Origin of the sequence: Nocardia sp. NPDC050406 (assembly GCF_044459025.1) — a bacterium.
Taxonomy (GTDB): domain Bacteria; phylum Actinomycetota; class Actinomycetes; order Mycobacteriales; family Mycobacteriaceae; genus Nocardia.
Genome location: NZ_JBITIM010000004.1, coordinates 573,198 through 683,351, shown reverse-complemented (window position 1 = coordinate 683,351; position 110,154 = coordinate 573,198). Strand labels below are relative to the sequence as shown.

General features: G+C 68.2%; 100 protein-coding genes, 1 pseudogene and 2 riboswitches (1 of these 103 cut by a window edge). Of the genes and pseudogenes, 44 read left to right on the top strand and 57 right to left on the bottom strand.

The genetic code is table 11. From position 1 onward, the window contains the following. Positions 1-515: 515 nt before the first annotated feature. The 5 genes from ACIBH2_RS31825 to ACIBH2_RS31805 form a co-directional block, all read right to left on the bottom strand. Positions 516-1,340, bottom strand: coding sequence for a hypothetical protein (locus tag ACIBH2_RS31825; RefSeq protein WP_397124229.1), 825 nt, complete (start codon positions 1,338-1,340; stop codon positions 516-518). 13 nt (positions 1,341-1,353) lie between these two features. Beyond that, complete coding sequence (locus ACIBH2_RS31820) at positions 1,354-2,118, bottom strand: hypothetical protein (protein WP_397124227.1); 765 nt, start codon at positions 2,116-2,118, stop codon at positions 1,354-1,356. Between the two features lie 185 nt (positions 2,119-2,303). Next, positions 2,304-3,494: a hypothetical protein gene (locus tag ACIBH2_RS31815; protein WP_397124225.1), complete on the bottom strand. Its 1,191-nt coding sequence runs from the start codon at positions 3,492-3,494 to the stop codon at positions 2,304-2,306. Between the two features lie 204 nt (positions 3,495-3,698). Next, on the bottom strand, positions 3,699-5,321 hold the full coding sequence (gene groL, locus ACIBH2_RS31810) for a chaperonin GroEL (protein ID WP_397124223.1): 1,623 nt from the start codon (positions 5,319-5,321) through the stop codon (positions 3,699-3,701). Positions 5,322-5,501: 180 nt separating this feature from the next. After that, the gene (locus ACIBH2_RS31805; RefSeq protein WP_397124221.1) at positions 5,502-6,233 is read right to left on the bottom strand and encodes a Clp protease N-terminal domain-containing protein; all 732 of its coding nucleotides are present in this window, start codon (positions 6,231-6,233) and stop codon (positions 5,502-5,504) included. A 564-nt stretch (positions 6,234-6,797) separates the two neighbouring features. Here ACIBH2_RS31805 and ACIBH2_RS31800 point away from each other — a divergent pair. Then, the gene (locus tag ACIBH2_RS31800) at positions 6,798-7,628 is read left to right on the top strand and encodes a hypothetical protein (protein WP_397124219.1); all 831 of its coding nucleotides are present in this window, start codon (positions 6,798-6,800) and stop codon (positions 7,626-7,628) included. Here the strand turns inward: ACIBH2_RS31800 and ACIBH2_RS31795 are convergent, their stop codons facing one another. The 8 genes from ACIBH2_RS31795 to ACIBH2_RS31760 form a co-directional block, all read right to left on the bottom strand. Continuing rightward, the gene (locus ACIBH2_RS31795; protein ID WP_397124217.1) at positions 7,629-8,714 is read right to left on the bottom strand and encodes an NAD(P)/FAD-dependent oxidoreductase; all 1,086 of its coding nucleotides are present in this window, start codon (positions 8,712-8,714) and stop codon (positions 7,629-7,631) included. It lies immediately after the preceding gene. A gap of 64 nt (positions 8,715-8,778) precedes the next feature. Continuing rightward, entirely contained in the window at positions 8,779-9,690 is a 912-nt protein-coding gene (locus tag ACIBH2_RS31790) for an RNA polymerase sigma-70 factor (RefSeq protein ID WP_397124215.1), read from the bottom strand. 183 nt (positions 9,691-9,873) lie between these two features. Beyond that, positions 9,874-10,299 (bottom strand): hypothetical protein, encoded by a 426-nt coding sequence (locus tag ACIBH2_RS31785; protein ID WP_397124213.1) that lies wholly within the window; start codon positions 10,297-10,299, stop codon positions 9,874-9,876. A 170-nt stretch (positions 10,300-10,469) separates the two neighbouring features. Further along, positions 10,470-11,438, bottom strand: a complete 969-nt coding sequence (locus tag ACIBH2_RS31780; RefSeq protein WP_397124211.1) for a helix-turn-helix domain-containing protein — start codon at positions 11,436-11,438, stop codon at positions 10,470-10,472. 406 nt (positions 11,439-11,844) lie between these two features. Then, positions 11,845-12,198: a UBP-type zinc finger domain-containing protein gene (locus ACIBH2_RS31775; RefSeq protein WP_397124209.1), complete on the bottom strand. Its 354-nt coding sequence runs from the start codon at positions 12,196-12,198 to the stop codon at positions 11,845-11,847. Next, the gene (locus ACIBH2_RS31770; protein ID WP_397124207.1) at positions 12,198-13,685 is read right to left on the bottom strand and encodes an ATP-binding protein; all 1,488 of its coding nucleotides are present in this window, start codon (positions 13,683-13,685) and stop codon (positions 12,198-12,200) included. The genes ACIBH2_RS31775 and ACIBH2_RS31770 overlap by 1 nt, the downstream gene beginning before the upstream one ends. Before the next feature lie 9 nt (positions 13,686-13,694). Beyond that, entirely contained in the window at positions 13,695-15,368 is a 1,674-nt protein-coding gene (locus ACIBH2_RS31765; RefSeq protein ID WP_397124205.1) for an FAD-dependent oxidoreductase, read from the bottom strand. Between the two features lie 52 nt (positions 15,369-15,420). Next, on the bottom strand, positions 15,421-15,600 hold the full coding sequence (locus ACIBH2_RS31760) for a hypothetical protein (RefSeq protein WP_397124203.1): 180 nt from the start codon (positions 15,598-15,600) through the stop codon (positions 15,421-15,423). 231 nt (positions 15,601-15,831) lie between these two features. Between ACIBH2_RS31760 and ACIBH2_RS31755 the strand changes: the two genes are divergently transcribed. Both ACIBH2_RS31755 and ACIBH2_RS31750 read left to right on the top strand, forming a co-directional pair. Beyond that, positions 15,832-16,281: an SRPBCC family protein gene (locus ACIBH2_RS31755; protein WP_397124201.1), complete on the top strand. Its 450-nt coding sequence runs from the start codon at positions 15,832-15,834 to the stop codon at positions 16,279-16,281. Between the two features lie 54 nt (positions 16,282-16,335). Then, entirely contained in the window at positions 16,336-17,019 is a 684-nt protein-coding gene (locus ACIBH2_RS31750; RefSeq protein WP_397124199.1) for an SIMPL domain-containing protein, read from the top strand. Positions 17,020-17,025: 6 nt separating this feature from the next. Here ACIBH2_RS31750 and ACIBH2_RS31745 read toward each other — a convergent pair whose 3' ends face one another. Then, a complete protein-coding gene (locus ACIBH2_RS31745; protein ID WP_397124197.1) occupies positions 17,026-18,054 on the bottom strand; it encodes a beta-ketoacyl-ACP synthase III in 1,029 nt (342 codons plus the stop codon). Positions 18,055-18,254: 200 nt separating this feature from the next. Here ACIBH2_RS31745 and ACIBH2_RS31740 point away from each other — a divergent pair, with 200 nt between their 5' ends. From ACIBH2_RS31740 to ACIBH2_RS31725, 4 genes are all read left to right on the top strand, one after another. Then, positions 18,255-18,527 (top strand): GlsB/YeaQ/YmgE family stress response membrane protein, encoded by a 273-nt coding sequence (locus tag ACIBH2_RS31740; RefSeq protein ID WP_397124195.1) that lies wholly within the window; start codon positions 18,255-18,257, stop codon positions 18,525-18,527. A 161-nt stretch (positions 18,528-18,688) separates the two neighbouring features. Continuing rightward, complete coding sequence (locus tag ACIBH2_RS31735; protein WP_397124321.1) at positions 18,689-19,405, top strand: phosphatidylserine decarboxylase; 717 nt, start codon at positions 18,689-18,691, stop codon at positions 19,403-19,405. Further along, a complete protein-coding gene (gene pssA, locus ACIBH2_RS31730; RefSeq protein ID WP_397124193.1) occupies positions 19,405-20,307 on the top strand; it encodes a CDP-diacylglycerol--serine O-phosphatidyltransferase in 903 nt (300 codons plus the stop codon). The genes ACIBH2_RS31735 and pssA overlap by 1 nt, the downstream gene beginning before the upstream one ends. Before the next feature lie 139 nt (positions 20,308-20,446). Then, positions 20,447-22,657: an AAA family ATPase gene (locus tag ACIBH2_RS31725; RefSeq protein ID WP_397124191.1), complete on the top strand. Its 2,211-nt coding sequence runs from the start codon at positions 20,447-20,449 to the stop codon at positions 22,655-22,657. Positions 22,658-22,672: 15 nt separating this feature from the next. Here ACIBH2_RS31725 and ACIBH2_RS31720 read toward each other — a convergent pair whose 3' ends face one another. Beyond that, on the bottom strand, positions 22,673-24,022 hold the full coding sequence (locus ACIBH2_RS31720; protein ID WP_397124189.1) for an FAD-dependent oxidoreductase: 1,350 nt from the start codon (positions 24,020-24,022) through the stop codon (positions 22,673-22,675). Positions 24,023-24,113: 91 nt separating this feature from the next. Here ACIBH2_RS31720 and ACIBH2_RS31715 point away from each other — a divergent pair, with 91 nt between their 5' ends. Continuing rightward, positions 24,114-25,106, top strand: coding sequence for a helix-turn-helix transcriptional regulator (locus ACIBH2_RS31715; RefSeq protein WP_397124187.1), 993 nt, complete (start codon positions 24,114-24,116; stop codon positions 25,104-25,106). A gap of 85 nt (positions 25,107-25,191) precedes the next feature. On the opposite strand, the gene ACIBH2_RS31710 is transcribed toward ACIBH2_RS31715, so the two are convergent. Further along, positions 25,192-25,434 carry a hypothetical protein gene (locus ACIBH2_RS31710; RefSeq protein ID WP_397124185.1) on the bottom strand — a complete coding sequence of 81 codons (243 nt, stop codon included), beginning with the start codon at positions 25,432-25,434 and terminating at the stop codon, positions 25,192-25,194. Between ACIBH2_RS31710 and ACIBH2_RS31705 the strand changes: the two genes are divergently transcribed. Beyond that, a complete protein-coding gene (locus ACIBH2_RS31705; protein WP_397124183.1) occupies positions 25,418-26,551 on the top strand; it encodes a hypothetical protein in 1,134 nt (377 codons plus the stop codon). The genes ACIBH2_RS31710 and ACIBH2_RS31705 overlap by 17 nt on opposite strands. On the opposite strand, the gene ACIBH2_RS31700 is transcribed toward ACIBH2_RS31705, so the two are convergent. The 5 genes from ACIBH2_RS31700 to ACIBH2_RS31680 all read right to left on the bottom strand — a co-directional run bounded on the left by ACIBH2_RS31700 (position 26,508) and on the right by ACIBH2_RS31680 (position 30,866). Continuing rightward, positions 26,508-27,887, bottom strand: a complete 1,380-nt coding sequence (locus ACIBH2_RS31700) for a DUF5933 domain-containing protein (RefSeq protein ID WP_397124181.1) — start codon at positions 27,885-27,887, stop codon at positions 26,508-26,510. The two genes, ACIBH2_RS31705 and ACIBH2_RS31700, sit on opposite strands and share 44 nt — an antisense overlap. Positions 27,888-27,961: 74 nt before the next feature. Continuing rightward, the gene (locus tag ACIBH2_RS31695) at positions 27,962-29,107 is read right to left on the bottom strand and encodes a glutamate--cysteine ligase (protein WP_397124179.1); all 1,146 of its coding nucleotides are present in this window, start codon (positions 29,105-29,107) and stop codon (positions 27,962-27,964) included. Positions 29,108-29,118: 11 nt separating this feature from the next. After that, complete coding sequence (gene sodC / locus ACIBH2_RS31690; RefSeq protein WP_397124177.1) at positions 29,119-29,793, bottom strand: superoxide dismutase[Cu-Zn]; 675 nt, start codon at positions 29,791-29,793, stop codon at positions 29,119-29,121. A gap of 116 nt (positions 29,794-29,909) precedes the next feature. Next, positions 29,910-30,461 (bottom strand): LytR C-terminal domain-containing protein, encoded by a 552-nt coding sequence (locus ACIBH2_RS31685; RefSeq protein ID WP_397124175.1) that lies wholly within the window; start codon positions 30,459-30,461, stop codon positions 29,910-29,912. A gap of 51 nt (positions 30,462-30,512) precedes the next feature. After that, on the bottom strand, positions 30,513-30,866 hold the full coding sequence (locus tag ACIBH2_RS31680) for a DUF3263 domain-containing protein (protein WP_397124173.1): 354 nt from the start codon (positions 30,864-30,866) through the stop codon (positions 30,513-30,515). 208 nt (positions 30,867-31,074) lie between these two features. Between ACIBH2_RS31680 and ACIBH2_RS31675 the strand changes: the two genes are divergently transcribed. The 5 genes from ACIBH2_RS31675 (at position 31,075) to ACIBH2_RS31655 (ending at position 35,113) form a co-directional block, all read left to right on the top strand. Continuing rightward, positions 31,075-31,665: a peptide deformylase gene (locus tag ACIBH2_RS31675; protein ID WP_397124171.1), complete on the top strand. Its 591-nt coding sequence runs from the start codon at positions 31,075-31,077 to the stop codon at positions 31,663-31,665. 52 nt (positions 31,666-31,717) lie between these two features. Further along, positions 31,718-32,734 (top strand): GNAT family N-acetyltransferase, encoded by a 1,017-nt coding sequence (locus ACIBH2_RS31670; protein ID WP_397124169.1) that lies wholly within the window; start codon positions 31,718-31,720, stop codon positions 32,732-32,734. 29 nt (positions 32,735-32,763) lie between these two features. Next, a complete protein-coding gene (locus ACIBH2_RS31665; protein WP_397124167.1) occupies positions 32,764-33,579 on the top strand; it encodes an exodeoxyribonuclease III in 816 nt (271 codons plus the stop codon). A 123-nt stretch (positions 33,580-33,702) separates the two neighbouring features. Then, positions 33,703-34,554: an alpha/beta fold hydrolase gene (locus ACIBH2_RS31660; protein ID WP_397124165.1), complete on the top strand. Its 852-nt coding sequence runs from the start codon at positions 33,703-33,705 to the stop codon at positions 34,552-34,554. Then, the gene (locus tag ACIBH2_RS31655; RefSeq protein WP_397124163.1) at positions 34,547-35,113 is read left to right on the top strand and encodes a TetR/AcrR family transcriptional regulator; all 567 of its coding nucleotides are present in this window, start codon (positions 34,547-34,549) and stop codon (positions 35,111-35,113) included. The genes ACIBH2_RS31660 and ACIBH2_RS31655 overlap by 8 nt, the downstream gene beginning before the upstream one ends. A gap of 3 nt (positions 35,114-35,116) precedes the next feature. On the opposite strand, the gene ACIBH2_RS31650 is transcribed toward ACIBH2_RS31655, so the two are convergent. The 3 genes from ACIBH2_RS31650 to ACIBH2_RS31640 form a co-directional block, all read right to left on the bottom strand. Beyond that, positions 35,117-35,758 carry a hypothetical protein gene (locus tag ACIBH2_RS31650; RefSeq protein ID WP_397124161.1) on the bottom strand — a complete coding sequence of 214 codons (642 nt, stop codon included), beginning with the start codon at positions 35,756-35,758 and terminating at the stop codon, positions 35,117-35,119. 122 nt (positions 35,759-35,880) lie between these two features. Next, positions 35,881-37,704: an acyl-CoA dehydrogenase gene (locus ACIBH2_RS31645; protein ID WP_397124158.1), complete on the bottom strand. Its 1,824-nt coding sequence runs from the start codon at positions 37,702-37,704 to the stop codon at positions 35,881-35,883. A 148-nt stretch (positions 37,705-37,852) separates the two neighbouring features. Then, entirely contained in the window at positions 37,853-39,772 is a 1,920-nt protein-coding gene (locus tag ACIBH2_RS31640; RefSeq protein ID WP_397124155.1) for an acyl-CoA dehydrogenase family protein, read from the bottom strand. A gap of 180 nt (positions 39,773-39,952) precedes the next feature. Between ACIBH2_RS31640 and ACIBH2_RS31635 the strand changes: the two genes are divergently transcribed. Further along, entirely contained in the window at positions 39,953-40,579 is a 627-nt protein-coding gene (locus ACIBH2_RS31635) for a TetR/AcrR family transcriptional regulator (protein ID WP_397124153.1), read from the top strand. A 1-nt stretch (position 40,580) separates the two neighbouring features. Here ACIBH2_RS31635 and ACIBH2_RS31630 read toward each other — a convergent pair whose 3' ends face one another. After that, entirely contained in the window at positions 40,581-42,131 is a 1,551-nt protein-coding gene (locus ACIBH2_RS31630) for a hypothetical protein (RefSeq protein ID WP_397124151.1), read from the bottom strand. Between the two features lie 178 nt (positions 42,132-42,309). Between ACIBH2_RS31630 and ACIBH2_RS31625 the strand changes: the two genes are divergently transcribed. From ACIBH2_RS31625 to ACIBH2_RS31615, 3 genes are all read left to right on the top strand, one after another. After that, positions 42,310-43,515 (top strand): homogentisate 1,2-dioxygenase, encoded by a 1,206-nt coding sequence (locus ACIBH2_RS31625; protein ID WP_397124149.1) that lies wholly within the window; start codon positions 42,310-42,312, stop codon positions 43,513-43,515. Then, positions 43,512-44,693, top strand: a complete 1,182-nt coding sequence (fahA, locus tag ACIBH2_RS31620; protein ID WP_397124147.1) for a fumarylacetoacetase — start codon at positions 43,512-43,514, stop codon at positions 44,691-44,693. The genes ACIBH2_RS31625 and fahA overlap by 4 nt, the downstream gene beginning before the upstream one ends. Before the next feature lie 121 nt (positions 44,694-44,814). Next, positions 44,815-47,082 carry an MMPL family transporter gene (locus ACIBH2_RS31615; protein WP_397124145.1) on the top strand — a complete coding sequence of 756 codons (2,268 nt, stop codon included), beginning with the start codon at positions 44,815-44,817 and terminating at the stop codon, positions 47,080-47,082. On the opposite strand, the gene ACIBH2_RS31610 is transcribed toward ACIBH2_RS31615, so the two are convergent. Beyond that, positions 47,083-47,760, bottom strand: a complete 678-nt coding sequence (locus tag ACIBH2_RS31610) for a TetR/AcrR family transcriptional regulator (RefSeq protein WP_397124143.1) — start codon at positions 47,758-47,760, stop codon at positions 47,083-47,085. A 97-nt stretch (positions 47,761-47,857) separates the two neighbouring features. Here ACIBH2_RS31610 and ACIBH2_RS31605 point away from each other — a divergent pair, with 97 nt between their 5' ends. Then, positions 47,858-49,255, top strand: coding sequence for a lipase family protein (locus tag ACIBH2_RS31605; RefSeq protein ID WP_397124141.1), 1,398 nt, complete (start codon positions 47,858-47,860; stop codon positions 49,253-49,255). Between the two features lie 136 nt (positions 49,256-49,391). After that, positions 49,392-49,502, top strand: a riboswitch (TPP riboswitch). A 9-nt stretch (positions 49,503-49,511) separates the two neighbouring features. Beyond that, positions 49,512-51,173 carry a phosphomethylpyrimidine synthase ThiC gene (thiC, locus tag ACIBH2_RS31600; RefSeq protein ID WP_397124139.1) on the top strand — a complete coding sequence of 554 codons (1,662 nt, stop codon included), beginning with the start codon at positions 49,512-49,514 and terminating at the stop codon, positions 51,171-51,173. A 120-nt stretch (positions 51,174-51,293) separates the two neighbouring features. On the opposite strand, the gene ACIBH2_RS31595 is transcribed toward thiC, so the two are convergent. Continuing rightward, a complete protein-coding gene (locus tag ACIBH2_RS31595) occupies positions 51,294-51,941 on the bottom strand; it encodes a TetR/AcrR family transcriptional regulator (protein ID WP_397124137.1) in 648 nt (215 codons plus the stop codon). Positions 51,942-52,030: 89 nt separating this feature from the next. Between ACIBH2_RS31595 and ACIBH2_RS31590 the strand changes: the two genes are divergently transcribed. Beyond that, a complete protein-coding gene (locus tag ACIBH2_RS31590; RefSeq protein WP_397124135.1) occupies positions 52,031-53,119 on the top strand; it encodes an epoxide hydrolase family protein in 1,089 nt (362 codons plus the stop codon). A 136-nt stretch (positions 53,120-53,255) separates the two neighbouring features. Continuing rightward, positions 53,256-53,879 (top strand): NAD(P)-dependent oxidoreductase, encoded by a 624-nt coding sequence (locus ACIBH2_RS31585; protein WP_397124133.1) that lies wholly within the window; start codon positions 53,256-53,258, stop codon positions 53,877-53,879. A 56-nt stretch (positions 53,880-53,935) separates the two neighbouring features. On the opposite strand, the gene ACIBH2_RS31580 is transcribed toward ACIBH2_RS31585, so the two are convergent. Next, on the bottom strand, positions 53,936-55,084 hold the full coding sequence (locus ACIBH2_RS31580; RefSeq protein ID WP_397124130.1) for a GTP-binding protein: 1,149 nt from the start codon (positions 55,082-55,084) through the stop codon (positions 53,936-53,938). 68 nt (positions 55,085-55,152) lie between these two features. Here ACIBH2_RS31580 and thiD point away from each other — a divergent pair, with 68 nt between their 5' ends. From thiD to ACIBH2_RS31555, 5 genes are all read left to right on the top strand, one after another. Further along, positions 55,153-56,001, top strand: a complete 849-nt coding sequence (gene thiD, locus ACIBH2_RS31575; protein ID WP_397124128.1) for a bifunctional hydroxymethylpyrimidine kinase/phosphomethylpyrimidine kinase — start codon at positions 55,153-55,155, stop codon at positions 55,999-56,001. 71 nt (positions 56,002-56,072) lie between these two features. Further along, a complete protein-coding gene (locus ACIBH2_RS31570) occupies positions 56,073-56,582 on the top strand; it encodes a nitroreductase/quinone reductase family protein (protein ID WP_397124125.1) in 510 nt (169 codons plus the stop codon). A gap of 71 nt (positions 56,583-56,653) precedes the next feature. Next, positions 56,654-57,898, top strand: coding sequence for a glycosyltransferase (locus ACIBH2_RS31565; protein ID WP_397124123.1), 1,245 nt, complete (start codon positions 56,654-56,656; stop codon positions 57,896-57,898). Beyond that, positions 57,895-59,862 (top strand): ArnT family glycosyltransferase, encoded by a 1,968-nt coding sequence (locus ACIBH2_RS31560; RefSeq protein WP_397124120.1) that lies wholly within the window; start codon positions 57,895-57,897, stop codon positions 59,860-59,862. Before ACIBH2_RS31565 ends, ACIBH2_RS31560 begins: the two co-directional genes overlap by 4 nt. A 109-nt stretch (positions 59,863-59,971) precedes the next feature. Then, complete coding sequence (locus ACIBH2_RS31555; RefSeq protein WP_397124118.1) at positions 59,972-60,139, top strand: hypothetical protein; 168 nt, start codon at positions 59,972-59,974, stop codon at positions 60,137-60,139. A gap of 7 nt (positions 60,140-60,146) precedes the next feature. Here ACIBH2_RS31555 and ACIBH2_RS31550 read toward each other — a convergent pair whose 3' ends face one another. Genes ACIBH2_RS31550 through ACIBH2_RS31520 form a run of 7 tightly spaced genes read right to left on the bottom strand, consistent with a single transcriptional unit; the run spans position 60,147 to position 69,221 of the window. Beyond that, entirely contained in the window at positions 60,147-60,761 is a 615-nt protein-coding gene (locus ACIBH2_RS31550) for a TetR/AcrR family transcriptional regulator (RefSeq protein WP_397124115.1), read from the bottom strand. A gap of 5 nt (positions 60,762-60,766) precedes the next feature. After that, on the bottom strand, positions 60,767-61,561 hold the full coding sequence (locus ACIBH2_RS31545; protein WP_397124113.1) for an enoyl-CoA hydratase family protein: 795 nt from the start codon (positions 61,559-61,561) through the stop codon (positions 60,767-60,769). Positions 61,562-61,571: 10 nt separating this feature from the next. Further along, a complete protein-coding gene (locus tag ACIBH2_RS31540; RefSeq protein ID WP_397124319.1) occupies positions 61,572-62,732 on the bottom strand; it encodes an acyl-CoA dehydrogenase family protein in 1,161 nt (386 codons plus the stop codon). Between the two features lie 21 nt (positions 62,733-62,753). Then, positions 62,754-64,751 (bottom strand): acetyl/propionyl/methylcrotonyl-CoA carboxylase subunit alpha, encoded by a 1,998-nt coding sequence (locus ACIBH2_RS31535; RefSeq protein WP_397124111.1) that lies wholly within the window; start codon positions 64,749-64,751, stop codon positions 62,754-62,756. An 8-nt stretch (positions 64,752-64,759) separates the two neighbouring features. Continuing rightward, positions 64,760-66,364, bottom strand: coding sequence for an acyl-CoA carboxylase subunit beta (locus ACIBH2_RS31530; RefSeq protein ID WP_397124109.1), 1,605 nt, complete (start codon positions 66,362-66,364; stop codon positions 64,760-64,762). Next, a complete protein-coding gene (locus ACIBH2_RS31525) occupies positions 66,361-67,554 on the bottom strand; it encodes an acyl-CoA dehydrogenase family protein (protein WP_397124107.1) in 1,194 nt (397 codons plus the stop codon). Before ACIBH2_RS31525 ends, ACIBH2_RS31530 begins: the two co-directional genes overlap by 4 nt. After that, on the bottom strand, positions 67,509-69,221 hold the full coding sequence (locus tag ACIBH2_RS31520) for an acyclic terpene utilization AtuA family protein (protein ID WP_397124105.1): 1,713 nt from the start codon (positions 69,219-69,221) through the stop codon (positions 67,509-67,511). The genes ACIBH2_RS31525 and ACIBH2_RS31520 overlap by 46 nt, the downstream gene beginning before the upstream one ends. Before the next feature lie 182 nt (positions 69,222-69,403). Between ACIBH2_RS31520 and ACIBH2_RS31515 the strand changes: the two genes are divergently transcribed. Then, positions 69,404-69,547: a hypothetical protein gene (locus ACIBH2_RS31515; protein ID WP_397124103.1), complete on the top strand. Its 144-nt coding sequence runs from the start codon at positions 69,404-69,406 to the stop codon at positions 69,545-69,547. On the opposite strand, the gene ACIBH2_RS31510 is transcribed toward ACIBH2_RS31515, so the two are convergent. The 6 genes from ACIBH2_RS31510 to thiO form a co-directional block, all read right to left on the bottom strand. After that, positions 69,548-70,534, bottom strand: coding sequence for an adenylate/guanylate cyclase domain-containing protein (locus ACIBH2_RS31510; RefSeq protein ID WP_397124101.1), 987 nt, complete (start codon positions 70,532-70,534; stop codon positions 69,548-69,550). It abuts the gene before it with no gap. Between the two features lie 338 nt (positions 70,535-70,872). Then, the gene (locus tag ACIBH2_RS31505) at positions 70,873-71,643 is read right to left on the bottom strand and encodes an ABC transporter permease (protein WP_397124099.1); all 771 of its coding nucleotides are present in this window, start codon (positions 71,641-71,643) and stop codon (positions 70,873-70,875) included. Continuing rightward, a complete protein-coding gene (locus ACIBH2_RS31500) occupies positions 71,643-72,587 on the bottom strand; it encodes an ABC transporter ATP-binding protein (protein WP_397124097.1) in 945 nt (314 codons plus the stop codon). The genes ACIBH2_RS31505 and ACIBH2_RS31500 overlap by 1 nt, the downstream gene beginning before the upstream one ends. Positions 72,588-72,676: 89 nt before the next feature. After that, positions 72,677-73,441 carry a thiazole synthase gene (locus ACIBH2_RS31495; protein ID WP_397124095.1) on the bottom strand — a complete coding sequence of 255 codons (765 nt, stop codon included), beginning with the start codon at positions 73,439-73,441 and terminating at the stop codon, positions 72,677-72,679. Next, the gene (gene thiS / locus ACIBH2_RS31490; RefSeq protein WP_397124093.1) at positions 73,434-73,646 is read right to left on the bottom strand and encodes a sulfur carrier protein ThiS; all 213 of its coding nucleotides are present in this window, start codon (positions 73,644-73,646) and stop codon (positions 73,434-73,436) included. Before thiS ends, ACIBH2_RS31495 begins: the two co-directional genes overlap by 8 nt. Continuing rightward, positions 73,643-74,767 (bottom strand): glycine oxidase ThiO, encoded by a 1,125-nt coding sequence (gene thiO / locus ACIBH2_RS31485; RefSeq protein WP_397124091.1) that lies wholly within the window; start codon positions 74,765-74,767, stop codon positions 73,643-73,645. The genes thiS and thiO overlap by 4 nt, the downstream gene beginning before the upstream one ends. 322 nt (positions 74,768-75,089) lie before the next feature. Between thiO and thiE the strand changes: the two genes are divergently transcribed. Continuing rightward, a complete protein-coding gene (gene thiE / locus ACIBH2_RS31480) occupies positions 75,090-75,794 on the top strand; it encodes a thiamine phosphate synthase (RefSeq protein ID WP_397124089.1) in 705 nt (234 codons plus the stop codon). A 3-nt stretch (positions 75,795-75,797) separates the two neighbouring features. On the opposite strand, the gene ACIBH2_RS31475 is transcribed toward thiE, so the two are convergent. The 3 genes from ACIBH2_RS31475 to ACIBH2_RS31465 are packed head-to-tail and all read right to left on the bottom strand — an operon-like array spanning position 75,798 to position 79,121. Continuing rightward, on the bottom strand, positions 75,798-76,229 hold the full coding sequence (locus ACIBH2_RS31475; protein WP_397124087.1) for an SRPBCC family protein: 432 nt from the start codon (positions 76,227-76,229) through the stop codon (positions 75,798-75,800). Between the two features lie 32 nt (positions 76,230-76,261). Next, positions 76,262-78,451, bottom strand: coding sequence for a molybdopterin-dependent oxidoreductase (locus tag ACIBH2_RS31470; protein ID WP_397124085.1), 2,190 nt, complete (start codon positions 78,449-78,451; stop codon positions 76,262-76,264). Between the two features lie 4 nt (positions 78,452-78,455). Then, positions 78,456-79,121, bottom strand: coding sequence for an NUDIX domain-containing protein (locus tag ACIBH2_RS31465; RefSeq protein WP_397124317.1), 666 nt, complete (start codon positions 79,119-79,121; stop codon positions 78,456-78,458). 140 nt (positions 79,122-79,261) lie between these two features. On the opposite strand from ACIBH2_RS31465, the gene ACIBH2_RS31460 reads away from it, so the two are divergent. The 3 genes from ACIBH2_RS31460 to ACIBH2_RS31450 are packed head-to-tail and all read left to right on the top strand — an operon-like array spanning position 79,262 to position 83,972. Then, positions 79,262-80,590 (top strand): hypothetical protein, encoded by a 1,329-nt coding sequence (locus tag ACIBH2_RS31460; protein ID WP_397124083.1) that lies wholly within the window; start codon positions 79,262-79,264, stop codon positions 80,588-80,590. Beyond that, a complete protein-coding gene (locus ACIBH2_RS31455) occupies positions 80,587-81,543 on the top strand; it encodes a glutamate ABC transporter substrate-binding protein (protein ID WP_397124081.1) in 957 nt (318 codons plus the stop codon). Before ACIBH2_RS31460 ends, ACIBH2_RS31455 begins: the two co-directional genes overlap by 4 nt. A 2-nt stretch (positions 81,544-81,545) precedes the next feature. Beyond that, positions 81,546-83,972 (top strand): tetratricopeptide repeat protein, encoded by a 2,427-nt coding sequence (locus ACIBH2_RS31450; RefSeq protein ID WP_397124079.1) that lies wholly within the window; start codon positions 81,546-81,548, stop codon positions 83,970-83,972. A gap of 193 nt (positions 83,973-84,165) precedes the next feature. Here ACIBH2_RS31450 and ACIBH2_RS31445 read toward each other — a convergent pair whose 3' ends face one another. Together ACIBH2_RS31445 and pta are read right to left on the bottom strand one after the other, a co-directional pair. After that, positions 84,166-85,362 (bottom strand): acetate kinase, encoded by a 1,197-nt coding sequence (locus ACIBH2_RS31445; RefSeq protein WP_397124077.1) that lies wholly within the window; start codon positions 85,360-85,362, stop codon positions 84,166-84,168. Further along, positions 85,359-87,439 (bottom strand): annotated as a pseudogene (pta, locus tag ACIBH2_RS31440) (phosphate acetyltransferase). The gene ACIBH2_RS31445 and the pseudogene pta overlap by 4 nt, the downstream one beginning before the upstream one ends. A 137-nt stretch (positions 87,440-87,576) precedes the next feature. Between pta and ACIBH2_RS31435 the strand changes: the two are divergent. Then, positions 87,577-89,478 (top strand): ABC transporter ATP-binding protein/permease, encoded by a 1,902-nt coding sequence (locus ACIBH2_RS31435; RefSeq protein WP_397124075.1) that lies wholly within the window; start codon positions 87,577-87,579, stop codon positions 89,476-89,478. Positions 89,479-89,485: 7 nt separating this feature from the next. Here the strand turns inward: ACIBH2_RS31435 and fgd are convergent, their stop codons facing one another. Both fgd and ACIBH2_RS31425 read right to left on the bottom strand, forming a co-directional pair. Then, positions 89,486-90,496 carry a glucose-6-phosphate dehydrogenase (coenzyme-F420) gene (gene fgd, locus ACIBH2_RS31430; RefSeq protein ID WP_397124073.1) on the bottom strand — a complete coding sequence of 337 codons (1,011 nt, stop codon included), beginning with the start codon at positions 90,494-90,496 and terminating at the stop codon, positions 89,486-89,488. A gap of 133 nt (positions 90,497-90,629) precedes the next feature. After that, the gene (locus ACIBH2_RS31425; protein ID WP_397124071.1) at positions 90,630-90,986 is read right to left on the bottom strand and encodes a hypothetical protein; all 357 of its coding nucleotides are present in this window, start codon (positions 90,984-90,986) and stop codon (positions 90,630-90,632) included. 129 nt (positions 90,987-91,115) lie between these two features. Between ACIBH2_RS31425 and ACIBH2_RS31420 the strand changes: the two genes are divergently transcribed. Continuing rightward, on the top strand, positions 91,116-91,892 hold the full coding sequence (locus ACIBH2_RS31420) for an HAD-IIA family hydrolase (protein WP_397124315.1): 777 nt from the start codon (positions 91,116-91,118) through the stop codon (positions 91,890-91,892). A 17-nt stretch (positions 91,893-91,909) separates the two neighbouring features. On the opposite strand, the gene ACIBH2_RS31415 is transcribed toward ACIBH2_RS31420, so the two are convergent. From ACIBH2_RS31415 to ACIBH2_RS31395, 5 genes are all read right to left on the bottom strand, one after another. Continuing rightward, entirely contained in the window at positions 91,910-92,371 is a 462-nt protein-coding gene (locus tag ACIBH2_RS31415) for a MarR family winged helix-turn-helix transcriptional regulator (RefSeq protein ID WP_397124069.1), read from the bottom strand. Next, the gene (locus ACIBH2_RS31410) at positions 92,368-92,994 is read right to left on the bottom strand and encodes a type 1 glutamine amidotransferase family protein (RefSeq protein WP_397124066.1); all 627 of its coding nucleotides are present in this window, start codon (positions 92,992-92,994) and stop codon (positions 92,368-92,370) included. Before ACIBH2_RS31410 ends, ACIBH2_RS31415 begins: the two co-directional genes overlap by 4 nt. Positions 92,995-93,114: 120 nt before the next feature. Continuing rightward, entirely contained in the window at positions 93,115-94,329 is a 1,215-nt protein-coding gene (locus ACIBH2_RS31405; protein WP_397124313.1) for an O-succinylhomoserine sulfhydrylase, read from the bottom strand. After that, positions 94,326-94,742: a rhodanese-like domain-containing protein gene (locus ACIBH2_RS31400; RefSeq protein ID WP_397124064.1), complete on the bottom strand. Its 417-nt coding sequence runs from the start codon at positions 94,740-94,742 to the stop codon at positions 94,326-94,328. Before ACIBH2_RS31400 ends, ACIBH2_RS31405 begins: the two co-directional genes overlap by 4 nt. 16 nt (positions 94,743-94,758) lie before the next feature. Beyond that, positions 94,759-94,869: riboswitch (SAM riboswitch) on the bottom strand. 53 nt (positions 94,870-94,922) lie between these two features. Next, a complete protein-coding gene (locus ACIBH2_RS31395) occupies positions 94,923-95,360 on the bottom strand; it encodes a hypothetical protein (RefSeq protein ID WP_397124062.1) in 438 nt (145 codons plus the stop codon). Positions 95,361-95,649: 289 nt separating this feature from the next. On the opposite strand from ACIBH2_RS31395, the gene ACIBH2_RS31390 reads away from it, so the two are divergent. Next, positions 95,650-97,065, top strand: coding sequence for an FAD-dependent oxidoreductase (locus ACIBH2_RS31390; RefSeq protein WP_397124060.1), 1,416 nt, complete (start codon positions 95,650-95,652; stop codon positions 97,063-97,065). A gap of 68 nt (positions 97,066-97,133) precedes the next feature. Then, positions 97,134-98,006 carry an amidohydrolase family protein gene (locus tag ACIBH2_RS31385; protein WP_397124058.1) on the top strand — a complete coding sequence of 291 codons (873 nt, stop codon included), beginning with the start codon at positions 97,134-97,136 and terminating at the stop codon, positions 98,004-98,006. A 7-nt stretch (positions 98,007-98,013) separates the two neighbouring features. On the opposite strand, the gene ACIBH2_RS31380 is transcribed toward ACIBH2_RS31385, so the two are convergent. Beyond that, positions 98,014-98,496: a DUF456 domain-containing protein gene (locus ACIBH2_RS31380; protein WP_397124056.1), complete on the bottom strand. Its 483-nt coding sequence runs from the start codon at positions 98,494-98,496 to the stop codon at positions 98,014-98,016. Positions 98,497-98,555: 59 nt separating this feature from the next. On the opposite strand from ACIBH2_RS31380, the gene ACIBH2_RS31375 reads away from it, so the two are divergent. From ACIBH2_RS31375 to ACIBH2_RS31355, 5 genes are all read left to right on the top strand, one after another. Then, a complete protein-coding gene (locus ACIBH2_RS31375; RefSeq protein ID WP_397124054.1) occupies positions 98,556-99,065 on the top strand; it encodes a DUF6636 domain-containing protein in 510 nt (169 codons plus the stop codon). A 103-nt stretch (positions 99,066-99,168) separates the two neighbouring features. Further along, entirely contained in the window at positions 99,169-100,266 is a 1,098-nt protein-coding gene (locus ACIBH2_RS31370; RefSeq protein WP_397124052.1) for a CaiB/BaiF CoA transferase family protein, read from the top strand. 117 nt (positions 100,267-100,383) lie between these two features. Beyond that, the gene (locus tag ACIBH2_RS31365; RefSeq protein WP_397124049.1) at positions 100,384-102,999 is read left to right on the top strand and encodes a LuxR C-terminal-related transcriptional regulator; all 2,616 of its coding nucleotides are present in this window, start codon (positions 100,384-100,386) and stop codon (positions 102,997-102,999) included. Positions 103,000-103,330: 331 nt separating this feature from the next. Next, positions 103,331-104,296 (top strand): hypothetical protein, encoded by a 966-nt coding sequence (locus ACIBH2_RS31360; protein ID WP_397124047.1) that lies wholly within the window; start codon positions 103,331-103,333, stop codon positions 104,294-104,296. A gap of 25 nt (positions 104,297-104,321) precedes the next feature. Continuing rightward, positions 104,322-104,654: a hypothetical protein gene (locus tag ACIBH2_RS31355; RefSeq protein WP_397124045.1), complete on the top strand. Its 333-nt coding sequence runs from the start codon at positions 104,322-104,324 to the stop codon at positions 104,652-104,654. A 128-nt stretch (positions 104,655-104,782) separates the two neighbouring features. Here the strand turns inward: ACIBH2_RS31355 and ACIBH2_RS31350 are convergent, their stop codons facing one another. Together ACIBH2_RS31350 and ACIBH2_RS31345 are read right to left on the bottom strand one after the other, a co-directional pair. Further along, a complete protein-coding gene (locus ACIBH2_RS31350; RefSeq protein WP_397124043.1) occupies positions 104,783-105,340 on the bottom strand; it encodes a methylated-DNA--[protein]-cysteine S-methyltransferase in 558 nt (185 codons plus the stop codon). A 53-nt stretch (positions 105,341-105,393) separates the two neighbouring features. Then, a complete protein-coding gene (locus ACIBH2_RS31345; protein ID WP_397124041.1) occupies positions 105,394-105,732 on the bottom strand; it encodes a hypothetical protein in 339 nt (112 codons plus the stop codon). Positions 105,733-105,793: 61 nt separating this feature from the next. Here ACIBH2_RS31345 and ACIBH2_RS31340 point away from each other — a divergent pair, with 61 nt between their 5' ends. Continuing rightward, complete coding sequence (locus ACIBH2_RS31340; protein WP_397124039.1) at positions 105,794-107,323, top strand: PLP-dependent aminotransferase family protein; 1,530 nt, start codon at positions 105,794-105,796, stop codon at positions 107,321-107,323. Positions 107,324-107,460: 137 nt separating this feature from the next. Here ACIBH2_RS31340 and ACIBH2_RS31335 read toward each other — a convergent pair whose 3' ends face one another. After that, entirely contained in the window at positions 107,461-108,750 is a 1,290-nt protein-coding gene (locus ACIBH2_RS31335) for an adenylosuccinate synthase (RefSeq protein WP_397124037.1), read from the bottom strand. Positions 108,751-109,078: 328 nt separating this feature from the next. Between ACIBH2_RS31335 and ACIBH2_RS31330 the strand changes: the two genes are divergently transcribed. Continuing rightward, positions 109,079-109,702 carry a hypothetical protein gene (locus tag ACIBH2_RS31330; RefSeq protein ID WP_397124035.1) on the top strand — a complete coding sequence of 208 codons (624 nt, stop codon included), beginning with the start codon at positions 109,079-109,081 and terminating at the stop codon, positions 109,700-109,702. A 43-nt stretch (positions 109,703-109,745) separates the two neighbouring features. Further along, positions 109,746-110,154 carry the 5' portion of a site-2 protease family protein gene (locus tag ACIBH2_RS31325; RefSeq protein WP_397124033.1) on the top strand. Its footprint extends 374 nt past the window's final position, so only the first 409 of its 783 coding nucleotides appear in the window; its start codon is at positions 109,746-109,748; its stop codon lies beyond the right edge, outside the window.

Below are 110,154 nucleotides of genomic sequence, written 5' to 3'. Positions count from 1 at the left end.
ACACCCACACGGGGGTGTAAGCGCCGGAACCAATAAATAATTGGCACTGACATTCATCGACACACTATTGAGTTCTCAAAGAACACACGCACACAGAACTTCACGGGCTCTTTGTCCCGGTCGGTCTCTGAGGCAACTTTTACAGCTTAGCTCAGCCGTTCCAGCAGAACCAAATCCGCTGGTCAGGTCGAACCGTGTGATCATCAGGCGCTCCTCGTACGACCTCGTTTCCAAGGGGCTTCGCTGGGCCGTCTGAGAAGTCTCAGTGGCTCGGCGTCTCGGCCCCTGGTCGGTGTCCGTGTCGCTCTGACCTGGAATAAGTTACGTGGATGCGAATGCAGTGTCAAATCGGCTGGTCAGAGGCCCAAAGCCGCGTTCGTGCATTCGCCGTGTGGTGTTCGGGCCGATGAACTCGCGATGAAGTCCGTCAAACAATGCGACCGGTCGCCATCAATACGCCGAAGGGTCGGTACACCCGAATAGGTGAACCGACCCTTCGCTATGTTCCTACGCGCTCAGAACCCGGCGCGTTGGACGAATTGCTTCGCCGCGTCCGCGTTGCTGAAGCCCGACATCGAGAAGTAGAGATTGCTCGACGGGATGAAGACCTCCAGGGCGGCGCTGCCGTTCGGATAGGAGGGATCGATCCGCACCAGCTTCGAGCCTTCGTCGGTGGTGCGCTCCGGATGCTGGCTGCTCCAGATGCGCCGCAGCTTCGACGGGTCGGTGTCGATCCAGGCGATCGGATAGTGGTCGTTGTTCTGGTGGTGCATCAGCCCGACGGTGAGGGCGTCACCCGCCGCGATGGTGCCGACGACCTTCTTGGTGAAGGTGTCCATCGTCCCGGTGGGGTCCTTCTCCTTCACCTCGTTCTTCAGCACCGACTGCCGCAGCGCCTCCGGAAAGGCCTGGACGATGGTCGTTCCCTCCGGGGAGAGTGCCGCGGCCTTGGCGGTGGTGGTCGCCTTGGTGGTCGTGGTCGTCGACTTGGTGGCCGAGCTGGTGGACGGCGCGGACTGGGTGGTGGTGGTCGTGACCTTGGCGGCGGTCGCCTCGGAGTCGTCGCCGCTCGTCACGGCGACCAGTCCGACCACGATGACGCCGACCACCGCGATCGCGCCGAGGCCCAAGACGATCGGCGACTTCCACACGGGCGGGGTCGGCCCGCCCGGAGGCGGCGGAGCCCACTGCGGCTGTTGACCCCACTGCGGTTGGCCCTGCGGCGAATGCTGTTGCGGCTGCTGCGGATAGCCCTGCCGCGGCCCGCCCTGCTGCTGCCAGCCCGGCGGCGGCTGCTGCGGCCAGCCCTGCCCCGGCGGCTGCTGCGGTGGATAGTTCACGGGTTCCCCTCCCCTAGAGTCCGGCGCGTTCGGCGAAGGCCATCGCCGAGGTGCGGTCCTTGAAGCCGGATATGACGAAGTACAGCTTGGTGCTGGTGTTCAGGAATTCGAGCTTGATGCCGTTGACGAACCCCTCGTCGATGCGAATGACCCGGGGGCCGTTCTCGCTGAGGTGGTCCTTGCGGACGGTGCGCCAGGTGTCGAGCAGGCCGTTGATATCGGTGTCGATATGCGCCATGGGATAGCGCTGGCGGTCGGAGTCCATCAGCCCGGAGAGCAGTGCGTCGTCCGAGGTGAGCGTGAACTGCGCCTCCACCGTGAAGGTGTCCAGGCCACCGCTGGGCTGATGCTCCTGGATGTCGTTCTTCAGCACCGCCTGCTTCAGCGGATCCGGCAGCGCGTCCACGATGGTCTGCGCCCCCGGCGTCAACCGCTGGGTGGGCGCGGCCTTGGTGGTGGTCGTCGATTTCGTGCTCGTCGCCGCATTCGAGGTGGTCGCCGCGCTTCGCGTGGACGACTCGGTGGTGCTCACCGCGGCCGTGGTCGGCGCGTCGTCGCCGCCCGATACCGCGACGGCGGTCGCGACGACGACAACCGCGAGCACCGCGACGGCCGCGCCGATCAGCACCCCCGGTGATTTCCACACCGGCGGGCGCGGCGGCCCCGGTGGCTGCTGCCCCCAGCCCTGCTGCTGCGGAAAGTGCTGCGGCTGAGCCGAATACGGCTGCCCCTGCGGCGGCATGTTTTGCCCATGCGGCGGCCGCGGTGGATATGTCATGAGATTTCCCCGTCCCTTCTTCGAGCCGGGAGAATCGCCACGGCTCGCGGGGGTGAGCGTACCGAGGCGACGCCCGCGGGTGCGCCGACTACGGGCGCGACGATCACGAACCCTGTGCGGCACAACGACTCTCGACATGCGAAGGCCGGTCCACCTCAGGGTGAACCGGCCCGGTCGAATGCGCGTCAGTAGCGCAGGATCGCGGCGAACTCCGGCGGCCGCGTGGCACCGCTGTCCTTGACGCCGTCGAACAGGTGCGCCATGCGCTCGTGCTCGACGATGTAGACCGTGCCGTCGTCGGAGAGCGTGCGCACCGCGGCGGCCTCGGTCAGGTCGGCATCCGGATGCGCCGGATCGTCGGCCATGAACAGGGTGTCGCTGGGGAGGTCGTAGCGGCCGGGGACGGTGGCGTCGTCGGCGAGCAGCAGGGTGTCGACGCGACCGTTGTAGGAGCTGCGCACGATATCGCCGATGGCGGTCGCCACCTTGGCGCTGCCCTGACCGATGAGCTCGGCCGCCCGGTCCAACGCCGCGCCGCGCTCGCTCTCGAAGGACGGGCGGACGATGTCGTAGGCCTGATCGTGCAGATCCGACGTACTCGCGGCGGCGGGATTCGTCTCCAGGACGCCCGCCAACCGCGCGGCGAGCTTCGAGTTCTTCCTGACATGGCCCGCCAATTCGGCGTCGGCCACCAACACCACCGGGTAGCGGGTGTCGGCGATCCGCCGCTCCACCGCCTTGGCGACCTCGCCCGCGTACTGCTCCAGACCGGCCTTGCGCCATTCGGGGGGCGTGATCCCGTAGGCCTGGGTCCGCGCCGCGATCGGGCTGCCGGTGTGCGGGCGGGAGGCGGGGCTGCCCTGCATCGGGCTCTGATAGTCGTTCTTGCCGCGGGTCTCCCCGACGGAGGGGAACTCCACGCCGGTGTCCTCGGACAGATTGTGGCGGGTGGCCTCGTACAGGTGGGCCTCGTCGGCGGTCACGGTGAGCACATAGAACGAGCCGTCCGCGGCGAGCAGCGGCAGCAGCGGCTTCACATGGAATTCCGGGCCGACATGGGTCTGCGGTTCGAACGCCAGCGGCACCCGGTACTCGCGCAGACCGTCCGGGCCGAGGAAGACCGCGAGCCCTTCGTTCTGGTGCTGCCAGAATTCGTAATCCGAGACGAGGTCGTCGGCGGGGGCCAGCAACGCGTCCGCTTCGGCGGCGGTCATCCCCGCGCCGCGCAGTTTCTCCCGCGACTCGTCGAGCAGTTCCCGGAAGCGCACGGGGTCCTGCAAGGTCTCCTTACCGGCGCGATGGGTCGGCAGGTAGATCGAAACGCCGTGGTCGGGCGCGGCGTCGATGAGAGTGGTCAGATCCGAACGTGTGAACATCGGCAACTCCTCTGGTCCGACGGCGGTGCGGACGGAGCGTGACGATTCCGCCAGCGCGTCCGCCCTCCTGCCCTCGCGCTACCCCGAGCAACGGTCCCGGAAACTCCACCGCGACCGATCTCCGAACCGTGCCGAAACGCCGGAAACCGGCTCACCCGAAGGTGAGCCGGTTTCCGGTTCGAGAGATGGTGCCGGGAGGCGGACTCAGAAGTCCATGCCGCCCATGCCGCCGGTCGGGTCGCCCGCGGGGGCGGCCTTCTCCGGCTTGTCGGCGACGACGGCCTCGGTGGTGAGGAACAGCGCCGCGATGGAGGCCGCGTTCTGCAGAGCCGAACGGGTGACCTTGACCGGGTCGGCGACGCCAGCCGCCAGCAGGTCGACGTACTCGCCCGAGTCGGCGTTCAGGCCGTGGCCCGCCGGGAGGTTCGAGACCTTCTCGGCGACGACGCCGGGCTCGAGGCCCGCGTTGAAGGCGATCTGCTTCAGCGGAGCCGAGAGCGCGACGCGAACGATGTTCGCGCCGGTGGCCTCGTCACCGGTGAGGGACAGCGCGTCCAGCGCCGGGGCCGACTGCAGCAGGGCCACGCCGCCACCGGCGACGATGCCCTCTTCGACGGCGGCCTTGGCGTTGCGCACGGCATCTTCGATGCGGTGCTTGCGCTCCTTGAGCTCGACCTCGGTGGCCGCGCCCGCCTTGATGACGGCGACGCCACCGGCCAGCTTGGCCAGGCGCTCCTGCAGCTTCTCGCGGTCGTAGTCCGAGTCCGAGTTCTCGATCTCGGTGCGGATCTGCGCCACGCGGCCCTTGATGGCCTCCGCGTCGCCCGCGCCCTCGACGATGGTGGTCTCGTCCTTGGTGATGACGACCTTGCGGGCCTGGCCCAGCAGCTCCAGACCGGCGGTCTCCAGGGAGAGGCCGACCTCTTCGCTGATGACCTCGCCACCGGTGAGGATGGCGATATCAGCCAGCATGGCCTTGCGGCGGTCGCCGAAGCCCGGGGCCTTGACGGCGATGGACTTGAAGGTGCCGCGGATCTTGTTGACGACCAGGGTCGACAGGGCCTCGCCCTCGACGTCCTCGGCGATGATCAGCAGCGGCTTACCGGCCTGGATGACCTTCTCCAGCAGCGGCAGCAGGTCCTTGACGGTCGAGATCTTCGAGCCGACGAGCAGGATGTACGGATCCTCGAAGACCGCTTCCTGACGCTCGGGGTCGGTCACGAAGTAACCGGAGATGTAGCCCTTGTCGAAGCGCATGCCCTCGGTGAGCTCCAGCTGGAGACCGAAGGTGTTGCTCTCCTCGACGGTGATGACGCCTTCCTTGCCGACCTTGTCCATGGCCTCGGCGATGAGCTCACCGATGGACGAGTCGCCCGCCGAGATACCGGCGGTGGCGGCGATCTGCTCCTTGGTCTCGACCTCCTTGGCGGTGTCGAGCAGCTTGGCGGTGACGGCCTCGACGGCCTTCTCGATGCCGCGCTTCAGGCCCAGCGGGTTGGCACCCGCGGCCACGTTGCGCAGGCCCTCGCGCACCAGCGCCTGAGCGAGCACGGTGGCGGTGGTGGTGCCGTCGCCAGCGACGTCGTCGGTCTTCTTGGCGACTTCCTTGACCAGCTCGGCGCCGATCTTCTCGTAGGGATCCTCGAGCTCGATCTCCTTGGCGATGGAGACACCATCGTTGGTGATGGTGGGGGCGCCCCACTTCTTCTCCAGCACGACATTGCGGCCCTTGGGGCCCAGGGTCACCTTGACGGCGTCGGCCAGGGCGTTCAGACCCCGCTCGAGACCACGGCGAGCCTCTTCGTCGTACGCAATTGTCTTGGCCATTGCGTTGAGATCCTCCAGATCAGGGGATTGACACGATCTGGCCAGGCTCGGTGCCCGCGACGGACGACCAGGATTACCGGCCTCACCGTCCCGACCTAGCACTCACATGTTGAGAGTGCCAAAGCCATTTCTAGCACTCGCGGATAGGGAGTGCAAGGTCGGGGGGTGCGGCGGGAGGACCTACTTCTCCTTCGCGAGGATCGAGTCCAGGGCGGCGGTGAGATCGGTTTCGAGAGCGGCCTTGTCCAGGCCCAGGCCCGAGAGCAGACCGGTGCCGTCCTCCTGTTCCAGCAGCGCGAGCAGGATGTGTTCGGTGCCGATGTAGTTGTGGCCCATGCGCAGGGCCTGGCGGAAGGTGAGCTCGAGCGCCTTCTTGGCCTGGGCATCGAAGGGGATCAGCGCGGGAACCTCGGCGGCCGCTTCCGGGCGGGCGGCCTCGGCCACGCGCCGCACCGCCTCGACGGAGACGCCCTTGCCGGTGATCAGTTGCACCGCAAGCCCTTCCGGCTGCGAGAGCAGGCCCAGCACCAGGTGGGCGGTGGTGATCTCGGCATTGCTGGCCGAACGCGCCTCCTCCTGGGCGGCCACGACCACCTGGCGGGCGCGCGGGGTGAATTTCGCGAAACCGGCATTCGGGTCCATGGCGGCGGCATCGGCCGGATCGCCGGGAGACTTCGGGACGAAACGCTTCTGGGCGGCCTGTTTGGTGACGCCCATGCTCTCGCCGATATCGGTCCAAGAGGCCCCGGAGCGGCGGGCCTGATCGACGAAGTGGCCGATCAGATGGTCGGCGAGTTCGTCGAGGTGGCCGCCGAGGACGACCGCGTCGGAGAGCTGTTCCAGGACATTGTCGGGGCGGGCCTTCTTGATGCCGTCGATGAGGTCGTCGAGGCGGAGTGAGTGCTGCGTCATGCGTCAACGGTAGGTTGACTATCCGTCACGAGTCAACCATTGGTTGACGATTTCGCTGTGAGCAAACACCGAGCCTGGCACAGTGGTGTGCATGGGAGGGGAGAACCGGTCGCCCGAACGTGGGCGCACGACGGTATTTCACTGGGTACTACGGGGTTTCGGGGTGGTGCTGACGATCGCCTGCCTGCTCGCGGCGGGGCGATTCCTCTGGCCGCAGCCAGGTCCGCAGGAGCAGCCCGGATCTACGTTCCGGCAATTGGCCTTCCTCCGCGACGCTTTGGACAGCGGCGCGGATCGGGAGGCACAGGCGCAGTTCCCCGAGGGCTACGTCTTCATGAACGCGCTCTACGGACTGGCGTGGACGCAGGCGGGACAAGCGGATTCGACACACCGCGAGCAGGCCCTGCGTGAATCCCGGTGGGCGCTGGACAGAGTGGAGTCCGCCGAGGGAAAGGCGATGTTCAGCCTCGCCTGCAACCCGCGTACGGGGTGTTCTGGGCCGGATGGGCCAATTGGCTGCGGGGCTCTATCCTCGCGCTCGGCGGCACCGGAGATATCGAATCGGTGCGGAAGTTCACCGAGGGCAGCGCGGCGCTCGCGGCGGCCTTCGAAGCCTCCGAAACACCGTTCTTGCAGGCCTATCCCGGCCAGGCGTGGCCGGTGGACTCGACGGTCGCCATCGCGTCGCTGCGGCTGCACGACCGGCTGCTCGGCGCACGCTACGACGCGGTGGTCGGGCGCTGGCTCGACGCGGTGCGGACTCGGCTCGATCCCGCCACCGGCCTACTGCCACACCGGGTCTCGGCCCAGGAGGGGTCGATGCTGGAGGGTGCGCGGGCCACATCGCAGACCATGCTGCTGCGCTTCCTCCCGGAGATCGACGCCGACTTCGCGCGCGCCCAGTACGCCGGATTCCGTGCGCGCTTCCTCGCCTACCCGGGCGGATTCGGGCCTGCCATCAGGGAGTATCCGCATGGTCGGGCGGGCAGCGGCGATGTGGATTCCGGACCGCTGGTGGCGGGAATCAGCCTGTCCGCCACCGTCGTCGGCATGGGCGCCGCGCGGGTCAACGGCGATCACGACCTGGCGGCGGCCCTCGGCTCGACGGGTGAGCTGCTCGGTCTGCCGCTGACCCTGCCCGGAACCAAGCGGTACGCCTTCGGCCTGCTGCCGATCGGCGACGCCTTCCTGATCTGGTCCTCCACCGCGCGCCTCCCGAGCGCCCCGCCGCCACCCGCCCTGGACGCGAACCTCCACTGGTGGTGGCGCGCCCCCTGGCTCCTCGTCCTCGCCGTGGTCGCCCTCGCCCCCTGGACTCCACGACTGGTCCGCCGATCAGGGGGAACTGGTGGCGGCGTAACGCGAGTGGCTCCCGCCGTCAGTTCCCCCTCGTGATCACGGACGCGCGGTGCGGGCGGCGCCGCGGACGATGCCTTCCTTGAACCAGGCGGCGGGGCGGCCGGTGAGGACGGTGCCGGTGGGGGTGTCGTCGGGTGCGACGAATTGGATGATGCCGTCGCGGCGGCCCAGGCTGATGCACTGGATGTAGTAGCGGAAGGACAAGGGGGGCGCTGCTTTTCCGTGCAGGGTGGCGGCGATGGCGGTGGCGGCGTGCTTGCCGGTGGGCAGTGCCGTGGCGCAGGCCATGCGCAGGTGGCGGTCGCCCGGGCCGGAGACGACGGCGGCGTCGCCCGCGGCGGAGATCTCCGGGTGCGAGCGGGAGCGCAGGGTGGCGTCGACGAGGATGCGGCCGCGGTCGTCGACGGCCAGGCCGCAGCGGGCGGCCAGGTCGGGCACCGCGAATCCGGTTGTCCACAACACGGTGTCGGCCGCGAGGCGATCACCGTCGGTGAGGGTGACGCCGCCGCGGTCGACCTCGACGACCTTGACCCCGGAGCGCACCTCGACACCCAGCCGGGACAGGGTGCGGGCCGCGTGGGCACGCGCCTTGGCCGAGAGCCAGGCCCCCGGCTCCTCGGAGGTGATCATGGTGATCGCGAGATCCGGTCGCGTCTCGGCCAATTCGGCGGCCACTTCGATTCCGGTCGAGCCGCCGCCGACCACCGCGATCCGGCCGGTGAGGGCGGGCACGCGCGCCACATCCTCAGGGGTCGCGACGGAGTGGGCGTGGTCGGCGACGCCGGGGACGGCGCTGGCATCCCAAACGCTGCCGAGGGCGTAGACCAGCGAGTCGTAGGCGAGGGACTGTCCGTCCTCGAGTTCGACTCGACGGGTGTCGGTGTCGATGTGGACGGCGCGGCCGCGCACGAAGTCGATGCCCTTGGCGGCCAGGCGTTCCCGCAGATCCCAGCGCGCGACCGACTGTCCCGCCACGGCCTGGTGCAGGCGCACGCGCTCGACGAATTCGGCACGGCTGTCGATCACCGTGACCCGCGCACCGCGCACCTTGGCCGCGCGCTTGGCCGCCGACAGGCCCGCGTACCCCGCGCCGAGGACGACGATTCGATGTTCTCCGGTCATGAGAAGTGACTCCTTTCGAGGGCCGATACTTCTCAGACTGGACAGCTCCGCGATCCCTGACGGTTCAGGCTGTGTGCTGTGTCACCGGACCGGGCCCGCGGTCCATTCGGGTGAAGAACCGCATCTTGTCGGGATTCACCACGAGCCGGACGGCGCTGACGAGCCCGTCGGCGATATCGACCGCCGCGACGAGCAGCGGTGCGTCGCCCACCCGGGCGACCACGGCGAGCGCGCCGTTGACCTCTTCGACGGTGATCGTCAGACCCGGGAGGTCGTGCGCCAACAACCCGACGAGGTAGCGGGCCACGCGCGCGCGGCCTTCGATGGGGCGGCGCGCGGCGGTGACCTTGCCGCCACCGTCGGCGACGGAGACGATATCGGCCGCGAACAGGCGCTCCAGGGATGCCAGGTCTCCGGAGCGGGCCGCTGCGAGGAAGCGCTCCAACAGTTCTCGCGCCCGCTCGGGGTCGGAGTCGAAGCGCGGGCGCTCCTCGCGCATCCGCTGGCTCGCGCGCCGGTACAGCTGCTGCGAGTTCGATTCGGACAGTGCCAGCATGTCGGCGATTTCGCGGTGCGCGTAGCCGAAGGCCTCGCGCAGTACGAAGACCGCGCGTTCGGCGGGGGTCAGGCGTTCCAGCAGGGTGAGGAAGGCGAGTGACACCATCTCACGCTGTTCGACCGACTCCAACGGACCCAGTGCGCCGCCAGCGGTCTGCACCGGTTCCGGAACCCACGGTCCCACATAGGTTTCGCGGCGGGCGCGCGCCGAATCCAGCCAGGTGCGACACAGATTGACGACAATGGTGGTCAACCACGCCTCGGGCGAATGGATTTCGCCGCGCGCGGTGCCGTCCCAGCGCAGGTAGGTCTCCTGTACCGCGTCCTCGGCCTCGCTGGCCGAACCCAGCATGCGGTAGGCGAGTGCGAACAGCCGCGTCCGGTGTCGTTCGAATTCCGCCAGGTCCTCGGCGTCCACGTGTGCCCCCACTCTCGGTTTCGCTGTTCGAGTGGGGACGATACGCTGGCGCGCCCGTCGGATGGCTGTGACTACTCGCACCCTCCCGACGGTCCGCCGCGCGACCAACGAACGACCTGGCGACCACTAATGGCGCCCGAGCCCGGTGCCGACGCGGCGAGCCTCGCCGCCTTCGCGCACCGGCTATTTCGCGACGCGGATCGCTTCGCCGACCGGGGTGTCGGTGTAGGACTGGGCGAGGCAGGCGAGCTTGGCCGTGCCCAGTGCCACATTCGGGCTGCCGTCGAGTTCCGAGCCCGGGTTGGCGGCCAGCACCTGGTCGATGACCTGCTTCTGGGTGTCATCGGTGAGGTCGCGGAATTGACCGCAGGTGGTGGCCGCGCCATTGGCGGTGGTCTGTTTGGCCTGCGCCTGGGTGGTCGGCGCGCCCTCGGGCGGCTCCACCAGCGTGAACGAGGTGGAGGTGGGCGCGACGGTGACCGCCGCGGAACTGGTGGTCTGCGCGTTCTGCCGCTGACCGCTCACACCACCCGACTTGTCCGATCCGCAGCCGGACAGTCCCAGCGCCAGCGCGCCGAACGCGCAGGCGACGACCGACATTCGCTTCATACCGTGCTTTCCGAGTGCAGTGTTGCGCGCCGGACCGGCCCGGCGCTCGCAGCAGCGTACCGGGTGGGCGCGCGGCTGGGGAGGGGACCAACAAACAGGACGGTCGCTCCAGGGAATTCACGCAGCCCGATGCCCGCGGGCGGACAGCTACCCCCACCGTGGGCGGGCAGCTACTCCGCGGCGCGGGCGAGACAGCAGGCGCGCCACTCCCGGGGCGTCATACCGAAGGTGGCGCGGAAGCGGCGGGCGAAGTGGGACGGGTCGCGGAAGCCCCAGCCCCGCGCGATGGCCGCTATCGCCCGGTGGTTCAACTCGGGGCGGGCCAGATCGGCGCGGGCGCGCGCCAGTCGCTCGGTGATGATCCACTGCTCGAGTCGGAGATTCGCTGTGGCACAGAGCTTGTAGAGATACCGAACGGAAACGTTGTGGGCGCGGGCGATCGTCTCGGGGCTCAGCCGGGGATCGGCCAGATTCGAGCGCACATACTCGCGGATCTGGGTCAGCAGGATCTCGGTGGGCACCGCGCGTCCGTCGCAAGTGCCCTGCCCGGCCGCCGAGACCAGCAGTGCCCGCGCCAATTCCGTACTCGCACCGCCTATCTCATGCACCGCCGGATCGGCCTCGAGGACATCGGCCGACTGCGCCAAGGTGGCGATATGCCGCGTGACCAAGGGATACAACGGACTGGCCGTCACCCACGGGGCGGCGGCGCGAATGGTTTCCATCGGCAGCGCGAGGCGGTCCAGCGGAACGAAGAGCGCGGTCTGCGCGCCGGGCTCGCTCCAGCCGATGTCGTAGGGCACGTTCATATCCACCAGGAACATCTGCCCGTGCGAGTAGACCGATGCGGCGGCCCCGAATCGACATCGGGTGATGGGTGCCTCGGCGATGGCCAGGGCCAGCATCGGCCCGGGTGCGGTGCGCACGTGTTTCTCGGTGCGCACGAGCCGAAGCCAGGGACTGCGCATCCGGTAGAGCGCCGTCTCGCCCAGTTCCCAGACCTCCATCCGGGCCCGCACGGATTGGCGGTCCGGCGCCGGGATGACGTGTTGCGGACCGGCAGCCTGCCGTACCACTTCCACCACTGCCTCGGCGCGCAGGTCGGAATCGATGCTGTCGGTGTCGAGCAGAATCGTCATGGGTGGGTCTCCGCGACCGGGACAGCCGCACCGTCACGGTCGTACATAGTCGGACCGAAGTCGTACACGCACAGTCGATTATCGGGCCCACCGCGCGCCTATGGTGTCGAAACCAGTTCCTTCGCTGGCTGGTAACAGGGCACCCGGCTCGGATCGGGGACGAGGAAGGCGGGTACCCCCGGGCTATCCGCCGCACGCGACTGCCGACGACGTCATCTGTGCGGCGGATGGTCTCCCGCGCCCCTCCGCCGCGATCGGATACGCGGCGGCCGAAAGGCATCCGACCAGTCCGAGACCGGGGCCGCCCGAACGCCGAAGCATGCGTTCGGACAGACCGGTCGCCTCGAACTCGGTTGGGACAGCTCTATTCGACCGAGATGGACCTGCTCACCCGAGATGCCCCTCCTCAGTTGAGCTGGCTCTGCCAGTCGGCGGGCACCCGATCGCGCGGTCCCGGCACGCTCTGGTCCAGCGGATGATGGTGCGGCGCGGCCAATTCCGGTCCGTCGCCGTACATCTCGTCGGTGGTGTAGTTCCAATACCAGTCCTCGCCCGGCTCGTAGCTCTGCACGAACGGGTGCCCGGTGGACTTGAAATGCTTGGTGGCATGCTGCGACGGGGAGGTGTCGCAGCAGCCCACGTGACCGCATTGGGCGCAGCGCCGCAGATGCACCCACCAACCCTGTGCCGCTTCGCATTCCACGCAACCCGGACCGCTCGGGGCCACGGCGGTATCGATTCCCTCGATCTGCTCCGACATCACGCACCTCCGGTATTCGGTTGCGCCGCCGCGTTTTCCGACGAATCAGCCTCCGCACCCGAGGGCGGAGTGAGCGGCAGCCGGACGATGAAACGGGTATTGCCGGGTTCGGACTCCACACGAATATCGCCGCCGTGCTTGCGCACCACGATCCGGAACGAGATATCGAGCCCCAAGCCGGTGCCCTCGCCCACCGGCTTGGTGGTGAAGAAGGGCTCGAAGATGCGGTTGCGGATCTCCGGCGGCACACCCGGCCCGGTATCGCAGATTTCCACTGCGGCACAGTCGTTTTCGCGACGGGTGCGGACCGTCAGGGTGCCGCTGGCGTGCATGGCGGCAATGGCGTTGTCGATCAGATTCGTCCACACCTGGTTCAGCTCCGCCGCGTAGCAGGGCAGCGGCGGCAGACTCCGGTCGTACTCCTTGACCACCTCGATATCGTCACCGATCTTGCGGCCCAACATGACCAGGGTGCTGTCGAGCAGTTCGTGGATATCGACCACCTGGAACGGGGCCCGGTCCATCTGCGAGTACTGCTTGGCGGCATTCACCAACGACGAGATGCGCGTGGTGGAATCGGCGATCTCGTTCATGAGCAGTTCGGTCTCGACGGTGTAGTTGAGCCACCGGATCGCGCCCTCGAAGACGCCGTCGCTGCATTCGTTCAAGGTGCCGTGCACCTTCTCCAGCCAGTCGACATCGAATCCGGCCTGCACGAAATTGGGCGCGAGATCCCAGCCGTTGGCGACACCGTGCTCCTCGAGCCAATCGCCGAGTTCGTCCTCGCGATCGGCGGCCTCCAGCGAGGTCAGCGCCGGGGCCTTGGCCACCTGCGCGGCCGCCTCCTCCTGCAACTGCACCATGGCCTCGAGGGTCTTGGAGTCGAATTTGCCGCGCGCCATCATCTTCAGCTTGTGCCGCATCCCGCCCACGCGCTCGCGCAGCGAGGAGGTGGCCCGCACCGCCGCCGCGGCCGGATTGTTCAGCTCGTGCGTCAGGCCCGCCGAGAGCGATCCCAGCGCCAGCAGTCGCTCGCGCTGGCCCAGGATCTCCTGCGAATTGCGGTTGCCGAAGAACACGCCCTCGAGCAGGTGCAGGGCCATCGGGAACCATTCCTGCACCATGCGGGCGAAGGTGCCCGCGTCCAGTACGAAGAACTTCGACGGCCGGGTCACGTAGAAGGATCCGCTGTAGTTCTGGTCGACCTTGTCGCCCATGTACGCCGTCCACGCGCCCGCGTAGGAGCCGTGGTGGCTGGTGCGCACCAGTTCGATCTCCTCGCCGCCGGACATCTTGGTCAGCACGACCTCGCCGTCCATGAGCACGTAGAAGCAGGTGGCCGGATCGCCTTCCCGGAACACCGGTCCCGGTTCGAAGTGCTCCACCCGGCCGTCGCGGCACAGCCAGGCCAGCTGTTCGTCGTTCAACTTCTCGAACAGGAACAGCTCGCGCAATTCGTTGGGGTCACAGATCAATTGGGTGCCCATCGCGGCCTCCTACTGTTTCGCCAGGTAGCGGTGCACGAGCATGACGGCCATGGCGCCCTCGCCCACCGCCGACGCCACGCGCTTGGCCGAATCGGAGCGCACGTCACCGGCCACGAAGACGCCGGGGACGCTGGTCTCCAGATGCCCGGGCGGGCGCGGCAGCTCCCAGCCCGCCGGGCGGTTGCCGTCGACCATGAGGTCCGGCCCGGCCACCACGTACCCGTGCTCGTCGCGGGTCACCACACCGTCGAGCCAGTCGGTCTCCGGGGCCGCGCCGATGAACAGGAACAGGCGCTCGGCCTCCACCTTCTCCTCGGTGCCGGTCTTGTTGTCGCGCAGCACGATTCGTTCCAGATGATCGTCACCGTCGACGGCCACGACCTCGGTTCCGGTGTGCACCTTGATATTCGGGATGCTCTCGATCTGCTGGATCAGGTAGTGCGACATGGAGGCTTCCAGTCCGCTCCCCCGCACCAGAATGTGCACCGTGCGCGCGTTGCGGGACAGGAACACCGCCGCCTGGCCCGCCGAGTTCGCGCCGCCGACGATGTAGACGTCGCGCTCGGCGCAGTCGGCGGCCTCGGTCATGGCGGAGCCGTAATAGACACCGCGTCCGGTGAATTCGTCCACACCCGGCGCGGGGTGGTGGCGATAGTTGACGCCGGTCGCGATGAGTACCGCGTGCCCCGCGACATGCCCGCCGTCAGCGAAGCGCACCACGCGCGCCGAACCACAGGGCTCCAGCGCCTGCACCTCGCGCGCGGTGATCAGCTCCGCGCCGAACTTCACCGCCTGCCGCCGCGCCCGGTCGGCCAGCTGCGCACCGGAGAGTCCGTCCGGGAAGCCCAGGTAGTTCTCGATGCGCGAGCTCTGCCCGGCCTGGCCGCCGGTCGCGGTGCGCTCGACGAGCACCGTCCGTAGTCCTTCCGACGCGCCGTAAACCGCCGCGCCCAGACCGGCCGGTCCGCCACCGACCACGATGAGGTCGTAGAAGTCGCCCGACGGGTCGGTATTGAGGCCCACGCTGGCCGCCAATTCCGCATCGCTCGGCCCGAGCAGCGCCTCGCCCGTGGGGTTGATGACCACCGGACACTGATCCTCGGTGGCCCCCGCGGCTGTCAGCAGCCGCGAACCCTCCGGTTCGTCGGCCAGATACCAGCGATACGGCAACTGGTTGCGCGCCAAGAACTCCCGCACCTGCGAGCACCGGGCCGACCAGCGATGGCCGACCACCTTGGTCTCGGTCACCGGCCGATGCGCGTCGGAGCGCCACGCCTCCAACAGCGCGTCGATCACCGGGTAGAGCTTCTCCTCCGGCGGATCCCACGGCTTGAGTAGGTAGTGGTCGAGATCGACCACATTGATGGCCTCGATGGCGGCATTGGTGTCGGCGTAGGCGGTCAGCAGCACGCGCCGGGCGTGCGGATGCAGGTCCATGGCCTGCTCGAGGAATTCGATGCCGTCCATACCGGGCATGCGGTAGTCGGCGATGAGTACCGCGACCGGCTGGCCGCGCAGTTTCAGCTCGCGCAGGGCATCGAGCGCATCGGAACCCGAATCCGCCCGCAGAATCCGATAATCCGCCCCGTAGCGGCGGCGCAGGTCGCGCACCACCGCGCGAGAGACGCCAGGATCGTCGTCCACGCTGAGGATCGCCGGTTTCACGGCAGCAGGTGAGGTCACCTAACGAGTATGGACGTCGGCGTCAACTCGGCTGTCGCTGTTCGCCATCGGCTCACAGGCGATGCTGCTGTACCAGGTTGAGTTCGGATGGGGTGAGCAACCGCTCGAGGCGCTCCTCATTGGGCGGCTTGGTCCGCTGGCCGATCGCGGACGACTTGTCGTCGGTCTCCGGAGGAAGCAGGGGCACCCCCTTGTGTCCCTGCCTGCGGTGAATGAGCGAGCGCAGATTCACGGCCGATCACCTCACGTTTCTCAGTCGGAAGCTGGAGGCTGTGTCTTGCTTCGTCTATCCGCCATTGTGCGCTGGTTATTACGTGCTCGGTGAGCACCGCACCGGAATGTGATCTAGTTGATTTTCAGTGTTCGGCCCTCTGTTCGATTGCACAGGCCACAACGGGGCTGATTAGGATGAGTGCAACTCGTGGTCACAGACCTTGTCGTCACAGCTCTACCGGAGGCAGCGTTGCCGAAGAATCTCGAAGCCAGCATCGATATCGCGGCCCCGCCGGAACAGGTCTGGAACGTCGTCTCGAATCTGAAGCGCATGCCGGAGTTCAGTCCGCAGACCCTGCGCATGCAGCCGATCGGCAAGATTCGCACCGGCACCTGGACCATCAACTTCAATACCGATGGCAAGGCCTACTGGCCGACCACCGCGCGCGTGGTGCGGTTCGAGCCGAACAAGGCGATCGCCTTCAAGGTCAACGAGAATCGCACCATCTGGAGCTTCACCCTCGAGCCCACCGCCACCGGCACCCGACTGGTGCAGCGGCGCGACTGCCCGAACGGGACCACCTGGTTCTCCCGCACCTCCATCGAGAAGGCCATGGGCGGCGAAGCGCGCTTCGAGGAGCTGCTGGTGACCGGCATGAACGAAACCCTCGGCCGGATCAAGGCCGTCGTCGAGAAGTAGCAGTCCCGCGTTTCTACCGGTGCGGGCGCGGCGCGATGCGTAGGTTCGCTGGGTATGCGACGAATGACAGGCTTGTGCGCCGCGACCGCTGGCGTCGCGCTGCTGTTGACCGGCTGCGGTAGCTCGGATACCGACCACGATCGCGACGTGACCGTCGTCGGCACCGGCGAGGTGCGCGGCGCGCCCGATGTGCTCAATGCCGATCTCGGCGCGCAGGTCACGGCGGCCGATGTCTCCACCGCGGTGGACGATGTGAATGCCAAGGCCACGGCCATGACCGACGCCATGGTCGCGGCGGGGGCCGAGCGGGAGGACATTCAGACCAGCGAGCTGTCCGTGCAGCCGGAGTACGGGCCGGAGGGCCGGACCATCACCGGCTACCGGGCCAGCAACTCCGTGCACGTGGTGGTGCGCGATCTGACCAAAGCGTCGGCGATTCTCGACGCCGCGGTCAAGGCCGGTGGCAACGACACGCGCATCAGCAAGGTGTCTTTCAGCCTCGAGGACAACTCCAAGTTGCTCGGCGATGCCCGGGCCCGCGCCTTCGACGACGCGAAATCCCGGGCGCAGCAGTACGCCGATCTGGCGGGGTTGAAACTCGGCGACGTCGAGACCATCACCGAGGACACCAGCGGGGGCAATTTTCCGATGCAGGCCGATGCCGCACCGGAATTCAAGCTCGAGCCCGGACAGCAGACGGTGACACTCACCGTGAATGTCACCTGGAACCTGAAGTAGCCCTTACTACTTCCAGTTCGGGAGCGTCACCACCTGGGCGGCGTAGGACAGACCCGCGCCGAAGGCGATGAGCAGGGCGGTGCCGCCGGGCTTGGCATCGCCGTTGCGCAGCAGCGCTTCCATGGCCAAGGGAATCGAGGCGGCGGAGGTGTTGCCGCTCTCCTCGATGTCATTGGCCAGTGCGCAGTCGTCCGGGAGTTTCAGGACGCGGGCCATGATCTCGATGATCCGGCCATTGGCCTGATGCGGGATCATGGCGTCGAGTTCGTCGACGGTGATTCCGGCGCTGTCCACCGCGTCGCGGCAGACCTTCTCCAACGAGTGTGCGGCCCAACGGAATACGGCCGTGCCCTCCATGGCGAGGTAGGGTCGCACCGCGTCGGTGCCCTTCTCCTCGATCTCGGTGAAGAACTCGATCCAGTCCTTGTCCTGGCGAATCGCGTGGTGCTGGGTGCCGTCCGAACCCCAGACGGTGGGGCCGATGCCGGGCTCGTCGGACGGGCCGACCACCACCGCGCCCGCGCCGTCGGCGAAGAGGAAGGCCGTGGACCGATCGGCGGGATTGATGGTGTCGGTGAGCTTTTCGACGCCGACCACCAGCACGTGCCGGGCGGTGCCACCCTTGATCAGATCCGAGGCCAGGGCCAGTGCGTGGCAGAAGCCCGCGCATCCGGCCGAGATATCGAAGGCCGCGGCGCCGGTGATGCCCAGGTCGGTGGCGACCTGCGGGGCGGCGGCCGGGGTGAGCAGCAGCCAGGTCGAGGTGGCCACGATGACGCAATCGATCTGCGTCGCTTCGATTTCGGCGGCCTCGATGGCATCCCGTGCGGCGGCCACACTCATGCTCTTGACGGTTTCGTCATCCCCCGCGAAGCGGCGGGTCTTGATCCCCGAGCGGGTTCGGATCCATTCGTCACTCGAATCGATCGGTCCCGCGACCTCGTCATTGGTGACGACCCTTGCCGGGCGATAGACGCCGAGCCCAAGGATCGCGGTGTGCTCTGCCCCTCGAATCGAGGCAAGTCGAGCCGCCATCTTCTTCTCCTACCGCGTCGTGCTGTCCTTCATCGGGTCCCCCACCGTCGGCCTTTGGACGCAGACATGAGGCAACCTCATATTAGCCGGAACGGACCGGTACGCGAGTGCGTATTCTGACAATCGAAGGGTATTGCCAAATGGGCTGCGTCGAGACCCATCGACCGGTTCACAAGTTCCTCGAACCAAGGGAGAACAGCATGCTCGGCCTCGGCATCATCGGTTGGATCATCATCGGCGGCATCGCCGGATGGATTGCCAGCAAGATCATGAAAACCGATGCTCAACAGGGCATCATCCTGAATATCGTCGTCGGCGTGGTCGGCGGCCTACTCGGCGGCTGGATCCTCACGCTCTTCAATGTCGACGTCGAAGGAGCTGGCATCATCTTCAGCTTCCTCACCTGTCTTGCCGGAGCGGTGATCCTGCTGTGGCTGGTCAAGCTGGTGACCGGCCGCCGCGCGGGGGTCTGAGACCCGGCTCACAGGGCTCCGGGGCGGCACGGCGCCGCCCCGGGGCTTTCGTGCGTGCCGATCACCCTTCCGACAGCGGAGAACGCGAGCGGCGCGCGGCATTCCCGTAAGGTGTGAGCGCGGTCCCTGACCGCCCCTGTCCGCGCATGAAAGAGGAGCTTGTGGCCCGCCGTCCCACCCCGCCCGGCACCCCCGAAACCACCGGCCTGGCCCATGTGGCCGACCTGGTTCGCGCCGCCATCCCGCCGCTGCACCCCGCCGGGCTGCCGTTCGTCGCCGCTCCACTGGCCGTGGCGGCGCTCGGCTACCGCCGCAAGTGGGTGCGCCGCACGGGACTCGCGGCCGCCGCGGCCTGCGCCACCTTCTTCCGGCATCCGCACCGGGTGCCGCCGAACCGCGCCGGAGTGGTCGTCGCGCCCGCCGATGGTGAGGTGGCGCTGGTCGACACCGCGGTGCCGCCCGCCGAACTCGGGCTGGGCGATCAGCCGCTGCCGCGCGTGAGCATCTTCCTGTCGGTGCTCGACGTGCACGTGCAGCGGGTGCCGGTGGGCGGTGTGGTCACCGAGATCGCCTACAAGAAGGGGCAATTCCTCTCCGCCGATCTGCCCGACGCCAGCGAGGCCAACGAGCGCAACTCCATGGTGCTGGAGACCGACGCGGGGCAGCGCCTCGTGGTGGTGCAGATCGCCGGGCTGCTGGCGCGGCGCATCGTCTGCGAGGCCAAGGTCGGCGACAAGCTGAGCATTGGCGAAACCTATGGACTCATCCGGTTCGGCTCCCGCGTGGACACCTACTTCCCCGCCGGGACCAGCCTGCTCGTGAACCCGGGCCAACGCACGATCGGCGGGGAAACGGTGCTGGCCGAACTGGATTCGTGATGGAGCAGCTGGCACCCCTGCCCGACAACACGCGCCGCCGGAATCGCACGGTGCGGCTGCTGCCCAGCATGGTCACCATCCTCGGGCTGTGCTCGGGGCTCTCGGCGGTGAAGTTCGGCATCGAGGGCAAGTTGGGGATCGCGCTGGCGCTGGTGGGCGCGGCCGCCATCTTCGACATGCTGGACGGTCGGCTGGCCCGCATGCTGGATGCCACCACCAAGATGGGCGCGGAGCTGGACTCGCTCTCCGATGCCATCGCCTTCGGCGTCGCGCCCGCGCTGGTGCTGTACGTGACCTTCCTGCACGCCGACAGCGTGGGCTGGATTCTGGCGCTCATGTTCGCGGTGTGCATGGTGCTGCGGCTGGCGCGGTTCAACACGCTGATGGACGAGGACAACCGGCCGGACTGGCAGCGGGAGTACTTCACCGGGGTGCCCGCGCCCGCCGGTGCGCTCATCGTGCTGCTGCCCATCGCGCTCTCCGAGCAGTTCGGCGACGGGTGGTGGGTGAGCTTCCCCGCCGTGGCGGCGTGGACCATCTTCACCGGGCTGCTGTGCGTCAGCACGCTGCCGACGCTGGCCGTGAAGTCGGTGTCGGTCGCGCCCCGCACCGCGCCGATCCTGCTGGTGCTGGTGGCGCTGGCGGCGGCGCTGCTGGTGACCTACCCGCTGATCCTCATGATGGCGCTGGTGGTCCTGTACCTCGGCCACATCCCCTTCGCCGTCCGGTCGGCCCGCTGGGTGGCGGCGCGGCCGGAGACCTGGCACCACAAGCCCGCCGAGCGGCGGGCGCAGCGCAAGGCGCAGCGACGGATGCGGCCCATCGGGCGGGTGTCGTCGGCGCGGTTGCGGTTGCGGCGGCCGGGTACGCGGCAGCGGTACCCGGAGGACATCAAGCACTGACACCGAGAATCCGAGACTCGGAATTCGACGCCGCGCGGTCTGGACCGCGCGGCGTCGGTCGTTTGCGGGTGGTGCGGGAAGTCTTGGAAATGGTGCGGGAATTCGTGGGCGGGGTGTGCGGTGGGGTGGTGCGGGCACAATGGGGTGCGTGCCGGAACTTGCTTTGACCGCCCGCTTGAACACCTCGGCCGCCGATGCGCGGCGGGGGCTGGTGCGGTTGCATCCCGAAGCGCTCGCGGCCTTGGGGCTGCGGGAGTGGGACGGGATCGGCCTCGTGGGGTCGCGGCGGACCACGGCGGTGGTGGCGGTGGCTCCGGCGGGGACGCCCACGGGGGTGGCGTTGCTCGATGATGTGACGCTGTCGAACGCGGGGGTCAAGGAGAGTTCGACGGTGGTGGTCGCGCCGGTGACCGTCTATGGGGCCAAACAGATTTCGGTCATGGGATCGGCGCTGGCGGCGGGGACCATTCCGGAGGCGACGCTGCGGCAGGCGCTGCTGGGCAAGATCGTCACCGTGGGCGATACGGTCTCGCTGCTGCCGCGCGATCTGGGGCCGGGAACCAGCACTTCGGCTGCGACACAAGCCTTGTCGCGAACCTTCGGGATCGCGTGGACCTCGGAGTTGCTCACCGTGACCGCGACCGATCCCTCGCCGGGGCCGGTGAGTGTGCAGCCCAACAGCGCGGTGGTGTGGGGGCCCGGGGTGGCGGCGACCGATCGGCCGCTGGCCATGCGCGAAGGCGGGGCGGATTCCGGGCGGGTGCCGGAGACGGCCGCCGCGCCGGTGATACCCCTGGCCGATCTGGCCGGAGTGCAGGCGCAGGCGGCCAAGCTCACCGAGTGGCTGAATCTCGCGCTGGACGAGCCGGAACTGCTGAGAACCCTTGGCGCGCCGTCTCATCTGGGCGTACTGATCTCCGGACCGGCGGGGGTGGGCAAGGCCACGCTGGCGCGGGCGGTGGTGGCGCCGCGACGGCTGGTGGAGTTGGACGGGCCGTCGGTGGGCGCGACGGAGAGCGGGACGCGGCTGCGCGAAGTGGGGATGGCGGTGGCCGAAATCTGTTCGGGCGCGGGGGGCGTGCTGTTGATCACCGATATCGACGCGCTGCTGCCCGCCGAGGCCGAGCCGGTGGCCACGCTCATTCTCGATCAGTTGCGGGCGGCCGTGGCCGCGCCCGCGGTGGCCGTGCTCGCCACCACCGCGCATCCCTCCCGGGTGGATCCTCGGCTGCGCGCACCCGACCTGTGCGACCGCGAGGTGACGCTGCCGCTACCGACCGCGACCGTGCGCACCGCGCTATTGGAGCAACTGCTGCGCAAGGTGCCGACCGACGGCCTGAAACTCGACGAGATCGCCGCGCGCGCACCGGGTTTCGCGGTGGCTGATCTGGCGGCGTTGGTGCGGGAGGCTGCCTTGCGGGCGGCCTCACGGGCGAGCCGGGACCACTCCGATCCGGTGCTGCTGCACGAGGATCTGCTCGGCGCGCTGAAGGTCATCCGCCCACTGTCGCGCTCCGGCTCCGAGGAACTCGCCATCGGCAGTCTGAGCCTCGACGACGTGGGCGATATGACGGAGACCAAACAGGCGCTCACCGAGGCGGTGCTGTGGCCGCTGCGGCATCCGGATTCCTTCGCCCGCTTGGGCATCGACCCGCCGCGCGGGGTCATGCTCTACGGTCCGCCCGGCTGCGGCAAGACCTTCCTGGTGCGGGCGCTCGCGGGTACCGGGCAGCTGAGCGTGCAGGCCGTGAAGGGCGCCGAACTCATGGACAAATGGGTCGGCTCCTCCGAGCGCGCGGTGCGCGAATTGTTCCAGCGCGCCCGCGATTCCGCCCCCGCGCTCATCTTCCTCGACGAGATCGACGCCCTCGCACCCCGTCGCGGCCAGAGCAGCGATTCCGGCGTCACCGATCGTGTGGTCGCCGCCCTCCTCACCGAAATGGACGGCGTCGAACCCCTCCGCGACGTGGTGGTGGTGGCCGCCACCAACCGCCCCGACCTCATCGACCCCGCCCTCACCCGCCCCGGCCGCCTCGAGAAACTCATCTTCGTCCCACCCCCCGACGCCGCCGCCCGCGCCGAAATTCTCCGCACCGCAGCCAAATCCGTCCCCCTGGCCCCCGACATCCGCCTCCGAGCCCTGGCCAAGGATCTCGAAGGCTACTCGGCCGCCGACTGCGCCGCCCTCCTGCGCGAAGCCGCCCTCGCCGCCATGCGCCGCGACGTCCACGCCGCCGACGTCACCGCCGAAGACCTAGCCGCCGCCCGAGCCGCGGTCCGCCCCTCCCTCGACCCAGCCCAGGTCGAATCCCTACGCCTGTACGCCGAACAGCGAACTACGGCAGGCTGATTCGACCTCGACCTGTCAGCGCCGCAGCCGGGCGGCCGCGGCGAGGATCGGGGTGGCCAGGGTGGTGGCGGCTGCGCCGAGGGGTGTGTCGGTGGCCAGGATCAGACGGACGGTTCTCATGGCGAGGGTGAGGACTTCGCTGCCGCGCTCGCGCATACCGGCTTCGAAGAGGTGCACGGCGTCGGGGACGGTGGTGGTTCCCGAAGCGGCCGCCACGAGGTGGTCGACGAGGCTGGCGGCGTCCCGGATGGCCGCGCCCGCGCCCATGCCCGCCGTGGGTGGGGTGGCGTGGACGGCGTCGCCGAGGGCGGTGATGCGAGTCGCTGGCCAGGGGGCCAGTTCCGCCGCTCGGGTGGAGGCGGCGTTGAACCGGTATGCCGCGACGGTGGAGGGGTCGGCACGAGCCATGACTTCGAGAGTGCGCTCGGCCCAACCCAATTCGCGGAACCGCATCAGCAACGCGTCCAGCAACTCCGCACCACGCAGTTCCCGCAGCGCGAGTGTCGCCGCGGACTCCGGAAACATCGCACCCCAGATATAGGTCGGCCCGGTCGTCACCGACATCCGCAGTTCCGGAGCATCGAGCGCCGCGTTACCCACCGGATCGAGAAATCCGATATACAACGCGGCCCCGTGGGCCCCCACCGCCAACCCTGACCGCAACCCAAGCCTCTCCTGCTCAGCCCCCCTCAACTCCGCACGCGCAGTCCGCCCGGAAAACCCGATAATCCCCGCCGACCGACTGGTCGGCCCACCCGCGAGGTGCCGAGCCACCACCGAATGCGTCCCATCCGCCCCCACAACGAGATCCGCCGAAACCGCCGACCCATCGGCGAACAACACCGTTGGCACACAACCGTTTTCGTGAACCACGCCGCAGACGCGACCACCGCCCGCGCTACCCAGAACACCATCGGCCCCACTGCCACTGGCGCGCACGCGGTAGTCGTTCTCGGACGCGTGGGCGGTGCCGCATTCGCCTACGCCCGTGACGGTGCGGCCGAGGTGTAGGTCGGGGCCGACGGCCTCGGCGAGCAAGGTGCGCAGGGTTATTCGGTCTATATCGAGGCTTTGGCTCGCGGCGAGGTCGGGGCCGTGGGCGAGGAGGCGGCCGTGGCGGTCCCACCAGGCGTCGCGGTCGCGGAGGTGCAGGGCTGAGGCGGAGGCTCGCAGGCGGCGCATGGTGTGGGGGTCCACCAGGGTGGCGAGGGCGGATTGGGCTCGGGCGTCGAGGGTGATGTGGTAGCCGCCGGTGGCGGTCAGGTCGGTGTCGCGGTCGTGGACCGCGACGTCGAAACCTCGGCGGCGCAGTCCGGCTCCCAGGGCGAGGCCGCCGATTCCGCCGCCGACGATCACTACGCGCATATTCGAATTCCCTTCCAGCGGTGCTTGGACGGGCCCACTGTGGCAGCGGTACCGGACATCGAGTGGCCGGTACCGGTGGCAGGATGCGGTCGTGGCTAGTACCTCGTATCGGGCGTTGCGGCTGGTGTCTCTGCTCGGGTCGGGGCGGGTGTGGCCGTTGCGGGAACTGGCGGCGCGCCTGGAGGCGAGCGAGCGGACGGTGCGGCGGGATATCGAGACGCTGCGCCGACTCGACTATCCGATCATCACCGTCCACGGGCCGGATGGCGGCTACCGCCTCGGCAGCGGGCATACGTTGCCGCCCTTGGTGTTCGACCACGATCAAGCCATGGCGGTGGCGGTGGCTCTGCAGACCGCGCCCGCCACCATGCTCGGCCTCGGCGACGACGCGGCGCGCGCCTTGGCCACGCTGCACCAGGTCATGCCCCCGAGCCTGCGCGCGGCCATGGAGTCCCTACGCCTGACCCGTTTGCGCAACTACTGGGAATTCCCCGGTCCCCCAATCGATCCGGCCGCGCTCACCACCGTCGGCGCCGCGGTACACCGCCGCCACGAACTCGCCATCGAGACCCTGCGCCCGGACGGCACTCGCCCCGACCCGGGCGACCCCGACTTCCACCCGCCCCGGCGCGTGGAACCCCATCACCTCGTCGTCTGGGCCGCCCGCTGGTATCTGGTCGCCTACGACCCGGCCGACGACCAGTGGCGGGTGCACCGCGTGGACCGACTCCACCCCCGCCCCACCACGCACCCCTTCACCGCCCGCGAGCTGCCGACCGACAACCTCGCCCATTTCGTCATGAGCACCCACGACCGCGCCGACACCCTGGCCGCCTGGGACTGCACCGGCTCCGCTCGCCTCGCCCTGCCCGCCCACATCGTGGCCCGCTGGGCACCGGGCGGCTCCGTGGTGGAACACCTCGACGACGAACACTGTCGCCTGACCCTCGGCGCGTGGTCCTGGGCGGGGATCGCGGGAATTCTCGCCACCTTCGACACCGAACTGACCGAGTTGCGTCCGCCCGAACTCGTGCGGGCGTGTCGTCGTCTCGCGGATCGATGGGCCACGCTGGCGCGAGGTTGAAGAAAGTACCAGCAGACCGATTGGTCTCTTATGGAATTCCGTCAGCAAACTCGATACACAGGCGAGTCGGGGTGTTGCCCAGCCGCTATAAAGGTAATTTCAGCCTGGTGAAGGCGTATCGGATAGCGGCCGAGACAGTGACGGCGCTGGTGGCGGCGACGGTTGCGGGATTATCGCTGGCCATGCCTATCGACTTCGCGTGGACCTCGCAAACCTCCGCATTGGAGTTGGATTTATTGGCATACAGCCTGCCGCGGGCTATTGCCACGGGAGCTTTGGCGGCTTTGATCGCGGCGGTATTGATCACCACATTGAGCAGCATTGTCACCGCGTGGATGACGGCGCTGGGCGGCATGGTGGTGCTGCTCGTCAATCATGTGTCCGGACATTCGCAGTCCACCTCCGCCTCGCTGTCCACCATGAATTTCATCGATTCCATTGCGGGCGGTATCGCACTGGGCGCATTGGGCGCGGCCGTGCTGCACCACCGGCTCCCGGCCTACGGCTGGAGCCTGGGCATGCTCACCAGCGTGCTGCTGGGTTCGGTGAATCCGCTGCCACACGTGGGCGGTTTCCTGGACGAATCGGTGCCGTCGACCGATTGGCCCGCCATGGACGTGCCGCCGCTGTGGATGATCATCGTGGCCCTGGTGCTGGTGGCCGCGAGCACCCTGGCCAATCGCCATCGCCGCCCCGCCGAACGCCTCTCGATCGAATTGCCCATGACGCCGATCCTGGCGGGCGTGCTGCTGGTGCTGGTCTTCGTCTTCAGCGCCGAATGGCTGGCCCGGCACGGCGGCAGCCTGGCCGATATCGGGGTGGCCGTCGTGGTGACGGTGGGCGGCGCGATCATCGCCGCCATGCTGCTGCCGGGCCGCGACGGCACGCTGGTGTTGTTGACGGTCTCGGTGAGCGCGGTCGGCAGCGCCACCATCGCGGCCTCGGTGCCCGCCTGGTCGGTGCCGCTGCTGGTCATCGTGGCCGCCCTGGGCCTGTTCGCGGGTGCGCGGCACCCGGTTCCCACCGCCTGTCTGGGCGCACTGCTGGTCTTGGTGCTGTTCACCGCGTTCACGGCCAATACCGAGAACTCGCTGCTGATCATGACCGGCACCACCGCACTGGCCTGGATCGCCGGATACAGCCTGGCGGCGGCCTCGCCGCACTACGTGCCGAACCGGGTGCTGGGCACCGTCGTGCTCTTCGTGCCCTCGGCGGTACTCGGTCTGCGCGACTATGTTTCGCGCGGCCACTACGCCCTGCGGGAGAGCCCGGACGAGCCCGTGGTGTGCACGGTGACGACGCAGGACACCTCGGCCCCGGCCTGGGCGGCCTTCGCCATCACCATCGGCTGTGCCCTCGGCTGGTGGCTGCTGCGCTCGAGTCGCCCGCTCCAGCCGACCGCTACCGCGGCGAAACCGGACGAGCCGGAGCCGGAGCCTCGCTGAGGGCCGCGAACCAGGTGCGGTAGAAGAGCGTGGTGAAGGCGGCGAAGGAGCCGAGCACCAGAATGCCCGCCGCGACCGGTGATTCGGCCATGGTGACCGGCAGGAACCGGTAGGCCAGCAACAGCGCCGCCAGCAACAGCGCGCCCGCGCCGACCACGCGCACGCGGAACCAACCCCACCCGCGATCGGGTGCGCGCAGCGCGGATTCCACTGTCATGCACAGCACCGCGCCCGCCACCAGGTCCACGCCGTAGTGGTACCCGAAGCCCAGTGTCGCGGTGAGGGTGGCGACGAGCCAGAAGGCGCCGCCCCAGCGCAGCCAGCGCGGCGCGGGCGAGCCGTCGTTGTCGCGGCGCGAGTGAATGAACACGGCCATGGCCCAGGCGGTGTGCATGGACGGCATGCAATTGCGCGGTGTCACGGTGTCGAAGGGCAGCGGTGCGGGATTCGGATCGATGGGCGGCACCAGCTGCGGCCAGAAATTGCCGACCTGGAGACCGTTCCCGTCCGCCCCGAACGCGAACATCGGGCCGACCACCGGAAACAGCACGTACACAACGGGTCCCACCAGCCCCAGCACGAGGAAGGTGCGCACCAGATAGTGGTTCGGCCACACCCGCGTGCGCACCACGCCGCGCAGCTGCCAGACCGCGACCACCATCGCCGCCACCGGCAGTTCGATGTAGACCCAGTGCAGTACCGCGTACACGACCGGCCCGAGCGCGTCGATGACCCGGCCCATGATCCAGGACGGATCGCCGAGGGCGTGATCGGCCAGCACCACGTAGGTGTCGAACACCTTGGGCCCGGCCAGGATGGTGATGTGCAGCCATACATCGCCGACCTTGGTGGCGAGGGTGAGCAGCGCGCCCAGGGCGGCGGCGTGCAGGGCGGTGGTGAACGGCCGCGGATCCGCGCCACGCCGCAGCGCGTCGCGCCATTTCCAGAAGGCCCCGACGCCGATGGCCGTGAGCACGATGGTCGGACCGTTGCCGAGCCCGAACGGCCCACCCGCGAGCAGCCGGACGACGGCGAACACCGCGTCGATGCCGATCGCGGCCGCCAGCGCGATGCCGCGCCATTTCCAGGTGAGTCCCACGAGCGCGAGCGCCAGGCCCGCCCACGGCACCGACACGGACTTCGGCGTCCCCGCGTAATCGCGCCAGATGCTCTCCAGCGGTCCTTCGAATCCCTTGTGGGAGGCCACGATCTGCAAGACCACGAGCAGTACGGGCACGAAGGCGACCGCGGCGGTCACCGCGACCTGTCGTCCGGACAACCGCCGCGCCTGACCGACCGAATCCGGGCGCGGGTCGTCTAGGAGCACGCCGACCATAGTAAACGTCGCGTGAACGTGGCCCCGGCCCTAGCTGAACGCCAAGCGAGCTACCAGCCTATTAGCACCGGAAACTACTGGTTCAGTTCCTTGACCAGCGAGTCGACCACCGCGACCAGATCCCCCTGCGCGGCCGCGGCCACCCGACGCTGTCGCTGATAGGAGGCGCCGCGCTTGGGAATCTCCGCGACGAGAGCCAGTTCGGCTTCGCAGCCGAGGCTCTTGGCGGTGGGTTCGAGCCGGTTCAGCAGATCGGTCAGATCGTCGGTGACGAGACGCTCGTTGCTGTCGGCATCGGTGATGATGATGGCGTCGAGCCCGTAGCGGGCGGCGCGCCACTTGTTCTCCTGGACATGCCAGGGCGGAATGGTCGGCAGGGTCTCCCCGGATTCGACCCGGCGGTCCAGATCCACGACCAGGCAGTGAATGAGGGCCACCAGCGCCGATAGCTCGGCCCGCGAGGGCAGGCCGTCGCAGACGCGGACCTCGATGGTTCCCCATTTCGGCGCGGGCCGGATATCCCAGTGCATCCCGCCGAGCTGTTCGAACACCCCGGTCTTCATCTGGTCGTGCACGTAGTACTCGAACTGCGTCCAGTTCTCGAATTGGAACGGCAGCCCGGCGGTCGGCAACTGCTGGAACATCAGCGACCGGTTGCTGGCGTATCCGGTGTCCACCCCCGCCCACATGGGCGAGGAGGCGGAGAGCGCCAGCAGGTGCGGATACGACAGCAGCATGGTGTTGAGAATGGGAAATACCTTCTCCGGGTGGGAGATTCCCACGTGCACGTGCACGCCCCAGATGAGCATCTGCCGCCCCCACCACTGGGTGCGTTCGATGAGTTCGTCGTAGTGCGGGGTGCGGGTGAGCTGCTGGGTGGACCACTGCGCGAACGGATGCGTCCCCGCGCAGAACAGATCCACGCCGAGCTCGTCGGCGGCGCGGCGCACCGCGGTGATGGTGCCGGTGAGCTCGTCCACCACCTCGCCGACGCTGTCGTGCTTACCGCTGACCAGCTCGACGGTATTGCGCAGCAGTTCCTTGGTGATCTGCGGTGTGCCGTCCCAGGCCCGCATATCGCCGCACGCGTCGAAAACCGCTGCGGCTTTGCTGGACAGGTCGCGCGTCACCTTGTCGACGAGCGCGACCTCCCACTCCACGCCGAGCGTGGGCCGGGGCGATGAGTTGAAGGGAACCTTCGCGATACCTGCCCCGCCCATGGCTCTCCTGGTTATCCGATGACGCCGCAGGCGACCCGCGACCCGGCGTCGCCGGTGGCCAGGGTCTCGGTGTCGGGTCCGGCACCGTTGTTGTAGCGGCTGGGGATGTTGCCGAAATTGTCCGCGCCCGCGTGGATCATCAGGGCCTTGCCCTTGATGTCGTCCAGGGTGACGGCGTCGGTGGTGGTGACGAGCTTGGCCCCGCCGTCGCCGCGCACCTGCAGCGAGGTGAGGTCACCGCTCATCGGGTGGGCGTTCTGGTCGCCGACCTGCAGATGCGAACCGGCCGAGAGGAAGTCGCCCGCCGGGCCGCCGGTGGGGGCGGTGGAGTTGGGCTCGCACTTGCCGAACTGGTGGATGTGCAGGCCGTGGAAGCCGGGCTTGAGGCCGTGCGCCTCGATGGTGATCTCGACGTGGTTGCCGACCTTGCCGAAGGTGGCGGTGCCGACCGTCTGGCCGTTGGAGTCCTTCAGCGTGGAGCTGACGGATTCGGTGGGCGGAGCGGTGTGGCCGTGCTCGGACGTCGAACCCGCCGGAGCGGGCGAACTCGTGAACACCGGCGGCGTCGTCCCCTTGACGTCGCTCGATTCCTGGCTGTTGGAGCAAGCCGCGAGGCCCAGGGCCGCGACCGCAAGCACCGGGGTCACAGTCCGCCAGGACGGGCGACGAGTTGTGGACGGGGCCATCGGGGAACTCCTTTACGAGTACCGAGTTTACGGGTACAGCAGGGTGGACAGGTTTCGTACCGGACAAGATGATGCCAGAGTCACCACCCCGCCCCGTGCAGGGGCCGGGCGGTCGTTCAGTTGCCGGTCACTATGACGATGACTCCCGAGGGGGAGTTGGCGAGACCGGGAAAGCGTGGCTCGGCGGTTGCCCCGAGCTCATTGGCGATGGCGATGGCCGCCGCCTGCTCCTTCGGCGAATCTCCGTAGTACACGGTGGTTTTCGGAATGACACCGTTGCCGTAGTTACCGGTTTCGGCAATGGACCAGCCCGCGGCGGAGAGTTGGCTGGCGGTCTTGGCGGCCAGCCCCGCGACCAGGCTGTTGTTGTACACCCGCACCGGAATCGACTGATCGACGGCGGCGGTCGTGGTCGTGGTGGTGGGCGGTGCGGTGGTGGTGGTGATGGGCGGCGGCGTGGTCGTCGCCGGTGCGGCCGAAACCGTCTGTGTCGCTACGACACTGGCGGTGGTCTGCGCGGTCTGTGCCGCGTCCGTGCCCTCGGCCTCGGAGTCCGAACTCGACAACGACATCGCGCCGAGCCCCGCGAACACGATGGCCAGCGCTATCAGCACCATGGCCAGCGCCCGCAGCGGCGGGCCGCCGGACGGCGAATTCGGGTTGCTCACGTCTGCGAGCCTAATCCCAAGTGCGGGGTGTGGGCTGGATCTGGGGTGGTGTCATACCTGGAAGCCGAGACGCCGTGCCGCGCGGGCCTTCTGCCGACTCGCCCGCAGCCGCCGCAGCCGCTTGACCAACATCGGGTCGGCGGCCAGTGCTTCCGGCTTGTCCACCACGGCATTCAGGACCTGGTAGTAGCGCGTGGGCGACAGGCCGAACAGCTCGCGAATGGCCTCTTCCTTGACACCGGCGTACTTCCACCACTTCCGCTCGAAATCGAGGATCTCGATCTCCCGACGGGAAAGACCGTGTGCCCCATCCTCGTCGGGCAGTGTGGCGTTCACCGCGATCTCATCGCTCGCGGAAGGGCTGTCCTCGCTTGCGGAGATACTCCGTGCCGCTGCGCCGTCCATAGTGCTCCCTCGCCGAGTTGTCACCAGACGAAAATGGTGCTGTCCGTCGCCGATCATTCAACCACGCGGCGCAGACTTGTCAGCGCGTACCGCTCGGCGTGTTCGCGACACGACCGTCCGGCGTGTTGGCGTTGAATCGACAACCTTTCACTCGGCCGCCCGCAGGTCAGAGATCTGGCGGCGGAACCCACCCAGTAGGCTGCTGACCATGGCTATCCTCCCCATCGTGATCGTCGGTGATCCGGTTCTGCACAACCCGACCGCTCCGGTGACCGAGTCTCCGGAGGAGTTGGCGACACTGATCGCGGACATGTACGACACCATGGACGAGGCCAATGGCGTGGGTTTGGCCGCCAATCAGGTAGGGGTGGCCAAGCGCCTGTTCGTCTACGACTGCCCCGACGAGCTACCCGACGGCTCCATGAAGCGCCGCCGCGGCTGCGTGATCAACCCGGTGCTGGAGACCTCCGCCATTCCCGAGACCATGCCCGATCCCGATGACGACGAAGAGGGCTGCCTGTCCGTACCGGGTGAGCAATTCCCCACCGGCCGAGCCGAATGGGCGCGGGTGACCGGCACCGACGAGCACGGCGAACCGGTCGATATCGAGGGCAAGGGCTTCTTCGCCCGGATGCTCCAGCACGAGACCGGACACCTCGACGGCTTCCTCTACACCGATGTGCTGGTCGGACGCCACGCCCGGGCGGCGAAGAAGGCCATCAAGCGCAATGGCTGGGGCACACCGGGTTTGACGTGGGTGCCGGGCACGGTGCCCGACCCCTTCGGACACGACGACTGATTCGGCGGCGACCGATTACCGCGCGATTGCCCTGGCGACGATTGATTCACCGATGACCGACTCCGACGACCCGGCACCCGATTCGGCGGCCGACGTACCCGATCCCCCTGCGGCCGTGCGCGATTCCGCCGCGCCCTCGGTGATCGGGCGACGCGTGGTCGTGCGCTACCGACTACCCGAGGGCTACCCGCAGCCGCTGACCGATGTGATCGGCGAACTGGTGTCGGTCGATCCCGTGACGGTGCGCACCGCCGACGGCGAGGTGGTGCAGATCGCGGCGGACCGGGTGGTGGCCTGGAAGGCGCTGGGCGCGCGGCCGATTCGCACCAAGGAGATTCGCGCCCTGGAGTCCGCCGCCGCCGACGGCTGGCCCGGATTGCAGCGCGGCTGGATCGACGGCTGGCAGGTGCGCGGCGGCAACGGCTACACCCACCGCGCGAATTCGGCGGTACCGCTGGGCTCTTCGGGGCAACCGGCCATCGCCTCGGCGGAGACGCTGCACGCCATCGGCGAGTGGTACGCGGCCCGCGGACTGCCCCTGCAACTGCTGCTGCCGGATCGGCTGGCTCCCGCCCCGCCCGGCTGGCGTACCTGGAACGAGACCGCCGTCCTGGCCGTGGACATCTCGAATATGGTGCTGCCACAAGGCCCTTCGATGGCGCGGGTCGATCCCGAACCGTCGGCGGAGTGGCTGGACACACACGGTCGCCGCGGGGAGGACGAACCCGCGGCCCCGATCGACCTCGAGGTGCTGACCGCCATTCGCGATGGTGAATTGGGTTTCGCCACACTGGGTTTGCCCACCCCCATCGCCATCGGCCGGGGCGCGGTCACCACGGCTCCCGACGGTCTGCGCTGGATCGGGCTGTCCTGTGTGGCGGTCGCCGCGGCGCATCGCCGTCGCGGTCTGGGCGCGCTGCTGTGCGCGGAGCTCATCCGCTGGGGCGCGACCCGGGGAGCCACCCACGCCTACGTCCAGGTCGAGGTCGACAATGAACCGGCCCTGGCGCTCTACCGGGAACTGGGCTTCGTGGACCATCACCGGTACCGGTACGCGGCTCCCCAGTGAGGGGCCGACATTCGATCGAAAGGTAATTCGTGCGGCTCGCGACCTGGAATGTGAATTCGATTCGCTCCCGTGTGGACCGGGTGGTGTCCTGGCTGGACCGCTCCGATGTGGACGTACTGGCCATGCAGGAGACCAAATGCCGCGACGACCAGTTCCCCTTCGAACGCTTCGAGGAGGCCGGGTACGAGGTCGCCCATGTCGGGCACAGCCAGTGGAACGGCGTGGCCATCGCCTCGCGCGTCGGACTGGCCGATGTGGAGGTCGGCTTCCCGCACCAGCCCGGCTTCGACAAGAACGCCGCCGAGACCCTGTTGAGCACGCCGGTGGTGGAGGCGCGGGCGCTGGGCGCGACCTGCGGCGGCGTGCGCGTGTGGAGCCTGTACGTGCCCAATGGCCGGGCGCTGGTCGATCCGCACTACGCCTACAAGCTGGAGTGGCTCGCGGCGCTGCGCAATGCCGGAACCGATTGGCTGGCAACCGATCCGAACGCCCAGGTGGCGCTGGTGGGTGACTGGAACATCGCACCCACCGACGACGACGTCTGGTCGCCGCGGTTCTTCGTGGGCAAAACCCATGTGTCCCAACCGGAACGCGATGCCTTCCACGCCTTCGACGCGGCCGGTTTCACCGATGTGATGCGCCCGTTCCACCCCGGCCCGGGTGTGTACACCTACTGGGACTACACCCAGCTGCGCTTCCCGCGCAAAGAGGGCATGCGCATCGATTTCATCCTCGCCTCCCCCGCCCTCGCGGCGCGGGTCACCGACGCGAATGTGGACCGGGAGGAGCGCAAGGGCAAGGGCGCGAGCGACCACGCCCCCGTGATCGCGGATCTCGCCGACTGAGTCGAACACCCAGGTGGCAGGCCCTCTTTCCGGGTCTGCCGAACTTTCTGTTGACAGGCAAAGCTACTGACATTAGCTTTATGGCTACAGCGATTAGCTGAATGAGTTCGACAGGAGCGAGACATGACCGAGTACCTCACCCGCGACGGTGGCCGCATCGCCTACGACGTCACGGGCACCGGCCCCCTGGTGGTGCTCTCGCACGGCATCGGCACCCGGCGACAGTCCTTCCGCGACCTGACCCCGCTGCTCGTGGCGGCGGGCTACCGGGTCGCCGCGGTCGATCTGCGCGGACACGGCGAATCCTCCATGAACTGGACCTCCCACGATGGCAGCGAGGCGATTTCACGCACCGATGTGGCGGGCGATCTGCTGGCGGTCATCCGACACCTGGGCGGTCCCGCGGTCATCATCGGCCATTCGATCTCGGGTGGCGCGGCCACCATCGCGGCGGCCCAGGATCCCGAATCCGTCACCGGCATAATCGAACTCGCCCCGTTCACGCTCACCCAGCAGCTGGCCGTCGGCGCGTTCTGCACCGTGCCGCGCTACCGCCGGGGTATGAGCCGCCTGCTCGGCACCATGGTCTTCAAGAGCCAGCGACTGTGGTTCTCGTACTTGGACGCGGCCTACGCCATCAAGCCCGCCGACTATGCCGAAGACATGGCCGCGCTGGGCGAAAAGCTCAGCGAGCCGGGGCGTTTCGCGGAATTCCTGAAGACGGGCAAGTCCACTCCGGCCGATGCGCAGGAGCAGCTGCCCCGGGTGACCCGCCCGGCCCTGATCGTCATGGGCACCGAGGATCCCGACTTCGCGGATCCGAAGGCGGAGGCCGAGGCCGTCGTGGCCCGCATGCCCGCCGGAATCGGCAGTGTCGCGCTCCTCGAGGGCGCGGGTCACTACCCGCACGCCGAAACCCCGGAGCGCGTGGCGGAATTGGCGATCGCCTTCCTGAAGGAGCACACCGGTGCCTAGGGCCGGACTGTCCACGGCGGCCGTCGTCCGGGCGGGCGCCGAGCTGGCCGACGAGATCGGCTACCAGAATCTCGCCATGGCCCCGCTGGCCCAGCGGCTCGGGGTGCGTACGCCCTCGCTGTACAAGCACGTGGCGAGCCTGGCCGATCTCCAGCACGGTATCGCCACCCTGGCCATCACCGAACTCGACCAGGCGACTCGCGATGCCATGCACGGACTTTCGGGGCGAGCGGCGCTGGAGGGGTTCGCCCGCGCGTTCCGGGCCTACGTGGTCGAGCACCCGGGCCGCTACGCCGCCACCATCGGCGCGCTGACCACCGGCGAGGACAATCCGCTGCGGGAACCCAGTGTGCGCATGGTGGTTTCGATGACCGCGGTGCTGCGCGGCTACGGGATTCCCGACGACGAGATGGATCACGCGCTGCGCGCGCTGCGCTCGATCATCCACGGCTTCGCCGGATTACAGGCCGCCGGTGGCTTTCAGTGGACCGGGGACCCGGAGCGCAGCTTCGAGTGGATCATCGACTTCATCGACCGCGGACTGCGCGACCGGGGCTGAATCTCATTCCACCGGACGGGTTTTGATGGCGTCGCGGGAGATGAAAACGTCCCACTTACCCGGTATGGCGATCACCGCGTTGCCGTAGGCCGAGCGCACGAAGGATTTCGTGTACCAGGTCTCGGAGCGCATATCGTCGAAGAAGTCGCCGTCGCCGCCATTGAGGAAGATGTGGTTCTGGGTGGTGGCGACGCCGTCGAGGCGCTGGCCGTAGAGGCGGGTCACCTTGTAGCCGGAGTTGAAGCCGAGCGCGTTCACCCACGGTTCGAGCTCCACGATATTGGCCTGCAGCACCCACATATCGCCCTCGACACGGTATTTCAGCTGCTGCTCCTCGTGGTTCCCGTCGCCGTAGAGCAGCAGATCGATATCCATCATGTGCTCTTCGCCCTCGACCTTGGTGGCCACGATGTGCGCGGCCTTCACCTCGCCGGTGAGTCCGAGGAAGGTCTGCAGCAGCGTGGTCACCCACAGGATGACCACCGCGACCAGAACCAGGGAGACCGCGGCCATACCGCGTCCCGCGACCACGCGCCAACCGACCTTGCGGGCCTTCAGCACAGCGGTCACCAACAGCGCCAAAGCCACGACGCCGAGCACGAGGAGCAGGACCTGAATCCAGCCGAAGGTCACCGGGAAAACCATGCGGTAGTTGTACCCGGTTGCGGGGGTGCGACACCGCAGGTTGCGCGCGGATCGGGCGTGTCATGGCGGACACGCCAAAAGGCCCCGGCACCAGCGGTACCGGGGCCTCTCGTGCGGTCGACTCAGAACGCGGCTTCGTCCAACTGCATGATGTCGTTGTCGAGGTTCTCGATGACCGTGCGCACGCCGCTGAGCAGCGGCAGCTTGTTCTTGGTGAACCAGGACGCGACGGCGACCTTACCGGTGTAGAACGCCTTGTCCTTGTCCGAGGCACCGGCCTCGAGCGCGGCCTGGGCGATCGTGGCCTGCTCCAGCAGTCGCCACGCGATGACGAGATCGCCGGTGGCGTAGAGGAATCGGACCGAACCGAGGCCGACCTTGTACAGCTCCTCCGGGGTCTGCTGCGCGGCCATCAGGTACCCGGTGAGGGTCGCGGCGATGGCCTGCACATCGGCCAGCGCCGCGCCGAGCAGCTTGCGCTCGGCGTCGAGGCCGGTGCCCTGGTCGACGAACTTCTGGATGAGTCCCGCGACGTGCCCGAGCGCCACGCCCTTGTCGCGAATGATCTTGCGGAAGAAGAAGTCCTGCGCCTGGATGGCGGTGGTGCCCTCGTACAGCGAGTCGATCTTCGAATCGCGGATGTACTGCTCGATCGGGTAATCCTGGAGGTAGCCCGAACCACCAAGGGTCTGTAGGGATTCCGTCAGCGTCTCGTAGGCGCGATCGGAGCCGCAGCCCTTGACTATGGGCAGCAGCAGATCGTTCACCCGCTCGGCCAGCTCGGCGTCGGCCCCGAAATTCGCCTGTGCCACATCGGCGTTCTGGTAGGCGGCGCAGTACATGTACAGCGCGCGCAGCCCCTCCGAGTAGGCCTTCTGCAGCGCGAGCGAGCGCCGCACATCCGGGTGGTGGGTGATGGTGACGCGCGGCGAGGTCTTGTCCGCCATCTTGGTCAGATCCGCGCCCTGCACGCGCTGCTTGGCGTACTCGAGAGCGTTGAGGTAACCGGTGGACAGCGTGCCGGTCGCCTTGGTGCCCACCATCATTCGCGCATTCTCGATGACCTTGAACATCTGCGCGATGCCATTGTGGACGTCGCCGACCAGGTAGCCGACCGCGGGCTTCTCGCCGCCGAAGGTGATCTCACAGGTGGGCGAGGACTTGATGCCCATCTTGTGTTCGACGCCGGTCACGTACGCGCCGTTGCGCTCGCCGATCTCCATTGTCTCGGAATCGAACAGGTACTTCGGCACGATGAACAGCGACAGTCCCTTGGTGCCGGGGCCAGCGCCCTCGGGGCGGGCCAGCACCAGGTGGAAGATGTTGTCCGCGGTATCGCCGACGTCGCCGCCGGAGATGAAGCGCTTGACGCCCTGGATGTGCCAGCTGCCGTCGGACTGCTCGACGGCCTTGGTGCGGCCCATGCCGACATCGGAACCGGCGTCCGGCTCGGTGAGCACCATCGTTCCGCCCCAACGGTTCTCCCAGGCGTGCGCGGCCCAACGCTTCTGCTCGTCATTGCCCTCGGTGAAGATCACCTGGTGCATGAGCGGGCCCATGTTGAAGAAGCTCGCCGAGTTGTTGGCGGCCACCAGCATTTCCTGGATACCCCAGATGAGGGCGTTGGGGGCCGAGACGCCGCCCATCTCCTCGGGCATGCCCAGGCCGGAGTAGCCCGCCTCGTTGACCGCGGCCACGGTCTTCTTCAGCGATTCGGGAACGGTGATGTCGTGGGTCTCCGGTCGGAACTCCACCGGATTGCGGTCGGCATCGACGAAGGAGGCGGCGATGGGCCCGACGGCCAGCCGCTCCGCCTCGGACAGCATGGCGCGCGCCGTCTCGCTGTCCAGATCGCCGTAGGCGCCGCTGTCCAGCAGCGCCCCGATGCCTAGCACTTCGAACAAGTTGAACTCGATATCTCGCAGGTTCGCCTTGTAGTGCGTCACGGGCCCGGCCTCCTAAGCCATTGATGATCGAATAACTGGAGGTTGCCGTACGTTTGTCCGGTTACGCAAGCGTAGGTGCTTGTGCAACTGGGCGCATAGGGGGCCGGACCCGGTCCGCCGGAAGATAGCGGGCTCTACGGAACAGGTTCTAGGGGTTCATGACATAAGCTCCAGCCAGCGCGCGGACCCGACCAAGCACCTGCTCGAACCGCTTCGGGTCGGCCACCGGGCGGCGGACGAGATCCAGCGATCGCACCTGCTGCGCCTTGGTAGCCGAAGGTTTGCCATTGAGCGTGACGGCATGTTTTGAGAAATCGCGCACAAACAGGTCGAAGAGCTGATCGAGCACTGCGGCCTCGGTGCCCTCGATGGCCGCCTGCTCCAGGATCAGCTGGGCGTAGGGCACCATCGTGAACAGCTCGCCGAGCGCGAACAGGAAGTCCACGTCCTCCTGCTGCTCGGCGGTCGGGGTGGCCGCGGCCAGGAGCGTCTGGAAGGCCTGCGCCTGCTCCAGGAAGACCGCCACATTCGGAATGTGCGAGTACTGCTCGAAGATGGGCCGCCAGTCGGCGAAGCGAATCTTGCCCAGCCCCTTGCTCGGCCCCTGGCGGAACAGGAATTCGTCGTCGGCGGCGTCGCGGCGGGTGGGCACGGAAGCGTGCGCGGCGCGGGCGAATTCGGCCTTCAGCTTGGGCACGGCCTTGGCGGCGGGTGCGGCCGCCCGGCGGCTGGCCCAGCTCAGCGCCCCGGAGACGGCGCGCACGGCGCCCTGCGGCGCGATGGCCGTGCCCGGCAGGTAGCGCAGCGCCGCCAGCCCGGCGTCGGCCGGATGGAACATGTAGGCGGGCATGAACTTCAGCGAGAGCGCGAGGTTCACGTGCACCGTGCCCTCCAGGCGCGGCAGTCCGAACATGCCGATCATGGCCATGGGGAAATACATGTCGTTCTCGAAGCCGCGCGCGGCGATGACATCGGCGGTGTCCTCGTAGAGGCGCTGCCCCTGCCGGGTCACCGACATCTTCTCGATGGCGTTGAACAGCAGATAGCGCCGGTCGTCGTCGTTGGCCGAACGCATGTAGTCGATGGCGCGCTCGCTGTAGAGCTTCATGCCGACCAGCCGGGCGTAGTTGTCGGCCAGCAGTGCGCGCACCTGCGGGAACTCGGTCACCCTGTGCCCGAACAGGATTCGGTTCTCGGCATGGGTGACGGCCTCGTACATGGCGTGCTCGCACGCGCCGACCGCGCCGAATCCGAGATTGAACTTGCCGACATTGACGGTGTTCATGGCGGCGTCGAACGCCTCGCGCCCGGTGTGCAGAATGTCCTCCTCGGCCACCGGGTACTCGTCGAGATCGAAAGCGGCGACGTACATCTGGGAGTCGACCACGTTCTTGCGCAGCTGGTAGTTCTGGTGCCGGGAGTCGGCGGCGAAGAACAGATAGCCCGAGTACTCCTCGTCGGTCATCTTCCGCAGGAAGTCGGCGGAGTCGATGATCGGCTTGTCGGCGCGGCGACCGAAGACCGAAACCATCGCGGCCGCATTGCCATTGCCGATGTAGTACTTGCCGCCGGTGGCGGTGTAGCCGCCGCCCGGCTTCGGCTCGAGGACCATATCGGTGGAGTAGATATCCGCGCCGTGCGCCTGTTCGGAGAGGCCGAAAGCGAAGATCTCACCGGAGTCGAGCGCGGCGGCGGCGCGGGCCTTGGCGGCCTCGTTGCGGCTCTGCCAGATCGGCCCGAGCCCCAGGATGGTGACCTGCCAGACGTACCAGTACTGCATGCCGTAGAAGCCCAGGATCTTGGACATCATGGCGATGCGGGCGGTGTCCCAGCGCTTGTCCGGATCGCCACCGGCCTGCGCGGCGGGGGTCAGGAAGATGGCGAAGAGCTTCTCGCTCTTCACGAAATCCAGGAAGTCGGAGTACCAGACGCGGTCGCGGCTGTCGGCGAGCAAGCGCACCTTGCCCTTGCGCTCGAACCAGTCCACGGTGGCCCGCAGCAGGCGGCGGGTCTCGGGGTCGAATTCGGCGAATTCGCAGGTCTTGGGGTTGAACAGGGTTTCGGTCATCTCTGGGCTCCTCGGACCCGCGCACCGCGGCCGCCGGGTGCGGGCACGGTGCGGCGCGGGACTGTCCTGGCGATTTCATGCGTGAATGTAGCATTATCCTTCACGGCCGTAGGAAACGATCGTGTGAATCCCTGTGACCAGCCGATCACGCGGGCGAACGCGCTGCTATCGTCGGTGACCATGGGTACCGAATCGGCTGTACGGCCGCGACAGCGCGCACAGCACCTCGGGCCCGAACGCCGTCGGCCCCAGGTGCTCGACACCGCACTGGAGATCGCCGTGGAGAACGGCATAGCGGCCGTCACCATCGCCGCGGTCGCGGATCGCATGAAGGTGACCCGGCCGGTGGTGTACGCCTGTTTCGCCGATCGCGTGGAACTCATCGAGTCCCTCATCCGCCGCGAGGAGGACTACCTGCTCAGCGGCATTCTGGACGCCCTCCCCCGCCGCCGCGTCGAGGCCGATGAGGCCGTCTTCGTCGAGGGCTTCCGCGCCCTCCTGCACACGGTGGCCGCCCGTCCGGTCACCTGGCGTCTGTTGTACGGCAATCCCGATCCCGCCGTGGCCGATTCGTTCGGACGCGGGCGACAACTGGCCATGGAGCGCTGCACCCTGCGACTACGCCCGACACTGCGGGCCTGGGGCACCGTGGACGCGGAGCACAAACTGCCCGCGCTGGTGGAGCTGTGGGTCTCCGCCGGAGAGGGTGCGGTGCGCACCCTGCTCACCGGCGAAGGCGATTGGAATCCGGACAATCTCGGCGAGTTCGTCGGCGCGGCGGTCTACCGCGCGCTGCGCCACGCCTGAGCTAGAGGTTCAAGCGCGCCCGAGTCTGATCCCGCCGCAGCCCGGCGGCGCCGAGCAGCGCGGCCAACGGCAGCACCGATTTCGGATCGAAGGGCTGCCGCCAGAATCCCCCGTGATTGGCATCGGCGTAGAGCAGCGCCTCCGGATGCTCGGACGGGAGACGATCCGCGTCGGCGAGGTCCACGGCCAGTTTGGCCGCCATGAGATAGCGCGCCGTCTGCGCCGGGAACACCTCGATCCCGAAGCGGCCCGCCCCCGAGTACGCGTAGTCGAAGACCCGATTCCTGGTGACCGACCGCGTCCACGACGCCGGAGCGACATTGAGCGACACCGGATTTCCGGCCGCGGCCGCGGTGAGTCCGCGCCAGCGCTGAATCCGCTTGGCGAGGGCGTAGTTCGGCCCCTGCATCGGCAGCAGCATGTCGGCGACACCCCACCGGGCGCCGTCGGCGGCGGTGTGCTGCTCGGAATAGCCACGGCGGCACAGGTTTCCAGCGCTGCCGAGACGCAGACCGCCGTGCATCGCACCGAGCGCGCGGCCGCGTTCGTCCCAGCGCCGATGCGCCTCGGCCACCACGGACCCCGGTACCAGGTAGGCATCGGTCGGGGTGCTCAGATACGCCAGCGCCGTCCCCGGTCGCTGCTCGAGCAGTCGCACGGCAATGGCATCGGCGGCGGCCGTGAGCGCGACATGCCGTGCGCCGTCGGAGTACCCGTACATGCCGAGCACCAGATCCTTGTCGGGCGCGGCCTGCGCGAGCAGCCACGCGGCCACCTCGGGTGCGCGGGTGGCGATATCCAGGCCGGTGGCGGTGGCCTCGATGGCACCGGCGAAGCGGGCGACGGCACTGGCCGCGAAGGCCCCGTCGAGCTGCGGGACCGTCACCGAACCTGCTCCACGCCTTGCGGTTTCGGCTATCCGGTCGGCGACGGCGGGAATCGGAACGTCGATGGCGAGAATATCCGCGCCCCATTCGCACAACGGCTCCAGCGGCCCCATTTCGGCCGCCGCTCCGAGCAGGGCCACCTGGCGGCCGGGCACACGCAGCAGTGTCGGATCGGCGATGGCGCGCTCGATGGCGGTGACGAAGCCCGACTCCACCACGCCCCGGTCGTGCCAGCGCCGCAGCTGATCCCGCAGGGCCGCACCGCAGAGGTGAGTGCCGCGATACGGCACCGACAGCGCGGCGGCGGGCTGGTTGTCACCGAGAATGGTGACGGCCTTGGCGGTGGGCGTTTCGGTCCAGACGATATCGGCGAGCGCGTGTTCCAGGCCGTTGTGGCGGTAGCGCAGTAGCCGGTGCACGGCCTCGAGTCCGGCGGCCGCCGTGCGCAGGGTCTCGGCGGGGCCGCGCACCCCCAGCGCCGTCGCCGCGACATAGTGCTCGATGTAGTCGGTGCGCCAGGACCGCGTCTTCGCGATGCGGGCGGCCAGCGCCGGATCGGCGGCCCCCACCGCCTCGGCGAGAATGGCCCGACCGGCGGGGCTGGAGGCCCGTACGCCGTCGACCAGCGGAAACTGTACGCCCTGCTCGTCCAGGAAGGTCGCCATTGACCCTGCTCTTTCTGTCGCTGTTGTTCGGATCACCTCGGCTGAAGCACAACGAAAATCCAACGCAGATGCACAAATCGCATAGTTCGGGCGAGTCGATCTGCCACGCGAACCACGATTCCGTGGCTACGATATATGGCGGGGCTGTCGGACCAGCAGTCTGACGGGAGGCCGAATCATGGCGTTCTATCGACAGGTGGGATCGGTGCCGCCCAAGCGGCACACGCAACACCGTGACGCCCAGGGCAACCTCTACTACGAGGAGCTCATGGGCGAAGAGGGATTCTCCGGCGATTCCTCACTGCTCTACCACCGCGGCTTGCCACCGGCGATCGTCGACTCCGAGGTGTGGGTGGTGCCGGATCAGCGGACCTTCCCGAATCATCCACTCCAACACCGACATCTGAAGCTGCACGAGCTCTTCCCGGGCGACCGGCCCGCCACGACCGATGTCGTGCGGGGCCGACGGCTGCTGCTCGGCAACGCCGATGTGCGCATCTCCTACGTGGTCGCCGCGCGGCCCTCGCCGCTGTATCGCAATGCCATCGGCGACGAGTTGGTGTACATCGAATCCGGCAACGCCCGGGTGGAGACGGTCTTCGGCGAGCTGCGCGTCCATCAGGGGCATCAGGTGCTGCTGCCACGCGCCACCACGCACCGCTGGCTGCCCGAGGGCCCGGAACCGTTGCGCGCCTACATCATCGAGGCCTCGGGGCACATCACGCCGCCGAAGCGCTACCTGTCGCGGTTCGGCCAGCTGCTCGAGCACGCGCCCTACTGCGAACGGGATCTGCACGGTCCGGCCGAGCCGCTGCAAGCCGAGGGATCCGATGTGGAGGTGCTGGTGAAGCACCGCCCCGCCGGTGAGGTGGTCAGCACCCGAATGGTCTATGCCACACACCCTTTCGATGTGGTGGGCTGGGACGGCTGCCTGTACCCCTTCGCCTTCGATATCGCGGATTTCGAGCCGATCACCGGTCGCGTGCACCAGCCCCCGCCGGTGCACCAGGCCTTCGAGGGCAGCAATTTCGTGGTCTGCAATTTCGTGCCGCGCAAGGTCGACTACCACCCGCTGTCGATTCCGGTGCCCTACTACCACTCCAATGTGGACTCCGACGAGATCATGTTCTACTGCGGCGGAAACTACGAGGCGCGCAAGGGATCCGGGATATCGCAGGGTTCGGTGTCGGTGCATCCGGGCGGTTACGCGCACGGCCCGCAGCCGGGAGCCTACGAACGCAGCATAGGAATCGAATTCTTCGACGAACTGGCGGTGATGGTTGATACCTTCAAGCCGTTGGGTCTCGGTGAGGGTGCGTTGGCCTGCGAGGATCCCGAATACGCGTGGACATGGTCGGGTCGTGGACCGGGGGTACGTGAGTGAGCAGTCGAGTGCGGATCGATATTCCGGCCGAGTCCGGGTTCGGTCCCGAACACCTGCCGTACTGTGTGTTCAGCCCGGCGGGTGAGCAGCCCCGGGTCGGCGCGCGGCTCGGCGACAGCATCGTGGATCTGGCTGTGGCACTGGACGATCCGATGTTCGCCCAACCCAGCCTCAATGCCTTCATGGCACAGGGTCCGGGTATCTGGAGCGAGGTGCGCCAGCGCCTCCAGGCGGCGGCGGACGGCGAATTCCCGGCCGCCGCGGTGCATGCCGTCAGTGCCGTCGAGCTGCGACTGCCCATCGAGGTGGCCGACTACGTCGACTTCTACGCCAGCCTCGACCACGCCACCAATGCCGGGCGCATATTCCGGCCGGATGCCGAACCGCTGCTGCCGAATTGGCGGCATCTGCCGGTGGGCTACCACGGTCGCGCGGGAACGGTGGTGGTCTCCGGCACCGAGGTGATCCGACCCTGCGGTCAGCGTCGAACCGCCTCGGGTACACCGGATTTCGGTCCGAGTCAGCGCCTGGACATCGAGGCCGAACTCGGTTTCGTGGTCGGCGCGGGCTCGGTGCGGGGTGAGCCCGTGGGCACCGGCGAGTTCGCCGACCACGTGTTCGGCGTGGCCTTGGTCAACGACTGGTCGGCCCGCGATATCCAGGCCTGGGAGGCGCAGCCGCTCGGCCCGTTCCTGGGCAAATCCTTCCTGACCTCGCTCTCGGCCTGGGTGACGCCGCTGGATGCCTTGCGGGAGGCCAGAATTCCGCTGCCGGACCAGGACCCGCCACCGCTGCCGTACCTCCAGGACCGGGCCCCGTGGGGTCTGGACATCACCCTGCGCGTCGAGTGGAACGGGCACCTGGTCGCGACGCCCCCGTACTCGCGCATGTACTGGTCCCCCGCGCAGATGCTCGCCCATATGACCGTGAACGGGGCGTCGACGCGCACGGGCGACCTGTTCGCCTCCGGCACGGTCTCCGGCCCCGAGCGCGAAGAGCGCGGCTCGCTGCTGGAATTGAGTTGGGGCGGGACCGAACCCCTCGAGGTGGGCGAGGCCAAACGCACGTACCTGGAGGACGGCGACGAGGTGGTGATCACCGCGACCGCGCCCACCGCATCGGGCGGACGGATCACATTGGGCGAGGTGCGCGGCGTCATCGCACCCGCGCGCTACTGACGCCGCAGTCGCCGACCGATAGCTGTTTCGCATGGCCATGACCATGGTCACTGTCCATCGCTGACGCGGGATCTGGACAGCTACCGTTCCGAGATCGGAGAACTCGGAGGGTAGTGCGTCAATGTTGACCAATCTCGCCCGCTTCGCCATGGCGCGCCCGCGCGCCGTGCTGGTGGCCGCGCTGTTGCTGATGATCATCTGCGGCGGGGTCGGCGCGACGGTGAAATCCCATATGGTCGGTGGCGGCTACCTGACCGACGAGTTGGAGGCCGTGCGGGCCGACGACTTCATCGAGGACAATTTCCCGGGCGGCAATCCGAATCTGGTCATCATGGTCTCCGCCGACGGCGGGGTGAACAGTCCGCAGGCGCGCGCCGCCGCCCGGCACATCACCGACGACCTGGGCGACGACGCCGACGTCACCGGCGTGCGGTCGTACTGGGACACCGTCACCGCCCGCGGCGATCTGGCGACGGCGCTGCGCAGCAAGGACAGCCAGCGCGGCCTCATCCTGGCCACCCTGCTCGGCACCGATACCGAGGTGCAGAATCGCGCCGCCCAGATCAGCGCGGACCTCACCGGCGACTACGACGGCGTCCAGGTGCGCGTCGGCGGTATGGCGGGCACCTTCGCCGATATCAACCATCAGGTCGAGAAGGATCTGATTTTGGCCGAGGCCATCGCGATTCCGATCTCGGGTCTGCTGCTGGTGCTGGTCTTCGGCAGTCTGGTGGCCGCGGCGCTGCCCATCGGGGTGGGCCTGTTCGCCATCGCCGCCACCCTGGGCATTCTGCGCGCGCTCACCACGGTCATGGAGGTGTCGATCTTCGCGCTGAACATGACCAGCGCGCTCGGCCTGGCCCTGGCCATCGACTACAGCCTGTTCATCGTCAGCCGCTACCGCGAGGAGAAGGAACAGGGGCGCGATACCCACGCCGCCGTTCTGCGTTCGGTGCAGACGGCGGGCCGCACGGTCGTGTTCTCCGGCCTGACGGTGGCCCTGGCGCTGGCCGCGCTCGCGGTGTTCCCGCAGCCGTTCTTCAAATCCTTCGCCTTCGCGGGCGTGGCCGTGGTGCTGGCGGCGGTCGGCGCGTCCGTGGTGCTGCTGCCCGCCGCGCTCATGCTGCTCGGCGATCGAGTGAATGCCCTGGATCTGCGTAAACCGTTGCGGCGCATGCTCGGCCGCGGCGAGCCCAAGCCGGTGCGGGCCGAGGACAGCGGCTGGTACCGCCTGGTCACCTGGGTCATGCGCCATCCCGCACCGGTGGCCATCGCGTCCACCGCCCTGCTGCTCGGGCTCGGATCCCCGTTCCTGTCGGCGCAATTCGGCAGCCCGGACGATCGCGTGATCGGCGATTTCGCCTCCAGTCGCCAGGTCGGCGACGCGCTGCGCGAGGACTTCACCGCCGATATGGCCTCCAGCATCGTCGTGGTGCTGCCCGAATTCCAAGGCTCGGCGAGCGAGATCGAGGCGTACGCGAAGGCGCTGTCCAAGGTCGGCGACGTCCCGGCGGTGCTGTCCAGCGCGGGCGTCTACGGCAATGAGGTCAAGCAGGCGGCCGGGGTCGCCGAGATGGCCGGACCGGCCGGGACGTATCTGTCCGTCGGCACCAAGCTCGCACCGTCCTCGGTGGCGGGCAAGGAACAGTTGGCCGCGCTGCGCGAGGTGGCCGCCCCCGGCCCGGTGCTGTTCGGCGGGGCGGCGGCCCTGGACGAGGACACCATGGACACCGTGAAGGAGCGGTTGCCGGTGGCGCTGGCCCTCATCGCGGTCATCACGCTGTTGCTGCTGTTCCTGTTCACCGGCAGCGTGGTGTTGCCGATCAAGGCGCTGCTGCTGAACCTGCTCTCGGTCTGCGCCACCTTCGGGGCCATGATCTGGATCTTCCAGGACGGCCACCTCTCCGGCGTGCTGGGCTTCACGCCGACCGGCACCATCGACATGTTCATGCCGATCCTCATGTTCTGCCTGGCCTTCGGCATGTCCATGGACTACGAGGTCTTCCTGCTCTCCCGGATTCGCGAGGAGTGGCTGGCCTCGGATCGCAGCAGCGCGGCCAATACCCGCTCGGTGGCGCTCGGCGTCGCCCGCACCGGTCGAATCTTCACCGCCGCCGCGGGTTTGATGGCGGTGGTGCTGCTGGCCGTGGCCACCTCGCAGGTGGCCGCCATGAAGCTGTTCGGCATCGGCCTGGCCTTGGCGGTCATCGCCGACGCCACCATTATTCGCGGCCTGCTCGCCCCCGCCCTCATGCGGCTGATGAGCACCGCCAACTGGTGGGCCCCGAAACCGCTGGTGGCACTGCACAAGCGCATCGGCTTTGAGGAGGCTCCGACCGAGGAGCCCACCGCCGCACCGGATTCGGAGAAGGTCGGCGCGGCGAGGTGATCAGGATTCGGTGATGGCCCGGCGGCCGAGCTCCACGACCAGCAGATAGTGGGTGAGATCCTCGGTCAGCGTCTCCACCGAATCGGGGGCCTCGCCGTCGTCGTGATGGTGCAGCCAATCGGCGACGAGTTCGAACATGCCGCCGATGGCGGCCAAACTCACTGCCAGACCGCGTCTTTCGTCGGGGTCGGGGGTCGGCCACTGGGTGTTGAGGAAGGCGGCGGCCCACCGGCGATTGCCGCGCCGCTGCTTCTCCACCGCGGGTGAGATACCGCCCGCCTCACCGAAGGTCACCTTCGCCAGGCGCGCGTCGTCGGCGATGGCGTGCACGAAGGCCGACACCACGGCGCGCAGCCGCTCGCGCCACTCCAGCCCGGCGGACTCCGCCGCCACCTCCGCCACCCGTTGCTGGAACTGCACCGTGATCTGTTCCAGCAACGCGACGTAGCAGGCTTCCTTGCTCTCGAAATGGTCGTAGAAGCCCTTGGTGCCGACATAGGCGTGCTGGCAGATCTGCTCGATCGAGGTCCCCGAATAGCTTTGCCGGGCAAAGAGTTCGGTGGCCGAGGCGAGCAGTTGTCGGCGGCGCTGGGCACTGCGCTCGTCGGCGTCCAGGCCACGAATCCGACGCCGAGCGGGGGTGTGTTCGGGCCGCGCGGCGGATTTGCTGCGGGTCATGGGTGAACCTTAGCTGCGTCATTTTCAAAAAGGTCTCTTGTTGACAACAGGATACCGTGTTGTAATCGCTGTCACGTCGATGAGGAAGGGAACAGACGTGGCAGGGATCAATGGGGATCGCCGCCGAGGGGGGTGGCGACGCTGGACGTCGGCCGCGCTCTCGGCGGCACTGGCAATGAGTGCCGCGGTACTGCTCGGCAGTACCGCGCCGACCGCGACGGCGGCGCCACAGCCGGTGGATGTGGACCCGTTCTATCAAGCGCCCGCGGGCTTCGAATCCGCCGCGCCGGGCGATATTCTGCGCAGCCGCGAAGTGCAGCTGGCGGTATTGACGGTGCTGCCGGTGCGAGTTCGCGCCTGGCAGTTGCTGTATCGCACCACCGACCTGTTCGACAATCCGACGGTCGCGGCCACCACGGTGGCGGTTCCCATGGGGGCCAATACTTCTCGCAGCCGTCCGCTGGTATCGCACCACTTCTTCTACGACAGCGCCGCACCGCACTGCGCACCCTCGTTCATGTTGCAGCAGGGCGGCGGTCTGGCCGGGGTGGAGGGCATCCACTCCAATGTCGAGTACCTGGAGTTGGCGGCCTCCATCAGCCAGGGCTACGCCATCAATGTGCCCGACTACGAGGGCCTGGACGGGCATCTCGCGGTCGCCAAGGAACCCGGCTACATGATTCTGGACAGCATTCGCGCCGCCGAGCGGTTCGAACCCCTCGGCCTGGACGGCGCGAATACGCCGGTGTCCATGTGGGGCTATTCCGGTGGCGGTATGGCCAGCGGCTGGGCGGCGGAAATGCAGCCGACCTACGCCCCGGAGCTGAATATCAAGGGTGCCGCCATCGGCGCACCGGTCTCGGATGTGGAGTCACTGCTGCACCTGAACGGCTCGATGTTCTCGAGCCTCATCGGCATCGGCATGGCATCACTGCAGAACGCGTACCCGAAATTCGCCGAGACCACCGAGCGCTACCTCACCGACGAGGGCAAGGCGCTGATGAACCGCACCAATGGTCAGTGTCTGCCGCGCAATGCGCTGACCATGATGTTCATCGACTACCAGCGCTTGCTGACCATTCCCATCAAAGATTTCCTGGCGCTGCCGGAGATTCGCGAGGTCTTCGACGCGACCGTGCTCGGCAAGACCGCGCCGACCATTCCGATCATGCTCTACCAGGGCGTCTTCGACGAGGCCGTCCCGGTTTTCGACAATGACGAGCTGGTGACGAAGTGGTGTGCGGGCGGCACGTCGGTGCTCTACAAACGCGACCATCTCAGTGAGCACCTGACCCTGCCGACCCTGGGCATGGGCGATGCGTTCAATTGGATCAAGAGCCGCATGGCGCCCGGCGCGGGCACCCCGGTGGGCTGCCAGACCGAGAACCACCTGTCGATGTTCTTCGACCTGAACGACATCCTCATGCAGACCGAGATCAACCTCAATGCCACCTTCGGCGCATTGGGCGTCCCCATCGGCCCGCAGGAGCGCTGAGAAACCTTCTCACTCAGACCCTGTGCCGCGTGCCCCGATCGCAACCGGAGCGATCGGGGCACGCGGGTATCCGCCGCCCGTAGCGGTCTCGCGTCGCGATCCGCGCGGACCCGGTATGGTCGGCTGCGTTATCTATTCGCATGCCAACGGGGGCTCGCACCAGCGGGCTGAGAGGACGGCTAGTGGGCCGTCGACCGTATGAACCTGTCCGGGTAATTCCGGCGTAGGGAGGATTCCAATGTCACCTGATCGTGTCGTGTCCACAAACGGCGCCGCCGACAAGGCCGCACCCGTCGACACCGTGACTACCGGTCCCATCGAAGGCAGTGAGAAGCACTACGAGCAGGTCGAGGCCGATGGCACGACGCTGCGAATCCCGGTGCGCCGCATCAATCTCACCAATGGCGACCACTTCGACGTCTACGACACCTCCGGCCCCTACACCGACGCCAACGCGGTGATCGATGTCGAGGCGGGGCTGCCGAAGCTGCGCGACGAGTGGGCCAAGCCGGATATCCCGGGCCCGCGCACCCAGCTGCACTGGGCGCGGGCGGGCATCATCACCAACGAGATGCGCTATATCGCCGCGCGCGAAGGGGTTTCGCCCGAGCTGGTGCGCGACGAGGTCGCCGCGGGTCGCGCGGTGATCCCGGCCAACCACAACCACCCCGAATCCGAGCCGATGATCATCGGCAAGAAGTTCGCGGTGAAGATCAACGCCAATATCGGCAATTCCGCGGTCACCTCCTCCATCGCCGAGGAGGTGGAGAAGATGGTGTGGGCCACCCGCTGGGGCGCGGACACCATCATGGACCTGTCCACCGGCAAGAACATCCACGAGACCCGCGAGTGGATTCTGCGCAACTCCCCCGTCCCGGTCGGCACCGTGCCGATCTACCAGGCCCTGGAGAAGGTGAACGGCGATCCCACCCAGCTCACCTGGGAAATCTACCGCGACACCGTCATCGAACAGGCCGAGCAGGGCGTGGACTACATGACCGTGCACGCGGGCGTGCTGCTGCGCTACATCCCGCTGACCGCCAAGCGCGTCACCGGCATCGTCTCGCGCGGCGGATCCATCATGGCGGCGTGGTGCCTGGCGCATCACCAGGAGTCGTTCCTGTACACGAATTTCGCGGAGCTGTGCGAGATTCTCGCCGAGTACGACATCACGTTCTCCCTCGGCGACGGCCTGCGTCCGGGCTCCATCGCCGATGCCAACGACGAGGCCCAGTTCGCCGAGCTGCGCACCCTGGGCGAGCTCACCAAGATCGCGAAATCCCATGGCGTGCAGGTGATGATCGAGGGCCCGGGCCATGTGCCCATGCACAAGATCGTGGAGAACGTGCGGCTCGAGGAGGAGCTGTGCGAGGAGGCCCCGTTCTACACCCTGGGCCCGCTCGCCACCGATATCGCCCCCGCCTACGACCACATCACCTCGGCCATCGGCGCGGCCATCATCGCGCAGGCGGGCACCGCCATGCTCTGCTACGTCACGCCCAAGGAGCATCTGGGCCTGCCCAATCGCGATGACGTGAAGGTCGGCGTCATCACCTACAAGATCGCCGCCCACTCCGCCGATCTCGCCAAGCAGCATCCCCGGGCGCAGGAGCGGGACAACGAACTGTCCAAGGCGCGCTTCGAATTCCGCTGGAAGGACCAGTTCGCGCTGTCCCTCGACCCGGATACCGCGCGCGAGTACCACGACGAGACGCTGCCCGCGGAGCCCGCCAAGACCGCGCACTTCTGCTCCATGTGCGGTCCGAAGTTCTGTTCCATGCGTATCTCGGCGGATGTGCGCGAGTACGCGGAGAAGCAGGGCCTCACCGATGTGGCCGCCATCGAGGCCGGTATGGCCGAGAAGTCCGCGGAGTTCGCGGCGACGGGCAAGCAGGTGTACCTGCCCGTGGTGTCGTAACACCCGATCGGCACGTGTGGCCCGCACCCATCGGTGCGGGCCACACGCCTGCCCGGGTCCATATTTCGATCGTGTACTGACTGTCGGGCTGGCGCGCGCGAATGTTGCGCGGCGCTCACCTCACCGGCGCGGCTGCCACCGATGCGCGAACTCGCCCGGCTCGGGGGCCGGGCCGGGCAGTTTTCCCGAGGTGGCGAGACCATCCACGAGCATGGCGAGAATACGGCGGCGCAGCTGCGCACTGCGGGTACCGTCGGGCAGGGTGATGGCCGCGCACGCCTCGAGAATCAGGCCGAGGTCCGCGGTGGTGACGCCTTCGCGCAGCCGCCCCGACGCGCTGGCGCGCCGAACGATCTCGTCGGTCAGCTCCGCGGAGCGCACGACATCGGGCATCATCGACGGATCCGGCGTGAAGGTGCCCGCCAGATGCACCGTCAGCGAGTGCACATCGGCATCCACCACCCGCTCCAGGAAGTCCACCAGCACCCGCCAGCCGTCCGAATCCCGCAGCGCCGCTTCGGCTTCGGTGTTGTAGCGGCGCAGGCCGTCGTGGCAGAGCGTGCGCAGTAGCGCCTCCTTGCTCGGATAGCGGCGATACAGCGCGCTGATGCCCACCCCCGCGCGCTCGGCGACGGCGGCGATCGGGGCGGCGGCATCGGCGAGGAAGACCTCGCGGGCGGCCTCGAGAATGCGCTCGTCATTGCGGGCGGCCTGGGCCTTGCGTCCGGCGAGAGGACGTTGAACTGGGGTTTCAGCGGTTTCCGGCATGATTTCAGCATAGCACTTGAAACGGAATGTTCCGTTCTGCTACTCTTCAAACAGAACGAAACATTCCGTTCCGAATCGAGGAGCTAGACATGAACGCCAACGCCATCCGCCCCTTCCGCATCGAGATCCCGCAGGCCGACCTGGACGATCTCCAGGAGCGGCTGGCCCGCACCCGCTGGGCCGATCAGATTCCCGGCTCCGGCGACACCTACGGCGTGAGCGTGGACCGGGTGCGGCAGCTGGTGGAGTTCTGGCAGGGCGGCTTCGACTGGCGCAAGGTCGAGGCGCGGCTGAACGCCTACCCGCAGTTCAAGACCGAGATCGACGGTCAGGACATTCACTTCCTGCACGTGAAGTCCGAGCGCGACAACGCCTTTCCGCTCATCCTGACGCACGGCTGGCCGGGGACCTTCGTGGAATTCCTGGATGTCATCGAGCCGCTCACGACGGCCGGATACGACCTGGTCATCCCGTCGGTGCCCGGTTACGGATTCTCCGGTGTCACCACCGAATCCGGCTGGAACGACAATCGCATCGCCAAGGCGTGGGCCGAACTCATGGCGCGGCTGGGCTACCGAAAGTACGGCGCGGTCGGCAACGACGGCGGCTCGCAGATCTCCGCGGAGCTGGGTCGGGTCGATCCCGAGCATCTGGTGGGATCGCATGTGGCGCAGGTGTATTCGTTCCCTTCGGGCGATCCGACGGAGATGACGGACCTGACCGCCGACGAGCAGCGGTCGCTGGCCACCCTGGACTGGTTCGTCAAGAACAAGATGGGCTTCAATGTGCTCCAGTCGCAGCAGCCGCAGACGCTGGCGCACGCGCTGATGGATTCGCCGACCGGGCTGGTCGGCTGGAACGGCCAGCTGCTGGGCCCGGACCTGGACGACGAATTCGTGCTGACCAATATCGCGATCCACTGGTTCACCGGCACCGCGGGTTCGGCCATTCGGCACTACTTCGAGAAGGCGCAGGCCGAGCACGCGACCGAGCCGACCACCGTGCCGATGGCGCTGTGCGGGTCGACCGGCGATTTCCACGGCATTCGCCGGTTCGCCGATCGCGATCACAACATCGTGTCGTGGCGGACCCACGACGTGTTCACGCACTACCTGCACCACGTCGCGCCCGATCTGATGTCGACCGAGATCACCGAGTTCTTCGGGCAGTACCGCTGATACGCGCCGAGGGTCGCGGCCGGGTGCCGCGACCCTCGCGCATGTCCGCGAGACGCACGACGATGGTTCCCCGACGCCGCGGTTGATGTACTGAATTCATCAAGTTCCCAAGGGAATTCAGCACAAGGAGAACATCATGCGAATCGCAGTCTTCGGATCCACCGGCACCCTCGGCAGCAAGGTCGTCGCCCAGGCGCTCGCCGACGGCCACGAGGTCACCGCCTTCACCCGCAATGCCGGGAATGTCAGCACCGCGCACGAGCGGTTGCGGGTCGTGGTGGGCGATGTCCTCGATCCGGCCGCCGTCGAACAGGCGGTCATCGGCCAGGACGCGGTCATCGTCTGCCTCGGCTCCGGACGCAAGGGCGTGGTCCGGGCGGAGGGCACCAAAGCGGTGATCGGAGCCATGGAGCGGCACGGCGTGAAACGGCTGATCTGCCAGTCCACGCTGGGCGCGGGCGACAGCCACGCCAACCTCAACTTCCTGTGGAAGTACATCCTGTTCGGCATGCTGCTGCGCCCGGCGCTGGCCGACCACAATGTGCAGGAGGAGTACGTCCGCAAGTCCAATCTGGACTGGACCATCGTGCGGCCCAGCGCCTTCACCGACGGCCCCCGCACCGATGTCTACCGCACCGATTTCGGGCCGAACGAGAAGGGGCTCAGCCTGAAGATCTCCCGGGCCGATATCGCCGCCTTTCTGCTCGCGCAGCTCGACGACACCGCGCACATTCGGACGGTGCGCGCCCTGTCGAACTGACCGAGTACGACCAAGACCCGCATCTCCCCTCACAGAGATGCGGGCCTTGTCGGGTCTCAGGCGTGCTCGTGCAGCTCTCCCCAGGCCGGGAAGGGGTCGGCGTAGGTCTCCCAGACCCGCTGTCCCGCGGCGAGTTCGGCGTCGGTGAGCAGGGCTGCGTCGAGCAGGCCGCGCACCCGGTCGCGGTCCAGCTTCACGCCGATGAACACGATCTCCGAGCCGGGCTCCTCGTTCAGCGACGACCAGAACGCGGCCGGTTCGAAGGTGAGGTTCGGGCCCGCCTGCGACCAGATGGCGACCATCTCCGGACGACTGGCGATCCAGCAGAATCCCTTGCTGCGCAACAACCCTCGCAGTTCACCGAGCGCCGCGTCGAGCCGCTGCGGATGGAACGGCCGATCGGCGGTGTAGGTGAGGCTGCGAATGCCGTACTCCTCGGTCTCGGGGGTGTGCCCGCCCGCCAACTCCTCCTCCCAGCCCGCGGTCTCGGCCGCGAGGTCGGGATCGAACAGCCCGGTGTCGAGCACCTCGGAGAGCTCCACCCGCCCCTGCACCGCGCGCAGGATCTTGGCCTTGGGATTGAGCCGCCGCAGGGTGGCCTCCACGGTGCCGAGCGCGTTGGCGCTCACCAGATCGGACTTGGAGACGATCAGCACGTCGGCGAACTCCACCTGGTCGATCAGCAGATCGGCGATGGTTCGCGTATCTCCTTGCGCCGCTTCCAGATTCCGGTCGGCCAGTGCCTCGCCGCGCACCACCTCGGGCAGGAAGGTGGAGGCGTCGACCACGGTCACCATGGTGTCGAGCCGCGCCAGCTCGCCGAGGGTGAAACCGTCCTCGAATTCCCATTCGAAGGTGGCGGCGACCGGCATGGGCTCGGAGATGCCCGTGGACTCGATCACCAACTGATCGAACCGGCCCTCCCGGGCGAGCTTGCCCACCGATTCGATGAGGTCCTCGCGCAGCGTGCAGCAGATGCAGCCGTTGGTGAGTTCGACCAGCTTCTCCTCGGTGCGGTCCAGATGCCCCTGTCCGGCGACGAGCGCGGCGTCGATGTTCACCTCGCTCATATCGTTCACGATCACCGCCACCCGGCGGCCGTCGCGATTGGCCAGGATGTGGTTGAGCAGGGTGGTCTTACCGGCCCCGAGGAAGCCGGAGAGCACGGTCACGGGCAGCTGGGCGGTGGGCTGGGCTGAAGTCACGACTTAATGATAACGGTTTTCATTTACAGTCGATATCGGGGTCCGCGCAGGGCGGTAGGGTCGGCGGCGTGGAACTGCTACCCCTCACCCCCAATGGCACGACGCCGGTGCGCGTCCTCACGATCGCGGGGACGGACTCCGGCGGTGGGGCCGGAATCCAGGCCGATACCCGCACCATGGCGCTGTGCGGGGTGCACGCGTGCGTGGCGGTGGCCGCGGTGACGGTGCAGAACACCTTGGGCGTCAGCGGTTTTCACGAGATTCCGCCGCAGGTGGTGGCCGATCAGGTGCGAACCGTGGTCGGCGATATCGGTATCGGGGCGGCCAAGACCGGCATGCTGGCCTCGACCGGCATCATCGAAGCGGTCGCGGGGGTGTGCCAGGAGGTCGGCATCGGGCGCGACGGGGATATTCCGCTCGTCGTGGATCCGGTGGCCGCCTCCATGCACGGCGATCCGCTGCTGCACGCCGAGGCCCTCGACGCCGTGCGCTACACCCTGTTTCCGCTGGCCACCATTGTCACGCCGAATCTCGACGAGGTGCGGCTCATCACCGGTATCGAGGTGGTCGACGACAAGACCGCGCGGCGGGCGGCCGAGGCGCTGCACGCGCTCGGGCCGCGCTGGGCGATCGTGAAGGGCGGGCACCTGCGCGGTGCGCCCGACAGCCCGGACCTGCTCTTCGACGGCGAGACCTTCCACGAGATCACCGCCACCCGCATCGCCACCGGCAACGACCACGGCGGCGGCGACACCCTGGCCGCCGCGCTGGCCTGCGCGCTGGCGCACGGGTATTCGGTGCCGGACGCGTTCGCCTTCGCCAAGGAGTGGACGCGGCGCTGCCTGCAAGCCTCCTACGACCTGGGTGCGGGGCACGGTCCGGTGTCGCCGCTGTGGCGACTGCACGAGCGGCCCTGAGCGGCGAAATCGGCACGATCACGCCGTGCGCAGCGCCGGATTTTGTCGGTGGTCGGGAGGATACTGGGTCGATGAGCGATTCCGAACCGGTTGCGGGCCAGCAGAACAACGACGAGATCACCTCCTACGACGATCCGAACGCGCCCTGGAATCAGCAGTTCAGCGAGGCCGAGATGGCCCGGTGGAACGACGGCGTCATCGAGGAGTTCCGCGCCAACGACGGCAAGGTCGGCGGCGCGTACGAGGGCGGGACGCTGCTGTTGCTGACCACCACGGGCGCGAAAAGCGGTAAGCGGCACACGGTTCCGCTGGGCGCGTTGCATCGCGGCGAGACGATCTACGTGAGCTCGTTCATCGAGGACAAGTACCCGGCGTGGTGGTTCAATCTGAAGGCCAACAGCGAGGCGACCGTGGAGATGGGCGGTAAGACCTACCGCGCCACGGGTCGGGTGCTCGAAGGCGCGGACTACGACGAGTTCGCCGCATGGGCATTGGCCGACAATCCCATGCTGGCCGAATACCAGGCCAAGATCGAGCGGCCGATGCCATTCGTCATTCTGGAGCTGGGCGAACAGATCTGAGCTGACAGCTCCCAGGAACCTCCCAGCCGGGACGCAGGGACGGCCCAGCGTGGTGCTCGACGTTGGTCGTCATGACCGACACAGTGACCGCCGTTCGAGCGGCGGAATCCGCAGGGGCGGTGACCGCGCCCGTTGTCGACGTGGTCGTACCCGTCTACAACGAAGAGCACGATCTCGGGCCGGGTGTGGCGCGGCTGCGGGAGTTCCTGGATGAGCACTTTCCGTTCTCGGCGCGAATCACCATCGCCGACAACGCCTCCACCGACAACACGCCGCTGATCGCCGACCATCTGGCGCGGGAGCTGCGCGGCGTCCGGGCGGTCCACCTGGACCGCAAGGGGCGGGGCCGCGCGCTGCGCGAGGTGTGGCTGGCCTCCGACGCGCGGGTGGTGGCGTATATGGACGTGGACCTGTCCACGGATCTGAACGCGCTGCTGCCGCTGGTCGCTCCGCTGGTCTCCGGTCATTCGGAGGTGGCCATCGGCACCCGGTTGTCCGCCGCTTCGCGGGTGGTGCGAGGACCGAAGCGGGAGTTCATCTCCCGCGGCTACAACCTGATTCTGCGGACCTCGCTGCGGGCGCGGTTCTCGGACGCGCAGTGCGGGTTCAAGGCCATGCGCACCGAGGTCGCGCGGGCCGTCCTACCGCTGGTGCAGGACGGTGAATGGTTCTTCGACACCGAACTGCTGGTGATCGCCGAGCGCGCCGGGCTGCGCATTCACGAGGTGCCGGTGGACTGGATCGACGATCCGGACAGCCGGGTGGACATCGTCGACACCGCGCGCAAGGATCTGCTCGGCATCTGGCGGATCGGGCGGGCGCTCGCCACCGGTCGCCTGCCGATCGACGACCTGCGTGCCGCGGTGGGGCGGGAACCGCTGGTGGACGGCGTGCCACTGGGCATGGTCGGACAGTTGGTGCGCTTCGGCATTGTCGGGGTGCTCTCCACGCTGGCGTACCTGGTGCTGTACGTGCTGTTGCAGGCGGTCACCGGCGCGCAGGCGGCCAATTTCCTGGCGCTGCTCGTTACCGCCGTCGGCAATACCGCCGCCAATCGGGCCTTCACCTTCGGGGTGCGGGGCGGGGATCGCGCTGTGTCGCACCACTTTCAGGGGCTGTTGATCTTCGGTCTCGGCCTGCTGCTGACCAGTGGGTCGCTGTTCGCGCTGCACCGCTGGGCTCCGGGGGCCTCGGTGCGGCTGGAACTGCTGGTGCTGGTGGCGGCCAACCTGCTGGCGACCCTTCTGCGGTTCGTGGGGCTGCGCTGGGTGTTCCGTGATGCCCCGGCCGCGCCTTCGGAAGGGAGCGTGCGATGACGGCAACCCTGCGCGCTGCTCGCCCCGCCAGTGCGGTTCGGCACTCGCGGTCGCGCGAATTCCGTTGGAACTACCTCGCTCTGGCCGTTCTGCTGATCGGCACGGCGGCGGCCTACCTGTGGAATCTCAGCGCGAACGGCTGGGGGAATTCCTTCTATGCCGCTGCGGTACAAGCGGGTTCGCAGTCGTGGAAGGCGTTCTTCTTCGGATCCTCCGATGCCGCGAATTCCATCACTGTCGACAAGACACCGGCGGCGCTGTGGCCCATGGAGATCTCGGTGCGGCTGTTCGGCCTGCACAGCTGGAGCATGCTGCTGCCGCAGGTGCTGATGGGTGTGGCCGCGGTGGGTCTGCTGTGGGCGGCGGTGCGCCCCCACTTCGGTGCCACGGCGGGCCTGATCGCCGGGTTCGCGCTGGCCGTGACACCCGTCGCGGCACTGATGTTCCGGTTCGACAATCCCGACGCCATGCTGGTGCTTCTCATGGTCGCGGCGGCATGGACCATGCTGCGCGCCGTGGATTCCGGTCGCACCCGCTGGCTGGTCTATTGCGGACTGTTCATCGGATTCGGTTTCCTGGCAAAGCAATTGCAGGTGCTGCTGGTGGTGCCCGCGCTGGCGCTGACCTACCTGATCGCCGGACCGCCGAAACTGGGCAAGCGCATCGCGCAACTCGTCGCGGCGGCCGTGGGCATGATTGTCGGCGCGGGCTGGTGGGTGCTGATCGCCCAACTCTGGCCCGCCGATGATCGACCGTATTTCGGTGGTTCGCAAAACAATTCGATTATCGAGCTGACGTTGGGATACAACGGCCTGGGTCGCCTCAACGGCAACGAGAGCGGCAGCGTCGGACCCGGCGGCGAACTACCCGCCGGTGGCAATGGCATGTGGGGCAGCACCGGCCTCACCCGGTTGTTCGAGCCCGCTCAGGGCGGACAGATCGCCTGGCTCCTTCCGGCCGCGCTGATCCTGCTGGTGGTGGGAATCATGATGCGCGGCAGAGTGTCCCGCACCGACCCGCAGCGTGCCTCGCTCATCCTGTGGGGCGGCTGGCTGCTCGTCACCGGGCTGGTGTTCAGCTTCATGAAGGGAATCTTCCACCAGTACTACACGGTGGCGCTGGCCCCGGCGGTCGCGGCGCTGGTCGGTGCCGGTGCGGTCCTGTTGTGGCGCAGCGCTTTCGCCGAACGCGGTAGCGCGCTGGCTCGCCTCGGTCTCGCCCTCGCCATCGCGGCGACCACCGCCACCGCGTGGATGCTGCTCTCCCGCAGTGCGTCCTTCGTGCCGTGGCTGCGGTGGATCGTGCTGGTCGGCGGGATTGTCGCCACCGCGCTGATCCTGCTGCCACGACGGCGAACAGCCCTCGCGGCCGCCGCCACAGCACTCGTCGTCGGCCTGGCGGGCCCCGTCGCGTATACCGCGAACACCCTCGCCAGCGCGCATTCCGGCCCGATCCCGACGGCGGGGCCGAAGGTCGGCGGCGGTTTCGGCGACGGGCAGCGGGCAGGGGCTCCGCCCAGCGGAGGCCCCATGGGCGGACCGACCGACAGCGCCGCCGAGCGCGGCCGTGTCGTATTCGGCGGCCCGGGAGGCGGTGTCATGGGCGCGAGCACGCCGAGCGAACGGCTCACCGCCCTGCTCGAGCGCGACGGCGACGCCTACACCTGGGTCGCGGCCACGGTCAGCTCGAACAGCGCGGCCGGATACCAACTCGCCACCGAGCTGCCGGTCATGCCGATCGGCGGGTTCAACGGCAGCGACCCGTCACCCACGCTGGAGCAGTTCCAGCGCTACGTCGAGGAGGGCCGAATCCACTACTTCCTCGCGGGCAACGACCGCGGCGGCCCGGGAGGTGCGAGCGCCAACCAGAGTTCCGCCATCACCGGGTGGGTGCGGGACAACTTCACCGCGCAGGAGATCGACGGCGTCACGGTGTACGACCTGACACGGCCGAAAACCGCGTAGCCCCATCAAGTCCCGTAGACGCCCGCTTCCCTCGGAAGCGGGCGTTCACGTCCGTGTCGGGCCGTACGCTGAATTCACCACGAACACACCGCGTTCAGGGAATACCGCCATGGCCGATCCCATTCCGCTGCGCCCGCTCCCGCTCAGCGACACCCACCGCGAAGCCTTCTGGCGGCGCGTCGGCTGGTCCCCGGACCTGCCCGCGCCGGAGCGGGAAGTCATCGAGAACCGTTGGGACGACGACTCGATCGAGATGGCCGAGATCTTCGGCTGGTGATTATCCGCTACGCGACGGGATGCAGCGCCGCATGCAGCGTGGCCGCCCACTGCTGCACGATCTCCTTGCGGCGCAACGAATCATCGGTGAGCACATCGGCCAGCCCGAGCCCGCGGGCCAGGTCCAAGGTGGCCTGTACAAGGTGATGCGCCACCGGATCGGAATCGTCGACGCCCAACGCCTCCACCGCCATGCGGTGCGACACCCGGCCGAAGCGCGCCTCCAGCGGCATCACCCGCTCCCGCAGCGCCGGATCCGCGGCGGCATGCGTCCAGACCTGCAGTGCCGCTTTGAACAGCGGACTCGTATAGGACTCCACCAGCGAGGTCACCACGGCCTGGGTGCGGCCCGCGCCCTCGGCGACCTCACCGAGCGCCATGGCCTCGGATTTGGCCTGCGCCATCCGGGTATCGAACATGTACTCCAGCGCGGCGGTGATCAGATCCTCACGGGTCGGGAAATGATGCTGCGCCGCACCTCGCGACACCCCGGCGCGTTCGGCCACCACGGCCACCGTCGCGGCCGCCCAGCCCATCTCGGCCAGGCAGTCGATGGTGGCCTCCAGCAGCCGCTGCCGGGTAGCCCGGCTGCGGTCCTGCTTGGGTTCGTGGGGTGTCGCCATGGTGGCTATTCTGCCCAGCTCGGCAGACGGCGCTGAAAGAAGGCCGTCATGCCCTCGATGACCTCGGGGGTTCCGAAGAAACTGGCCGACCGCTTGGCCAGCTCGTCGGCCCCACGATCGAACGCGGTGAGCAGGTCGGCATTGACCAGCCGCTTGCTCTCCGCCAGTCCCTGCGGCGACCCCCGCCGCAGCTCGTCACGGAAACGCGCGGTCGCCGCGGCCGTATCCTCGACCGCCACGGTGATGAGTCCGATGCGTGCGGCCTCGGCGGCGTCGAAGGTCTCGCCGGTCTGGAAATAACGGGCGGCCGACCGCGAGGTCATGCGCGGCAGCAGGGTGAGCGAGATCATGAACGGAGCCAGGCCCAGTCGCGCCTCGGTGAGCGCGAAACTGCTGCTCGGGCCCGCCACCACGATGTCGCAGGCCCCCACGATGCCCATACCTCCGGCGCGCACATTGCCGTCGATCCGCGCCAGCACCGGTTTGGGCGAGGCGATGATGCGGCGCAACACCTGGATCATCCACCCGGTGCGGATATCGGCGGCGGCCGCCGGATCGGCGTCCAGGGCCTCCTTCAAATCCGCACCGGCGCAGAAGGTGTTGCCGGTGTGGGTGAGCACGACACCGCGCACGGTCTCGTCCTCGTTCGCCCGCTCCAGGCCCGCCAGCAGCTCCGTCACCAACCGCGACGACAAGGCGTTGCGGTTGTGCGGCGAATCCAGGGTGAGGACGGCGAAGCCGCCCTCCACCTCGTACCGCACGTAGGGTCCGGACTCCGGATTGGGTTCGGTGGCAACCATCGAATTCTCCTCAGTAGGACCGCGGCAGGCCCAGCGAGTGCTGTGCGACGAAATTGAGGATCATCTCCCGGCTGACCGGGGCCACCCGCGCGATGCGCGAGGCCGCGAGCATGCCCGCCAGCCCCACATCCGAGGTCAGGCCCGAACCGCCGTGGGTCTGGATGGCCTGATCGAGCGCCTTGATACTCGCCTCCGCCGCAGCGTATTTCGCCATATTGGCGGCCTCGGCCGCACCGAAGTCGTCACCGGAGTCGTAGAGTACGGCGGCCTTCTGCATCATCACCTTGGCCAGCTCGAGTTCGATCTTCACCTGCGCCAGCGGATGCGAAATGCCTTGGTGCGCACCGATGGGGGTCTTCCACACCTGACGTTCCTTGGCGTACTCCACCGCGCGGTCGATGGCGTAGCGGCCCATGCCCACGGCCATGGCCGCGCCCATGATGCGCTCCGGATTCAGACCCGCGAACAGCTGCGCGATGGCGGCGTCCTCCTGACCCACCAGGGCGGTGCCGGGCAGTCGCACATCGTCGAGGAACAGCGTGTACTGGCTGTCCGGCTCGATGATGTCCATCTCCTGGCGGTTCTTCTCGAAGCCGGGGGTGTCGACGGGGACGATGAACAGCGCGGGCTTGAGATTGCCGGTCTTGGCGTCCTCGGTGCGGGCCACGATGAGCACCGCCTCGGCCTGGTCGACACCGGAGATGAAGATCTTGCGGCCGTTGAGGATCCAGTCGTCACCATCGCGGCGGGCGGTCGTGGTGATCTTGTGCGAATTGGATCCGGCATCGGGTTCGGTGATGCCGAACACCATGGTCGCCGAGCCGTCCGCGAGCCGCGGCAGCCAGTTCTGCTTCTGCGCGTCGGTGCCGTACTTGGTGATGATGGTGCCGCAGATGGCGGGCGAGACCACCATGAGCAGCAGACCCGCGCCCGCCGCCGACAGCTCCTCCTGGACGAGGGCGAGTTCGTAGATGCCCGCGCCGCCACCGCCGTACTCCTCGGGCAGGTTCACGCCGAGGAAGCCCAATGCGCCCGCCTCGTCCCAGAGTTCGCGCAGCGGCTCGTTCTTCAGCGCCTTGGGGCGCACGTAGTCGCGGTAGTTGTACTTGCTGGCGAGTTTGGCGACCGCGGCCCGCAGCGCCTTCTGCTCGTCGGTTTCGATGAAGCCCACTGTGTTCACCATGACGTCCGCCTACTCCTGACCTTCACTGTCCTCGGATTGGACCACCGCGAGTACGGTGCCCACATCGACCTGCTGTCCGGCCGCGACATTCACTTCGGTGAGCACGCCCGCCGCGGGCGCGGCAATGGTGTGTTCCATCTTCATCGCCTCCAGCCACAGAATCGGCTGGCCCTTCTCGACGCGGCTGCCGACCTCGGCTCCCAGGCGAATGACCGCGCCCGGCATGGGGGCCAGCAGCGAGCCCTCGGCCACCTGGTCGGCGGGGTCGGAGAAGCGCGGCAGTCGCCGCACCGCGACCGGCCCCAGTGGGGAATCCACCGCCACCAGATCGCCGTAGCGGGCAACCTCGAAGCGGCGGCGCACCGGGCCTCGCTCCCCCGGCACCGAGAGGATCACCAGATCCGGTGTGGCCTCGATCAATTCGAGCCCCTCGAAGCCGTCCACCTCGAGTCCGGCCCGGGTCAGGCGGTAGCGCACCTCGTGCTTGCCGCTGACCCGGCTCTCGTAGGACTTGGTCTGCGGCTGCGACGGCAGATTGCGCCAGCCGCTGGGCAACCCGGCGCCGACGCGCGCGGCGGCACGGTTGGCGGCCGAATCCGCCAGTGCGGCAGCGACAATGGCGAGCTTCTCATCGGCCTCGGCGGCCAGCGGCGCGGAGAGCGTGTCCAGGCCGTGGGTGTCGAAGAACGCGGTATCGGTGTCACCGGCGAGGAAGGCCGGATGGCGCAGCACCCGCACCAGCAGGTCCCGGTTGGTGACCAGGCCGTGAATCTTGGCCCGCTGCAAGGCCGTTGCGAGCAGGTGCGCGGCCTCATCGCGGGTTTCGGCGAAGGAGATGACCTTCGACAGCATGGGGTCGTAGTGCACGCCGACGACCGAACCGTCCACCACGCCGGTGTCCAAGCGCACGCCCGGTTCGGTCAGCACCGTGAATTCGCCCGTGGTGCCCGGGATTTCGAGCTTGTGCACGGTGCCGCTCTGCGGCTGCCAGTCCTGTGCCGGATCCTCGGCGTAGAGCCGCACCTCGATGGAGTGGCCGCGCTTGGCCGGTGGCTCGGCGGGCAGCGCGCGACCGGAGGCCACCTGCACCTGCGTGCGCACCAGATCGAGTCCGGTGGTCTGCTCGGTGACCGGATGTTCCACCTGGAGACGGGTGTTCATCTCCAGGAAGAAGAACTCGCCCTTCTCGTCGGCCAGGAATTCGACGGTGCCCGCCCCCTCGTAGCCGATGGCCTCGGTCGCCAGCCGCGCCGCCTCGAACAGCCGCGCCCGCATGCCGTCGATGCGCTCGACCAGCGGCGAGGGAGCCTCTTCGACCACCTTCTGGTGACGGCGCTGGATCGAGCATTCGCGCTCGCCGACCGCCCACACCGTGCCGTGGGCGTCGGCCATGACCTGCACCTCGATATGGCGGCCGGTCTCCAGGTAGCGCTCGCAGAACACGGTGGGATCGCCGAAGGCCGAGGCGGCCTCGCGCTGTGCGGCCTCGATCTGATCGTTCAGGTCGGCCACATCGCGCACCACGCGCATACCGCGGCCACCGCCACCGGCCGACGCCTTGATCAGCACCGGCAGCATCTCCGGGGTGACCTCGGCCGGGTCCAACTGCTTCAGCACCGGCACCCCGGCGGCGTCCATCAGCTTCTTGGACTCGACCTTGGAGCCCATCTGCTCGATGGCCGAGACCGGCGGACCGATCCACACCAACCCGGCGGCCTGCACGGCCTTGGCGAATTCGGCGTTCTCGGAGAGGAATCCGTAGCCCGGGTGAACGGCGTCGGCACCGGCGGAGAGCGCCGCCTCGATGATCAGCTCACCGCGCAGGTAGGTCTCGCCGGGCGTATTGCCCGGAAGCCGCACGGCCGCATCGGCCTCGGCCACATGCGGTGCGGCGGCGTCGGCATCGGAGTACACCGCGACGGTGCCGATACCCATGCGGCGGCAGGTGGCGAAGACGCGCCGGGCGATCTCGCCACGATTGGCAACCAGGACGGAGGTTATCTGCACGAGGGCCCTCACATTCGGAAGACGCCGAAGCCATCGGCGCCCTTGATCGGGGCATTGTGAATGGCGGACAAGGCCATTCCCAATACCGTGCGGGTATCGCGGGGGTCGATGACGCCGTCGTCGTAGAGGCGGCCCGACATGAACATGGGCAGCGATTCGGCCTCGATCTGCGCCTCGATCATGGCGCGCATACCGGCATCGGCGGCCTCGTCGAACGGCATGCCCTTGGCCTCGGCGGCGGCCCGGCCCACGATGGAGATGACGCCCGCCAGCTGCGCACCGCCCATGACGGCGGATTTCGCGCTGGGCCAGGCGAAGACGAAGCGCGGATCGTAGGCGCGACCGCACATGCCGTAGTGACCCGCGCCGTAGGACGCGCCCATGAGCACCGAGATGTGCGGCACCTTGGAGTTGGAGACGGCGTTGATCATCATCGCGCCGTGCTTGATGATGCCCTTCTGCTCGTACTCCTTGCCGACCATGTAGCCGGTGGTGTTGTGCAGGAACAGCAGTGGCGTGTCGATCTGATTGGCCAGCTGGATGAACTGGGCCGCCTTCTGCGCCTCCTCGGAGAAGAGCACGCCGCGGGCATTGGCCAGAATGCCGACCGGATAGCCGTGCAGCTCGGCCCATCCCGTGACGAGGCTGGAGCCGTAGAGCGGTTTGAACTCGTCGAAATCGGAGCCGTCGACCACGCGGGCGATGACCTCACGCGGATCGAAGGGGATCTTGAGATCGGTGGGCACGATGCCAAGCAGTTCCTCGGAGTCGTAGAGCGGCTCGATGACCTCGGTGCGCGGGCGCGGTGTGGGACCGGCCTTCTTCCAGTTGAGGCGCTTGACGATGGAGCGGCCCAGGCGGATCGCGTCCTGCTCGTCGGCGGCCAGGTAATCGGCCAAACCCGAGACGCGCGAATGCATATCGGCCCCGCCGAGGGATTCGTCGTCGGATTCCTCACCGGTGGCCATCTTCACCAGCGGCGGACCGCCGAGGAAGACCTTCGAGCGCTCCTTGATCATGACCGTGTAATCGGACATGCCGGGGATGTAGGCACCACCGGCGGTGGAGTTGCCGAAGACCAGCGCGATGGTGGGGATACCCGCCGCCGACAGCCGGGTGAGGTCGCGGAACATGCGCCCGCCGGGGACGAAAACCTCCTTCTGCGTGGGCAAGTCGGCACCGCCGGACTCCACCAGGCCGATCACCGGCAGGCGGTTCTCCAGCGCGATGTCGTTCATGCGCAGGTTCTTGCGCAGGGTCCACGGGTTCGAGGTGCCGCCGCGCACCGTGGGATCCGGTGCCACGATCATGCATTCGACGCCCTCGACAATGCCGATACCGGCGATCACGCTCGCGCCGACGTGGAAGTCACTGCCCCAGGCAGCCAGCGGGGCCAGCTCCAGGAACGGCGAGTCCTCGTCGATGAGCAGCTCGATGCGCTCGCGCGCGGTCAGCTTGCCGCGCTTGCGATGTCGCGCCATCTTGTCCGGGCCGCCACCGGCGATGTTCTTGGCGTATTCGGCCTCGACCTCGGCGAGTTTGGCCGTCATCGCCTCGGCGGCGGCCTCGTACTCCGCCGACTTCGGGTCGACTGCGCTGCGCAGGATGCTCAAGACTGGTACCCCAATCGTTTGGCCGCAAGGCTGGTCAGGATCTCGTTGGTGCCGCCGCCGATACCGAGGATGCGCACATCGCGGTAGTGCCGCTCGACCTCGGACTCACGCATGTAGCCGAGTCCGCCGAAGAGCTGAACGGCCTGGTGCGCAACCCATTCGGCGGTCTCCACGGCGGTGTTCTTGGCGAAGCACACCTCGGCGATGAGATCGGTCTCGCCCTCGGCGGCGCGGTCGACCACGTGCCGGGTGTAGACGCGGGCGACATCGATGCGCCGCGCCATCTCCGACAGGGTGTTCTGCACGGCCTGGCGGCTGATCAGCGGACGGCCGAAAGTCTCACGGTCGCGGCACCATTGCAGCGTGAGGTCCAGGCAGCGCTGCGCATGGCCGTACGCCTGCGCCGCCAAGCCCACCCGCTCGCTCACGAAAGCCTGTGCGATCTGGGCGAATCCGCTGTTCTCGGGACCGACCAGATTCGAGACCGGCACGCGCACATTCACATACGAGAGCTCGGCGGTGTCAGAGGCCAGCCAGCCCATCTTCTCCAGCTTGCGGCTGACCGTGAAGCCGGGCGTGCCCTTCTCCACCACGAGCAGCGAAACACCGGCCGCGCCAGGGCCACCCGTGCGCACGGCGGTCACCACGTAGTCGGCGCGCACGCCGGAGGTGATGAAGGTCTTCGCGCCATTGACGATGTATTCGTCACCGTCGCGCACGGCGCTGGTGGTGAGGTGGCCGACATCGGAGCCGCCACCGGGTTCGGTGATGGCCAGCGAGCCGATCTTCTCCCCCGCCAGCGTGGGCCGCACCCAGCGTTCGATGTGCTCGGCATTGCCGGAGGCGATGATGTGCGGCACCGCGATACCGCAGGTGAACAGCGAGGCGAACAGGCCGCCGGAGCAGCCCGCGTAGTGCATCTCCTCGCAGACGATGGCGGCGTCGATGGGGTCGCCGCCGGAGCCGCCGACCTCCTCGGGGAACTGGATGCCCAGCAGCCCCAGCGCACCCGCCTTCTTGTGCAGCTCGCGCGGGATCTCGCCCGCCCGCTCCCAGTCGTCGAGGTACGGCAGCACCTCACGCTCGGCGAAACCGCGTACGGTCGCGCGCAATTCGCGTCGCTCGGGCGTGGTCCACGCGCTACTCACAGCAGCTCCTCGGGGATATCGATGTGCCGGGCGCGGAGCCATTCCCCGAGCCCCTTGGCCTGCGGATCGAAGCGGGCCTGATAGGCCACGCCCTGTCCGAGCAGGCCCTCGACAATGAAGTTCACGGCCCGCAGGTTCGGCAGCACGTGCCGGGTGACGGGCAGTTTCGCGGTCTCCGGTAGCAGCAACCGCAATTCGTCGACGGTGAGCGCGTGCACCAGCCAGCGGAACTGCTCGTCGGTGCGCACCCAGACGCCGATATTGGCATTGCCGCCCTTGTCGCCGCTGCGGGCCAGGGCAATGGCGCCCAACGGGACACGCTTGGTCGCACTGGACGGAAGTGGCTGCGGCAGTGCGGGGTCGGGCACCTCGGCCAATTCGAGCGTCTCGGCCGCGGACGCGATCTCCACCTGCGTGCCGTCGGGCAGCACCGCGACGTGCGCGACCTCGCTCGCGGGCACGTAGCCCGGCGTGAAGACACCGTAGGGTCCGCCATTGCCGGGCGGTGCGGTCATCGAGAATCCGGGATAGCTGGCCAGCGCCAATTCGACGGCGACACTGGAGAAGGCCCGTCCGACCTTGTTCGGATCGGGATCGCGCACCACGCACTTCAACAGCGCGCTGGCCTGCTCCTCGGTATCGGCGTCGGGGCGGTCCAGGCGCGCGAGCGTCCACTCCAGCTCCGCCGGGCGCACCGGCAGCCAAGACTCCAACTGCCGTTGCGCCAGTGCGGCTTTGGCCTCGATATCGAGTCCGGTGAGGATGAACGACATCTCGTTGCGGAAGCCGCCGATGGTATTGAGCGACACCTTGAGCGTCGCGGGCGGCGCTTCGCCGGTCACCCCGCTGATGAGCACCCGATCCGGGCCCTCCTGCGCGAGATGGATGCTGTCCAGCCGGGTCGTCACATCGGGTCCGGCATACCGGGCCCCTTGGATCTCGTACATGAGCTGGGCTTCGACGGTGTCCACGGTGACCGCGCCGCCGGTGCCCTCGTGTTTGGTGATGACGCTGCTGCCGTCGCGGCGGACCTCCGCGATCGGGAAGCCCGGACGGCCCAGATCGGCGATCTCGGTGAAGAACGCGTAATTGCCGCCGGTCGCCTGGGTCGAGCATTCGATGACGTGTCCGGCCACCACCGCACCGGCGAGCGCGTCGTAATCGGTACGGCCCCAACCGAAGTGGGCCGCCGCCGGGCCGACCACCAGTGCCGCGTCGGTGACGCGGCCGGTGACCACCACATCCGCGCCCGCGTTCAGGCATTCGGCGATGCCCCAGGCCCCCAGATAGGCATTGGCGGTGAGCGGTGCGCCGAGCCCCAGCTCCCCCGCCCGGGGCAGTAGGTCGTCCCCGGCCACATAGGCCACCTTGGGCTCCAGCCCGAGCTTCTCGCCTACTTCTCGAATGCGCTGCGCCAGCCCGGCCGGATTCAGCCCACCGGCATTGGTGACGATCTTGACGCCCTGGTCCAGGGCCAGCCCGAGACAGTCCTCCAGCTGCCGCACGAAGGTCTTGGCGTAGCCGAGGTTCGCGTCCTTCATCCGGTCGCGCCCCAGAATGAGCATGGTCAGCTCGGCCAGATAGTCCCCGGTCAGCACGTCGAGCTGCCCGCCCTCGAGCATTTCCCGCATGGCGCTGAGGCGATCGCCGTAGAAGCCGGAACAGTTGCCGATGCGGAGGAGCTCCGGATCGGCCGCGAGCTGACTCATCGCGGGGCCTTCCTGTGCACGGGCGCAGCTGCTTCGCTGCGGTCCGTTACAGGGTCACACCGTCCCGATAAAAAATCAAGCACGCCCGCTTGTTAATTGCGAGCATCTCGGATCATCGTTTGCTGACTGGATGCCGAAGGGGTCGGTGACAGACCGGTCGGTGGGCACGGCAGACTGACCGCGTGGCCTCCGTACTTCTGCTCGCCCTTGCCGGATTCCTGCTCGGCGGCGTCTACAGCACCTGGAAGACCGCCCGGCCGTTGGCCATCGCCCTCGCGGTGTGCGCGGTCCTGGCCGTGGCCGGGGCGATCCTCTGGATGGAGTAGCTATTCGGCGTCGAGCCGGTAGATCCGCAGATCCTCGGGGACGCCGGTGAGCGGGGCCGCGAAGAAGCTGCGGCGGTAGGGCTTCGCGACACAGCCCAGCTCCGCGAGGGTCTCCGGCTCCAGGGCCGCCAGGGTGACGTGCGAGAGCATGGTGTTGCCATTGCCGCCCGCCTCCATCACCCGGGCCGCGATGGTGACGTCCACGCCCAGCCAGTCGCCGCCGATCTCGCGCGGGGTGCCGGTGTGCAGGCCCACCCGCATCTGGGGCGTGTAGCCGTCGACCTTCACATCGGCCAGATTCTGCTTGGCGGCCAGGGCGGCCTTGACCGCGCGGTCCGCCGAGGGGAACACGGCCATGACGCCGTCGCCCATGCGCTTGATCACCTGGCCGCGGTGCTCGCCGATGGGCGGCTCGATGGCCTTGGCCACCCGGCGCAGCAGTTCCAGGGTCTGTTCGTCACCGGCCGAGAGCGACCAGCTGGAGAAGGCCACCAGATCGGTGAACATGACGGTGATCTCGGCGGTGCCGCGGCCCTTGCCGACCCGCTCCAGCATGGCCTGCCACACCTGCAGCGCGCCCAGGCCGAGTTCGCGTGCGGCACTGGGGGAATCGCCGACCAGCTTGTCGGCGGCCCGCGCCACCGCGCGCACCCCGCCCGGGCCGGAGACCGAGAGCGGATCACCGAAACCCGGGTCGCCGGGCAGGTTTTCGCGCGCCTTGCGAATCACGCCGATGAGATCCCCGCGCTGATTGGCGGCGGACATCAATGCTGAGAGTTGGCCGGAGAGTCGGCTGGTGCGACGGCGATCGGGTTCGTCTTCGTCGGCGGGGGTCAGTGGAATGACGACGTCGGGATCGATGCGCGGTCCGCGCGCGCGAGTCGGCTCCCCGAGACCCTCGGAGGGCCGGGGGCGACTACTTCCCTTACCGTCCGCACGGTCCGCGCCGGACGCGGATTCACTGCCGCCGGAGGGTCGTTCGCTCACGGTCCGAGCGTAGCCCAGCATCGGCTGCGTGGTGGATGAGTCCAGATCTGTCACCCATGGATGAATGGTTGCCACCTGTCACCTCCCTATCGGTGCGAGCGGCCACTTCGTTGGGCCCGCCGATTCATGCGGAGTGCGTTGGTTGCTGAGGCGATGCTACCGGCCGGTCAGCACGGGTACCAGACCTTTCCACCTGGAAGCGCACCAATTCACAGAGAGTTCATCGCCCCGGAGCGCCCGAGACGGCATCCCCCGAAGACAACACCGACCCGACGCGTAGTACGCGTCGGGTCGATGCATCCGTCGACCGGGCAGTGGTCGACGGTCCCGGGCAGGGTCTAGGCGTCGCGCTTGTTCACCACGAACAGCGCGGCTGCGAACACGATGGCCACGAAGGCCGCGAAGTAGGCGAGAGCGCCCCACTGTCCCCAGTGCCAAGGCTGGCTCCCATCCTCCACGGTACCCAAGAAGCGGCCCGCGTTCTGGAAAGGCAGGAAAACCTGGATATTTCGGCCCACATTGCCGAAAAAGGCGGCCATCGGCTCCAGCACCACCGGCCACAGCAGCAACAGCGACAGGGCTCCGGCGGACTGTCGGATGAGCGCGCCGACACCGACGGACAGGAACACCACCAGCAGCACGAAGATCGGCACCGCGTAGAAGGTGCGCAGATCGCCGCTCAGGCTCAGGCCCTCGGCGGTCCGGCTGTTGAGCATGCCCTTGAGCACGAACCAGCTCAGGAAGGTCAGCACGCCGCTCAGAACGGCCGCGGAGACGCCGATCAGTCCGGCCTTGGCGGTCAGCACCAGCGCCCGGTTCGGGGTCGCCAGGAAGGTGGTCTTGATGGTGCCGAAGCGGTATTCGCTGGTCACCGCCAGCACCGCCAGGATCATGATCATCAGATAGCCGAAGCCGGGCATACCCTGCGCCAAGCCTGTGATGCCGACGCCCGCGAGGGTGTTGTCGCCGGTGGTCTCCTCCGGCGAGGTGTTCAGCATGAGGCTCAGCAGCGCCGCGATACCCACGGCGAAGACGGCGGTCAGGGCCGCGCACCACCAGGGCGAGCGGGTCGAGGTGAGCTTGATACGTTCGGCCGCGAGCACTCCCATCAGAGCGCACCTCCCATCACATCGTCGAAACCGGCTCCCGCGCCGTGGTATTGCACCGCACCACCCGTCATCCGCATGAACGCCTCCTCCAGCGACGCGCGCTGCGGGGACAGTTCGAACAGGGTGATGTCGTTGGCACCGGCCAGTTTTCCGACCGCGTCACTGCTGACATTGGCGACCACCAGGGCCGGTCCGTCCGCGCCGTCCTCGCGCACCGTCATACCGTTCGAGGTGAGCAGGCTGCGCAGCTGGTCGAGCTGCGGACTGCGCACGCGCACAGACGATTCCGAGGCGCGCTCGATGAAGTCCTTGGTGGTGGTGTCGGCGATGAGGCGGCCGCGGCCGATCACGATGAGATGGTCGGCGGTCTGCGCCATCTCGGAGAGCAGGTGGCTCGAGACCAGGACGGTGCGACCCTCGCCCGCCAGCCGCTGCATGAAGCGGCGAATCCAGAGGATGCCCTCCGGGTCGAGGCCGTTCACCGGCTCGTCGAACAGCAGCACTTGGGGATCGCCCAGGAGCGCGCCCGCCAGGCCGAGTCGCTGCGACATGCCGAGCGAGAAGCCGCCCGCCTTCTTGTCGGCGACCTCGAGCAGGCCGACCAGGCGCAGCACCTCCTCCACGCGGGAGGAGGGAATGCCGTTCGAGGCGGCCATCCAACGCAGATGCGAGCGGGCCGAACGGTTGGGATGCACCCATTTGGCATCCAGCAGCGCGCCCACGGAGGTGAGCGGGTGCGGCAGCTCGCCGTAGGTTTTGCCGTCGATCAGGGCCGTGCCCGCGGTGGGCGTATCGAGCCCCAGGATCATGCGCATGGTGGTGGACTTACCGGCACCATTCGGGCCGAGGAAGCCGGTCACCTGCCCCGGACGGACCGAAAACGACAGATCCGATACCGCGACGGTCTGGCCGTAGTGTTTGGTCAGGCCTCTCAGTTCGATCATGGCTCCAGTCTTCCCGAAGATCCGCGTCGGCACTATCACTCACAGGTCGCGGGTTCGGTCATCCCGAAGAATGACCGGACCCTGACCGGTCACAATGCGGGCGAGGAGGCCTGCGCCCAGAAGCGCTTGGGGATGCGGCCCGCCTCGCGGGCCAGCCAGCCCGACTCCACCGCGCGGGCCATGGCGGCCGCCATGAGCGCGGGTTGGCGGGCGCGGGTGACGGCGGTGGCCAGGAGCACCGCGGAACAGCCGAGCTCCATGGCGAGGGCGGCATCGCTGGCGGTGCCGATACCGGCGTCGAGGATGACGGGGACCTGGGCGGCGGCCACGATCATCTCGATATTGTGCGGGTTGCTGATGCCCAGACCCGTGCCGATGGGTGCGCCCAGGGGCATGACGGCGGCGCAGCCGATGTCTTCGAGTCGCTTGGCCAGGACCGGGTCGTCGGTGGTGTAGGGCAGGACCGTGAAACCGTCGTCGACCAATCGCTCCGCGGCCTCGACCAATTCGATGGCGTCGGGTAGCAGGGTGCGCTCGTCGGCGATGACTTCCAGCTTCACCCAATCGGTTTCGAGGGCCTCGCGGCCCAACTGGGCGGTGAGGACGGCCTCGGCGGCGGTGCGGCAACCGGCGGTATTGGGGAGCGGGGCGATCTCGAGGCGCTTGAGCAGGTCGAGCACGCCGGTGCCGCCCGCGGCGTCCACGCGGCGCATGGCCACCGTGGTGAGTTCGGTGCCCGAGGCGAGCAGGGCCTCCTCGAGCACGGTGAGGTTCTCCGCGCCGCCGGTGCCCATGATCAGGCGGGAGCCGAAAGAGCGCCCGGCGATTTCGAGGGGCGCAACCGCGCTAGCCACCCTGCACCGCCGTCAGGACCTCGATCTCCCAGCCGCGGCCGACCTGCTCGTCCCAGCGGGACTTGGGGAACAGCGCGCCGTCCACCGCGACGGCCACGCCCTGGCACGGCAGGTTCAGCGTCTCCAGCAGCGCGCGCACCGAAATCGGTTCGGGGAAGCTGTGATCCTCGCCGTTCACGGTGACACCGATCGGGACAGCGCTCATGACAAACCTCCAGCGGGGATTCTCGACTTGGAACTGAAACGCGCGGGGGACGCCGCGTATGCCTCGGGCAGTTCGCGGTCGGCCAGCAGGGCCATGACCGCGTCGGCGGTGACGGGGACGCAGAGTATGCCATTGCGGCCGTGACCCGTCGCCGCGATGACGCGGTCGTCGAGCGCGCCGATCAGCGGCAGATTGTCCGGGGAGCCGGGGCGCGAACCCGCGCTGGCCTCGGCGAGCTCGTACTCGCCGATGGCCGGGAAGACGGTTTCGGCATCGGTGATCAGATCGCGCACGCCCGCGACGGTGACGGTGGTGTCGAATCCGGCCTCGTATTGCGTTGCGCCCAGGACGATTCCGTCCTGGCGCGGGACGAGGTAGATGGGGCGGCCGTGCACGCGGGCGCGAATGACGCGGGTCGGCGGCGGTGCGGTGCTCGAGCGGCGGCGCAGGCGCAGGATCTCGCCTTTGACGGGGCGCACCGGCAGGTCCGGCCACAGCTGCGCGGCGGCGGCACCGGTGGCGAGCACGATCCGGTCCTGCGCCAAATCATCGAGGGCGGAGACCTTTTCGGCGCGCAGCTCGACACCGGCGGCGTTACAGGCCGCACGCAGTGCCGTGACCAGTGCCCGGTTGTCCACGGCACCCTCCGCTGGCGACAGCAGCCCCGCGCGAATCCCACGGCCCAAAACCGGCTCGGCCGTGCGCACTCCGGCGCGGTCGAGCAGTCGCAAACCGTGTACGGAATCCTTCGACACGCCGCGACGCAGCGTCGGGAGATCGTGGGTGTTCACGAAATCCGCGATGGTGCGCAGGTCGGCGGTATCGGCGGCGTCGAGGGCGACCGTCAGGGTTTCGTCCGCGGTGAAGACATCGGTGCCGGTGATCGCTTTCAGACGGTTCGCGAACTCCGGCCAGCGCGCCAGTGACGCCGCACCGAATACGAGCGCCGCGTCCTCACCGGGCCACCCTTCGGAGAGCGGGGCCAACATGCCGCCCGCTACCCACGAGGCCCCCGTCCCCACCGCCGGGTCGTACACGGTGACCGCCCACCCGGTTTCGGCCGCCCGCCAGGCCACCGACAGCCCGATAACGCCGCCACCCACCACGGCCAGGGTCCGCACCAGATCCACCTCACTCGGCCCGAAAGCCACAATCCCGACACGGCCCTTCCGGGAATCCTCCGATTCCACCGGCAACACCGGCCGCTATCTCGACTACCCACGGTAGCGCGACAGGCCGACCGACCGGGCACAACCCCAGGCCAGGACGCACGAGGTGGCCGGGGCACGCCCGCCCCGGCATCGAGACCGATTGGTCAGGGGGAATCTGTGGCGGCGTCGCGCGAGAGGCCACCGCCCTCAGTTCCCCCTGACCGATCGGTCTCCTCGGCGATAGGGGCGGCCCTGATTGGCACCGACCGGAGGCGGGACTACCGTCGAGGGCGTGCAACCGTCCCACCCGAATCGGCCCGTCCCTCCTCGGGAGCGTCTCGCTGACGCTCGTCTCTACCTGTGTACCGATGCTCGGCGGGACAAGGGGGATTTGGCCGCGTTCGCGGAAGCCGCGCTGGCCGGGGGCGTCGACATCATTCAGTTGCGGGACAAGGGGTCGGCCGGGGAGAAGGAGTTCGGGACGCTCGAGGCCAAAGGGGAACTGGGGGCGCTGGCCGAGTTGAAGGCGGCGGCTCGGCGGCACGGGGCACTGGTCTCGGTGAACGATCGGGCGGATATCGCGTTCGCCGCCGGAGCGGACGTGCTGCATCTGGGACAGAACGATCTGCCGCCCTGGTACGCCCGGCGGCTGCTCGGGCCGGATGTGGTGATCGGGCGTTCGACGCACAATCGCGCGCAGGCCGGGCTCGCGGCCATCGACGAGCACCTCGACTACTTCTGCACCGGCCCGGTCTGGAACACGCCGACCAAGCCCGGGCGCAGTGCCGCCGGACTGGACTTCGTCCGATCCACGGCCGAGGCCCATCCGACCCGTCCGTGGTTCGCCATCGGCGGTATCGACGACAAGCGGCTACCCGAGGTGCTCGAGGCCGGAGCCACTCGCGTGGTCGTGGTCCGCGCCATTACCGAGGCGGACGATCCCGAGGCCGCCGCGCGTGCCCTGAAGCAGCGCCTGCTGGACAACGCGGCGTCCTGACGCTCAGGCGTAGAGCTCGACGAAGCGGTCCAGGGAGCGTTCGATATCGCCACGCAGGGCCTTGGCGACCACCGAGCCGATGGGGCCGAACAGGGGTGCGCCGCCCAGGTCGAAGTCGGCGGCGAGCTTCGAGCCCGTGGCCGTGGGGCTGACGCGCAGGTCGATGCCGAATTTGGTGCCGCCGATGCCGGAGCCGGAGAGCACCAGGCGGGTGGGCGGTTCGGCGGTCTTCACGGTCCAGGTGACGCGGTTGCGGAAGCCCTTGACCGTGGCCACGCCGACCAGTCGGGTGCCGGGGGTCAGGCCCTCGGGAATCGGTCCGCGCCAGCCCTCGTGCAGGGTCAGCCACTTGTCCAGATTGGGCAGGTCGGAGGCGTGCGCCCAGGCCTGGTCGGGGGCGAGGGGGACGTCGATGGAGACCTTCAGTTTTGCCACGAGCTGGATGGTATCTGTTACATGTCGTAGCCCTAAGGGTGGGCCACGGGTTCCACGCGGATGGGGACGCCGTTCAGATTGGACATACCCGCCAGGCGTTCGACATCCGGGACATCGGTGGACATGAGGTCGTTGACGTTCGCGCCGCCCGCGGCATTGGCCCGCTGCCAACCCCCGTGGTGTCCCCAGCCGTGCGGGATGGCCACGGCTCCCTCGGTCATGTCCTCGGTGAGACGGGCGGTCACCTCGATGGAGCCATGGGCGGAGGTGACGCGGCAGCGGTCGCCGTCGGAAACACCAGCGGCCGCAGCGTCTTTGGGATTGATGCGGGCGGCGTGCTCACGGTCACCGCGCATCAGGGCGTCCACATTGTGCATCCAGGAATTGTGGGATTTGAGCTCGCGCATACCGATGACCCGCAGGGGATAGTCGGGATCGCTGTCCAGGTCACGCAGGCTCCGCAGTTCGGCGATGATCTCGTCGGGGGCCAGTTGGACGCGGCCGCCCTTGTGCCGCACCACTTCTCGAAGCACACCGGTGTCGATGTGATCGGCGAGAACGAGTCCGTGCGGATGGCGGCGCAACTTGCGCAGACTCACCCCATTGCGCCGCAAGCCGAACCAATCGCCGTACGGGCCGGTGCGCAGCGCGAGATCGACCAGGAACGAAGGACTCGGGCGGGCGGAGCGGCCACCGGGCACGCGATTGCGCACCGCGCTCAGCAGACTGCCCGCCGGTGCGGCGGGGCCGATGGCGAAGGGCTGTACACCGATTCGGGTGGCGATATCGTCGATGATCCGCCATTCCTCACGCGCTTCCCCGTACGGCTCCACCACGCGCTCGGTGTACTGGGTGTACGGCGTGGGCGCGAGCGCGGTGAAGGGCAGCGGGATATCGTCGCGCTCCAGGAAGGTCGTGGCGGGCAGCACGTAATCGGCCATGCGGTTGGTGTCGTTGACATACAGGTCGATGGCCACGAACAGATCGAGTTGCCCCAGCGCGGAAGCCAATTCGCGGCCATTCGGCACCGACAGCACCGGATTCCCGGCCGAGGTGAACAGCGCTCGCAGCTGCCCCGGGCCGGGCGTGGTGATCTCCTTGGCCATGACGGCGGCCGGGAAAGTACCCAGCACATCCGGGAAATCGCCGATGCGCGAACGGTTCTTGCCGTAGCGAATCAGCCCGAGCCGGGCATTGAGCTGCGAGACAGCCACCAGTTCCTTGCCGAACACCGAGCCGCCCGGTGCGTCCAGATTGCCGGTCACCGCGGCCAGAGCATCGATGAGGAAGGCCACCAATGTGGCATGGCGGCCCAGACAGGTTCCGGTGCGTCCGTAGACGGCGGCGGATTCCGCCGCTGCCAGATCGCGGGCGAGGGCGCGCACCCGATCGGGCTCGAGGCCCGTCACGGTGGCCGTGGCCTCCGGTGTGAATTCGCGGACGGCATTGCGCAATTCGCGCACGCCCGCCGCCTGCTTGCGCAGCGCCCGCTGATCCTCGAGCCCCTCGGCGAAGATCACCTGCAACATCGAGGCCAGCAGCCAGGCATCCGAGTCCGGGCGCACGCCCACATGCTCGAACAGCCGCGCCGTCTCGGTCCGACGCGGATCGACCACCACCACCCGGCCGCCGCGCTTCGGAATATCGACGAGCTTGTCCCGAATACGCGGCGCGCTCACCGCACTGCCGTGCGACACAACGGGATTGGCCCCGACCATGAGCAGGAAGTCGGTGCGGTCCAGATCCGGGACCGGGGCGGTCGTCGACGAGCCATACAGCAGCTCACTGGCCACGAACCGATTGTTGATGTCCTGCGACCCGGCCGAATACACGTGCTTCAACCCGGCGGCGAGCTGAAATCCCACCATCCACAGGGTGTGTGAATACGAGAACGCCGACGGATTCCCGAAATACCAACCGAGACTTTCGCGTCCATGCGCACCGATGATCGCGCGCAGCCGCGCCCCGATATCGTCGAGCGCTTCATCCCAGGACACCCGCTCGAACTCTCCGGCGGCCGTGCGGCGCAGCGGATACAGCACTCGATCCGGATCGTTCTGAATCTCGCTGAACGCGATCCCCTTCGGGCACGCGAACCCGCGCGAGAGCGGATGGTCCTTGTCGGCCCGCAGCCGCACCAGCCTCCCGTCCTCGACGGTGGCGATCAGCCCGCAGAGCGGTTCGCAGATCCGGCAGAAGGTGGCAATCTCTCGGGTGCTCACCCTCTCAAGACAACACCTGTGCCAGGGTGAGCAGAAGCACATTTTCGGCCAGATTCCGGGCGGCTGGCACGGTTTCGGTGATGTGCGCGGCGGGCTCGCCGTCGCCTTCGGTGTGCAGCCAGACGAAGCCGCGCCCGTCCAGATCCAGGGTGCGGGGCAGTGCGGCGGCAACCGTCGCCGGATCGGCCAGGCCGTCCACGCTCACCCGGGTGGGGGTGGCGCGCAGCGAGGGCCACGCGGCCGCGAAGCCCGGATGCAGCGGCCGGGAGGTGACCTTGTCCTCGGGCACCCACCGCAGTGATTTGCTCTCCAGATTGCGTCGCGTCTTCAGGCGCGCGGGCGCGTCGGCGATGACGGTGGTGTAGGTCCAGCCGCTCGGCGCGGTCGCGGTGACCCGGGAGCCGCGCACCCGTATCGAATCGGGCGCGATGCCCGCCTCTTCCTCGGCCTCGCGCACCGCGGCGTGCACGGTGGTCTCGTGGCTGTCGCGGGCGCCGCCGGGCAGCGCCCAGGTGCCGCCCTGATGGCTCCACCATGCCCGGTGCTGGAGCAGTACCGCCGATCCACCGCCCGCCAGCGGGGCTCTCAGCAACAGTCCGGCAGCACCGAAACGTCCCCATTGGCGGGTGCCGTCGGGGCTGTCCGCCCAGCCGTCGCCGTCACCTCGCATGCTCACATCCTCACCTAGCCCACGCCGCGCGCCGCGAGCACTTGGAGGGTGTTCGCCGCGCCGCGGCACCGGTACGACCACAATATGCTCAATCGACCGATAAGAGTCGAGGGATCGGTTTCGGCCAGTGGGAGGTGAGTATGGCTCGCATCGAGCAGGAGCGGCTCGACGAGCTGACCCCGCGCTCCGCAGCCGCGCTCGTGCGGGAACGCCTGGACGCGGGCGATCTGCGCGCCTTCGCCCGGTCCTCCCCCGCCAAATTGGTAGCCATCGGATTGCTGCTCTTGGGGTTGTGTGTGGCGGCGGGCGGGGTCACCGCCACCGCCGTCGCGGATCGGCAGCAGGCTCTCGACTCGCTGTTGGAACAGGCCGAACCGGACGCGTATTCGGCGCAGCGGCTCTACACCGCGCTGTCGGTGGCCGACGCCTCGGCGGGTACGGCCTTCATCTCCGGCGGGCTGGAGCCCAAGCCGGTGCGCGACCGCTACAACCAGGCCATCGGCGAGGCGTCGGCGGAGTTGGTGACCCAGTCCAATCGCGCCGACGACGCGGATACGCATCTGCGCACCGGCATAGCGACCGGTCTGCCGGTCTACACCGGGCTCATCGAGACCGCCCGCGCCAACAACCGCGCCGGGCAGCCGGTGGGTGCGGCCTACCTCAGCGAGGCGTCGAATCTCATGCAGACGACGCTGTTGCCGATGGCCCAGGAATTGCAGGAGCACCGCTCCTCGGCCATCGCCGATATCCAGCGCAATCATGTGCGCCCGCCGTGGCCCGCCATCGTGCTGCCGCTGCTCACGGTGGCCGCGCTGCTGGCGGCGCAGTGGTACCTGGCCCGGCGCTGGCATCGCGTGCTCAATCCGGGGCTGGTCATGGCCACCGCCACCATGATGGCGCTGCTGTCGTGGACGGTCATCGCGGGCGTGGTGTCGGCGGTCTCGACCACACACGCGCGCGACGACGGCTCCGATCCCACCGCGACCTTGACCGAGAGCCGGATTCTGGCGCAGCAGGCGCGCGCCGCCGAAACCCTCAAACTGGTGCGCCGCGATACCAGCGGCGATTACGACCGCACCTACGACGAGGCCACCGACCGGCTGCGCACCCTGCTCGGCGGCTATCCGCCGAACGCCCCCGCCGCCGCGGAGATAGGCGACGCCCTCGCCGTCGTGGACCGCTGGCGCACCGCCCATCAGCGCATGAACGAGGCGCTGGGACGCGGCGATTTCATCGGCGCGAGCCAGGTGGCCACCGGCCGGGGCGCGAACGAGGCCAGCGCGCAGGTGGATTCGCTGGACCGCGCGCTCGGCGCGGGTATCGCGCGGACCCGTGATGCCCTGCGCACGGATACCGCGCGCGCCTCCCGCGCGCTGGATCTGCTGTCGCCCGGTGCGCTGGTGCTGGCCACCGCGGCGGCCGTGCTGGTGGCCGCCGGACTGTGGCCCCGACTACGGGAGTACCGATGAGACGCCGACTAGCCCTGCTGGCCCTCGCCGCGCTCGCCCTGACCGGCTGTGGCGATCCCAACGCCGCCGCGCCGTTCACCAGCACCGCCACCTACACCGAACCGCCGCTGCCGTCGGGAGCCATTGCCGCGCAGACGCATTCGAAGCCTCCCGACGAAACTTCCTGTCCCGATCCGACCGCCAGCCTGCGCCCCAACGGCATACGCGACGGGGCCACCCTCGACGCGATCCGCGCCCGCGGCCGACTACTGGTCGGACTCGACCCGGGCAGCAATCTGTTCAGCTTCCGCGATCCCACCACCGGCACACTGGCCGGATTCGATGTGGATATCGCCCGCGAGATCGCCCGCGACCTGTTCGGCGACCCGGGCCGGATCGAGTACCGCATGATGGGTTCGGCCGAGCGCGAGCAGGCATTGCAGGACCGCACCGTCGACGTGGTGGTGAAGACCATGACCATCACCTGTGATCGGCGGCAACGGGTTTCGTTCTCCACCTCGTATCTGACCGCGCATCAGCGGGTCCTGACGGTGAAGGACTCCGGCATCACCGGCCTCGACGACCTGGCCGGGAAGCGGGTCTGCGTGGTGCGCGGCACCACGTCGTTGGACCGTATCCGCCGACAGCAGCCCGCGGCGTCCATTCTCACCGTGCCGAGTTGGGCCGACTGCCTGGTGGTGTTGCAGCAGCGGCAGGTCGACGCGGTCAGCACCGACGACACCGTGCTGGCCGGATTGGCGGTCCAGGATCCGATGACGGCCGTGGTGGGCGAGAGCCTGAGCACCGAGCAGTACGGCATCGGCATCCCCAAGGGGCAGGACGATCTGGTGCGCTTCGTCAACGGCACGCTGGAGCGCATTCGCGGGGACGGCACCTGGAATCGGCTCTATCAACAGTGGCTCGCACCGGAACTCGGCAATGCCGCCGCCCCGTCGCCGAGATACCAGGACTGACGATGAGCGAACCGTCGGAGCACGACGCCAACGGCGAGGGCACGGAATTCACACCGCGCCCCGAACCCGCCACGCCCGGTGGGGATACCGAGTTCACCGCTCGGCACGCGGCGACCGAGGACGAATCGGCGGGCACCGCCGCCGCCGGACTTCCGGTCTGGACCGAAGCCGTCGACGTCCCGGCCGGAACCGAGGCCGTCACCGATACGGGGCGGCCGACCGCCGTCGAAAGCGGTGGCGAGCGTGGCGATTCCAGCTCGCCCACCCGCCCGTCGCAGCGCACCGGACGGATTACCCGCACCCGGCCGACGGTGCGTCGGTTGGGCGCGGGGCTGGTGCCCATTCCGTCGGTGGAGCCGGTGGATCCGGCGTCGGTGGTGCTGACCGATCCGGTGGTCGCCGAGGGCCGCCGATTCTGTTGGCGCTGCGGCAAACCCGTCGGCCGGGCCACGCCGACGCATCCGTCGACCACCGTCGGCACCTGCGAGACCTGCGGTGCGCCTTACGATTTCCGGCCGCTGTTGCAGCCGGGCGAGTTCGTCGGCGGCCAGTACGAGATTCAGGGCTGTATCGCGCACGGCGGGTTGGGCTGGATCTATCTGGCCATTGACCGCAATGTGAGCGACCGGTGGGTGGTGCTCAAGGGCCTGCTGCACGCCGGTGACGCCGAGGCGCAGGCGGTGGCGGTGGCCGAGCGCGAATCCCTCGCCGACACAGCGCATCCCGGCATCGTCAAGATCCACAATTTCGTGGAGCACACCGGCTCCGACGGCACCCCGGCCGGATACATCGTCATGGAGTACGTCGGCGGCCGGTCGCTGCGCAATATGCTCGACGCCTACCCCAAACCCGAACGGCTGCCGGTCGCCGAGGCCATTGCCTACGTGCTCGAGGTGTTGCCCGCGCTGGACTATCTGCATTCGCTGGGGCTGGCCTACAACGACCTCAAGCCGGACAACATCATGGTCACCGAGGACCGGGTGGAGCTCATCGACCTCGGGGCGGTCGCGCCCTTCGAATCGTATGGAAATCTCTACGGCACCAGGGGTTTCCAGGCTCCGGAGATCGCGCGCACCGGCCCTACGGTGGCCTCCGACATCTATACGGTGGGGCGCACGCTGGCGGTGCTGACGCTGAATATGCCCATGCAACAGGGTGCGTACTGCGACGGCATTCCCGACCCGGCGGACCAGCCGGTCCTGCGGCGGCACGAGTTCTATCACCGGCTGCTGCTGCGCGCCACCGACCCCGATCCCGACCGCCGCTTCCCCTCCGCGCGGCTGTTCGCCAACCAGCTCACCGGTGTGCTGCGCGAAATCCTCTCCACCGAGACCGGCAGCGAGCACCCGCAGCTCTCCACCCTGTTCAGCCCGCCCCGAACCTGTTTCGGCACCACCGAACTGCTCGAGCGCAGCGACGGTCTGGTGGACGGCCAGGAACGAGACACCCTGCTGCGGGCACGCGATGTGGTCGCCGCGCTCCAGGTGCCGCTCATCGATCCGAGCGATCCGTCCGCCCCGCTGCTGGCGGGCGCGGCCCATCCCGAACCGCGCCACGCCCTCGACGAACTGCGCCACGCCCGCCAGCGCGCCGGTGCCGAACCGGGCGGCGCGCCCGACACTTTCGAGTTGGAGGTCACCCTGGCGGAGGCGCGGGCGCACCTGGACCTCGACGAACCCGCCGCCGCCCGCCTGCTGCTCGACCGCCTCGACGACAGCACCGAACCACCCGCCTCGGATTGGCGGATCGACTGGTACCTCGGCGTCGCCGAACTGCTGGAGCTGGACTTCGAACGCGCCTTCAGCCGCTTCGACGCGGTGCTGTGCGCGCTCCCCGGCGAGATCGCGCCCAAACTCGCCCTGGCCGCCACCGCGGAACTCATTCTCCAGCATTGGGATTCACCCGATCCGGAACAGTGGCGCGCCTTCGCCGAGAAGTACTACGCCACCGTCTGGCGCACCGACCGAGGCGTCGTGGCCGCCGCCTTCGGTCTGGCCCGCCAACTCGACACCGCGGGCGACATCACCACCGCGGTGCGGGCGCTCGACGAAGTGCCACCGGCCTCCCGCTATTACGCGGAGGCCCGCATGACCGCCATTCTCATGCTGCTGACCAGTGCCCCGGTCGCCGAATTGGACGAGGCCACACTGCATATCGCCGCCGCACGGGTGCAGGCGCTGCCGCCGGGCGAGGGCCGTGCGGGCCAACTGCGGGTGCTGGTCCTGGGCACCGCGTTGGGCTGGCTCCAGGCGGGCCGAACGCCGAAGTCCAAGGAGGCCAAGATCTTCGGCGCGCCGTTCACCGAGCGCGCGTTGCGCCGGGGCATCGAGATCGGTCTGCGCGCCCTGGCCCGGTCGGCCCCCGGCCGCACCCACCGCTACGCGCTGGTCGATCTCGCCAATGCCGTCCGGGCCAAGACCTGGATCTAGCGAGGAAACACCGAAATCCGTGGTGCGACCCACGGTGTCGACCAAGGGCAGTCGGTCGACGGCGGAGCCTGCGAGGGAAGACCAGCTCCTGCCGAGGGTGTGCGTTCGCGCCACGGATTTCGGCGAACCCGGTCCGGAGAGGCTGGGCTCGGGAACCACCCTGCCAAAGGGTTCGTGACGATTTCGTGAAGCGTCAGCCGACCAGGGCGGCCGAGGCGCGGGCGATGGCCAACTCCTCGTTGGTCGGCACGACCAGGACGGCGATCTTCGCGCCCTCGGGCGAGATGTACCGTGCGGAACGGTCTTTCGCGGTATTGCGCTGCGGGTCGACCTCGATGCCGAACTCGGCGAGCCCGGCAAGGGCGTCGGCCCGCACGGCCGCGTCGTTCTCCCCCACCCCGGCGGTGAAGGTGATGGCGTCCACTCGGCCCAGCTCCACCAGGTACGCGCCGATATAGCGGCGCAGACGGTGGATGTAGACGTCGTAGGCGAGTTTCGCCGCCGTATCGCCGTTGTCGATGAGGCGACCCAGTTCGCGGAAGTCGTTGACACCGGACAGGCCCTTGATCCCGGAGCGTCGATTGAGCAGATCGTCGACCTGCTGCACATCCATCCCCGCCGCGCGAATCAGGTGAAAGATGATGCCCGGATCCAGATCTCCGGACCTGGTGCCCATGACGAGGCCCTCGAGCGGCGTCAGGCCCATGGTGGTGTCCACCGCGCGGTCACCGCGAATCGCCGAGGCGGATGCGCCGTTGCCGAGGTGCAGGACGATCTGGTTGATCTCGGCGCGGTCCCGTCCGAGGAATTCGGCGACCCGGCCCGACACGTACTCGTGCGAGGTGCCGTGGAAGCCGTACTTGCGAATGCCGTGCGCCGCGGCGGTTTCCGCGTCGATGGCGTAGGTCTTGGCGGCGGCGGGCAGGTGATGGAAGAAGGCGGTGTCGAACACCGCCACCTGCGGGACCTCGGGCAGCAGCGCGCGGGCGCTCTCGATACCGGTCACATTGGCCGGATTGTGCAGCGGCGCGAGGGTGGACAGATCCGCGATGGCGCGCACCACGTCATCGGTGATGAGCGTGGGCTCGTAGAACACCTCGCCGCCGTGCACCACCCGGTGCCCGACCGCGCCCAGATCCTCCCGGGCCAGGTCGTGGCCGCTCTTGGTGAAGAGCTCGAAGACCAGCCGCAGCCCCTCGCCGTGGTCGGCGATGGGGCCGTCGTGCTCGAAAGTCTCTCCGCCGCTGCGGTGTTCGATGGTCGGCGAGCCATCGGCCACCGACTCCCCGATGCGCTGCACCACGCCGGAGGCCACCACATCGCCGGTATCCGGTTGCAGCAGCTGGTATTTGATCGACGAGGACCCGGAATTGATCACCAGCACCTTCACGACGCCGCCTCCTGCTGAGCCTGAATGGCGGTGATGGCCACCGTGTTCACGATGTCGGCCACCAGCGCGCCGCGCGACAGATCGTTGACGGGCTTGCGCAGACCCTGCAAGACCGGGCCGATGGCCACCGCGCCCGCGCTGCGCTGCACGGCCTTGTAGGTGTTGTTGCCGGTATTGAGGTCCGGGAAGATGAAGACCGTGGCCCGCCCGGCCACCTCGGAGTTGGGCAGCTTGGACATGGCCACCGCCGGTTCGATGGCGGCGTCGTACTGAATCGGCCCCTCCACCAACAGTTCCGGGGAGCGCTCGTGCACCAGTTTGGTGGCGGTCCGCACCTTGTCCACATCCGCTCCCGTTCCCGATTCACCCGTCGAATACGAGAGCATGGCCACGCGCGGATCTATTCCGAACTGGGCGGCGGTGCGGGCCGAGGAGATGGCGATATCGGCCAGCTGGTCGGAGGTGGGATCGGGCACCACGGCGCAATCGCCGTAGGCCAGTACGCGATCGGCGAGGCACATGAGGAAGACGCTGGAGACCGTGGAGACGCCGGGCTCGGTCTTGATGATCTCGAAGGCGGGGCGGATGGTGTGCGCGGTGGTGTGCGCCGCACCCGACACCATGCCGTCGGCGACGCCCATCTGCACCATCATGGTGCCGAAATACGAGATGTCGGCCATGAATTCGCGCGCCCGCTCCACGGTCATGCCCTTGTGGGCGCGCAGGCGCGCGTACTCCTCGGCGAATTCGTCGCGCAACGGACAGGTGCGCGGATCGAGCACCTCCGCCGATTCGATGTCCACACCCAGTTCGGCGGCGCGATTACGTACGGCGGCCTCGTCGCCCAGAATGGTGAGATCGGCGATCTTGCGCTCAATACGCGTCCGGCGGCGCGCAGAATCCGGTCGTCGTCGCCCTCGGGCAGCACGATGCGTTTGCGATCGGCGCGCGCCCGCTCGATGAGCTGGTACTCGAACATCTGCGGGGTCACCACATCGGGAATCGGAACTTCGATGTGGCGCAACAGTTCCGCCCCGTCGACCCGCTCCTCCATGAGCGCCAGCGCGGTGTCCACCTTGCGAATGCTGGACAGCGAAACCCTTCCGCGCGTGCGGGATACGGCCTTGGCGGTCTCGAAGGTGCCCAATTGCGTGGTGAGGATGGGCAGTTTCGGCTTCAAACCCTCGATGAGCCGCGCGATGGACGGCTCCGGCAGCATGCCGCCGTTCATGATGATGCCCGCCAGCGACGGGAAGCCGTAGGCCTCGTGCGCGTTGACCAGCGCCAGCAGCACATCCGAGCGATCGCCCGGGGTGATGACGGCCATACCGTCGGCCAGCCGCTCCAGAATGTGCTCCGGGGTCATACTGCCGACGATCACCTGCAGGGCCTCGCGCTGCATGAGTTCCGGGTCGCCACTGTAGATTTCGCCGCCGATGGCCTGGCACAGCTCCTCCACCGTCGGTGCGGTGAGCAGCGGCACCTCCGGCAGCGCCCAGGACGGTACCCCGCACACCCGCAGCGCGGCGGCGTCGGCCTCCAGCTGGTCGGGCTCGCAGCGGTTGGCGATCACCGCGACCAGATTGGCGTGTTCGGCGCGCAGCTCCCCGGCGCACAGCTCCACCACCTGGCCCAGCTCGGCGGAGCTGCGGCCCGCGCCGCGCACCACCAGCAGCACCGGCGCGCCGAGATTCACCGCGATGCGGGCATTGAAGCGCAGTTCGCTGGGGCTGGCGACATCGGTGTAGTCGCTGCCGAGGATCAGCACGGCGTCGCAGTGCTTGGCCATATCGTGGTAGCGCATGACGATCTCGCTGATGGCGGCGTCGGGATCGGCGTGCACCTGTTCGTAGGTGACGCCGATGGACGAGTCGTAGTCGTCCTCGGCGCTGGAGTGCTCGAGCAGCAGTTCGAGAATGTAGTCCCGCTCGGTGGCGGACCGGGTGATCGGCCGGAACACCCCCACCCTCGGCGTCGTGGCGGCCAGCATCTGGAGAACGCCGAGGGCGATGGTCGACTTACCGGTATCGCCCTCGGGGGCTGCGATGTACACGGCTGACGGTGCGGAGGCGGCCATGATCATGAGCTTAATGAGCCGACCCATCGGTATGTGCGGCGGAGCGCGGCAGTATTCCGGAAATCACGGTTGCGGGTCGGTGGGCGGCCCGCGTTTCACGCCGCCGGTTGCCGACCCCTTGCCGATAGGCTCCGCGCATGATCGGCGCTTCCGGTCTCGACTGGGGACACGAGACGATAAAGAGCCTGTTCTGGATCGCGAAGGCCTTCGTCGTCGCGGGCGTCGTCTTCCTGCTCGGCGCGGCCGCCATCGTGCGGTGCACCGAGTGGGGACGGATGTTCTGGCGCATCAGCGGCGAGTACTTCAGCGGGCCGCAGAGCTGGCGTGCCTGGGGCCTGTTCGCGGTGGTGCTGTTGCTGGCGGTGTACAGCGTGCGGATGACGGTGCTGGTCACCTACTTCTACAACGACGTGTACACCTCGCTGCAACTGGGCGTGCAGGCGCTGGTGAACGGCGAGCCCGGCCCCGAATCCGGGCACGCGCGCGAGCTGTTCTGGCAGAGCCTGGCGGTGTTCGGCGTGCTTACCACCCTCATCGTGATCATGGGCGTGGTGGCGTACTGGTTGCAGCAGGCCGTCCAGATCCACTGGTGGGAGTGGCTCAACGCGCGCTACCTCGACGACTGGATCGCCGGAAAGGCCTACTACCGCAGCCGATTCATCGACAAGTCCATCGACAATGCCGATCAGCGCATCCAGCAGGATGTTCAGGATTTCGTGAACGGCTCCTACGCGCTGGCCTTCGGCGGCCACGTCGGGCCGTATTCGATCAGCGGCAACGGCGTCATCGGCAGTGGGCTCACGCTGGTCTCCTTCACGCCGATTCTGTGGCGGCTGTCCGGGCCGGTCGAACTCTTCGGCGTCACCGTGCCGAGGGCGCTGGTATTCGCGGCCTTCGCCTGGATCGCCTTCGCCACCGTGGTCGCGTTCTGGATCGCGAATCCCTTGATCAAACTGAACTTCTGGTTCCAGCGCCGCACCGCCGACTACCGCTTCGCCCTGGTGCGGGTGCGCGAGAACGCCGAGAACATCGCCTTCTACAACGGTGAGCGGGAGGAGCGCGCAGAGCTCGACGCCCGGTTCGGCGCGGTCATCGAGAACATGTGGGCGCGGGTGTACCGCCTGCTGCGGTTCTACGGCTGGAATCTGGTCACGCAGTACTCGGCGAATATCTTCACACTGCTGATTCTGGGACCGCGAGTCTTCGCGGGCACCACCACACTCGGCGATCTGCAACAGGCCGCCAGCGCGTTCGGCCAGGTGCAGGGCGCGCTGTCCATGCCGCAGTCCTCCTACGACGCCTTCACCTACTACCGCGCCACCCTCATTCGCCTCGACGGTATGCGCGAGGCCGACCACAAGGCGCGACGGCTGCCGGTGATCGACACCGAGCAGATCGTCGAGGGCCTGGAGTTGGAGGACGTACGGGTGAGCAAACCCGATGGGACCGAACTGATCTCGGATCTGCGACTGCGGCTGAAACCCGGTGACGCGCTGGTGGTGAAGGGACCGTCCGGCGTCGGGAAGACGACGCTGCTGCGCAGTATCGGGGAGCTGTGGCTGTATACCGAAGGGCGCGTGCGACGTCCGCTCGGCAATGACGCGCTGTTCCTGTCGCAACGGCCGTACCTGCCGCTGGGGGATCTGCGCAGTGCCATCACCTATCCGGCGGCCGCCGATATCGTGACCGACGCGGCGGTGCGGGAGACCTTGCTGAAGGTCAATCTCGGACATCTCGGCGAGCGGCTCGACGAGGAGACCGATTGGACCTCGACGCTCTCCCCCGGCGAACAGCAGCGCGTCGCCTTCGCGCGAATCCTGTTGCTACAGCCCAAATTGGCATTCCTCGACGAGGCCACCTCGGCCGTGGACGAGGGGCTCGAGTACACCCTCTACCACCTGGTGCGGACCGAAGCGCCGAACACCGTGCTGGTCAGCGTCGCGCATCGCAGCACGGTGGATCGGCATCACACTCAGCGGCTCGAACTCGCGGGCGGGGGCGCGTGGACGCTCACGCCCGTCGAATCCGTGACGGTCTGACCGCGCCTCAGGCCAGCGCCCGCAACCTCGGCGCGAGATCGCGCTCGAACAGCTCCAGGAACCGCTTCTGGTCGTGGCCCGGCGCGTGGAACACCAAGTGGTTCAAGCCCGCGTCGGTGTACTGCTTGATCTGCTCCACCGCCTGATCCGGATCGCTGGCCACGATCCAGCGCTTGGCGATCTGCTCGATGGGCAGCGCGTCGGCGGCGGCCTCCATCTCGATCGGATCGGTGATGCTGTGCTTCTGCTCGGGAGTGAGCGAGAGCGGCGCCCAGAAGCGCGTATTCTCCAGCGCCAGTTCGGGATCGGTGTCGTAGGACAGCTTGATCTCGATCATGCGGTCGATATCGTCGACGGTGCGGCCGACCTTGGCCGCGCCCTCGGCGACGGCGGGCATGAGCTTGTCGGTGTAGAGCTCCATGCCCTTGCCCGAGGTGCAGATGAAACCGTCACCGGCCCGACCGGCGTAGCGGGCCACCAGCGGGCCGCCCGCGGCGATGTAGATGGGGACGCCGCCCTTGGGCACGTCGTAGATGGAGGCCCCGACGGTGTTGTAGTACTGGCCCTCGAAGTCCACGCGATCGCCGGTCCACAGCGCGCGCATGAGGTCGACGGCCTCGCGCAGCCGCGCGAAACGCTCCTTGAACTCCGGCCATTCGCCCTTGTAGCCGGTGGCGATCTCGTTGAGCGCCTCACCGGTGCCCACGCCGAGCATGACGCGCTCGGGGTAGAGGCAGCCCATGGTGGCGAAGGCCTGGGCGATGACCGCCGGATTGTAGCGGAAGGTCGGGGTCAGCACCGAGGTGCCGAGTTGAATGCGCTCGGTGCGCTCGCCGACCGCGGCCATCCACGCCAGCGAGAACGGCGCGTGGCCGCCATTGTGCCGCCAGGGCTGGAAGTGGTCGCTCACCGTGGCGCTGTCCATACCGTGCTGTTCGGCGAGGACGGCGATCTCCACCAGTTCCCGCGGACCGAACTGTTCCGCCGACGCCTTGTATCCGAGTTTGAGGTCTGTCACCTGCGCCACTCCTGTCGCCTGTATCGCATTGTGTGCGGGTCCGGCCCGCGAGTCGTCCTCGGCGCTGTGCTGCGTCGTGCGAACGGCCTACTTCGCACCATAGTCAGCGGCGGCGGGGGTCGCCGTCACCGGTTCAGCGCGGCAGCGGCGGGCCGGGGTCGAGGCCCATGGCCTCGCGGGCCTTGCGAATGAAGTACAGGCCGCCGCGCGCGGTCTCGCGGGCGATGCGCACCTGGCCGAAGGTGGTGGCCGACGCCAATTGGGTGCGGGCGATGTTCAGGCGGTCGGCCGCCTCGGCCAGGGCGTGCACGGCGGCGTCGTTGTCGGGGTCCAGGCGCACCAGTTCGCCGCTCATGCGATCCAGGTAGCGGTTCACCTCCGCCTTGGCCTCGGCGACGCGCTCGACATTGCCGGACCATTCGCGCGAAATCCACCACACGACCAGCGCGACCATGCCCAGAATCAGGAGTACGACAAGCAACCGGGCCACGCCTCCAGCCTACGTGGCCGCGCGGCGAATTCCCGCCGTCGCAGGCGCTGCTCCCCCGATTCGGGCGCGATAGCGGACAATTGGCTCGTGACCACCAACGATGAGCCGATCCTGTCCTACCTGACCGATATGGACGGCGTGCTCGTGCACGAGAACCATCTCGTGCCGGGAGCCGACAAATTCCTCGCGGAACTGCGCACCAACGACATTCCGTTCCTGGTGCTCACCAACAATTCGATCTACACCGCCCGCGACTTGCAGGCGCGGCTGCGGCACACCGGGCTCGACATCCCGGTGGAGTCGATCTGGACCTCGGCGCTGGCCACGGCGACCTTCCTCAACGACCAGCGGCCCAATGGCACCGCCTACGTGGTGGGCGAATCCGGGCTCACCACCGCGCTGCACGAGATCGGGTACGTGCTCACCGACAGCGACCCCGATTACGTGGTGCTCGGCGAGACGCGGACCTATTCGTTCGAGGCCATCACCACGGCGATTCGGCTGATTCTGGGCGGGGCGCGGTTCATCGCGACCAACCCGGATGCCACCGGGCCGTCGCGTGAGGGCCTGCTGCCCGCGACCGGTTCGGTCGCCGCCCTGATCACCCGGGCCACCGGTAAGGACCCCTACTACGTCGGCAAGCCGAACCCGCTCATGATGCGCTCGGCGCTGCGGCGCATCGGCGCGCATTCGCAGTCGACGGTCATGATCGGCGACCGCATGGACACCGATGTGATCTCCGGGCTCGAGGCGGGGATGCGGACCATTCTCGTGACGACCGGTATCTCCGGGCGCGGGACGGCCGACGACTTCCCGTTCCGGCCCACGCTGATTCTGGATTCGGTCGCGGAGCTCGTGGGGCACACCAGGAATCCGTTCGAGGCGGACGAGGTCGGCGAACGCTGAGTCGTCGGCCTCGGCGGCTACCGTGCGACGGTGGATCGATCGGATTCGAGCGCGTCGAGGGCGGTCGACAGGGTGGTCAGCGCCTCGACGATCTCGGCGAAACGCCGTTGTCCGAGTTGGGCGTTCAGTCGCGCCGCCATCTCGGCGTGCTGCGGGTCGATGCGCCGCACCGCCTCGTGACCGGCCTCGGTGATGGCGACCAGCTTGGCCCGCTTGTGCGCCGGATTCGGTTGATACTGGGCAAGCCCCTTGTCCACCAACAGATCCGCGATGCGCTGCACGCTCTGCCGGGTGATGCCCATCGCGCGCGCGATCCCGGCGACCGGCAGTGGTTCGCGCAGCACCGCGCCCAGCACCTGCCACCAGGCCGCGGTGATTCCGGCGGGCCGGGCCAATTCCTCGGCGATGGCGAGGAATTGGCCGTTGAGTTTGAACGAGGTGATCGCCGCCGTGCTGAACAGCTCCTGTTCGTCGTTCACGCCGCGCGATTCTCCTCGTACTCCGCCAGCGCGAAGAATCCGGCCGGGTCGTTCTCGCCGTAGAGCCGGTACCAGGCGTCGAGGATGTGCGGTTCGTACAGGCCGAGGCGGGCGAAGATCGCCCGGGCGAACTCCACCGGCTTGGTGCCGGTGGCGGTGATGAGGTCGCCGTCGGTGACGGCGGGCTCGTACACGAAGTGCTCGGCACCCGAATATCCGCTGTAGGCAAGGTATTCCGCCGCATTGCTGGTGTGCGCCCGATCGTCGAGCAGTCCCGCGCTCGCCAGACCGAAGGTGGCCCCGCAGATGGCCGCGACCGGCACGCCCGCCGCGAGGAACTCCCGCGCCGTGGCCGAGAAGGCTTCCAGCGCACCGGTTTCCCACGTGTCCGCGCCGGGGAGAATCAGCATGGCGCTCTCCTGCGGCGACAGCTCCGCGAGCACGACATCCGGCACCACGCGCATGCCGCCCGCCGAGGTGACCGCCTCGGCCGTCGCCCCCACCGTGCGCACCTGCCAGCTGCCGGGCTCCCGCTGCCACATCGCGCGATTGATGTGAGCGGTGGCATGCCCCGCCTCCCAATCGGCGAAGGTGTCGTACACGGCCAGGTGAACTGTCTTCATCGTCATGACAGTATGCTGTCATATTTGACAGGATGCTGTCAATATCTCGGACCTGGAGATATGCGAAAGCCCCGGTCAACCGGCCTAGGGCGGCGGTTGCCGGGGCTCTCGTGTGGAACGTCAGCTCAGGGCGTGGTCCAGGTCGCCGAGGAGGTCTTCGATGTCCTCGAGGCCGACGGAGATGCGGACGACGCCGTCGGTGATGCCCACGGCGGCACGGCCTTCCGGGCCCATGGCGCGGTGGGTGGTGGTGGCGGGGTGGGTGATGAGGGTTTTGGCGTCGCCGAGGTTGTTGGAGATGTCGATGATGCGGAGGCGGTTGAGGACCTCGAAGGCGCGCTTCTTGCCTTCGTCGGCGTTGGCCTTGAGTTCGAAGGTGACTACCGTGCCGCCGCCAGACATCTGGCTCTTGGCGAGGTCGTACTGCGAATGTGACTGGAGGAAGGGGTATTTCGTCCAGGCGACCGCGGGGTGCTGGGCCAGGAACTCCGCTACCCGCTGGGCCGAGTCGTTGGACTGGCGCACGCGCAGGGGCATGGTCTCCAGGCCCTTGAGGAGGGTCCAGGCGTTGAACGGGCTCAGGGCCGGACCCGTATGGCGCATCAGGTTTTTCACCGGACCGTCGATGTAGTCGCGCTCGCCCAGAATGGCTCCGCCGAGGACACGCCCCTGGCCGTCGATGTGCTTGGTGCCGGAGTAGACGAGCACATCCGCGCCGAGGTCGAAGCCGCGTTGCAGCAGCGGGGTGGCGAAGACGTTGTCCAGCACCACCTTCGCGCCAGCGGCGTGCGCCAGTTCGGTGACGCGGCGCACGTCGACCAGCGATTGCATGGGGTTGGACGGGGTTTCGAAGAACACGGCCTGAGTGGGCACCGACAGCGCCTGCTCCCACTGGTCGAGATCCTCGCCGTCGACGAAGACCGTCTCCACGCCCCAGCGCGGCAGAATCTCGTTGGCCACAACGAAACACGAGCCGAACAGGCTGCGGGCGGCGACCAGGCGGTCACCCGCGCCGAGCAGCGCGCCGAGCGCGGTGAAGACCGCCGACATACCGCTCGCGGTGGCGAAACACGCTTCGCCGCCGTCCATCAGGCGCAACCGCTCCTCGAACATGGAGACGGTGGGATTGCCGTAGCGCGAGTAGACGTAGTGCTCGATATCGCCGGTGAACGACGCCTCGGCGGCCTCGGCGCTGGCGTAGACGAAGCCCGAGTTCAGGAACAGCGCCTCGGAGGTCTCATCGAAACCACTGCGCCGCAAGCCACCTCGCACACCGATGGTGGCGGGGCCGACGCCCTCGGGAAGGGGCTTGTCGAACGAGCCTCCGGTGATCACGACTGCCTCCACGGAAGCCCCTCGGCGCGCCAGCCGGAGCCGCCGCGGTGTCCCTGCGCGTCGAGCGCGCCTTCGAAACCCTCGACCACATTGAACGACGGGGTGACGCCCAGCGCGGTCGCCGTCGTGGCCGCGCCGATGGAGCGCTGGCCGGAGCGACAGATGAAGATCACGGGCGCGTCCTCGTCCCGGTCGGCGAGCGCCTGCTTGAGCTGGTCCTCGAACCGGATATTGCGCGCGCCGGTGACATCCACCCATTCGATGAGCGCGGTGGGCCGTCCGATGGGACTGGTGTCGGGCACCCCGACGAACCGCCATTCGGCCTCGGTGCGCACATCCACCAGCACCGCGTTCGGATTGTCCCGCAATAGGTCCCACGCCTGCTTCGGCGTGATGTCACCCGCGTAGCTCACTTGTCTTCCTCCTGTGAATCCGCACTTGCCGCGCCGTGGCGCGTGGCCAGGTCGTCACCCGGAGCACCCCACCGCGGAGGAGGGTTGCCGACCAGCCAGCCGGGGCTTGACGCTGGTACTCATGACCTGGATCTGAGATTGCCCAACGCATGGCCGACCTGTCAAACCTGGATCCCCCGGTCAGCTGTCGCAGACCACCCAGCCGCTGTCGGCCTTGGTGAAATTCCAGGTGGAGGTCGTTTCCTTACCGTCGATCCGCACCGTCACGGCCGCCGCGCCGCGGTCCCCGTCCACCCGAGGGTCCGCGAGGCCGACGAACTCCAATGTCGGTGGCGTGTCGTCGTGTTCGGTCCTGAGGGGCGAGCGGGCATCGTCGAATCCGGCGCACACGATCCGGGTGTTCAGCGGATCGGCGGCGGTCTGCGCGCCGATGAAGTTGCGGGCGGCCACCGCCAGGCGATCGGAATCTGTGACATTCTTCTCAGCCGGGGAGACCACCGCCGCGATCACGATGCCGAGCACGACCAGCGCGATGATGCCCGCCGCCAGCAGGAACGGCAGCAGGGACCGCGTCTCGCCCTGATCGATCGGGACAGCCTTCTCGTCGTCATCGCTCATGGCTAGATCATGCCTGGTCGACGGGGGTGTATCGGGCTCGACACCGGGTAGTCGAGGCGGTGAGCATCCGCCCAGTTCACAACACCGCGAACGGGTGCGCTCCGCCTCACCGATAGAATCGTCTGAATTCTCCGCCCGCGCGGGGGGAATACGAGTACGGCGCGGCAACGCTGCAGCGTCGAGGGGTTCACAGAGGGCCCGATGGCGTGTCAACTTAGCCTAGGCTAAGAATGACAGCTGAGACTCACCGCAAGATTTTGTTTTCGACTCACAAGGGTGCGCGTAAAAGATGACCGAACAGAGTGCAGCGACCCGCCCGCTCCGCATTGCGATCGTGGGTGCCGGACCGGCCGGTATCTACGCGGCCGACGCGTTGATGAAATCCGATGCCCCCACCGGATTCGACGGGGTGAGCATCGATCTCTACGAGCGCATGCCCGCGCCCTTCGGCCTCATCCGCTACGGCGTGGCGCCCGACCACCCGCGCATCAAGGGCATCATCACCGCCCTGCACAAGGTGCTCGACAAGCCGCAGGTGCGACTGCTCGGCAATATCGACTACGGCACCGACATCACCCTCGAGGACCTGCAACGGTTCTACGACGCCACCATCTTCTCCACCGGCGCGAATGCCGACCGGGCGCTGGAGATTCCGGGCATCGGCCTGGACGGCTCCTACGGCGCGGCCGACTTCGTGTCCTGGTACGACGGGCACCCCGACGTGCCGCGCACCTGGCCGCTGGACGCCGAGAAGGTCGCCGTCCTCGGTGTCGGCAATGTCGCCCTCGACGTCGCCCGCGTACTCGCCAAGACCGGTGACGAGCTGCTGCCGACCGAGATCCCGCCGAACGTCTACGAGGGCCTCAAGGCCAACAAGGCCGTCGAGGTGCACGTCTTCGGCCGCCGCGGTCCCGCGCAGGCCAAGTTCACCCCGCTGGAGCTACGCGAGCTCGACCACTCGCCGACCATCGAGGTCATCGTCGATCCCGAGGACATCGACTACGACGAGGGCTCCGAGGCCGCGCGGCGGCACTCCAAGCAGGTCGACATGATCTGCAACACCTTGGAGCAGTGGGCCATTCGCGATGTGGGCAACCGCCCGCACAAGCTGTTCCTGCACTTCTTCGAATCCCCGGCCGAGATCGTCGGCGACGAGAACGGCAAGGTCGTGGGCCTGCGCACCGAGCGCACCCAGCTCGACGGCACCGGTAACTGCAAGGGCACCGGCGAGTTCAAGGACTGGGACATCCAGGCCGTGTACCGCGCGGTCGGCTACCTGTCGCAGAACATTCCGTCGCTGCCCTTCGACGACCAGGCGGGCACCGTGCCCAACGAGGCCGGTCGCGTGCTCATCGACGAGGACGCCGACGGCGCGGCGCGGTACAAGCCGCAGACCTACGTCACCGGCTGGATCAAGCGCGGCCCGGTCGGCCTCATCGGCCACACCAAGGGCGACGCCAACGAGACCATCGCCTGCCTGCTCGACGACGCGCCGAAGTTCACCCCGGCCGCCGAGCCCGAGCTGGACGCGGTGACCGCCTTCCTGGAGGGCAAGGGCGTCCCCTTCACCACCTGGGCGGGCTGGTACCGCCTGGACGCGCACGAGCGGGCCCTGGGCGAGCCGCAGGGTCGCGAGCGCGTGAAGGTCGTGGAGCGCGAGGACATGCTGCGCGCCAGCGAGCCGGACAAGGTTCCCAACGCCTGACCTGGCATTGAACCGCTAGGCGGGCAAGGTCTTCCGCACTTGTCACCATTCTGAGGCATGCTGATCACGTGTTCGATGCCCATGTCCACATCATCGATCCGCGGTTCCCGCTGATCGAGAACGAGGGCTACCTGCCCGACCCGTACACCATCGCCGATTACAAGCGGCGGATGTCGCGCTTCGACATCGACGGTGGTGCGGTGGTCAGCGGGTCCTTCCAGGGCACCGATCAGACGTGGCTGCGGGCGGCGCTGGCCGAGCTCGGCGAGGGCTGGGTCGGCGTCACCAACCTGAGCGTGGACGCCAGCGACGAGGAGATCGTGTCGCTGGACCGGGCCGGGGTGCGGGCGCTGCGGTTCAATCTCAAGCGCGCGGGCGGGGATATCGTCGGGCTGACCATGGCGGCGCTGCGCGCGTACGAACTGGTCGGCTGGCATGTCGAGCTCTACATCGACGGGTCCATGCTCGGTTCGCTGGAGCCGGTCATCACCAAACTGCCCAAGCTCTCCATCGACCACATGGGCATGTCCGACGACTGCCTGCCGTACCTGCTGAATCTGGTGGACCGCGGGGCCATGGTGAAGGCCTCCGGTTTCGGGCGCGTCGCCATGAACGTGCCCATGGCGCTGCGCAAGATCCACGCCGTCAACCCGGATGCCCTCATGTTCGGCTCCGATCTGCCTGGCACCCGCGCTGGACGGCCCTTCCTGGACAACGACATTCGGACCATCGCCGATGCGGTGGGCAACGACCTGCACCGTGTGCTCGAGGACAATGCCCGCGCCTTCTACCGGCTACCCGCCAAACAGCGGCCCATCGAGGATCCGACGCCGACGCTGCCGCTGTTCGGGCCGGAATCGCCGACGCTGCGGCTGCGGCGCACGGAGCTGCCGAAACCGCCTGCCGGAGATACGATTCCGTTCCCGGTCATCGAGCCCTGAGCGCCGTTCAGACCGCGAGGGCGGCGACCAGCCAGACGCCCGCCGCCAGCAGCGCGCCGAACAGCTCGATGAGTATCGACAGCCCAACGCCTTTCAGCGCGTGCTTGGTCGACACCCACGCGGTCTGCTGCGTCTGTAGTCGGTTCAGCTCCGAAAGATAAACCCCGAGAACGAATCCCACGAACAGTCCGATCACCGGGATGACGAAGAACCCGACGATTCCGAGGATCGCGCCGATCAACAGCGACCGATTCGGCACCCCGGCCTCTTTCAACTTCCGCCCCGGCCAGGCGTACTTGATCACCCCGCTGGCCACCAGAAGCGTTGCGCAGACCGCGAAAACGGTCCACGCGGTCGCCCCGCCGGTCACAAAGGCCCACACGCCGATCGCCGCCGCGATCAACAGCACGCCGGGCAACACCGGTAGCACCACACCCACCAGCCCGATCAGAATCGCAAGGCCGACCAGTACTTCACCCGACGCGCTCACACTCGGCTCCTTCAGATCGTGACGCCTCGATTCTCCCGGAACCGATGCATTTGGTCCGCGTGGCGCGAAAAGTTGGTGAGGGCGCGGCGCTGTCGGCGGGAATCCGCCGCGTCGCGGCCGCCGATCGAGGGGGAGAAATGAAGTCCGCGTATCTGATTCGAACAGCGGTGGCGGTGGCCGCGCTCGGCACGGTCAGCGCTGGAGTCGCCGCGGCCGTGCCACCGGCCTATCAGGACGGGTTCCAGTCGCCGAGCGGGAACATCACCTGCGTGCTCGCCGACAAGGGCGCCGTGTGCGAGATCGCGAACCACACCTACGCGACACCGGCCGAACCGGCCGATTGCCATCAGTCCTACGGCGACCGGATCACGCTGTTCCAAGGGGATCCGGCCCGATTCGCGTGCCACGGCGACACCATTCGGGAGACCGGTCTGCCGGTGCTGCGCTACGGCCACTCGCTGCGGTCCGGGGATGTGGAGTGCTTCAGCGAACGGTCGGGGATTCGGTGCGTGAACGACCGCTTCGGCCATTCGTTCCGGATTTCCAGCGAGTCCTACGAACTGGCCTGATCGAGCCGGGGTCTGGGGGACGCCGCGCGTACCCGTTATTGTCATACTGTCAACACCGGCGCGTGCCGGTGCGCACAGGATCGACGATGAACCGAGGTAGGGCGTGAGCACTCCATCCACCGCCAAGCAGGGCCCGCTCGCGGGCGTTCGGGTTGTTGAACTGGCCGGTATCGGCCCGGGTCCGCATGCGGCATTGCTGCTCGCGGATCTCGGTGCGGATGTGGTGCGGGTGCAGCGGCCGGGGCAGTTTCCGGGATTCATGGAGCGGCCGCAGTGGCGGGGGCGGACCATCGTCGAGGCCAATCTGAAGGATCCGGCCGATATCGAGAAGGTGCTCGGACTCGTCGAGAAGGCCGACGTGCTGATCGAGGGCTTCCGGCCCGGCGTCACCGAGCGCATGGGCCTCGGACCCGAGACCGCGCTCGAGCGCAATCCGCGCCTGGTCTACGGCCGCATGACCGGTTGGGGTCAGGACGGGCCGCTGGCCGATCGCGCGGGCCACGACATCAACTACATCTCGCTCACCGGCGTGCTCAATGCCATCGGCCGCAAGGGCGAGCGCCCGGTGCCGCCGCTGAACATGGTCGGCGACTTCGGCGGCGGCTCCATGTTCCTGGTCTTCGGCATTCTCGCCGCCCTGGTGGAGCGCCAGACCTCCGGCAAGGGCCAGGTCATCGACTCCGCCATGATCGACGGCGCGCTCGCGCTCTCGCACATGATCTGGGGTATGCGCGGAATGGGTCTGTGGTCCGACGAGCGCGGCACCAACCTGCTCGACACCGGTATGGCGTTCTACGACACCTACGAGACCGCCGACGGCAAGTACATGGCGGTCGGCTGCATCGAGCCGCAGTTCTACGCCGAATTCCTGAAGGGCCTCGAGATCGACCCGGAGGGCCTGCCGCACCAGATCGACCCCAATGGCCAGGACCAGCTGCGCAAGCTCTTCACCGAGAAGTTCAAGACCAAGACCCGCGACGAGTGGTGGGCCATCTTCGAACACACCGACGCCTGCACCACCCCGGTGCTGACCCTCAGCGAGGCCACCCAGAACCCGCACATCCAGGCCCGTAACGGCCTCATCGAGATCGACGGCGTGGTCCAGCACGCCCCGGCGCCGCGCTTCTCGCGCACCCCGGGCGGCACCCCGACCCCGCCGCCGAACGAGGGCACCCCGATCGACCAGGTCTGGGCCGACTGACGGCGACGGCGAGGTGGGCGGCACCGCCCCCACCTCGCCCTTTCTCGGCAAACGGTTTGTCCCACTTCGCAGATCGTTTGTCCTGCTCACAATGGGTCGGCGCACTACAGTTGGTGCATGGCTCGGAATTGGCCGATGGTCGAACGTGTCGGTGAGCTCGAATCCATTCGGGCCGCACTGCTGGGCGAGGACTTCGTCGGGGCGGTCCTGACGGGGGACGCGGGGGTTGGCAAGACCACGTTGGCGCGGCAGGCCACCGCCGCCGTCGGGGGAAATATTCGGTGGGTGGCGGGGACCGAGTCGGCGCGCAGCATTCCGTTGGGGGTCTTCGCGCACATGGTGGGGGTGTACACGGCGCACGATCCGGTGACCTTCATGGCGGCGGCGCGGGAAGCGCTGCTGGCCGACGGGCACACCATCATCGGCGTCGACGACGCGCATCTGCTGGATCAGCTGTCGGCGACGCTGCTGCTGCAGCTGGCCATCGACCGGGCCGCGCACATTGTCGCCACCGTGCGCAGCGGGGTGCAGGTGCCGGACGCGGTGACCTCGCTGTGGAAGGACGGGCATCTGCTGCGGGTGGATCTGCAGCCGTTCACCCAGCAGCAGAGTGTGGCGCTGGTGGAATCCATGCTCGGCGGGCAGCTGGAGGGGTTCACCGCCAATCTGATGTGGGAGTCCTCCGGCGGGAACGCGCTGTTCCTGCGGCATCTGGTGGAGGGGGCGCTGGAGGCGGGGACGCTGCGGCAGGTCAACGGGGTGTGGCAGTTGCGCGGGCGGGCCGCGGTGACCTCGGAATTGGCCGCGCTGCTGGAGGATCGGGTGGAGCAGCTACCCGAACCGGTGCTGCGGGTGTTGGAGCTGCTCACCTTCTGCGAGCCCATCGATCTGGATGTGCTCGCCGAACTCGCGGGCGAGGATGCCGTGGAGGCGGCCGAAACACGCGGTGTCATAAGGATTGTCGAGAACAGCCATCAGCTGTTGGTGCGGTACAACCATCCGCTGTTCGGCGAGGTGATTCGGCGGCGGCTCGGTATCGCGTCGGCGCGCAGGCTGCGCGGGCGGCTGTACTCGGCGCTGCGCGAGCGCACCATCAACTCCGCCTCCGATCGGATCCGGCTGGCCGAATTGGCTTTGGACAGTGACAAATCCGCCGATCTGGAGCTGTTCGAGGCGGCGGCGGCCGATGCCATCGGATTGGCGAATCTCCCACTGGGAGAACGGTTCGCGCGGGCGGCGGTGGAGCGGCGCGGCGGGGTGGAGTCGGCGGATCTGCTGGCGCGGGCGCTGCTGTGGCAGGGGCATCGCATCGAGGCCGAGCGCACCCTGGCCAGCTTCGATCCGGATCAGCTCAACGAGGTGCAGCTGGCGCGCTGGGGCAGTACGCGGGTGTCGAATCTGTTGTGGGCCATGGGTGATGCCGATCGCGCCGATGAGGTGCTGCAATCGGTGCGCAGCCGGGTGCAGCATCCGAAGATCGTGGCGACGCTGGACGGGCTGGCCTCGGCGTGCGCGGTGAACGAGAACAAGCTCGAGGAGGCGTTCGCGCTCGCCGAACCGGTGATCTGCAATGGTGACGCGCCGCCGTGGGCGGTGTGGTGGGCGGCGTTCGGGGGTGGGCTGGCGCTGGCGCTCATGGGGCGGGGGCAGGCGGCGCGCGAATTCGCCATGCGCGGGCACGAGGTCGAGGCGGAGATCGACGGGCTCAATCGGTTCATGTCGACGCACGCGGAGGTGCTGGCGCTCACCTTGACCGGGGATCTGGAGGCCGCACGGCGTTGCGCCGGAGGGTATTTCGGCTATTCGTCGCCGGGGCAGTATCTGGCGTGGGGTATGTCGAAGATTCTCCAGGGCACCGCGGATGTGGCGCAGGGCCGCTTTCCGGATGCCATCGACAATCTCGAACAGGCCCTCGCGGCATTGGCCACCGAGGGTGCGGCGGCGTGGATGTTCCCCGCGAGAATCCGTCTGGCCGAAGCGTATTCGGCCTTGGGGCGGGCCGGTGAGGCCGCGGAGAGTATCGAGGCCGCCACGGCTCGGGGTGGGCGGCACAGCGCCGTCTACCATCCGCAGCTCGAGATCGCGCGAGCCTGGCAGGCGGCGGCCGAAGGCACCGTGAGTCCCGCTGTGCGCCTTGCCATGAGCGCGGCCGATGCCGCCGCGCGCTCGCATCAGCACGCGATCGAGGCCATGGCGCTGCACACCGCCGCGCGGTTCGGCGATCACAGCGTCGCCGGGCGGCTGGCGGATCTCGCGGCGCGGGTGGACGGACGGCTGGTGCAGGCGCAGGCTCGGCACGCGGTGGCGGTGGCGGCCCACGACGGACCCGGATTGGACGCTGCCGCAGCGGAATTCGAGGCGATCGGGGCGCTGCTCTCGGCTGCGGACGCGGCGGCGCAGGCGGCGTCGGCGCACGAGCGCGCCGGGGACCGCAGGCGGTTGCTGGAATCCGCCGCGGCCGCCAACCGCTTGGCCGCGGCCTGCGGCGGAGCCAGCACCCCCGCCCTGAAGCAATCCGCGCAACCGCTACCCCTGACCTCCCGCGAACGCGAGATCGCCAATCTCGTCGTAGCGGGCCTGTCCAACCGCCAGATCGCCGACCGCCTCACGGTCTCGGTCCGCACGGTAGAAGGCCACCTCTACCGCGCCTGCATCAAACTCGACGTCACCGACCGCGAAGCCCTAGCCGAACTCATGCGCGGTGGGTCAACTTTCGGCAAATCCGACAACTGACCGGGCCGAATAGTTAATCCACCTTTCAACCAGCCGTTTTCCGGCCTCCCGCGCGCCCATTTTGTGAGCTGTGCAGCATGTCACAGCGAGTTGCTATTGATAGCTTCCCTTCCGCTAACATCCCAGGTCAGGTGACCAGCACGGTCCGGGGCCCCACAAAGGGTGCGAGACCCAACCACCGCGCGTCCCGGAGCCTCCCGGCTCCGAATCCATGATCACCAGGTACTGATGGCGGAGGCCTCTCGCGCTTCGCCGCCACCAGCGCCTGGTCGAGACAGTTTCAAATCCAGATGAAGGTGGTGTTCTCGACGTGGCTCGTCGGCATCGACAAATGAATTCCGGCGTGCGGCGACGCGCCCTCGTAGTGGGCGCTATTCCCCTGGCCTTGGCGGTCGGGTGCTCGGCGACCGAACAGAACGCCGCCATCCCGGAGGCCTCCGCGCCGACCAGCGCGCAGTCCCCCACTCCCCAGAACCCCGGCACCGCCACCACCCCCACCGAGCCCGCTCCCCAGCCCGGCCTCGCCCCCCACGGTGCCTACTCCCCCCAGCCCACCAGCCCGGTCCAACCAGGCGTGGCCACCCCCGCGGGCGTCCGCCCCACCCCCCAGCACCCCGGCCCCATCCAGCCCGGCGTCACCACCCCGCCGTCGCCGAGACCGGCCCCGGCCCCCAATTACGTAGTCCCCCAAAACTTCCGCCCCATCCCCAGCACCGAAGCCGCCCCGGCCATCGACCTGAGCACCCTCCACGCTCCAGTCCCCGTAGCCCCGGTAGCCCCCATCGCCCCACCACCCCGCACCCTCCGAATCGGCGCATTCACCACCCCGGTCCCCGACGACATCACCGATGACGTCCTCAACCCGGTGAACACCGGCGCCGCCGTAGTCGAAGCAGGCATCGCCACAGGCCTCAACTCCGTAGGCATCAACGCCAGCCGCTCCGACAAACTCGCCGCTGGCACCGTGGCGGGCACCGTAATCGGCGCTGCGGCCGGTGCTACCGCCTTGGGCGTTCCAGCCGCCGCGGTCGGCGCGGTACCCGGCGGCCTGATCGGCGCTGGTATCGGCGCGGGCGTTGGCGCGGTCGTCGGCGGTATCGCCACCGGACTTCCCACAGGCGGCGTCGCTTCAGGCGCTGGTGCCGTGACGGGCGCGCTGATCGGAGCAGGCGTCGGCGCGGCAGCGGGAGCGGCAGCCGGAGCCGCCGTGCTCGGCATCCCGGCAGCGGTTGCCGGTGGCGTTATCGGCGGAGCCGCAGGCTTCGCTGTCGGAAGTGGTTACGGCGCGGTCGTCTGACGCGACGCGTACACGGAGGAATGACATGAAGAACGCATTGCGCGGGATCACCGCCGTCGCGGCCCTGGCCGTGTGCGGCGCGCTGAGCACACAGACCTCGTCGGCGACGCCGCCGGTTCCCACACCCGAGCCGGGCGGAATCATCCGTATGGATATCGCGCCCGGCGAATGGTGGAACTGCAACGGCTACAGCCTGCAGCCACCGTTCTATTGGACAGGTCCGGGGATCTTCCAATATGCGCAGGGCCCGACCCCCATCTATCTACAGTTCGCTCCCGGGGCCGACGTGTGGGTTCTGTGTAATGGCAACAGCTGGCCGATCAATTACTACGGGCCGATCGTCAAGGCTGGTCAGTGAGATTCGGTTCGGTCGGCGAGGCCCGCAGGTAGTCGGGTCCGCTCGGAAGTGAAAGGCGTCCGCACCAATATCTTTGGTGCGGACGCCTTTGTTTTCCACTGTGGCTCGGGCTGATTCGTTGGGCGCGGTTAGAACAACGTTGGTTCGCCGAAGCCGGGGGTGCGTTCTATTTCCAGGAGGCGTTCTTTGGTGGTGAGGCCGCCGGGGGCGGAGAAGCCGTGTAGGGCGTGGTCGGCGGCTAGGACTCGGTGGCAGGGGATTATGAGGGGGATGGGGTTGCGGCCCATGGCTTGGCCTACTGCTTGGGAGCCGTTGGGGGCGCCTACTCGGTGGGCGATTTGGCCGTAGGTGAGGGTGTGGCCGGGGTCTATTGCTCGGGTGATTTTGTAGACGGCTTGGTGGAAATCGGGGATTGCGGTGGTGTCCAGGGGGATCCAGCGGAGGTCGTCGAGGTCGCCGGAGAGGTGGGCTTGGATTCGGGCTATCGCCTTGCCGATGTCGAAGGTGGGTTCGGCGGGGGTTACCTCGGTGCCGCGGTAGGGGCGGGTGATGCGGGCGAGGGTGGCCTCGGGATCGTGTTCGGGGAGTTGGAAGCGCAGGACGCCGGTGGCGCTCCAGGCGATGGCGCATTGGCCGATCGCGGTGTTGAAGAGCGCCGCGGCCAGCGGGCGTTCCGGGTAGGGCATAGAGCCAGTGTGCACGGGGATACTGACAAGTCCAGTTTTAAAGGTCCAGTTTTTCAGGACTGGACTGCTGGGCCGCCGCAGCCGACGCACTCAGCCTCCACAATGGGGCTGTCCGTGTCGACCACAACGCGCTTCGGGGCGACAGCGGCGCGCACCTCGGCGACGGCGGCACGTTCGCGGAGCGCTTCGGCATCGCGGTGGGCGCGGATGGCGGCCAGGTCGGCGTGCTGGCGCTGGCCGTCGTAATCGGCGAGGGACCACTCGGACATGGGGGAATGCGGGCGGTAGCGGGTGAGCATGCGATCCCAGTGCTCACCTGGCGCGGGGGCGAAGTGGTAGACCAGCCACCCGAACAGGGCGACCGTCAGCAGGGCGGCGAGGAACGAGATCATGATTCAACAGTGGAGCCAGTTGGGGTTGAATTAAATATCCACTGCCCGAATACTGGACTGTATGGCGACACGAGTGATCGGCGCGGCCAGCCTGGCGCGAGACCTGGGGCGGTGGCGGCAGGACGACGCCGCGGGACGCGGCGAGGCGGAGAACGGGAAATCCGCCGACGGCGATTCCGCGCGCCGGTCCGCCCGGCCCGCGTATCTGGCTCTCGCCGAAGGGATTCGGCTGTTGATCCACGACGGCCGCGCCCCGCTCGGCATCGCGCTGCCCAGTGAGCGCGACCTGTCGGCGACGCTCAATGTCAGCCGCACCACCGTCACCTCCGCGTACGCGCTGCTGCGCGAACACGGCTACCTGATCAGCCGTCAGGGCTCGCGCAGCACCGTGGCCCTGCCCCCGACCGTGGTGCACGACGGCACCAAACCGGCTCGCAGCCTGCTCGCCATGATGGCGCAACCGGAGCTGCCGACCATCGATATGACCTATGCCGCCATGTCCGCCCCGGCGGAGATGAGCGATGCGTATTCCTTTGCGCTGCAAAGCCTGCCGACCTATCTCGGCACGCACGGCATGGACCCGGTGGGCATGCTCATGCTGCGCGAGGCGCTGGCCCGCCGCTACACCGAACGCGGCCTGCCCACCGAACCGGAGCAAATTCTGGTCACCCTCGGCGCACAGCACGGGCTGCGGCTGCTGCTGAATGTGCTGACGGCACCGGCGGAACGGGTGCTGATCGAGCATCCGAGCTATCCCAATGCCATCGAGGCCATCCGCGATGTGGGTGCGCGTCCAGTGCCGGTACCGCTACTGCCCGATGGCTGGGATCTGGACGGAATCCGCAGTGCCGCAAGGCAGACCGCCGCCGGCGTCGCGTATCTCGTGCCGGACTTCAACAATCCGACCGGATTGCTGCTGGACGCGGCGGGCCGCACCGAACTGGCGGCCATCGCCCGCGAAACCCGCATGACGGTGATCGTCGACGAATCCATGGTGGACCTCGACCTCACCGGCAACACCCCCACACCGCCCGCCGCCTCCTTCGCCCGGGGCTCGGAGATCGTCACCATCGGCTCGGCCTCCAAATCCTTCTGGGGCGGCCTGCGGGTCGGCTGGGTGCGCGCCAACCAGTCGCTCATCACCAAACTGCTCGGCACCCGCTCCACCATGGACCTCGGCACCCCGGTCATGGACCAGCTGGCCACGGTCTACCTGCTCCGCAACGCGGAATCCATTCTGGCGCAACGCCGCGAGCAGCTCACCGCCCGCCGCGCGGCCCTGCTCGACGCACTGGCCGAGGAGCTACCGGACTGGCGGCCCTCCTCCGAGGGCGCGGGCGGCATGTCGCTGTGGGTCCAACTCCCCGCACCCGTCTCCACGGCGCTGGCGGCCACCGCCCCCAACCACGGCGTATTGCTCGCCGCCGGACCACGTTTCGGCGTCCAAGGCGCCTTCGAACGCTTCCTCCGCCTGCCCTACACCCACGAGGAGGCCGACATCCGGCTGGCGGTGAAATCCATTGCCGCCGCCTACGCCGCCCTGACACCACACGCCGCCGACCCTCTCGCTCCACTGGCCCCGCTGTACTGACCGGCAGCGGTCGGCGGGCTGGAGCTTCGAGCCCCCACCGAGGCCGGACATGCATCGGAGTCAGATAACCACTCCCCCAATGCAATTCGCCCCCGCTGCGGAAACGCAGCGGGGGCGAGAAGCTCTGTCGGCGGCCGTCAGCCGAGCACGTCGTGGCGCACGATGGTCTGATCGCGCCCCGGGCCGACACCGATGCACGACACCCGCGCGCCCGAAAGCTCTTCCAGGCGAAGCACATACGCCTGCGCGTTCGGCGGAAGCTCCTCGAAGGTGCGGCATCCCGAGATGTCCTCCCACCAGCCGGGCATCTCCTCGTAGATGGGCTTGGCGTGGTGGAAATCGGTTTGGGTGGTGGGCATCTCCTCGACGCGCTGGCCGTCGACCTCGTAGGCCACGCAGATCGGCACGGTGTCGAGGCTGGAGAGCACGTCCAGCTTGGTGAGGAAGTAGTCGGTGATGCCGTTGACGCGGGTGGCGTAGCGGGCGATCACGGCGTCGAACCAACCGGTGCGCCGGGCGCGGCCGGTGGTGACGCCGACCTCGCCGCCGGTCTTGGCCAGGTAGGCCCCGGACTCGTCGAACAGCTCGGTCGGGAAGGGGCCGGAGCCGACGCGGGTGGTGTAGGCCTTCAGAATGCCGAGCACCGCGCCGACCTTGTTGGGGCCGATGCCCGAACCCACGGCCGCGCCACCGGCGGTCGGGTTGGAGGAGGTCACGTACGGGTAGGTGCCGTGGTCGACATCCAGCAGGGTGCCCTGCGAACCCTCGAGCAGCACGGTCTCACCGGCCTCGAGAGCCTGGTTGAGCAGCAGCCGGGTGTCGGAGATGCGGTGCTTGAAGCCCTCGGCCTGCTCGAGCACCTCGTCCACCACCTGCTGCGGGTCGAGCGCGCGGCGGTTGTAGATCTTCACCAGCACCTGGTTCTTGAATTCCAGTGCGGCTTCGACCTTCTGGGTGAGGATCTTCTCGTCGAGCACATCGGCGACGCGGACGCCCACGCGCGCCACCTTGTCCTGGTAGCACGGGCCGATGCCGCGCCCGGTGGTGCCGATCTTCTTGTTGCCGAGGAAGCGTTCGGTCACCTTATCGATGGCCACGTGGTACGGCATGATCAGGTGCGCGTCGGCCGACAGCAGCAGGCGGTCGGTGTCCACGCCGCGCTGTTCCAGACCGGCCAGCTCGGCCAGCAGCACACCCGGGTCGACCACCACGCCATTGCCGATGACGTTGGTCACACCGGGGGTGAGGATGCCGGAGGGAATCAGGTGCAGGGCGAAATTGTCACCGTTCGGCAGCACCACGGTGTGACCCGCGTTGTTGCCGCCCTGGTAGCGAACAACCCATTGGACACGGCCGCCGAGCAGATCGGTTGCTTTGCCCTTGCCTTCGTCGCCCCACTGGGCGCCGATCAGCACGATTGCCGGCATGAGGTGTCTCCTACGGGTTCGACAAGCAGCGCCCGTGGCGCTGCAGCTACCCGCCGTCACAAGGCGGTGGCCGGGGGCACAGTCTAATGGATACGGGCATACCCCCAGGTTCCCGGGTTGCCGCTGCCCTGGTCATAACGGTCGAACACCGGCATGTCACAGCATGAGATCGGAGCGAAGCACGCGCTCACCAAGGGGACTATGGTGGGCAGCCGGAGGCGGACCGGGCAGTGGTTCCGCCGGAACGCGACGAGGCGATGCAGTTGGCAGGACCGAGGAGGGTGTACGGCGTTTGAGTACCCATGTTCTTCGCTGCAACGGTGCTCCCGTGCCGATCGCGCTGGCTTCGCTACCGACCTTGCAGACCGCCGCGATTCCGGATCCGACCGATCTGGACGAGCTGCTTCCGGTGCTGGCGGCCGACAGCCTGCCGCGTTTGATCGTGCTCGGTGAGGATGCCGGACTGGCCGCGGTGCTCACTCATCTGCTGCGCACCGAACGGCTGAATGTGGAGATCGGCTACGTGCCGGTCGATCGCACCTACGGGTCGCGCGCCTACCAGACCGGCACCGGCAATGCCGCGGCCAAGCGCGCGCTGGAGGGCAAGGCCCGCGAGACCCCGCTCATCCGCGACGACACCGGCAAGGTGTTGATCGGGCGCGCCACGCTGGTGGGTCCGCGCGGTGAGAAGCTGGAGGGCGAGGCCTACGTCGACGACACCCGGCTGTTCACCGGCAAGGTTGCGGCACTGCATATTTCACCCATGCTGGAGATGCCCGGACTGCGCGCGACCGTGCAGCGCGGGCTGCGCAAGCGGCGGTGGGTCGAGGGCCGGGCGGTGCAGTTGGGTACGCGCGGCGCGGTGGTGATCCGCGACGGCGTCAACAGCGAGAAGATCGTGCCGCGATCCACCTTCTACCGACACCACGAGCCGTGGCTGCTGGTCCGCTGATATCCGCCCCGCACCGGGTCGGAACGCCGAGGCGAGGAGTGCGATGAACTTTCCCCAATCGGTGGGCCGGAGGTCGGGTTCGGTGCGGCCGAGTCCGGTGTTCCTGGTGCTGGTGGCGGTCGCCGTGTTGGGCGGGGCGCTGGCCTGGGACGCGGATCTGTACTCGCGGCAGGCCAAGGTCGGGGTGTTTATCCTGGTGGTCGCCGGATGGATCGTCTCGGTGTGCTTGCACGAGTTCGCGCATGCGTATGTGGCGTTCCGGGCCGGGGATCGGGAAGTGGAATTGCGCGGGTACTTGACGCTGAATCCGTTGAAGTACAGCCATCCGCTGCTGTCGATCGGGTTGCCGCTGGTGTTCATCGCGCTCGGCGGGTTCGCGCTGCCGGGTGGGGCGGTGTACGTGCACTCGCACAATTTCAGTGCGCGGACGCAGCGGATTCTCAGTGGTGCGG

Coding starts and splice junctions, on each gene's coding strand:
- ACIBH2_RS31525 (WP_397124107.1), bottom strand. CDS start 67,554: ATGGCTCCGCGCCCGGCACATCGATATCCCCGAGGAGCTGCTGTGAGT.
- ACIBH2_RS31770 (WP_397124207.1), bottom strand. CDS start 13,685: ATGGGCACCCAATTGATCTGTGACCCCAACGAATTGCGCGAGCTGTTC.
- ACIBH2_RS31625 (WP_397124149.1), top strand. CDS start 42,310: ATGGCGTTCTATCGACAGGTGGGATCGGTGCCGCCCAAGCGGCACACG.
- ACIBH2_RS31750 (WP_397124199.1), top strand. CDS start 16,336: ATGCGACGAATGACAGGCTTGTGCGCCGCGACCGCTGGCGTCGCGCTG.
- ACIBH2_RS31785 (WP_397124213.1), bottom strand. CDS start 10,299: ATGAAGCGAATGTCGGTCGTCGCCTGCGCGTTCGGCGCGCTGGCGCTG.
- ACIBH2_RS31365 (WP_397124049.1), top strand. CDS start 100,384: ATGGCTCGGAATTGGCCGATGGTCGAACGTGTCGGTGAGCTCGAATCC.
- ACIBH2_RS31815 (WP_397124225.1), bottom strand. CDS start 3,494: ATGTTCACACGTTCGGATCTGACCACTCTCATCGACGCCGCGCCCGAC.
- ACIBH2_RS31460 (WP_397124083.1), top strand. CDS start 79,262: ATGGCTCGCATCGAGCAGGAGCGGCTCGACGAGCTGACCCCGCGCTCC.
- ACIBH2_RS31450 (WP_397124079.1), top strand. CDS start 81,546: ATGAGCGAACCGTCGGAGCACGACGCCAACGGCGAGGGCACGGAATTC.
- ACIBH2_RS31395 (WP_397124062.1), bottom strand. CDS start 95,360: ATGAGCGATGACGACGAGAAGGCTGTCCCGATCGATCAGGGCGAGACG.
- ACIBH2_RS31745 (WP_397124197.1), bottom strand. CDS start 18,054: ATGGCGGCTCGACTTGCCTCGATTCGAGGGGCAGAGCACACCGCGATC.
- ACIBH2_RS31390 (WP_397124060.1), top strand. CDS start 95,650: ATGACCGAACAGAGTGCAGCGACCCGCCCGCTCCGCATTGCGATCGTG.
- ACIBH2_RS31670 (WP_397124169.1), top strand. CDS start 31,718: ATGACCGACTCCGACGACCCGGCACCCGATTCGGCGGCCGACGTACCC.
- ACIBH2_RS31500 (WP_397124097.1), bottom strand. CDS start 72,587: ATGATCGAACTGAGAGGCCTGACCAAACACTACGGCCAGACCGTCGCG.
- ACIBH2_RS31410 (WP_397124066.1), bottom strand. CDS start 92,994: ATGAAGACAGTTCACCTGGCCGTGTACGACACCTTCGCCGATTGGGAG.
- ACIBH2_RS31820 (WP_397124227.1), bottom strand. CDS start 2,118: ATGACATATCCACCGCGGCCGCCGCATGGGCAAAACATGCCGCCGCAG.
- groL (WP_397124223.1), bottom strand. CDS start 5,321: ATGGCCAAGACAATTGCGTACGACGAAGAGGCTCGCCGTGGTCTCGAG.
- ACIBH2_RS31805 (WP_397124221.1), bottom strand. CDS start 6,233: ATGACGCAGCACTCACTCCGCCTCGACGACCTCATCGACGGCATCAAG.
- ACIBH2_RS31590 (WP_397124135.1), top strand. CDS start 52,031: ATGAACGCCAACGCCATCCGCCCCTTCCGCATCGAGATCCCGCAGGCC.
- ACIBH2_RS31340 (WP_397124039.1), top strand. CDS start 105,794: ATGGCGACACGAGTGATCGGCGCGGCCAGCCTGGCGCGAGACCTGGGG.
- thiS (WP_397124093.1), bottom strand. CDS start 73,646: ATGAGCGCTGTCCCGATCGGTGTCACCGTGAACGGCGAGGATCACAGC.
- ACIBH2_RS31720 (WP_397124189.1), bottom strand. CDS start 24,022: ATGCGCGTAGTGATCGTCGGCGGCGGAATCGGCGGCCTCGCCCTGGGA.
- pssA (WP_397124193.1), top strand. CDS start 19,405: ATGGAGCAGCTGGCACCCCTGCCCGACAACACGCGCCGCCGGAATCGC.
- ACIBH2_RS31640 (WP_397124155.1), bottom strand. CDS start 39,772: ATGACCGAAACCCTGTTCAACCCCAAGACCTGCGAATTCGCCGAATTC.
- ACIBH2_RS31780 (WP_397124211.1), bottom strand. CDS start 11,438: ATGACGATTCTGCTCGACACCGACAGCATCGATTCCGACCTGCGCGCC.
- ACIBH2_RS31545 (WP_397124113.1), bottom strand. CDS start 61,561: ATGGTTGCCACCGAACCCAATCCGGAGTCCGGACCCTACGTGCGGTAC.
- ACIBH2_RS31610 (WP_397124143.1), bottom strand. CDS start 47,760: ATGACCCGCAGCAAATCCGCCGCGCGGCCCGAACACACCCCCGCTCGG.
- ACIBH2_RS31650 (WP_397124161.1), bottom strand. CDS start 35,758: ATGGTTTTCCCGGTGACCTTCGGCTGGATTCAGGTCCTGCTCCTCGTG.
- ACIBH2_RS31355 (WP_397124045.1), top strand. CDS start 104,322: ATGAAGAACGCATTGCGCGGGATCACCGCCGTCGCGGCCCTGGCCGTG.
- ACIBH2_RS31570 (WP_397124125.1), top strand. CDS start 56,073: ATGAGCGATTCCGAACCGGTTGCGGGCCAGCAGAACAACGACGAGATC.
- ACIBH2_RS31360 (WP_397124047.1), top strand. CDS start 103,331: ATGAATTCCGGCGTGCGGCGACGCGCCCTCGTAGTGGGCGCTATTCCC.
- ACIBH2_RS31420 (WP_397124315.1), top strand. CDS start 91,116: ATGGACGGCGTGCTCGTGCACGAGAACCATCTCGTGCCGGGAGCCGAC.
- ACIBH2_RS31680 (WP_397124173.1), bottom strand. CDS start 30,866: ATGGACGGCGCAGCGGCACGGAGTATCTCCGCAAGCGAGGACAGCCCT.
- ACIBH2_RS31345 (WP_397124041.1), bottom strand. CDS start 105,732: ATGATCTCGTTCCTCGCCGCCCTGCTGACGGTCGCCCTGTTCGGGTGG.
- ACIBH2_RS31465 (WP_397124317.1), bottom strand. CDS start 79,121: ATGCGAGGTGACGGCGACGGCTGGGCGGACAGCCCCGACGGCACCCGC.
- ACIBH2_RS31505 (WP_397124099.1), bottom strand. CDS start 71,643: ATGGGAGTGCTCGCGGCCGAACGTATCAAGCTCACCTCGACCCGCTCG.
- ACIBH2_RS31350 (WP_397124043.1), bottom strand. CDS start 105,340: ATGCCCTACCCGGAACGCCCGCTGGCCGCGGCGCTCTTCAACACCGCG.
- ACIBH2_RS31595 (WP_397124137.1), bottom strand. CDS start 51,941: ATGCCGGAAACCGCTGAAACCCCAGTTCAACGTCCTCTCGCCGGACGC.
- ACIBH2_RS31635 (WP_397124153.1), top strand. CDS start 39,953: ATGGGTACCGAATCGGCTGTACGGCCGCGACAGCGCGCACAGCACCTC.
- ACIBH2_RS31740 (WP_397124195.1), top strand. CDS start 18,255: ATGCTCGGCCTCGGCATCATCGGTTGGATCATCATCGGCGGCATCGCC.
- ACIBH2_RS31615 (WP_397124145.1), top strand. CDS start 44,815: ATGTTGACCAATCTCGCCCGCTTCGCCATGGCGCGCCCGCGCGCCGTG.
- ACIBH2_RS31795 (WP_397124217.1), bottom strand. CDS start 8,714: ATGACCGGAGAACATCGAATCGTCGTCCTCGGCGCGGGGTACGCGGGC.
- ACIBH2_RS31455 (WP_397124081.1), top strand. CDS start 80,587: ATGAGACGCCGACTAGCCCTGCTGGCCCTCGCCGCGCTCGCCCTGACC.
- ACIBH2_RS31675 (WP_397124171.1), top strand. CDS start 31,075: ATGGCTATCCTCCCCATCGTGATCGTCGGTGATCCGGTTCTGCACAAC.
- ACIBH2_RS31630 (WP_397124151.1), bottom strand. CDS start 42,131: ATGGCGACCTTCCTGGACGAGCAGGGCGTACAGTTTCCGCTGGTCGAC.
- ACIBH2_RS31520 (WP_397124105.1), bottom strand. CDS start 69,221: ATGAGTCAGCTCGCGGCCGATCCGGAGCTCCTCCGCATCGGCAACTGT.
- ACIBH2_RS31660 (WP_397124165.1), top strand. CDS start 33,703: ATGACCGAGTACCTCACCCGCGACGGTGGCCGCATCGCCTACGACGTC.
- ACIBH2_RS31700 (WP_397124181.1), bottom strand. CDS start 27,887: ATGGTCGGCGTGCTCCTAGACGACCCGCGCCCGGATTCGGTCGGTCAG.
- ACIBH2_RS31560 (WP_397124120.1), top strand. CDS start 57,895: ATGACGGCAACCCTGCGCGCTGCTCGCCCCGCCAGTGCGGTTCGGCAC.
- ACIBH2_RS31565 (WP_397124123.1), top strand. CDS start 56,654: ATGACCGACACAGTGACCGCCGTTCGAGCGGCGGAATCCGCAGGGGCG.
- ACIBH2_RS31550 (WP_397124115.1), bottom strand. CDS start 60,761: ATGGCGACACCCCACGAACCCAAGCAGGACCGCAGCCGGGCTACCCGG.
- ACIBH2_RS31335 (WP_397124037.1), bottom strand. CDS start 108,750: ATGCCGGCAATCGTGCTGATCGGCGCCCAGTGGGGCGACGAAGGCAAG.
- ACIBH2_RS31555 (WP_397124118.1), top strand. CDS start 59,972: ATGGCCGATCCCATTCCGCTGCGCCCGCTCCCGCTCAGCGACACCCAC.
- sodC (WP_397124177.1), bottom strand. CDS start 29,793: ATGGCCCCGTCCACAACTCGTCGCCCGTCCTGGCGGACTGTGACCCCG.
- ACIBH2_RS31725 (WP_397124191.1), top strand. CDS start 20,447: ATGGGGTGCGTGCCGGAACTTGCTTTGACCGCCCGCTTGAACACCTCG.
- ACIBH2_RS31435 (WP_397124075.1), top strand. CDS start 87,577: ATGATCGGCGCTTCCGGTCTCGACTGGGGACACGAGACGATAAAGAGC.
- ACIBH2_RS31585 (WP_397124133.1), top strand. CDS start 53,256: ATGCGAATCGCAGTCTTCGGATCCACCGGCACCCTCGGCAGCAAGGTC.
- ACIBH2_RS31775 (WP_397124209.1), bottom strand. CDS start 12,198: ATGTCGGAGCAGATCGAGGGAATCGATACCGCCGTGGCCCCGAGCGGT.
- ACIBH2_RS31695 (WP_397124179.1), bottom strand. CDS start 29,107: ATGGGCGGGGCAGGTATCGCGAAGGTTCCCTTCAACTCATCGCCCCGG.